Raw genomic sequence first — 114,131 nt, 5'->3', positions numbered from 1 at the left:
TCCGTCGGGGTCGCGGTGTCCGGCCGGGCGACGGTGGCCCGGCCGACCTTCACGGCCTGCTCGCCGTAGACGTTGCTGAGCCGGATGCGCAGCCGGGGACCGCCCACGGTGGTGTGCACGATCATCCGGATGCTGTGGTTGTTCAGGCCGGTGTTGGTCAGGCCGGCCGAGTTGCCCCGGGTCACCGCGGCGGCCCAGCTGCCCGCCCACACGGGGTCGCTGCGGCGCTTCCCGTTGTCCGGGCCGGCGGTCGCCACCACGGCCGGCGCCCCCACGACCAGTGCCGTGGCCACGGCGGCGATCATCTGCCATCTCTTAGGGGCCTTCGTCAATTGCCATCTCTTCGGAGTCGACATTGAACCTCCATGTTGGCCCAGGGTCGTCCACTGACGACAGCTGCCTGGACGATGGTCCAGAAACCTAGCGGCGCCCCTGACAGGCGTCAATCAACCTGATCGACAAGATCAATTGACGTCGAGGTACGGCGGGGCACCGATCGGCCCTGTGCCGGGCGGGTCCGCGCGGCCTAGGCTCGAAGCGGCGGCGGTGCGGTCGTCGAAGCGCCCCCGCCGTCGCCGCGTCCTGGCCGTGAGCTGCCCGGACGTCGCTCGCGGCCGGTCATCGCGGGTGCCTCGCCGGGTCGCCACCGATCGCCGCCGAAAAGCTGATGGGGGCTGGCGATGACTGACGGGTCCGACCGACCGACCACCTACGTCCACGAGGCGCTGGAACTGTTCGCCGGCTTCGGCGACCGGGAGGCGCTGGTGGGCGGTGGACGCCGATACACCTATCTGGACGTCGCCGCCGAGGTGCGCGGCATGGCCGGTGCGCTCGCCCGGGGCGGGGTCCGGCCGGGCGCTGCGGTGCTGGTGATGCTCGGCAACGCGGTGGAGGGTCCGCTGCTCCAGCTCGCCCTGCACCTGCTGGGCTGCCGGACGATGTGGATCGCCCCCGTCACCTCCCGGCGGGAGGTCGACGACTTCGTCCGGCTGTCCCGCCCCGAGGCGTTCGTCTACGACGCCCGCACCGGCGACGGGTTGGGCGCGGAGATCGCCGCCGGGCTGGCCGGCGTACCGGTGCTCTGCCTCGGGCCGGGCGGCACGGGCCCGGACCTGACCGCCGCCGACCGGGACGCGGCGGCCGGGCTGCCCGGCGACGTGCCGGAGCCGGAGTCGTTCCTGCAGACCAGCGGCACCACCGGCACCCCGAAGCTGGTGCACCACCGGGAGAGCTTCTACCGGCAGATCCTCACCCTGGCCGCGGGCTTCCGCGCCGGCGGGGTCCCCCTGCTGCGGCACCTGTCCCACTCCCCGATGTGGCTGGCCAGCGGACAGATCACCACGCTGGTCAACCTCTTCAGCGGCGGCGTGCTGTTCCTGCGCGCGCAGTGGGACCCGGCGGCGTTCATCGACACCGTCGGCCGGGAACGGATCAACTCGACGTTCGTCACCCCGCCGATGCTCTACGAGGTGCTCGACCACCCCGACCTGGCCGGGGCGGACTTCTCCGCGATGTTCATGTTCAACGTGGGTGCCGGGCCCGCCGCGCCCGCCCGGCTGCGGCAGGCCATCGCGCGCTTCGGCCCGTGCCTGCGCATCGTGTACGGCCTCAGCGAGGCCGTCGTGATCACCGCCCAGCCGGGGCTGACCGAGGACCCGGAGCACCCGGAGCGGCTGCGCTCCTGCGGCAGGCCGTACGGTGACGTGGCCGTGGAGATCCGCGACGCCGACGGCGAGGTGCTGCCGACGGGCGTCGACGGTGAGGTGTGGGTGCGCACGAAGCTGAGCTTCGTCGGCTACCACGGCCAGCCCGAGCTGACCGCCGACACCCTGGTCGACGGCTGGGTACGGACCCGCGACATCGGCCACCTGGACGCCGACGGGTACCTCTACCTCGTCGACCGGCTCCAGGATCGGATCCTCACCCGGCAGCGGAGCTGGCCGATCTACTCGCGGCCGATCGAGGACGTGCTGGCGGGCCACCCGCAGGTGCGCGCCGCCGCCGTGATCGGGGTGCCCGACGAGGTGGCCGGCGAACTGCCGCACGCGTACGTGGTGCCGGCGCCCGGGGCGACGGTGACCGGGGCGGAGCTGATCGAGCTGGTCACCGTCGAGCTGAGCGAGACGTGGGCGCCCGGCGCGGTGGAGTTCGTCGACTCGCTGCCCCTGAACCGCTCGGCGAAGGTGGACAAGCGGGCGCTGCGCGAACGGTACGCCGCCGGTCGCCCCGCCGACCCCGTCGGCAGCCCCGCGTGACGACCGACGCCGCCCCCGAGCCCACGGTGAAGACCGACACCGGGCGGGATCCGGGGCGGGCCGCCGCCCGGCGGGAGCTGGTCACCCTGGTCGCCGCCGACCTGATCTCCAACCTGGGCAGCCGGATCTCGGTCATCGCCATCCCGTGGCTGGTGCTGACCACCACCGGCAGCCCGGCGAAGATGGGCATCGTCGCGGCGGCGGAGTTCCTGCCGTACATGCTCTCCAGTTCCCTGGCCACGCCGTGGGCCGACCGGTTCGGGGTGCGGCGCACCTCCATCGTGGTGGACGCGGCGAGCGCGGTGGCGATGGCCGTGGTGGCGCTGACCCCGTGGCTCGGCTTCGGGGCGCTGGTCGTCCTGGTCGCGTTCGCCGGCGGGCTGCGCGGCATCGGCGACCGGGTCAAGCACGTGATGTTCCGGCCCGCGGCGCAGCGCGCCGGGGTGGAGCTGATCCGGCTCACCTCCGCCTACGACGGGCTGGCCCGCGCGGTGACCCTGTTCGGGGCGGTGATCGGCGGCCTGCTCATCGGCTGGGTCGGGGTGACCCGGGCAATCTGGATCGACGCGGGCAGCTTCGCGCTCTGCGCGCTGCTGGTCGGGATCCTGGTGCGCCCACCGGCCACCGAGGCGTTGGCCGCGCCCCGGGAGAGCTACTTCCGGGCGCTGCGCACCGGCTTCGCCTACCTGCGCACCGACCGGGTGCTGCTGGCCATGCTGCTGGTGGTCTCCGCGCTGAACATGATGGCCGCGGCCAACACGACCGTGTGGCTCCCGGTCTGGATCCGCGACGTGCTCGGCGACCCCGCCGGCTTCGGCCTGGTGCTCGGCGTGTTCGGTGCCGGGGCGCTGCTGGGCAACGTGGTCTTCACGACGATCGGCCCCCGGCTGCCCCGGACGCTGGTCTTCGCCGTGGGCGCCGCGATGAGCGGCGCTCCCCGGATGCTCACCATGGCCGTCACCGACCACCTGGTGGTGGTGCTGGTGGTGACGTTCCTGTCCGGGATCGGGATCGCCGCGGTCAACCCGCTGCTCGGGGTGACGCTCTACGAACGGGTGCCGGACGCGCTGCAGACCCGGGTGCTCGGCATCGCCGGCTCGCTGGCCTTCGTCGGGCTGCCGATCGGCGGCCTGGTCGGCGGCTGGTCGGTGGCGCTCCTCGGGCTCAAGCCGGCGCTGCTGGTGATGTCGGTGGTGTGCGCGGTGCTGACCGTGGGGCCGCTGCTCGTCGGCCCGCTGCGGGCGGGCCGGTCACGGCCCGGGCCGACACCGGCGGTCTGACCGCCGGCCGCGACGCCCGGCCGGGTTCGCCTCTTCCTCGGCAACGGACGTGGTGGCGGGACGCCGTCGGCCGGCCAGCTCGGCGCGCAGCCGGCCGACCCTCGGGGCGAGGCCGAACAAGGGCACCCGGATCTCGTACGGCCGCTGGGCTCGGGACTGGCTCCACAGGCCGCCACGGCTCCACTCCCAGCGGTCCAGCGCCGGCCGGGTGCGGCCCGGGTCGGCCGGTTCCAGCACGAGGATCGGCCCGATCCGGCCGCGTACCTCGGCGACCACCAGGTTGTCCCGGTCGATGGCGAGCGACCCGCCACCGGGACGGGTCAGCACGATCTGTCCCTCGGTCAACAGCAGCGGGAGGCCGATCTGCTGCTGCGCCTGGACGTACCCGGCGACCGCCCCGAGCAGAAGGACCAACAGTTGCGAGGACGGGCCGACGCCGGCCACCCCGAAGAAAAGGCGGCGCGTCAGCCAGGCCACCGCCATGACGACCAGTACTCCTGCGGCGAGGTACAGCAGCGTCCTGCGACGGGACCGCCGGAACCGCACCTCCCTCGGCGCGCCCACGGTAGTCATGACCCCTGATTGCCGATTCCGCTCGGCGGCAAACGGGTGGCACCGCGGGAAACGGTGGCGCTGGGCGGGAGGGACGGCGCTGATGTCCGCGCGGGCTCCGGCGTCGTCGCCGGTCGGCGGATGGCGGATGGCACCTGTGGCGGCTCCTTTGCACTGCTGCCCCCGATGCAACGCGCGGGTCGCGGCGCCTCCTGCCCTGCGTTAGTGCTGGTCCGCGACGTGCAGCGGCCGCGTGGTCCGCGACGTGCAGCGGCCGCGTGGTGCCGGTGTTGCGGTGACGGCAGCAGAGCAAAGGGGCGGGGAGGCATCACCGGACGGCCGACGGCTACGCCCAGCAACCGCCGCCAGAACCCCGGCTGACTTCCGGCACAGGCCCCAGCCGAGCAGCCCGCCGAACCACAGGCCGAACGCGGCCGGCACAAGGCTCACGCCGAGGCCGCCGAGCACATTGAATGCCTCGATGGCGGCGTTCCCGCCCCGCTGCTAGCGTGCCGATCATGGCATCGACCCCGACCGAGGCGACCGATCCACACTGTCTGCGTGCCGGGGAGAGCGCCCGGCTGCTGGCCGGTCACCCGTGGCGGCGGTTCGTGGTGCTCGGCGACAGCGTCGCCGAGGGGCTGTGCGAGCCGGTCGACGGGTACCCGGACGTGCAGTGGGCCGACCGGATCGCCGCCGAGTTGGACGCGGCCCGCCCCGGGCTGGCGTACCGGAACCTGGGCCTGCGCGGGCTGCGGGCGCACGAGGTCCGCGCGGCGCAGCTCGGCCCGGCCGTGGAGTTCGACCCGGACCTGGCCCTGGTGGTGTGCGGCGGCAACGACGCGTTCCGCCAGGGGTACGACGCGGACGCCGTCGACGCCGAGCTGGCCGCGATCGTCACCGGCCTCCAGGCGGCCGGGGCGGACGTGGTCACGGTGGGCATGTTCGACGTGTCGCACAGCCCGGCGGTGCCCGAGCGGCTGCGGGAGAGCCTGGGCGAGCGGATGCGCCGGCTGTCGGCGCACACCCGGGCGCTGGGCGAGCGGCTGGGCACCCTGCACGTGCACCTGACCGACCACCCGGCGGTGGCCGACCCGGGCCTGTACAGCACCGACGGACGACACGGCAGCGCCCGCAGCGACGCCATCGCCGCCGCCGAGACGATCCGCTGCCTCGGCGCCCACCTGGCCGCCATCCCGGGAGAAGCGGACAGCCCCTGATCGCCGGAACCTGCCCGACCTCTCCCGTCAGGGCACCCGCTCGCGGATCACTCCCAGCGGAAGTAGCGGGCCCCGATCCCGCCCAGCACCACGGTGAACGCCGCCATCACGGCCAGGTGCAGCAGCGTGGGCCAGGAGCCCGCCCAGGCGTCCTGCACGGCCAGGGACGCGGCCCCCAGCGGGGTGAAGTCGGCGATCTTCCGTACCAGGTCCGGCATCTGCGGCCCCGGCGTCCACACCCCGGCGAAGAACATCATCGGGAAGTAGATCAGCTGACCGACCCCCATCGAAGCCCGGGCGCTCGGCGTGACCGCCGTCACGAGCAGCGCGAGGGCGCACATCGCGCTCGCCCCGAGCGTGAACGCCAGCACGAAGCCGACCGCGTTGCCGGGCGGCGGGACGTTGAAGACGGTCGCCGCCACCAGCCAGGCCAGGCCACACGCGACCAGCAGCGCGGCAACGTTCACGGCCACCTGCGCGACGAGCACCGCAGTCGGGGAGACCGGGGTCGTCGACAGCCGGCGCAGGATGCCCCGCTCGCGGTAGCTGCCCACCACGCCCACCAGCGTCATCATCGTCACCGTCGCGATGGCCAGCGTCATGGTGATGGGCAGGTAGACCTCCAGGGGAAGGCGGCCGTCCAGCTCGTCCGCCGGCTCCCGAATCCCCGGCATGGCCAGGCCGAGCACCAGGATCAGCAGGGCCGGAAACGCGATGGCGAAGAACGTGCCGACCGGATCCCGGAGAAACAGCTTCGCCTCGACACAGATAATCTTGGAAAGGGCGGTCATCAGTTGCTCCTGGCAGAGGTGAGGGAGAGGATCGCGTCCTCGAGGGTGGGCCGTTCGACGCCGGGCACCTGGGCACCGGCGATCAGGTTGCGGGGCGTGTCGACGGCGACGACCCGGCCGGCCGCGATGACCGCCAACCGGTCACACAGCCGCTCCGCCTCGTCCATGAAGTGGGTCACCAGCACGACCGTGACGCCACGGCCCCGGACCTGCCGGACCAGCTCCCACGTGTCCCGCCGCGCCTGCGGGTCCAGCCCCGTGGTCAGCTCGTCCAGGATCGCCACCCGCGGGTTGCCGACCAGTGCGAGCGCGATCGACAGCCGCTGCTTCTGGCCACCGGAGAGCTTCGCGAACACCGTGTTCCGTTTGGCGGCCAGGCCCAGCTCGTCCATCAGCTCCCGCCAGTCGGCCGGGTGCGGATAGAACGAGCTGTACAGGTCGAGCGCCTCCCACACCTTGATCCGATCCGGCAGCTGGCTCTCCTGGAGTTGGATGCCCAGCTTCTGCCGCACCGCCGCGCGGTCCCGACGCGGGTCCAGCCCCAGCACCCGTGCCGATCCGGAGTCCGGCACCCGGAGCCCCTCGATGCACTCCACCGTGGTGGTCTTGCCGGCGCCATTCGGGCCGACGAGCCCGAAGATCTCGCCCTCCTCCACGCTCAACGACACGTCGGCGACGGCCACCTGATCGGCGTACTGCTTGCGGAGGTTCCGCACCTCGATGACTGGCATGCCGACAACGCTAGAAATCTCACCGGCCGCCGATAATGGGTCCAGCTGCCCGGTGGGGGTGTACCCAGCCCCACCCCGGGTCGGTAGCCTGCCCCAGTGCGGCGGCGGTCGGTGCAGCGAAGACTCGGCCCGTGACTCGCTTCGCGCTCGCCGTACCACGCTGCGTCGCCCTGGTCGTGCTGGCCGTGGCCGGGCTCGCCTACGCGCATCTCCTCGTGGTCGGCGCCACCCTGGTGATCGCCTATCCGCTCGCCGTCTCCGGCCAGTCCCGGCTGACCGCGCTGGCTCGCCGGCTCGCCCGCGCCTGGGCTGGGGCCGACCTCCCCGACCCCGTCCGGTCGCCGCCACCCACACCGCACCGGCGCGAGGACGGCTGGTACGCCCACGACGGCACGCTGTTCCGGTCACCCCGGATGCCGGCGTTCCTGCTGAAACTGGACCACCACGCGAAGGACCCGACGCTCAGCCGGGAATGGCTGTGGCTGATCCTCACCCCGGTCACCGGCGCGGTCCCGGTCCTGGTGCCGCCCGCACTGATCGCGGCCGGCGTGTTCCTGCTCGTCGCGCTCCCCTGGTCACTCGCGTGGTCGGTGCCGGCAGCCGTAGTGGCCGTCGTGGCCGCGTTGCTGCTCGCTCCGGGTGCGTTGCGGGCGTACGGGCTCTGGGCCGGTGTGCTGCTGGGGACCGGGGAACTGCCGCAGACGGCGGTCAGCCGGTGGGTCACCCGGACGTCGGCCGCGACCTGGCGGGGGGCCGGCCTGGCCGGGCTCTCCCTCGCCGCGTTCGGCGGCCTGCTGCTCAACCTGCTCGCCGCAGCCCTGTCGTGGGGCGGGCTGCTGCCGTACACCCTGCCGGCCACGCGGGCACTGGTGGAGCTCTACCGGCGCCACGTCGGCCGGTGGACGGGCACCGAACTGCCCGCACCGTACCGGCCGTACCCACCGTCGCCCAGCCCCGGCGAGGACGGCAACTACCGGGTCGGGCGGGTCCTGTACACCGACCTACCGGCGGCCGTCCAAGGTCAGCGGCCAGGGTGGTTGTTCGGCGACCCGGCCACCTGGCGGGACCAGCTGTGGTCACTGGGCTCGATCGCCCTGGCCCCGCTCTCGTTCGCCCCGGCGGTCCTGGTCGGCTTCGGGTTCTACGGCCTGTTCTGCCAGCCCCTGACGTGGGTGGGCTGGGCGGTGCCGATCGGCCTGTTCACCGGCTACTGGGTCACCCCGTTCTACCTGTGGTTCGGCATCGAGCATGTCGACCTCGTCGCGCCGTGGTTTCCGGACTGGGCGAGCATGCCCGTCGGGCTGGTCATGGCGCTGCTCGGGCTCGGCCTGGCCGTCCCGCTGATGAGGCTGCGGCTGTCGTGGGACCGGCTCCTGCTCACCCCCACGGCGGCCACCGTGCTCGCCTCCCGGGTCGCGCACCTTGCCACGACCCGGGCCGACGCCGTCGACGTGCAGGCGGCCGAGCTACGCCGCATCGAACGCGACCTGCACGACGGCGCCCAGGCCCGGCTCATCGCCGTCGGGCTCGGCCTGGCGGCCGTCGCACGGCTCATGGAGACCGACCCGGTGCGGGCGCGGCGGATGCTGGAACAGGCACAGGAGACGTCCGCCGCCGCGCTGGCCGAGCTGCGCAGCCTCGTACGCGGCATCCATCCACCGGTGCTCGCCGAGCGCGGGCTCGGCGACGCGATCCGGGCGATCGCGCTCGACACCCCGCTGCCGGTGGACGTGGACGTCGACCTGCCCGGCCGACTCGACGCGCCGGTCGAGTCGGCCGCCTACTTCGTCACCTGCGAGGCCCTCACCAACGCGGCCCGCTGCGCATCCCACATCTCCATCTCGCTGGCGCACCGCGACGGGGTGCTCCGGATGCTGGTGACCGACGACGGGCCCGGCGGGGCCGACCCGGCCAGGGGCACCGGGCTGCGCGGCATCCAACGGCGGCTCGCTACATTCGACGGAACCCTGACCCTGCACAGTCCGCCCGGCGGACCCACCACCGTCACCATGGAGATCCCGTGCGCGTCGTCCTCGCCGAGGACCTCCACATCCTGAGGGATGGGCTGGTCCTGCTCCTCGAAAGCCACGGCTTCACCCTCGCCGAGGCCGTCGGCGACGGGCCGTCGCTGCGCGCCGCCCTGGCCCGGCACCGGCCCGACGTGGCCATCGTCGACGTGCGGCTACCGCCGACCTTCACCGACGAGGGCCTCCAGGCGGCGCTGGCCGCCCGGCGGGAGATTCCCGGCCTGCCGGTGCTGGTGCTGTCCCAGCACGTCGAGCAGCTCTACGCCCGGGAACTCCTGGCCGACGGGGCCGGCGCGGTCGGCTACCTGCTCAAGGACCGGGTCCTCAACGCAGACCAGTTCATCGACGCCGTACGCCGGGTCGCGGCGGGCGGCACCGCGATGGACCCCGAGGTGATCGCCAAGCTGTTGACGGCCGGCGGCACCGCCTCGCCGCTGGCCCACCTCACGCCCCGCGAGCGCGACGTCCTCGAACTCATGGCCCAGGGGCGTTCCAACGCCGCCATCTCGCAGCGGCTGTTCCTCAGCGAGAGTGCCGTGGGCAAACACACCGCGAGCATCTTCGACAAGCTGCGTCTCCCCCCGTCGTCCGACGACAACCGCCGCGTCCTCGCCGTCCTCACCTACCTCAACAACACCTGACCGCCGTCGATCATGCGCTCACCGTTGCCTGGCGTCCGCTTCGGCGCGGCCACCAGCGCATGATCGACGGCGGGGCGTGGGGTCAGTCGGTGAGGAGGATGCCCGTGAGCAGGACGCCGCGGGCTAGGTTGAGGACGCTGTCGCAGCCGGGGAAGCCGACCCGGGCCAGCGCGCCGGAGCCCTGCCGGCCGAACAGGTAGGGGGCGAGGCTGTACGGGACGTCGGCGGTGACCGTCTCCCCCGTCTCCATCCGGACGAAGTCCATCGGCACCAGGTCGGCCGGCATGTACTCCTGGAGGATGTAGCCGCCCTCGTCGAGGGCGGCGCGAAGCCCCTCCTCCCACGCCTTCGCGTCGGTCTCCCGGCCGAGGAGCACCCCGATGCCGGCGGAGCCGTCGGCGGGCTTGGCGACCAGGTCGTGCTGGTCGGCCAGGGCCCGGGGCAGCTCGGCGGCGGTGAGCGCGCTGGTGCGCGGGACGTACCGGCGGATCAGCGCCTGGTCGGCCTCGGGCAGGGTGTCGAGGTCCGCCCAGAGCCAGGCAAAGTTGATCTTGTTGCCGAGCAGCCAGGCGGCGGAGCTGACGAACATCGGCAGGGTACCGGCTGCGAGGGCACCGGCAACGGCGTCCAGGCCGGCGCTGGCGTGCACCCGGTTGGGCACGAAGAGCCGGAACAGGCCGTCCACCGGGGCGCCGTTGACGACGAGCCGGCCCTCCTCGTCCAGGGTCGACAACTTGAGCTGGGCGATGACCAGGTCGATGCCGAAGTGCCGGGCCCGGTCGGCCAACGGGGACAGGATCCTGATGAAGTCGTCCGGGGTCTCCAGGCCGGGGTAGTCGGCGTCGAAGTCCAGCAGCAGCGCCACCCGGGCCCCGTCGGCCAGGCCCAGCTCGTCCCGGATCGCCACGAACCGCTGGTCCAGCAGGGACGGGGCGGGCCGCACCGGCAGCCCGTCGAGGATGCCCTGGTCCTGGTAGATCTTCGTGTACCGGTAGACGACCGTGTCGGCGTCGAAGCCGCCGCCGAGGCTGCTGTCGATGTTGTACTCGACGAACTTCGGCACCCCGCCGGAGATCAGCACGTCCGGCCGGTACGCGGCCAGCAGCGCCTCGGAAAGCTCCTCGTCCTCGTCGAGCAGCCTCGTCTCCTCCGCCGGCACGCCGAGCAGTCGGGTCAGCTCCCCGGCGGTGCGGGCGCGCCGCTGGCACGCCTCCAGGATGAGCTGGGCGAGCCGGTCGCAGACCTCGTTCAGCTCGCGGAAGGCGTCCGCCGGCATGACCGGCGGGCGGGCCAGCCGCCACGTCTGGTTGTACGTCGCGCAGCCGTAGAAGACCTCCTTCCACGCGGCGGCCCCGGCGGCCACCATCGCCGTGCGGGTCGACTCCGGCAGGTCGTTCCACGCCTGGTCCAGCGGCGGCCAGGAGTAGTTGGGATCGATCATCATCCGTCCTTGAGGGTGAGTTGGATGGCGGCGGTGAGCTGCTCGCGGCCGGGCTGCACGGCCCGGTCCAGCGCCGGGGCGAAGGGCAGCACCGCGCCGTCGGGGCGGGTGACCCGCCGGGGCGGCGCGAGCAGCCGCACCCGTTCGACCACGGTCGCGATGATCTCCCCGGCGATGCCGCAGGACCGGTTGGAGTCGTCGACCACGACCAGCCGGCCGGTGCGGGCCACGGACTCCGTCAGCCCGTCCCAGTCGAACGGGTAGAGCGTGCGGGGGTCGAACACCTCCACGGACACCTGCCCGGCCAGTTCCTCGGCGACGGCGAGCGCGTCGTGCACCAGGTGCCCGACCGCGACCACGGTGACGTCGTCGCCGGCCCGGTGCACCCGGCCCCGGCCGATCGGCACCGGAGCCAGGGTGGCGAAGTCCACGTCGGCCCGGACGTCCATCGCCCCGGCCGGGGCGAACAGCACCACCGGGTCGACGTGCCGGATCGCCGAGACCAGCAGCCCGTACGCGTCGGCCGGGGTGGCCGGGACGAGGGTGGTCACCCCGACGTGGGCGAACAGGCTGTACGGGTGGTCGGAGTGCTGCCCCGCCCACCCGGTCCGCGAACCGGAGCCCGGGACCAGGTAGGTGACCGGCACCGCGCACTGCCCGCCGGTCATCAGCGGGAACTTGTGCGCGTGGTTGACGATCTGCTCGAAGACCAGGAACAGCAGGGACGGGATCTGGAACTCCACCACCGGGCGCAGCCCGGCCAGGGCCGCCCCGGTGGCGAAGTTGGTGAACGCCTGCTCCGACAGCGGGGTGTCCAGCACCCGGTCCGGCCCGAACTTCTTCAGCAGCCCGGCGGTGACGTTCGAGGCGGCCGCCCGGATGTCCTCGCCGAGCAGGAAGACCGACTCGTCGCGGGCCATCTCGTCGGCGAGCGCCCGGGTGAGCGCCTTGCGGTACGACAGCCGTGGCATCAGCCACCTCCCGTCCGGGCGACCAGCCCGCTGGCGTACAGGTGCTCCAGCGCGCCGGCCGGGTCGGGCTCGGGGCTGGCCAGGGCGAACTCCACCGCCGCGTCGAGGGTGGCCTCGACCTCGGCGTCGACGGCGGCCCGGTCGGCGGCGGCCAGCCGTCCGCCCTGGATCTCGACAGGGTCCCGGGACCGGCCCCGGGCCACCTCCTCGGGCGGGCGGTAGTCGAGGCGTACCGAGTGCTCGAAGGTGTGGTGTGCGTCGAAGCGGTAGGTGCGGGCCTCGATCAGCTCCGGCCCGCCACCGGCGCGCATCCGCGCGACGGCGGCGGCCGTGGCGTCGCGTACCGTCTCGGGGTCCTGGCCGTCGACGACGACGGCCGGCATGCCGAACGCCTCGGCCCGGCCGCCGATGGTGCCGGCCACCGCGCCCTCGACGGGCATGGTGGTGGCGTAGCCGTTGTTCTCGCAGACGAACAGCACCGGCACCCGCCACAGCGCGGCCAGGTTGAACGCCTCCAGCAGCATCCCCTCGTTGACCGCGCCGTCGCCGAAGAAGGTCGCCCCGACGATGTCGTCGCCGCGGCGCCGCCGGGCCCACACCGCTCCGGTGAGGATGGCCCCGGCGGCGCCCACGATGGCGTTGGCGCCGAGCACCCCGACGCCGAGGTCGGCGGCGTGCATCGACCCGCCCCGGCCCCGGTTGAGCCCGGTGACCCGGCCCAGCAGCTCGGCGAGCATCCGGGCCGGGTCGGCGCCCTTGGCGAGCACGTGACCGTGCCCGCGGTGGGTGCCGGTCACCAGGTCGTCGGCGCGCAGCGCGGCGCAGACCCCGACGGCGATCCCCTCCTGACCGAGGTACGGATGGATGCCGCCGACGATCGCTCCGGAGCGGACCAGCTCGATCGCCCGTTCCTCGAACCGGCGGATCAGCCGTACCGCCCGGTACAGCCGGACGGGATCGGTGGGGGTCACGCCGGGCGACCCTCCTTGATCGCGTCGAGGATGTCGTCCCAGAGCTGCGCCCGGGCGGCCAGCGCCATGTTGACCGTGTCGGCGCACTCCTGCCACTTGGCGTCGTCGTCGCCGCACAGGTCCGCCAGCATCTGCATGGCCATCGGGGTGTGCTGCTCCCCGTCGACCTCGATGTGCCGCTCCAGGTAGTCGACGAACTTGTGCAGCTTCTGGCTGCGCTCGTTGACCGCGACGACCTGGGTGAACATGTCGGGGATCAGGTCCTCCCGGCCGAAGGCGAACGCCGCCGCCTGGCAGTGCACCGGGGTCGACTCGATGATCTTCCAGGTGGTGCCGGCGAACCTGGCGGAGGGGCCGGGCACGCCGGCCTTCACCAGCGCCTCGGTCACCGACGCGCCGCCGCGCAGCAGGTCGATCAGCGCGTCGACGGCGGTGGTGGAGGCGCCGGCCTCCCGCATGCCCTGCACGTACAGCTCGAAGTGGCTGATGTAGCCCTCGCCGAGCTCGTCGCTCTCCTCCACCATCACGATGTCGTTGATCAGCCGGCGGCTGCCGGTGGGCCCGGTGGGGATCCACGGCACCGTCACGCAGGTGAGCTGCCGCTGCAACGACTTCAGCAGGGACATGAAGTCCCAGACCGCGAAGACGTGGTGCTCCATGAAGGTGACCAGCGCCTCGTGGGTGTCCAGGTTGGCGTAGAGCGGGTGCTTGACCACCACGTCGCGGCGGTCGCTGACCGCCTGCTCCAGCCGCTCGATGCCCGGGTGCGTCCTACCCCAGTCGTACCGTGACATTGTTCAGCCTTCCTGCTGGGCGCGGTCGCGCCAGATGACCGGGCAGTATTCGGGGTCCGCGTAGTCCGGCCGACCGTCGTCGGTGCGGCGGACCAGCACGTCGTGGTTGTACGCGGCGAGGGTGCCGTCGGAGAGCGGGAACTCCCGGTAGGCGTTCGCGCCGTCCTGCAGGTGCAGCGAGATCGCCCGGCGGGGACGGCCGCTGACGTTCGCGCCGCTGCCGTGGTAGGTGCGGCAGTGGTGGAAGCTCACGTGTCCCTTGGGGATCACCATGGGGATCTTGCTGATCCGGGCGCCGTTGTGGGCGGCGTTCTCGGCCAGCATCTCCTCGAGCTGGCTGCGGTCGCGCTCGGCGAAGTGCCGCACGACGGTGTCGTTCGCGCCGATCTCCTTCCACCGGTGCGACCCGTCGACCATGGTGATGGTGCCCATCTCCTCGCCGCAGTCGTGGAAGGGGATGAACGCGGTGAGCATGTCCTCGGACGACGAGGACGACCAGTAGTGCTTGTCGAAGTGCCAGGGCACGATGTTCGACGGCTCGCCGGAGATCGGCGGCTTGTAGATCAGCGTGGACTGGAACACCCGGATCTCGGCGGCCCGGGCCAGCCGGGCGGCGACCGCCCCGAGCAGCGGCTTGCGCAGGATCGCGGCGATCCCGTCGTGCTCGTGGTGGACGTAGTCGTTGTGCCGCTGCACCGGGCCCTTCGACGGGTCCCAGTAGGCCAGCTTCGGCGGGCGCACCGGCAGGGTGCGGTCCCGCTCGCCGTCGTAGTACCGGTCGGTGGCCGCCACCAGGGCGTCCACCTCCTCGTCGGTGAACAGCTTCTTCGACAGGTACCAGCCGTGCTCGGCGTAGAACCGCACGTCCTCCTCGGACGGCAGCAGCGCCTCCTCCTCGGCGGTCAAAGCCGGCTGCAAGTCGACGGTTGTCACGCTCCCACCCCCTGTGCTGTGGCCGTGGCGGCCAGCTCCCGTTCCTTGGCCTCGTAGAGGGCCTTGATGTTGCCGCTGCCGAAGGTCAGCGCCCCGCGCCGCTCGATCAGTTCGAGGAAGAGCGTGCGGCGCACGTGCATCGACTCGGTGAAGATCTGCAACAGCTGGCCGCCGTGGTCGCGGTCGACCAGGATGCTCAGCTCGCGCAGCCGGTCCAGCGGCGCGTCGACCGGGCCGACCCGCCGTTCCAGGTCGTCGTAGTAGGCGCCGGGGGTGCCGGCGAAGCGGACCCCCCGCCCGCGAAGCGCGCCGACGGCGGTCACGATGTCGTCGGTGCGCAGCCCCAGGTGCTGCACCCCGGCCCCGGCGTGCTCGGCGAGGAACGCGTCGATCTGCCCCGGCCGGTGACTGCGGTCCGGCTCCAGCAGCACCAGGGTGACCCGCCCGGACGGGCTCTGCACCACGGTCGAGTTCATCGCCTGACCGGCGACCTCGACGTGCTCGGTGAAGATCTGCGCGAAGCCGAAGACCCGCTCGTAGTGGGCGACGGTGTCCTCAAGCTGCCCCGGCGGAACGCAGATGGCCAGGTGGTCGATCTCGGCGAGCAGACCGTCGTCCCCGCCGGTCGGCGGGTCCATCTCGATCGCCCCGGGCAGGAACTCGCGCCGGTCGCCCCGGCGCTGCACCAGCCGGTGCAGCACGTCGCCGAAGCCCCCCACCTCGGCGGTCACCACCTCGGCGTCCGCGCCGGTGAAGGTGGTCGGTGGGGTCACCGGCGTCGCCCCGCGGGCCACCAGCTCGGCGTACGCCCCGGCGGCGTCGTCGACCTCCAGCGCCACCACCGCGATGCCGTCGCCGTGCCGCTGGACGTACGTCGACGCCGGGTGCTGCGCGGTCAGCCCGGAGGTGAGCACCATCCGGATGTCGGCCTGGCCCAGCAGCAGCGAGCGCTGCCCGGCCAGCCCGGTCTCCGGGCCGCCCTGGCCGCGGAGCCGGAACCCGACGGCGGTGCCGAAGTAGAAGGCGGCCTGCCGGGCGTCCCCCACGTAGAGTTCGATGTGATCTATAGAACGAATGTCCATTTCCCAGCCCTTCCGCATGTCCCCCCGTGACTGCCGCCCGGGCGGCGCACCGCCCGGGGTGGAACGAGCGATCACCTCCCCGGCCCGGCGGCGCGCGCACCCGCACCGGTGCTGCGTCGCAGCAGCAGGCTGACGTTCTGGCCGCCGAATCCGAACGAGTTGGTCAGCGCGTGCTCCGGGGCGGCCACCCTCGGTTGCTTGCTGATGTGGTCGGCGGGGCAGGCCGGGTCCGGGTCGTCGAGGTTCCAGGTCGGGGGCAGCAGCCCCCGACCCAGCGCCAGCGCCGTGGCCGCGGCCTCCAGCACGCCGGACGCGCCGAGCAGGTGCCCGGTGAGCGCCTTGGTGGAGCTGACGGGCACCCCGCCGTCGCCGAACACCGCGGTGAGCGCGGCGGTCTCGGCGATGTCGCCGAGCTTGGTGGCCGTGCCGTGCGCGTTGACGTAGCCGACGTCGCCGGCCGTCACTCCCCCGCTGGCCAGGGCGCGGCGCATGCACTCCGCCGCCCCCGACCCGTCCGGCCGCGGCGCGGTCGGGTGGTACGCGTCGGTGTTCGCCCCGTAGCCGGCCACCTCGGCGTACCCGGTGACGCCCCGGGCGGCGGCGTGCTCGGCGCGTTCCAGCACCAGCAGCGCCGCCCCCTCGGCGAGCACGAATCCGTTGCGCCGGGCGTCGAACGGCCGGCTCGCCTCGGTCGGGTCGGCCCAGCCCCGCGCGAGGGCCCGTGCGTTGCCGAAGGTGTCGGCGAAGGTGGGGAACAGCGGGGCCTCGCTGGCCCCGCAGACCACCACGTCGGCCTCCCCGGCCCGGATCAGCCGGACCGCGTCGGCCACCGACTGCGCGCCGGAGGCGCAGGCGGTGCCGACCGACGAGCTGTAGCCGCGGATGCCGTGGGCGATGGCGATCCGCGCCGCCGGCATGTTCGGCAGGATCCCGGTGAGCAGGTACGGGCTGACCGCCGCCCGACCCCGGGCGGCCCGGGCCAGCACCTGGCTCTCCAGGGTGGACATCCCGCCGACCCCGCCCACGATCACGCCGATCCGCCCGGGGTCGACGTCCCGGCCCACCTCGATGCCGGCGTCGGCGAGCGCGTCGGCGGCGGCGAGCATTGCGAGCACCACGATCCGGTCCAGCACCCGGGTCTCCGGGCCGGACGCGACCGTACGCGGGTCGATGTGCGGCAGCAGCCCGGCCGCCTCCAGGGACTCCCGGGCGGGGTGGTCGTCGGCCGGGCGGGTCAGCCCGGACCGCCCGGTGAGCAGGGCGTCGAAGGTCTCCGCGACGCCCCGGCCGACCGGGGTGAACAGGCCCATCCCGGTGATGACGGCGGTCATGACGGCGACTCGGTCAGGTATCGCTCGCGCAGCACCACCTTGCGCACCTTCCCGGTCACGGTGACCGGGATGTCCTCCGAGCGCACCGGCACCACCCGGCGCAGGGTCGCCCCGACGTCGGAGCCCAGCGCGGCCCGCACCGCCTCGGTGCGGTCGACGTCCGGTTCGGCGCCGGCGGCCAGCTCCAGCAGCACGTCGGTGACGACCCTGTCGTTCTCCTTGACGATGACCACCGTGCAGTCGGTGACGTCGGGGCAGGCGGCGAGGACCCGCTCCTCGGACAGCGCGGTGAAGTACCGCCGGCCGTCGCCGACCTCGACGGAGTCGGCCGCCCGGTCCATGTGGTAGTACCGGCCCTCGTCGTCGGCGTACACCAGGTCCCCGGTGAGGTACCAGCCGCGCAGCCGGAACCGGTACGTGGTGACCGAGTCGTTCCAGTAGCCCCGGAACAGCGACGGGGAGTCGATGCCGAGCCACCCGACCTGGCCCGGGGGCAGCTCGTTGCCCTCGGCGTCGAGCACCGCGACCTTGGTGAACCGGTACGGGCGGCCCACGCAGCGGCCGTACCGGTTCGTCTCGCGGGTGTGGGTGATGTGGAACATCGAGTGGCCCATCTCGCTGGAGCCCAGCCCGTCGATGAAGACGGACCCGGGCACCCGGACCACTCCCTGGCGGGTGACGGTGTCCCGCGAGCCGACCGCGACGAGCCGGCGCACGTGCGGCTCGTGCGAGCAGTCGCCGGTGTTGAACCACAGCCGCACCGAGTCCAGGGCGTACCCGGACAGGTCGAACCGGGCCAGCTCAGCCCAGGTGACGGAGAACCCGAACACCCCGTCCGGCCGCCACCGCTGGATGGCGTCGAGCACCCGCTCCCCGCCCTGCTCGGACAGCAGGAACATCTCCGCCCGGTTGCCCAGCGCCTGGTTGACCATCAGCACGGTCGCGGTGTGCGGGGCGGGCAGCGCGTTGAGGATGCGCCCGGTGCCCTGCGCCTGCGGCATGGACAGCAGGTGCCGGGTCGCGGCGAAGAGGCTCGCGTGCGAGTGCAGCACCGCCTTCGGCACGCCGGTGGTGCCGGAGGTGTGGGTGATGACGATCGGGTCGTCCTGATGGTGCCGGTAGTGCGCCGGGGCGGCGGCCGGGTCGCCGGCGCCGGCCTCGGTGGGGGTGCCGATCAGCGGCGCGCCGAGGTCGTGGCCGGCCAGCAGCTCGGTGTGCGCGGCGTCGGCGAGCACACCCGCGCCGCGCAGCCGGCGGATGTACTCGGCGGCGATCTCGGGGCGCAGCCCGCCGTTCATCAGCGCCGGGATCGCGCCGATGCGGGTCAGCGCCAGGAAGCTGAGCACCATGTCGGCGGCGGCCGTGGCCCAGACGGCGACCGGGTCGCGCGGCTTGACGCCCCGGGCGTGCAGCCAGGCGGCCCGGGCCGCGACCAGCTCGTCGAGCTGCCCCAGCGTCAGCGGGTGCTCGGCCGGGTGCCCGTCGACCGGCGTGTCGAAGGTCAGCCCCGGGCCGTCCGGGTCGGCGCCGTGCGCCAGCACCCGGGCCAGCATGTTGCCGGCGCCCAGTTCGGTGTCGGCGGCCAGCACGCCGCGCAGTCCCCTGGTCCTCATCGCGGGTCTCCTCCCCCCAGCAGCACCGCGGCGGCCCGGGTCCCGGGCGCGTCGCCGGGATCCCCGGCCGCGACGCCCGCACCGGCGTCGTCGGATGCCTGCTCAATCATGATCAACAATGTCTCGTCGGCGTCGCCGTCGTACCGCAGCAGTTCCGCCTCGGCCATGCCCTCGGCCAGCGGGTCCCCGGTCGGGGCGACGCAGACCACCGGCCCGCCCAGCCCCCATCGCGCGGCGATGTGCCCGGCGACGCTGTTGGGCACCGACTGGTAGAAGAACAGCGGCCCGGGCCGCCCGCCCTGCGCGACCGTGGCGTGCACGTGGTCGGCGCTGGCCCGGTCCCCGGCGGCGCTGACCAGCACCACCGCGGTCCGGACGCCGACCGGCTCCGGGGCCGGCCGTTCGCCGTGCCGCCGGGTGAGGCACCGCTCGGCGACGGCCGCCACGACCGGGCTGAACGTCGAGTGCACGAAGCCGGGCAGGGTCGGCGGCGCGCCGTCGCCCGGCTCGGGCCAGCGCGCCTGCGCGAGCACCCGCAGCGCGCCGGGCGTTCCCCCGGTCACGCCGCACCCACCAGCAGGGCGGTGTTGGCACCGCCGAAGGCGGAGTTGAGGCTCAGCGCGTAGGCGGTGGCGGCCGGGCGCGGCGCGTCGCGGATGACGTCCAGCGGGCACGCCTCGTCCGGGCCGAGCCAGCCGGCGTTGACCGGCAGCTTCCCGTGCCGCACCGCGAGCACGGTCACCACAAGCTCCAGCAGCCCGGACGCCTCCAACGCGTGCCCGTGCAGCGCCTTGGTGGAGCTGACCGGCACCCGGCCGGCGTGTTCGCCCCAGGCCAGCCGCAGGGCCGCCGCCTCGGCGGCGTCGCTGTACCCAGTGCCCGTGGCGTTGGCGTTGACGTACCCGATCTCCTCGGGGTCGAGCCCGGCCCGGCGCAGGGCCGCGCCGACCGCCCGGGCCAGCCCACGCCCCTGCGGGTCGGGCTGGCAGGGGTGGTGGCCGTCGCCGGCCCGCCCCCAGCCGAGCACCGACGCCGGCGTCGGCGCGTCCCGCCGCCGGGCCGCCCCGGCCGACTCCAGCACCACGGCGGCCACCCCGTCACCGAGCAGCAGCCCGCGGCGGCCGGCGCTGAACGGGCGCACCGCACCATCGGTCGCGAACGCCCGCCCGGCGTCGAACAGCGCGTACTGGTCGGGTTCGACCAGGTAGCCGGCGGCGACGACGACCCGGTCGACGTCGCCGCGACCGATCAGCGCGGCGGCGTCGGCCACCGCCGTGGACGCCGACACGCAGGCGCTGGTGTAGACCCGGGGGGCGCCGGCCAGCCCGCACCGGCTGGCCAGTTCCCCGGCCAGCGCGGGCACACCCGCCCCGCCGTGCGCGGCGAGCAGCAGCGGCGCGCCGGCCCGGTCGCCGACGCCGAGCCGGGCCGCCGAGCAGGCGGTGTCCACCGCCTCGGCCAGCTCGTCGGCCAGCGTGCCGACCTCCGGCAGAGTGGCCGCCACGCCGACCCGGCGGGCCGCGGTGTCGAAGCGACCGACCGGCCGGAACGCCGGTGCGCCGGCGAGCACCCCGGCGAGCTGCGCCTCGGCTCCCCTGCCGAGCGCGCTGAGCGCGTGGACGCCGGTGATCCGTACGCCGGGCCGCTCAGCCATCTGCGGGAGCGGTCAGGCAGGCGTGGAACACCGCCAGGGCGTCGTCGACCGTCCGGATGCCGGCGAGCTGGTCGTCGGTGAGGTCGAGCCGGCGGTCGTAGCGCTGTTCGACGAGGTGGACCAGCCAGGCGAGTTCCATCGAGCCCACCCGGTCGGACACCTGGTCGACCGGTTTCGCGGTCATCTCGGCGAGCATGGTGAGCAGGTCAGCTCGCCCCAGGTCGGGCTGACCGGACATCAGGAGTTGCCGTCGGCCGTCGCGGCGACGCGGTCGGCGATCATCGTGGTGAACTCGCCGACCGTCATCAGGGCCAGCTTCTCGGACTCGTCGTCGGCGAACTTCAGGCCGTAGCGGTCCTCGACCCGTACGGACAGGTCGGCCAGGGCCAGCGACTCCAGGTCGACGCCGGAGGGGCCGAGGGTGGTGTCGTCGTCGATGTCGTCGACGTCGTAGTTCATGTCGGTGAGCTGCTCGATGACGAAGACGCGTACGTCGTCGCGCATGGTTAACCTCTTTCCGTGAGCCAGTCAGCGGTGCCCGGTCGGGACACCGTGTACGTGTGGTTCGGCCGTACCGCCGGCGATCGGCCGGAGGCGGCCCGGCGGCTGTTGCGGCACGCGGGTGGCATGCTGCTCGGCCGGGTGGAGGCGGAGATCCGGGTGGGGCGCGACGCCGCGGGGCGGCCGTTCGTCCGCGCCGGTGACGCGGCCGAGCTGCCGGTCAGCGTGAGTCACGCCGGCGACGCCGTGGTGGTCGCGGCCCGCCGTGCCGGCCCGGTCGGGATCGACCTGGAAACGCGCCGGGAACTGCCGGCGGTGGCGCTGGCCCGCCGCTGGTACGCCCCGGAGGAGGCCGCGTGGCTGGCCGACCGGCCCGCCGAGCGGCGTGCCGAGGCGTTCCTGCTGCTCTGGACGGCCAAGGAGGCCGTCGGCAAGGCACTCGGCCGGGGGTTGCGTGACGGCGGCCTGGGTCGGCTGATGCCCCGGCCCGACGGGCCGGGCGGCCTGCTGCGGCCGGTCCCCGGGCCGGGCGGCCTGCAAGTCGGCCATCCCCGGCTGACCGGCGACGCCGCCGGTGACCGGGTCGCCGCCCCGGCCCCGACCGGCGGCCCGACGCTGTTCGACGCCGCTGCGGGGCCGGGCGGCCTGGTGCCGTTCGACGCGGTGGCGGGGCCCGGCGGGCTGGTGCTGTCGGTGGCGGTCGGCGGGCCGGTCGACGGGGTCGAGATCGTCGCCGACTGATTGATCAGTCAGTGTCGAGGGCGCGACGGAGGACCGCCGGAGCGGGCTGGTCACGGCGTGGCCGCCCGCAGCGCCTGGGTCGAACGGACCAGCTTGCCGGTGGTGGTCCGGGGCAGCCGGTCGAGCAGGTGCAGCGTCCGGGGCCGCTTGTAGCCGGCGAGACGCTCGGCGAGCAGCTTCTCCAGCGTCTCCTCCGACAGCGGCCCGTCCGGCTGCACGTACGCGGTGATGCCGTCGTCGTAGACCACCACGGCGGCGCCGACGCCGGGCAGCCCGGTGAGGGTCGCCTCGACCTCGGTGAGGTCGACCTTCATCCCGCCCACGGACACCTGGGAGTCGAGCCGGCCGCGCACGGTCACCAGGCCGTTGTCGGGGTCGACGGTGCCGGCGTCGCGGGTGTGCAGCCAGCCGTCGGACCAGCGGTCCGGGTCGGAGAGCCCGACGTAGGGCGACTCCGGGCAGCTCACCCAGAGCTCGCCGGTGGCGGACTCGCGCACCTCGATGCCGGGGGCGGGGGCGATCGCCGGGCGGTGCCGGCCGTGCAGGTCGGTGCCGATCACCCCGACCTCGGTCATCCCGTACATGTTGCCCAGCGGCACCCCGAACCGGTCGGTGAACGCGGCGACGACGGCCGCCGGGACCAGCTCGCCGCCGGTCGTCATCCGCTTGAGCTGCGGCAGCGCGCCGGTCGCCCGGGTGGAGGCCAGCAGTCCGATGTGGAAGGGCACGCCGAGCACGGTGGCGGGGCTGTCGTCGGCGGCGACGGCGGCGAGCACCGCGTCGCCGCTGAGCCGGTCCGGCGCGACCAGCGTGATCCGGGCGTGCAGGCCGTAGAGCAGGCCGCCCACGAGGCCCAGCACGTGCACCATGGACGGCAGCAGGATGATCCGTTCCCCGGGCAGCGCGACCCCGTCGATCCGGGTGTAGCGGCGCACCTCGGCGACGAGCGAGGCGGCGCTGCGACCGATCACTTTGGACGGTCCCGTGGAGCCGGAGCTGAGCTGGATCACCGCGTGCGGGCTGCCGGCCGGCCGGTCCGAGTGGGCGGTGACGCCCTCGGTCACGTCGACGAAGACCTTCAGCGCACCGGGCCCGGTGCGCACCGGGGCCACCACGACCTGCGGGGTGAGCCGCTCCAGGGCGCGCTCCACCTCGTGGTCGGTGAGCCGGTGGTCCAGCAGGATGGCCTGCGCGCCGCTGCGCCAGGTGGCCAACAGGTTCACCACGTACGCCAGCGACGGAGGCAGCCGCAGCGCGACGGCTCCGCCGGGACGCAGCCCGGCCTCGGCGAGCCGGGCCTGGGCCTCGCCGACCAGCCGGCGCAGGGTCCCCCGGTCCACCGGGGCGGGCAGGCGGAAGCAAACGTCGGTCGACGGGCCGGCCAACAACACTTCGTCAACCCAGGCAGCGTCGTCTACTATGGATTCTTCTGCCGAACGATCCTTGCTCACTGTGATCTACCGCCCAGCATCGAATAGGGCACAACCGCCCAATATGGTGCGTCTTTCGGAGTGCTGACGGAACACTACGACAAGCGCCGAGACCATTACTAGATGCGAATGGCTAGATCAAAAAGGTCGGCCGGCCCGATTGCCGGTCGGCCGGTTCGGCGGGCAGGATCGGCCGCGACGCGGTGGCTGGCGGCAGCCTGCCCGCGTACACCCGGCGTCCGGCGGGGGCGTGAGCCTGCCCACCGGAAAGCGGGCCCACCGGGGCGGCAGCCTGCCCGCCGCACGGGCCCGAGGCCGCGACAGCCTGCCCGCCGCCACGGGGACGAGGCCCCGACAGCCTGCCCGCCCGCCACGGGGACGAGGCCACGGCCCGGCCTCGTCCCCGTGGCGGCGCGGACCCGGCATGATGGTCGGAGGGCCGCCGCCGGCCCGGCCCCTGCCGATCGACCGACGGGAACGGGTTGACCGTGGACGGAACGCGCCGCCTCCCGATCGAGGCCGCTCTGGTCCGCCTCTGGAAGGGCGACACCCCGGTCGGCGCCGGCTTCCTCGCCGGGCCGAGTCACCTGCTCACCGCCGCCCACGTGGTGGCCACCGCACTCGGCTGCCCGGCTGACGGCGACCCGCCCGCCGACGCGGTCGAGGTGGACTTCCCGCTGCTCGCCCCGGGCCGCCGGCTGACCGCCGAGGTCGTCGCCTGGCAGCCGGTCGCCCCCGAACACACCGGCGACGTCGCCGGGCTCCGACTGCTCTCCCCGCCCCCGCCCGGGGCGAGACCACTCACCTTCGCCCGGCACCGCAGCCTCTCCGACGCCCAACTGGTCATGGTGGGCTTCCCGGCCGCCCTGAGAATGGGCGGCTGGGTGTACGGCCGCACCGGCGGCGCGGTCGCCACCGGCTGGGTGGAGATCCTCAGCGACGACCGCCGACCGTCCACGCTGGAAAAGGGCTTCTCCGGATCACCCGTGTGGGACACCGAGGTCGACGCCGTGATCGGCATGGTGGTGCAGAAGGCCAGCGGCACCCCGCCCCGGATCGGCTACCTGCTCCCCACCGACCGGCTCCTGCCGGCCTGGCCGGAGCTGGCCCGGGTCGCCGAGGGCGAAGCCCCGTTCCGGGGGTTGCGGGCGTTCGGCGAGCAGGACGAGGCGCTCTTCTTCGGTCGCACCGAGCAGGCGGAGCAGCTCGCCCGGCAGGCGCTGTCCGTGCCGGTGCTCTGCCTGGTCGGGCCGTCGGGGGTCGGCAAGACCTCGCTGTTGCACGCCGGGGTGCTCGCCCGGCTGCGCCGCACGCCGCGCCTCGCCGTCGCCGTCCTGCGCCCCTCTGACGCGGCCACCGGGCTCCTCGCCCTCGCCCTGGCACTGGACCGGCTGACCGACCCGGACCCGGTGGACCGGGCGGACGGGGCGGCCACCACCGCCCGGAACCCGGTCGACCGGGTGGACCGGGTGGCCGCCCTGGCCGCCCGGCTGGCCGACGGGGGCGGGGCCGACGTGCTGGCGGTCGTGCTCGCCGCCACCGGCGCCGACCGGCTGGTCCTCGTGGTGGACCAGTTCGAGGAGGTGCTCGCCCAACCGGAGGCGGCCCGCCGTGGCCTGACCGATGCGCTGGGCGCGGCGCTGCGCCCGGGGGCGCGGGTGTCGGTCCTGCTCGCCCTGCGGGACACCTTCCTCGGGGCGTGCCTGCGCGAGCCGGCGATGACGGAGCTGACCGCCCGCTGGCTGCCGGCCACCGTCGCCGAACTCACCCCGTCCCAGCTGCGCGAGGTGGTCACCGGGCCGCTGGCCCGGACGGGCACGGTGAGCGCGGAGGCCGGGCTGGTCGACCGGATCCTCGACGACGTGCGGGACGCGCCGAACGCGCTGCCCCTGGTCCAGTTCACGCTGACCGAGCTGTGGCAGCGCCGGCACGCCGGGCTGCTCACCCACCGGGCGTACGACGAGCTGGGCGGGGTGCGGGGCGCGCTGGCCGGCTACGCCGAGCGGGTGTGGGGCAACCTCGACCCGGCGGCCCGGGCTGCGGCGGAGCGACTACTGGTCCAGCTCACCCGGCCGCTGCCCGAGTCCGGGCTGTCGGTGCGCCGTACCGCCGCCCTGGCCGACCTGGACGACGCGCAGCTCGCGGTCGCCCAGCGGTTGGCCACCACCCGGCTGCTGGCGCTGCGGGCCACCGGCGCGACGCCCGGCGTCGAGCTGGCCCACGAGTCGCTGGCGACCCGGTGGGAGCGGCTGCGCGCGCTCACCGACCGGCACCGCGAGTTCCGCACCTGGCAGGAGGTGCTGCGGATGCGGATGACCGGCCCGCCGGCCGGTGGCGCGGCGGGACGGCGCCGGCTCACCGGCGCGGACCTGCACGACGCCCGGCGCTGGGCCGGCACGCACGGCGACCAGCTCGCCCCCGCCGAGCGCGCCTTCGTCGCCGACAGCCTGCGCCGGCGGAACCGGCGGGTCCTCGCGGCCCTCCTCGTCCTGGTGATCGTCGTCGGCGCGGTGGGGAACGCGTGGCGCACCACCGCCGAACAGCGTGCCGAGATCGCCGCCGCCGACCTCGTCAGGGAGGCCGGCACTCGGGCGGCGGTGGACAGCTACGGGGCGAACCAGCTCGCGCTGCGGGCCTGGCGCACCGACCCCGACGTGTCGTTCAAATTCAGCGCCCCGGACTGGTACGAGGGGGTGGACGCGCTGCTGCCGCACTACGCGGACGCGCGGAGCACCAGGGCACAGCCCACCCCCAGCGACGCGTCCGGCGAGCCGCCCACCGTCGAGTGGTTCGGCAGCGACCTGTCGCAGCAGCTCAGCGCCGACGGCACCCGCCTGGTCACGCAGGACGCGGCGTTCCGCCCCGCGCTGTGGCACCTGACCGACGCCGTCCGCCGCGACGGCGCCGTGACCTCAGTGGCCCGGACGGGCGTCGTCGCCGGCCGGCCCATGGTCAGTCGCTCCGGCCACCGGGTGGCATTCGTCCAGACGGTCGTGCCCGTCCTGCGGACGGGCGCGCCGGTGGACGACGAGGGGCTGCCGAAACCCGACCCGGCCGACTACCCCGCCTGCCGGCCCTCGTCGCTCGCCGACGCGCTGGGCTGCCTGGTGGTCTACGACACCGGGTCGCACCGGGTGAGCCTCGCGGTACCGCTGGGCGGGATGGCGGCCGCCCTGCGGGTGCGGTCCATGAGCATCGACCCCACCGGGGAGGTGCTCGCCCTCGTGACGCCGGGCAGCAGAAAGCCCGGCGACCCGGGCGCGGACCTGAACACCGTCGTCCTGTACGACCTGCGCACCGGGGCGGAACGCGGCCGGGTGACCCTGGCCTGGCGCAGCACGGTCGCCAGGCTCTGGCTGGGCCCCGGCGGGCGCAGCGCGCTGCTGGTCGAGATGCCCTCGGGCGACGGCGGCACGCCCCGTCCGCCGATCACCCTGTCCGCCGCGGACCTGACCGGGACGACCGCCCGGCGGGTCCTGGTCGACGGGATCAGCGACGTGGCGATGAGCGCGGACTGGAGCACGGTCGCCGCCACCACGTGGGACCGCACCGGCGACAACGCCCGGGTGAGCGTCCTGGACACCGCCTCACTGCGCCCGAAGGCCCCGGTGATCGACCTGCGGCCGGAGGAACGGAACGGGGCCATCGCCCTGGACGCGACCGGGTCGACCCTGCTGCTGTCCTGGCGGCGCGACCTGCTCAGCGCCACCGCCAGCGACATCCGGGAGATGTCCGCCAGCTCCGTCCCCGAGGTGAGCGTGTGGTCGCTGCCCGACGGGGAGCGCTCCGGCGAGCGCCGCACCCACTCCGGCGAGTGGCGGGCGGTGCTGCCGCTGGGTCGGGGCCTGGACGGGCCGGTGGCGGTGCTGGACAGCAGCACGATCGGCGTCGCCCTCCCGGCGGCCGGGGAGCCGCCGCCGCTGCGCCGGCTGGCGGAGACCGCCGGCACGCGCCGCCACTCCGTCGACGACGTGATGGACCGGCTCTGCGGGCTGCTGGCCGACCCGAACACCGACGACGCCGTACGCGACCTCGCACCGGACGACGCCTACCAGGGACAGCTGTGCCCGGGCTGAGGCGAGTCCGGTCTCGGCCACGCCCTCCGGCCCGTCCCGCGCGGGCTCCGATCACGCCAGGGCGGGCGTCTGCGCGTAGACCAGGAAGCGCAGCGACAACTCCTCCTCGCTGAAGCACTCGCGCAGCGGCCGCACCAGGTCCCGGTGCTGCGCGCTGCGCTCCCACGCCTCGAACGCGGCCAGGTTGACCCACTCGCTGGTGATCAACCACTGCTCCGGGTCGGCGGCCGAGCGGCACACCTGGTCCACCAGGTGCCCCGGCGTTCCCTCGGCGACCAGGTGCCGGATCGACTGGTACGCGCGGAGGAAGTCCCCCGTGCGCTCGTCCGGCACCCGCACCAGGAACACCACCCGGGCCCGCTGTTCGATCATCCGTCCACTCCTCTCGTCACGCCGGGCTCGGCCGCCCCGCGGGGTTGTGGCGCCGGGCGGCCCGCCGCGCCGCGCAGCACCAGCGCGCTGTTGAAACCGTCGAACCCGCGCGCGCCGACGAGCGCCACCCGGGAGGCGGGCCGGCGCGGCTCGCGCAGAAAGTCCAGGTCGCAGCCGTCTGCCGGGCGGTCCGGGCCGGCGGAGGCGGGCAGCGTGTCGTGCGCGAAGGCGAGCAGGGCCGTGGCCACGTCCAACGCCGACCCGCCCTGGTGGGCCCGGCCGGTCAGCGGCTTCTGGGTGGTCACCGGGACTCCACCCGCCCCGAACACCGCGCGCAGCGCGTCGGCCTCGGCCCGGTCGTGGCGGGGGGTGCCCAGCGCGTCGGGCAGCACCACGTCCACGTCGTCCGGGGCGATCCCCGCCCGGTCCAGGGCCAGCCGCATCGCCCGCGCGTACTGGGCGGGGTCGCCCGCCGAGTCGGGGGCGGTGTGCGCGGCGTCGTGGGTGGACCCCCACCCGGTGACCTCCCCGTAGACCCGGGCGCCCCGGGCCAGGGCGTGCCCCAGCTCCTCCACCACGAACACCGCGCCGCCCTCCGCCGGGACGTACCCGGCGGCGTCGGCGTCGAAGGGCCGGTACGCCCGCTGCGGGTCGTCCTCCGTGCTGAGCAGCCCGGAGGCAAGCTGACAGGCCAGCGCGTACGGGCTCAGCGGGCACTCGGTGGCCCCGGCGATCACCACCGGGGTGCCCCGGCGCACGGTGCGCACCGCGTGCGCGAGGCTGTCCAGCCCGCCGGCGGACTCGCTGACCAGCACCCCGCACGGGCCCTTGAACTGGTGGTGGATGGAGAGCTGACCGACGCTGGCCGCGTAGAACCAGGCGATCGACTGGTACGCCCCGACAGTGCGCGAGGTGCCGCCCCAGAGCCGTTGCAACTCCCGCTGGCCGAACAGGTTCCCGCCCGAGGAACTGGCCAGGGTGACCGCGTACCCGTACGGGTCCGGGGCCCGCTCGGGCAGCCCCGCGTCGGCCAGCGCCAGCCGGGTGGCCGCGAACCCCAGGTGGGTCCACCGGTCGGTCTGCACCAGCCGTCGGTTGTCCGCCCAGGTCAGCGCCTCGAAGCCGGGCACCTCACCGGCGAGCCGGGTGGGGTAGGACGCCGGGTCGAACAGGGTGATCGGGCCGGTGCGCCGGGTCCGCGTGGACACCGTGGACCAGTGCGCGTCGACGCCGACGCCGCTCGGGGCGATCACCCCGATGCCGGTGACCACCGCCCGGGCGGTCACCCGGCCACATCCGCGGACATTCGGCTGAACAGCATCGCCGACTGGAAGCCGCCGAAGCCGCTGCCCACCGACAGCGCCACGTCCACCGGCAGCTCCCGCGCCACGTTCGGCACGTAGTCCAGGTCGCACTCCGGGTCGCGGGTGGCCCAGTTGGCCGTCGGCGGCACCACCCCGTACTCGACGGCCAGGGCGCAGGCGGCCATCTCGATGGAGCCGATCGCGCCGAGCGAGTGCCCGACCATGGACTTGATGGAGCTGATCGGCACCCGGCGGGCGGCCTCGCCGAGGGCCCGCTTGAACGCCGCCGTCTCGTGCCGGTCGTTCTGCCGGGTGCCGGAGCCGTGCGCGCTGATGTAGGAGACCTGCTCAGGGATCAGCCGGGCCTGCTTCAGGGTGGCCGAGATGGCCAGCCCCATCTCCAGCCCGTCCGGGCGCAGCCCGGTCATGTGGTAGCCGTTGCTGCGGCTGGCGTACCCGGCCAGCTCGCAGTAGACGTGCGCGCCCCGGCGGCGGGCGTGCCCGTACTCCTCCAGCACCAGCACGGCCGCGCCCTCGGCGAGGACGAAGCCGTGCCGGTCGGCGTCGAACGGGCGCGAGGCGTGCGCCGGGTCGTCGTTGTCGGGGCTGGTCGCCTTGATCGCGTCGAAGGAGGCGACGGTGACCGGGGAGATGGGCGAGTCGGCCGCCCCGGCCAGCACGATGTCGGCCTCGCCGTCGGCGATGAGCTGGTGGGCGTACCCGATGGCGTCGATGCCGGAGGTGCAGCCGGTGGAGATCACCTGCGCCGGGCCGTGCAGCCCGTGCCGGCAGGCCACGTCGGCGGCCAGGCTGCTGGGGATCAGGGCCTGGTACAGGTACGGGCCGCCGCGCGCGTGGTCGACGAGCCAGCGGCTGCCGGAGTCGCTGACGGTGACGTACTCCTGTTCCAGGGCCATGGTGCCGCCGACCGCGGTGCCGAGCACCACCCCGGCGCGGTCCCGCTCGGCGTCGGTCAGCTCCAGCCCGCTGTCGGCGACCGCCTCGATCGAGCAGGCCAGCGCGAACTGCACGTAGCGGTCGGCGCGTCGCCGCTCGGCCTCGGTGAGCCCGGCGGCGACGGGGTCGAAGTCGCACTCGGCGGCGATCCGGGAGCGGAACGGCGACGGGTCGAAGAAGCTGATCCGCCGCGTCGCCGTGCGCCCCTCGGTGATCGTCTTCCAGAATCGGTCCCGGGTCGCGCCGCCCGGGGCGACCACCCCGATGCCGGTCACCACCGTGCGGCGCGCGGTCACGACGCGCCCCGCTGTTCGGCCAGTTCGGTGTCGACGTGCCCGAGCTCCGGGCGGGGTGCGAGCGGGCCCAGGTGGAACACCACCTCGGCCGGCTCGGTGCCGGTGTTGCGCAGCCGGTGCCGGACGTTGACCGGCACGAACAGGGACTCGCCGGTGGCCAGCGGCACGGGGCGGTCGTCCAGGTCGACGGTGATGGACCCGCGCGTCACGTACAGGAACTCCTCGCTGTAGGGGTGGTAGTGCTCGGCGATCCGCTCCCCCGGGGCCAGGGCCGCCACCCCCATGAACCCGGAGGTGCTGCCGACCGTCTTCGGGCCGAGCAGCACCCGCAGCTCGCCGCCGCGGCGCCGGTCGGCCGGCACGTCCCGGCCGGCGACGGGCCGGTGCGCCGGTACGCCGGCCGCCGGCCGCTGGTCGGTGGTCTCACTCATCGTCGCCTCCGGTGGTGGTGGAGCGGATCCCGGCCGCCCGCTCGATCCGTTCCTTGATCACCGCGAGTTGGACGCGGCTGTTGGCGTTGATCCGCGCGGTCATCCCCGCGTTGTCCAGCGGCGCCTGCGGGCGCATCGCGAAGTCCTGCACCCAGGTCATCCGGGTGCCGTCGGGCTCGGTGTCGTAGCGCCAGTGGATGCGCATGTACTCGAACGGGCCGGTCTCCACCCGGTGCGCCCGCACCTCGCGGTTCTCCCAGTCGGTGGTGCGTTCGCTGACCCAGCTCCACACCGTGCCGTTCTCGTCCGGGTGCATGGTCAGCCGGAACCGGACGGTGCGGCCGTCGCGTTCGAGGATGTCCGCCGCGGCGTACTCGGTGAACAGGTCCGGCCAGTTCGCCACGTCGTTGGTCAGCTCCCAGACCAGCGGCAGGGGCGCGGCGATGACGATGCCGTTCTCGGTGTGCCCGGGCGGATCGGTCTGCTGGGCGACCAGGTCGGCGACGGCGTCGATGCTCAGCCGCCCGGCCTCCTCCGGGATGCGCACCCGGTACCGGTCGGCGAGCACGGCGGACAGTTCGAGCAGGGCGAGCGAGTCCATGCCGAGTTCCTCCAGGGACGCGGCCGGTTCCCTGGCCGCGGCCTCGGCGTCCAGGCCGCAGTGCGCCACCAGGATCTCGGTGATCTCGGTGGTCAACGGTCGGCCGTGGGTGACGGTCATCAGTTCCTCCTCTGGTCGGGGCCGGACGGCGCGGCGCCGTCGGCGGTCGGGGCGGCGGCACCGGCCGCGGCGTCGTCGGCCGGGTCGACGGCCCGCAGCAGCCGGTCGACCAGGCCGGTCGAGTAGCGCCCCTTACGGAAGGCGGCGTCGTCGAGCACCCGCCGGACGAAGGGGATGGTGGTCCGCACACCCGGCCCGCCGATGTCGAACTCGCCGAGCGCCCGTTCCAGGCGGCCCAGCGCCAGCTCCCGCTCCGGCGCCCACACGGCGACCTTGGCGAGCAGGGAGTCGTAGTGGGGGCCGACGACGTAGCCGGGTCGCCCGTGGGTGTCCACCCGGGTGAACGGCCCCCCGGGCGGGTGGAACCGGTCCAGCCGGCCGGGGGTGGGCGCGAACCCGCGGTCCGGGTCCTCCACGTTGACCCGGCACTCCACCGCGACGCCGTGCGGGCGGATGTCGGACTGTCGCATTCGCAGCGGCACCCCGGCGGCGATGTGCAGCTGCTCGTGCACCAGGTCGATCCCGGTGATCATCTCGGTCACCGGGTGCTCCACCTGGATCCGACAGTTGATCTCCAGGAAGTGGAACCGGTCAGCGTCGTCCACCAGGAACTCCACCGTGCCCGCGCCGGTGAAGCCGACCTCCAGCACCCCTCGGAGCGCGGCCCGCTCGATGCTGTCGACGACGGCCGCCGGCAGCGACGGGGCGGGTGCCTCCTCCACCAGCTTCTGGTGCCGCCGCTGCACCGAGCAGTCCCGGGTGCCCAGGTGCACGCCGTTGCCGTTGCCGTCGCAGAGCACCTGCACCTCGACGTGCCGCGCGTCGGTCAGGTACCGCTCGACGTACACCCGGTCGTCGCCGAAGGCGGCCTGGGCGGCGGCCCGGGTCCGCGCGTACGCCCGGGGCAGGTCGCCCGGGGTGTGCACCACGGTCATGCCCCGCCCGCCGCCGCCGGCGGCGGCCTTCACGATCACCGGGTAGCCGACCTCGGCGGCGATCTCGGCGGCCCGCTGCGCCGTCGGCAGGGTCTCCACGCTGCCCGGGGGCAGCGGCAGCCCGGCCCGGCGCATCCACGCCCGCGCGGTGGCCTTGTCCGCCAACGCGGACATCACCCGCGGGGGCGGGCCGATGAACGTGAGCCCGTTCTCGGCGCAGATCTCGGCGAAGTCGGCGTCCTCGGAGAGGAACCCGTAGCCCGGGTGCACGGCCTGCGCCCCCGTGCGCCGGGCCGCCTCCACGATCGCCGCCGCGTTGAGGTAGCTGCGCCGGGCCTCCGCCGGCCCGATCCGGACCGCCTCGTCGGCCAGCCGCACCACCGCGGAGTCGGCGTCGGCGCTGGAGTAGACGGCCACCGTCCGCACGCCCAACTCCCGGCACGCCCGCAACACCCGCAACGCGATCTCGCCCCGGTTGGCGATCAGCACCTTCTCGAACATGTCCCCACCCGACCTAGGCCGGTTCCAGCGCGACCAGCGGCTGGTCGTACTCGACCGGCGCCGCGTCGTCGGCGAGCACCGCCGCCACCCGGCCGGCCCGGTCGGCCGTGACCTCGTTCATCAGCTTCATCGCCTCGACGATCCCGACCACCTGACCGGCCCGGACCAGGTCCCCGACCGCGACGAACGGCGCGGCGCCGGGTTCCGGCGCGCGGTAGAACGTGCCGACGATCGGCGACCGCACGACGGCACGGTCGGTCTCCTCGCCCGCCGACGCGGGCCCGGTGGGCGGGGAGGGTGCGCCGGGCGTCGGCTCCGCCGCCCCGTGCCACTCCACCTCCAGGGCGGTCTGCCCGCTGCTCAGCCGCACCCGGCGCACCGGACCGGCCAGCTCGGCGGCGAGGGCCCGGGCGTGCCGGCGCAGCCCCGCCAGCACGGCGTCGTCGGGCATCGTCTCGGCGCTCACCGGACGACCCCCACCGTCGCGCCCGCGCCGCCGGCCCGGGCCGCGCCGTACCGGCGGAACCGCTGCCGGCGGCGGCGTACCAGCGTCGCGGGCGGCACGTCGAGCAGCGGGGTCAGGTTCGCCAGCACCGCCCGGCGCAGCCGCTCCCCGGCCGCCTCCGGGTCCGCGTGGGCCGCCGGTTCCGGCTCCGCCACGACCTCGTCGGTGATGCCGAGCGCGCACAGGTCCGGCGCGGTCAGCCGCAGCGCCCGGGCGGCCAGCGGGGCCGCGGAGCTGTCCGGCCAGAGGATCGCGGCGCACCCCTCGGGGCTGATCACCGAGTAGACCGCGTGCTGGAGTATCAGCACCCGGTCGGCGACCGCGAGGGCCAGCGCCCCGCCGCTGCCGCCCTCACCGGTGACCACCGCGACCACCGGCACCGGCAGGCTGCTCAGGGTGAGGATGTTCTCGGCGATGGCCGCCGCCTGTCCCTGCTCCTCGGCGCGTATCCCGGGGTCGGCCCCGGGGGTGTCGACGAGGGTGACCACCGGCAGGCCCAGCCGGGCCGCGAGCCGCATCAGCCGCAGCGCCTTGCGGTGCCCGGCGGGGCTGGCCATCCCGAAGTTACGGGCGACGAGCTCGGCGGTGTTGTGCCCCTTCTGGTGCCCGATGACCATCACGTGCCGGTCGCCGAGCCGGGCCAGCCCGCCGACCACGGCCGGGCAGTCGGCGCCGAGCCGGTCGCCGTGCAGCTCGACGAAGCCGTCGAACGCGATGTCGAGGTAGTCCAGGGTGGTCGGCCGGCCCGGGTGACGGGCCGTCCGCACCGTGTCCCACGGGTCACGCGCACCCGCCCGGTCCCCGTCCCCGCGGCCGGTCGCCGTGCGGTCATCCCCGTCCCTGCGGCCCGCCGCCGCGCGGTCGCCCGCAGCGCCGCCCGGCCGGTCGGGCGGCGGGTCTCCCCCGGCGCGACCGTCCGGCGCGGCGCTCGTGGCACGGCCCGGCGGGGCGGCGAGCCCGGCGCGGCTGTGGCCGGCCGGCCCGGCGGCCGGCTGGCGGGGCATCAGTTGCCCGGCCTCCGGCCGGCACACCAACCGCCGGTCCGCCGCACGCCGGTCCGCACGGGCCGAGCGGGCCGCCGCGAGCAGCACCAGCAGCCGTGCCCGCAGGGACCGCCGCTGCACCACCATGTCGACCTGACCGTGCCGCAGCAGGAACTCGGCGGTCTGGAACCCCTCGGGCAGGTCGCGCCCGGTGACCTGGCGGATCACCCGGGGGCCGGCGAAGCCCATCCGCGCGCCGCTCTCGGCCAGCACCACGTCCGTGTTGGTGGCGAACGACGCCGCCACACCCCCGTACGTCGGGTCGGTCAGCACGCTCACCGTCAGCAGCCCCGCCTCGCGCAACGCCGCCACCGCCTGGCTCACCGTGGCCATCTGCATCAGCGACAGGGCACCCTCCTGCATCCGCGCCCCGCCCGAGGCGGTGACCAGCACCAGCGGGACGCCGTCGGTCAGCGCCCGCTCGGCGGTACGGGTGATCAACTCGCCGACCACGCAGCCGAGGCTGCCGCCGAGGAACCGGAAGTCCATCACCGCGAGCGCCACCGGGTGGCCCCCGATCGTGGCCGTGCCGCAGACCACCGCCTCGGGCAGTCCGGTGGCCGCCCGGGCCGCCACCAGCCGGTGCGGGTACGGCAACACATCGACGAAGCCGATCGGGTCCACGTCGTCCGGACGGTCCGGCAGCGCGGCGAAGGACGACGGGTCCACCAGCTGACGCAGCCGCTCCGGCGCGCCGAGCCGGACGTGCGAGCCGCACTCCGGGCAGACGTCCAGGTTGCGCCGCAGCCGCTTGCGGTAGAGCAGGGCCTCGCACCCGTCGCAGCGCGACCAGAGCTGCTCCCCTTGCCCGATGGTGGCGGTCACGGCCGCCGCCCGGCTGTCGGCTCCCAGCGGTGGCAGCAGCCCGCCCCCGGCCCCCGGCCCGGCTGCCCGGAATTCTCCGGGCGGACGTGGCGGTCGTACGGCCGGCACGGCGGCCGGTGACGGGACTCGGCCGGGCGCGGCAGCTCCGTCGCGCCGGGCCCGGTGAAGACCCCAGCGGCCGGGACCACCGGGGCGACAATCAGCGAACGATCCATGGACGTGCCTCCCTAGGGCGCGTGGCGGACGTGGCCTGGCCCGTTCGTCACGCGGGACGACTGCCGCCACGGTGCGCGTGCGGCCGTCACAGCGGCGTCACCACCAACCCCCGACCGGACACGACCTGCGGTGACGGTGCGTTGATGCAAGCTGTGAATAATCCATGCCGCACCTTTGAATCACCTGACGGTGACGACAAGTTTTCGCAGTTGGGAAGGTGTCAATCAGGTGACATGGCCCGCTCCACCGCAGACAGCATGTTGACTCACTGTAATCGCTGGGGTTAATCTCCGAGAGGGCCAGCCCGGTGGTCGCGGCGCTCGGTCCGGTGCCTTGTGGAGCCACCGGCGACAGTGGCGTCCCGGGCACGCCGCACCGGGACACGACAGTCCGGACGAGGTCCGGTGCAGGGGGTGCCGCCGTGACCGCTGATCCGCCCACGCCGACCACGTTGGACGGCCCCTCCCCACAGGTCTCGCTGCACCTGCTCGGCGGCTTCCGCCTGCTGCACGACGGAACCCCCGTCGTCGTCCCCCGCGGGCTGCAACGGGTCCTCGCGCTGATCGGGCTGCGCCCCGGCGCCACCCGCAGCCACCTCGCCGGCCTGCTGTGGCCCGAGGCGCCCGAGGAGCGCGCCCTGTCCTCCCTGCGGACCGCGCTCTGGCGGCTGCGCCAGGACCCGTGCTGCCCGCTGGTCACCACCGGCGACACCGCGCGCCTGCACCCCCACGTCCGGCTCGACGTCGACGAGCTGACCACCACCGCCGCCCGGGTACGCGACGGCGACGACCCGGGCACCACCAGCGCCGCCCGTACCGCCGGCCGACACGACCTGCTGCCCGGCTGGTACGAGGACTGGGTGCTGCTGGACCGGGAACGACTGCGCCAGTTGCGGTTGCACATGCTGGAACAGGTGGCCCGCAACCACATCGCGGCGGGCCGGCACGGCGAGGCCCTGGAGGCAGCGCTGGAGGCGATGGCGGCTGAACCGCTGCGCGAGACGCCGCACCGGCTGGTGGTCCGCATCCACCTCGCCGAGGGCAACGTGTTCGAGGCCGTGCACGCCTTCTACGCCTACCGCGACATGCTCCTGCGGGAGTTGCGCCTGGAACCGTCCCCGGCCATGTCCGCCCTGCTGCACGACACGCTGGCACCGATCCGGCGGGCCACCCGGCCGGCCGCGCCCGAGCCACGCCGCGAGCCGCTCCCCCGCACCGGCCCCCGCCCGCGCTGACCCGCGCCCACGCCCCGCCCGCACGGCCCACACCCGGTGTTGGCCGACTCGTTCTCGTTCCCGGCTGATCCCGCTCCCGCCGGCGGTCCCGTCACCATCGCCACACACACAGTGACGGTGACGTGACAGGGCGACCGGAAAGGTGGGCGGCAACGGTGCACGTGGTCACCCGACCTGATTCAGGAGCACCACCGGCGGGAGGGGTCCCATGAGTCGTCTACTAATCGTCAGCCGGATCATCCCCGGCGCGGAAGGGCGGGTGGCGCAGATCTTCGCCGAAGCCGACGCGACGGAACTACCGGGCCTCACCGGGGTCCGGCACCGCTCCCTCTACTGCCTGCACGACCTGTGCGTACACCTGATGGAGACCGAGGACGTCGACCCCGACGTCCTGGCCGAGGCGCGCAGCCACCCGTTGTACCTCCAGGTCAACGAGCGGCTCTCCGCGCACACCTCGCCATATCTGCCGACGTGGCGCTCACCGCGCGACGCGATGGCCGGCTGCTTCTACAGCTGGGACGCCACCTCGTCGGTCAGCACGACCGGCACGGTCGGCTGAGCCGGAGCCGGCCCCGTGTCAGCCAAGGCACCACACGTACTGGTCATCGGGGCCGGCACCGGCGGCCTGTGCCTGGCCCACGGGCTACGCCGGGCCGGTCTCGACGTCTCGGTGCACGAACGCCACACCACCCGCGCCGACGGCCTGCTCGGCTACCGCGTCGGCATCAGCCCCACCGGCAGCAGGGCGCTGCGCGAGTGCCTGCCGCCGGAACTGTTCGACACCTTCGTCGTCACCTGCGCCCGCGCCCCCCGCTACTTCAACGTCATCACCGAGCGGCTGCGCCAGACCGCGTCGTTCGAGCTGCGCCCGGACGCCCACCCGGTCGACACCGAACGCTCCGTCGCACGGATGACCCTGCGCCAGGTGCTGCTCACCGGCCTGGAGGACGTCGTCCACTTCGGCCGGACCTTCACCCGGTACGAACAACGCGACGACGGCACCGTCACCGCCCACTTCGCCGACGGCAGCAGCGCCACCGGCGACCTGCTGGTCGCCGCGGACGGCACGCACTCCGCGGTCCGCCGCCAGTACCTGCCGCACGCCGCCAGCCGGGACGCCGGCACGATCAACATCGCCACCCGGATCCCGCTGACCGACCACACGCGCGAGCTGATCCCGGAGCGGCTCCAGCAGGGCATCTCCCTGATCTTCGGCGCCGGTGGGATGATGGGCGTGCTGCACGTGATGGAGTTCAAGTGGGACCGCCACGGCGAGATCAAGCCCGGGGTCGCCGACGCCGACGCCGCACTGTTGCGCCGCTGGCCGGGCCTGCGCCACGACACCACCCGCGACAACATCAACCTCATCGTGTGGAGCACCGCCCGCCGGTTCCCCCCCGACATCATGCGGCGACGAGGCGGCGAACTGGTGGCGGTCGCCCAGGAACTCACCCGCGGCTGGCATCCGCAGCTACGCGAGCTGCTGGCCCGCTGCGACCCGGGCAGCGCCCTGCCGGTCAAGGTCTCCACCGCCGAGCCGGTCCCACCGTGGAAGAGCAGCACCGTCACCCTGATCGGCGACGCGATCCACAGCATGACCCCGGGCCGCGGGGTCGGCGCGAACACCGCCCTACGCGACGCCGCCCTGCTCAACCGCCAGATCAGGCTGGCGGCCTCCGGCGACAAGACCCTGGTGCAGGCCGTCGCCGACTACGAGGCCGCGATGATCCCGTACGGCTTCGCCCGGGTCGCCGACTCGTTGCGCAGCAGCGGCACCAGCGGCGACGACGCGCTGTACCGGCCGGTGATCGGCCGGCTCGCGCTGCTCGGGGCGCGCAGCTACTTCGGCGTCACCAGCCGGGTGCCCGCGCTGCGCCGCAGGTTCGTCGACGACTTCTACACCTACCGCGGCGAGGCCGACTGACCCAGCCCGCGCGGGCCCGGCACCGCAGGACGGTGCCGGGCCCGCGCTGTCCGGGTCCGTTCGCGTGCCCTCGGTGGACGGCGGGACCGGCGACGCGGCGGAGCGCGGACGCCCCGCCGCACCACGTTCAGTCACCCCGCCGCTACCCAGGGTGCGAAGCATCCCACCAGCGTTGGAAGCCCACGGTCCTCCCTGCCGCCGACACGGCGCGTGTGCGAAGCTGCGACGGATTTTTCTCGCGACTTTTCACCGACCACACTCAATAAGAGGGAGATTTGCCGTGCCGTCGACTTTCGGGCAATGGCTGATCGTGATCCTGGCTCTGCTGCTGGGCGCGGCGGCCGGATGGGTGCTACGCGGCCGGCAGGACGCGCCGGCCACCGTTGCGCCCATCGTGGAGGGCGACCCCGTCGCCGGGGTGGCCGTGGTGTCCGGCCCGACCGCCGAGGCCACCGTCGACACGCACCGGCCGGAGGCGATCGTGGCCCCGGCCGCGGCCCCGGCCGCCGTGGTCGACCCCCCCGCTCCGGAGACCGCCGAGGCGACCCGGCCGGGCGCGGTCCTCGCCGACAAGGACCCGACCGTCTTCGCCCCGGCCGACACCGCCACCACAGGGGTTCCCGCCGACGCCGAGCCCAGCCCGGCCCCCGCTCCTGCCACCGACCCGAGCTCGGTGGACGCGGTCACGACCGACATGCTCTCGGCCGACGCTACCCTCGACGACGGAACGCCGAAGGCCGAGCCGTTCGTCGACGAGGGCCGGACGGACGACGAGGCCAGCCCGGCCGCGCCAGAAACCCCGGCCCGCACCGAGGCCGCGCCTGTCGAGGCCGCCCACGCGGAGGCCGTCCCGGTCGAGGACGCCCCGGTCGAGGACGCCCCCGCGCAGGTGGCTCCGGTCGAGGCCACCCTCACCGAGCCCGCTCCCGTCGCGACCCCGGCGGCTGAGGATGCTCCGGTGCCGGCCACTGAGGAAGAGCAGGTCCCGGTTGCGGTCCCGGCAGTCGCCAAGCCGGTCGTTCCGGCCCCTCGGGCCGCCGCCGACGACGCCGAGCCGAGCCCGGCTGTTCCCGGCGACGCCGAGGCGGCCCCGGTTGTTCCCGGCGACGCCGAGTCGACTTCGGTTGTTCCCAGCGACGCCGAGGCGGCCGGAGTCGAGTCCCGGGACGGCGTCGGGGAGGCCAGCCCGTCGGCCCCGGACGCGGCCCCCGTCCCCACGCCGGCAGCCGGTTCCGCAACCGCCGACGACTTCCGGCGCATCCAGGGCATCGGACCGAAGATGGCCGCCGCGCTCCAGGACGCCGGCATCCGCACCTACCGGCAGCTCGCCGACCTGAACGAGGCCGCGCTGCGGGACACGATCCGCGCTGCCGGCCTCCGCGGGACGTCGAGCCTGGCCACCTGGCCCCAGCAGGCCATGGTGCTCGCGGGCGCCCCGGCTGAGGCCGACCGGATCCTCCCCGCACCGGTCGGCGCCGACGACCTGTCCTGACCGACGACGCCGGTCGGTGGCCCCGCGCGGGGCCACCGACCGGCGCGCGGCCGACCGTTCCTCGTCATCACGGCACTGCTGGTCGCCGGCACCATGTTCAGCCTCAGTCAGCCGTAGGCGGGGCAACCCGGCCGCATTCGGCTGACGGTCCACGCAGGCCCGGACGACGACGGTCGGTCCGGGCGTCCGGCGTTGTTCCCGGTCGGCCGGGCCGACCTGGGGCGCGGGGTTGTCCGCCCGGGGTATCACAGTTCCGCCCCGACGGCCTACCGGCCCTGCTCACCGCCGCCCTCGGGGCGCTTCCCGCCGGCGCTCGGGCAGCCGGGCAGCCCACCCGGGCTATGACTGAAATCGGACAACCGTCCCGCCCGCTCGGCCCGGACGCCGTTTAGCCGATCGCCGTGGATGGGTACAACGGGGCCACCTCGACCTACCACAACCCGGGAGGAAGCCATGCGGCGTGGCCCGTCGATTTTGGGAATCATCCTTGTCATCTGGCTCGTCATCGGCGCGATCGCCGCAGGCCAGCGTGGCTACTACAAGGGCGACGACACGAACTGCGCCGAGGCGGGCACCATCCTGGTGACCATCGTGGCCGGTCCGCTGAACTACATCGGCGCCAACCCGAAGGTCGACTGCGACCTTCCCGAGCCGTCCAAGTAAGACCCGCTCGCCACGGCCCGCGCCCCGCCCCGGGGGCGCGGGCCGTGGTATGCCCGCCCGCTCCGGTCCCGCCCTCGCGGAACGGGGGCCGAGGTGTCCCCCTGGTCGGGCGGGACACCTCGGCCAAAGCGTCCTAGGGGGCTAGCTCGAAGATCACCCTTGGCGTGACTTTCCCGAACGTTAGTCCTCAAGCGCCTTCACTCGCATCAAGGGCGGCCCTGTGCGCGGTCCGTCAGGGCCGGCCGGGGGCCGCTTGTCGTGCACGGTCCCCGGCCGGGGCTCACACGGTGAGGTGCTGCTTGGTGCCGGAGCCGTCGGAAGTTGCCTCGGGGGTGATGCCGTGCTGCTCTTCTTCGGGGCGGCCCTTCTTGGGCAGCAGGAAGGTGATCGCGAGGAAGACCACCAGCAGGCACGCCTGGACGATCAGCGCACGGTGGAAGCCGCCGGTGAAGTCACCGGTCTTGGCCTGGGCGAAGAACACCGAGCCGAAGACCGCGACGCCGATGGAACCGCCGACCGCCTGGACCGCCGACAGGACACCGGAGGCGGATCCGATCTCGTCGTCGTCGACCGCCGCCAGGATGAAGCTGAACAGGACGGCGATCACCATGCCGGCACCGACGCCCGCCACCGTCACGCCGGGAACGATGTCCCAGATCGAGAACGAGGCGGCATCAAGGCCGTCGAGCTCGAACCACAGCACGGCCGCGCCGGCCAGCTGGACCAGCGGTCCGATCTGCAGCACCTTGCGGCCGATCTTGTCCGCTAGGAACGCGCCGCTGACCGCGCCGCCGATCGCAGTTCCCACCGCGAGGGGCAGGTTGCCCAGTCCCGCCTCACCGGCGGCGAAGTGCTGGCCGATCTGGAGGAACAGGGTCAGCACGAGCTGGGTGCCGATGAGCCCGCCGAAGAACAGGGCGATGCCGCCGAGCCCGACGGTGAAGGCCGGCTTGCGCAGCAGGCCCGGGGTCACCAGCGGCTCGCGGCCTGCGGCGGCCATGCGGCGCTGCTGGAGGGCGAAGAGAGCGAAACCGATCACCGAGGCGGCCATGGACAGCCACGTCCACAGCGGCCAGCCGTTCTCCTGCCCCTGGTTCAGCGGCAGCACCAGCAGAGCGCAGGAGATCACGACCAGGGCGGCACCGGCCATGTCGACCTGTACCGTGTGGTCGCCCGCCTTCTTGGGCACGAACTTCGCGGCGACGATCAGTGCCGCGATGCCGATGGGCAGGTTGATCAGGAATACCGACCGCCAGCCCAGGCCGAAGAAGTCACCCTCGATGAGGAAGCCGCCCAGGACCGGGCCGATGATGCCGCCCAGACCGAGGACGGGTCCGAAGATCGCGAAGACCTTGGTGAGCTCGGGGCCGGAGAAGTTCTCCCGCAGCAGACCCAGGCCCTGGGGCAGCAGCATCGCTCCGGCGGTGCCCTGTAGCAGGCGCAAGGCGATCAGCGACTCGATGTTCGGCGCGACCGCGCACAGCAGCGAGGTCGCGGTGAAGGCCGCAAGGCCGATCAGGAACATCCGGCGCCGGCCGTAGCGGTCGCCGAGCCGGCCGCCGAGCACAAGCCCGGCGCCCAGGGTGAGGGCGTAGCCGCCGATCACCCATTGCAGTCCGACGGACCCGGCACCGAGGGACTGCTCCAAGTCCGGTCCGGCGACGTTGACGATCGAGGCGTCCAGGAGATCCATGATCTCCGCGACGATCATCACTGCCAGGATCAGCCATCGCCACCGGTAGGGCTCGGTCGTCTCGTCGAGGGTGGGGGACGGGTCACGCACGTCAGACGCCTCCATGGTGAAATAGTTCCATCATAAAGGTAAAGTGGCGGCGGGTAGGTTGTCAAAGCGGGATGGCCGTGCGGACCGCGTGACAGGAGAGAAGGGCGGAGGCATGGAGGAAGCAGTACGCAACGGTGTCCCGGAGCAGCGTGAACGGCTGATGGAGTCGCTGAGGATCTACGGCGGCCACTATGCCGAGCTCAGCCGGCGCTTCGCCGCCTGGCTGGGCCTGCACTCCACGGATGCGACCGCGGTCCTGGAGATCGCCGCCGCCGAGGAGCGCGGCACCCCCCTGTCACCGGCGCGGCTGAGCGAGCGAATCTCCCTGTCCACGCCGGCCACCACCGCACTGCTGAACCGTCTCGAATCGGCCGGGCACATCACCCGCGCCCGCGAGCACTCCGACCGGCGCATCATCACGCTGCGCAGCGGCGGGCACATCCAGGAACGGGCGGACGAGTTCTTCGGCCCGCTCGCCCACCGCCTCGACGCCGCAATGTCACCCTATCCGCCCCAGTTCCTGGAACAGGTCGAAGCGTTCATGGCCGACCTGAACACCACCATGGACAGCCACCTCACGGAACAGGACCCGGTGCCACCACGCTCCCTCCGCACCCCCTGATGGACGAACTCCCTGACCGGCTTACTCCCCGCCGCCCAGCCAGCTTCCCCTCACCCGCTCATCCTCTTGGGGCCCCGGTGAGGGCGAGGCGCCGGCATGAGTGTGGTCCGGGAAGCCCCGAAGCCGCGCCGGTTCCTCCGCCGAGAACACATCCTGGGTCGCCACGAACCCACCACCTGGGCATCGACCATCACCAAACGGACGGGACGCTATAGCTCGTTGCAGAGCTTGATCAACCCTCAGTTCCTAGCGAGTTGTTTTTGGGCTGGAAACTGCGGACGGGCCGTTAGGACAAACCGGTCTGCTCCCAACTCCGCACGGGCAGCCGGCCGGCCACCTGAAGCACGAGCATGGTGGAGAAGATGGCGGCCGCCGTGCCGAGGGCCCAGACCACTGCGAGGCCGATCCGGGGTGCCACCTCGACGCCGTCACGGAGAAAGACGTACCCGATGGTCCAGCCCAGTGCGAACACGCTCGTCGCAACGAAGGTGAGCAGCAGCGGCAGGGCAGAACCCAGGAAATGTGGACTGCGTGGCTGCCGCTGTCGAAGCCACACTTCCCAGCCAAGGCCGCCCGGAACACGCCCGCTGAGCTCATCCGTGATGTACTCGGCTATCCGCAGCGTGCCGAAGTTCTGGGCGACCAAGCGCCCACACAGCAGGTACGACGTGAACGGCATGATCAGCAGGAGAGCGGTCATCCCGGGGCGGGAGATGGCGAAACCAAAGATCGCTGCGGAGACGGTGAGCTGCAAGGGGAGCAATTGCTGCTGCGCCTTGACGCGCTCCTGAATCTCCTGCCGAAGCGCGGAGAACTCAGCGAGTGGGCCCTCGTGTCCGTCATTTGCTGCCACTGTCAGCTGGCCATCGACCAGCGTGGGGTCCGATCGCATGCCCGTGACGGTATGACCCGACCGCCACCGTGAAAACCAGCAGGCCACGCAAGGCAACCGGACTCCGTTCGACACCTGGAGACAAAGCTCGACGCGATGCTCGGCCCGAACGACGAGGACGGCCTTTCGACAGATTCGGAGGGAACGACCCTGGCGGCCTGTCAGGAGCGCGTGCTGGAACTGCTCGGAACTGTCCGACGGGACAGGGCGGCCGTGCCACACGGTGGTTCTCCGACGGCGGTTCGCCGCCCCGCCGTCAGCCGCCGACGTGGATGCCCGGACGGCGGGACGGGTCCGGCTCGGACTTGCGGATGATCTCCCGCACCACGGGCGGGGTGTCGCCCCGGCCGAGGATCAGGTACCGCAGCAGGTGGGCGATGGGATTGCCCTCGGACCACTCGAAGTGGGCGTGCGGGCGTACCCCGGTGGCGTCGCGCAACGCGAGCAGGATCGCGGCGATCGCGTTCGGCACGGCCGGGCTCGCCGCCCGCAGCACCCGGAACCCGCCGGCCTCCACGCCGCGCACCCGCAACACCCGGCTGAACTCCGACGGGTCGACCACGTCGATCTCCAGAAACAGCACGTCGGCGGCACCCGGGACCGGGTTCATACCACGCTGTGCGCGCTCCTTGACCCGGTACTCCTCGACCGTGCCGCTGTCACGCTTGTTGGCGATCAGGTGCAACCGGCCGTCGTGGGCCAGGGACTCGGCGACGAACCGGCGGGCGTCGTCGTCGAACTCGATCCGCTCGGCACGCAGCTCGGTGGTGCGGGTGACCCGGGAGATCAGCGAGACGGCGATGATGCCGGCCACGAACATGCCGGAGATGGCGATCCCGTCCGGCTTCTCGATCACGTTCTCGGCCAGGGCGTAGAGCAGCACCGCCGTGAGCACGGCGAAGCCGGCCGCGGCGGACCGCTGGCGGGCGGTGACCGCCGAGGCGGTCACCGCCACCGCGCCGGAGACCATCATCGCCAGGATGCCGGTGGCGTACGCGCCGGCCTGGGCGGTGACGTCGGCGCGGAAGGCGACGGTGATGGCGATGCTGATCAGCGTGTAGACGATCACCACCGGGCGCACCGCCCGCCCCCACTCCGGGGCCATCCCGTACGTGGGCAGGTAGCGCGGCACGATGTTGATCAGACCGGCCATCGCGGAGGCGCCGGCGAACCAGAGGATCAGCACGCTGCTGACGTCGTAGACGGTGCCGAACCCCTCGCCGAGGCGCTCGTGGGCCAGCCAGGCCAGCGCCCGGCCGTTGGCCGCGCCGCCCGGCTGGAACTCCCGCGCCGGGATCAGCACGGTGGTGACGAAGGTGGTGCCGACCAGGTACACCGACATGATCAGCGCGGCGGTGGTGAGCAGCCGGCGGGTGTTGCGGATCCGAGCGGCCAGCCGTCCGGCGGCGTCCGGGCCGTTCCCGCGCACCAGCGGCATCATGCTCACCCCGGTCTCGAAGCCGGAGAGCCCCAGCACCAGCAGCGGGAAGGCCAGCGCCGCCGGGCCGACCACGTCGGCGATCCCGGTGCCGCCGGCGGTCAGCGCGGCGGACCAGTCGCCCACCGTGCCCGGGTCGGCGGCGATCTGCGCCAGCCCCGCCGCCACGATCACCGCGTTCAGTGCGAGGAAGACCGCGACCAGCGGGATGGCCACGGTCACCGCCTCGCTGAACCCCATCAGGAACACCCCGCCCAGCACGAGCAGCAGCACCACGGTCACCGCCACCGCCACGAGTTCGCCGTGCGGGGAGGACGACGGCAGGTACGGGTTCTCCAGCAGGTGGACGGTGGCGTCGGCGGCCGACAGGGTGATCGTGATGATCCACGAGGTGGCGACGAAGCCGAGCAGGACGAGGACGAAGATCTTGCCGCGCCAGAACGGCAGCAGCCGCTCCAGCATCGCCACCGAGCCCTGCCCGTGCGGGCTCTCCCCGGCGACCCGCCGGTACATCGGCAGCATCCCGAACAGGGTCAGCGCCACGATCAGCAGCGTCGCCAGCGGGGACAGCGCCCCGGCGGCGAGCGCGGCGATGCCGGGGAGGTACGACAGGGTGGAGAAGTAGTCCACCCCGGTCAGGCACATCACCTGCCACCAGGGGTGGGTCTTCGCCTGCGCCTCCCCGGCCTCCGGCCCGACCGGCTGCACCCGGTGCTGGAACAGCCAGCGGCGCAGCCGGCCCACGGGCTCGTCCCGGGGGCCGGGACGCTCGACGCACTCCGGGATCGCCGCCGGGCCGGGGCCGCCGCGTCCGCCCAGGCGCGGGTCGCGGGCGGCCCGCTCGGCCGGGCTCGGATCCTCGGTAGGCCGCTCCTCCGGGCCCGGGTCCCGCGAGACCCGCACCCGCCGCTCCCGGGGCCGCCTCGGCCGCGCACCGTCCCGCCGCTCCGCCATGCCACGCCACCCCTTCACGCCCTGCTCCGACGGTAGGCGGTGCCGACGGCGTCGCCCGCCGGAACGGTGAGGAAGGCCGGCGGAATGGGCGCCGGACCCGGCAGGGGTACCGAGACCGGCGAAGCGGGCCACGCGACGACGGGGCAGGCGGTGACGGGCCACGCGGCGACGGCCACGCGGCGACGGGGCAGGCGGCGACGGGCCACGCGGCGACGGGGCAGGCGGTGACGGGCCACGCGGCGACGGGGCAGGCGGTGACGGGCCACGCGGCGACGGGGCAGGCGGTGACGGGGAGCAGCGCGGGAAGCAGGGGTGGCGCGGTGGCTCGGTGGCGGTAGGTGAGCTCGGCCCGGCGGGGGTGGCGCGCGCGAGGCTCAGCTCAGCGCGGCCGACCAGGCGTCCCGGTGCGCGTCCAGGGTCGCCGATCGTCATCCGGCCGTCCTGCCCGAGACAGGGGGATGCCCCCGCGCTCCCCCCGGTAGCGCGGGGACCCCCCGTCCCGGCTCACTGCAGGAACGCCCCGAGGGGCGACAGCAGCAGCCGGCCGAGCGCGGCGGCGTTGTCGTCCAGCCGTTCGCGCTCACACTCGCGGGCATCCGGATCGTGCCGGCAGCGCCAGATCTTCTGCGCGTTGCGCCAGGCCACGTTCCGGGTGTACTCCACCAGCTCGCCCTGGTACCAGTCGTCGATGTCACCGTTGAGCATGTCGATCATGAGCTGCCAGTTGTCCAGGTAGCCGCGGCGCAGCTCCGGGATCCGCTCCGCGAAGATCTGATTGATCTCCAGGTAGTCGTGGTGCTGGTCGCTGCCGTCGACCGGCTCGGACTCCAGGCTGTCGAACGTGGTCACCAACGCGAACGGCAGGTCGTAGTTGATGTGCGCGTTCACCCCGGCCGCGGCCGAGGGGAGCGGCCGGGCGTCCGGGCCACGCATCCGCCGGAACAGGCACGACCAGGCCCGCGGCGTGACCGGGCTCGACTCGGTCCAGTAGCGCAGCGCGTCGAAGTAGCGGGCGGCGAACTCCACGTCGAGCCGGGCCAGGAAGACCGGGTCGGCGAAGCGATCGTCGTACAGGCCGTTGAGCACGCTGGTGGTGATGGTCAGGTAGAGCTCGTTGAAGTCCGCCAGGGGGCAGCTGCGCTCCAGCGGAGGCAGCCGGACCAGCATGTCCTGGAGCTTGGTGAGGTGGTCGACCACCGCAGGCACGTCCGCCGGGTGGTCGGCCAGCAGGCCGACGATGTCCTGGTGAACAGGGCCCCAGACCGGTTCGCGCATTGCTCCTCCACTGTGGTCCGAGGCACCCCCGTGCCGCCGTCATCTGAGCACAGCCTTCCAGCCACGGGCCGTGCGGCGGATCAGTAGAACGACGTATAAGCAGCCGACCGACGTACGTCGGCGCCTACTCGGAACGGTTACGCAGGAAGATCGCGCTGGCCTGCACCCGGGTGCGGACCTGAAGCTTGTCGAAGATGTGCGAGACGTGCACGCCGATGGTCCGCTCGCTGATGAACAGCCGCTGGCCGATCTCCTTGTTGGTCAGCCCCTCCGCCACCGCGGCGAGCACCTCACGCTCCCGGGCGGTGAGCATCGCCAGCTCGTCGCTGGCCGGCTCGGCGCCGGCCGGGGGCCGGCCCTCGACCGGCGCGCCGTGCTCCTCCAGCTGCACCCGGGCCCGGCCGGCCAGGGTACGGATCTCGGTGCTCAGCGGCACCGCGCCGAGCTGCTGCGCCACCTGGTACGCCTCGCGCAGCAGCTTGCCGGCGGTCGCCGTGCGGCTGCGCCGGGCCAGCAGCGCTTCGGCCTGCCGCAGCCGCGAGTACGCCGCCGGGTACGGGTGGTGGCGCCGCTCCCACTCGCTCACCGAGCGCGCCCACAGCTCGGGGTCGCTGCTCCCGTCGAGGCGGCTGAGCTCGGCGTCGCACAGTGCCAGGAAGCCGTCGACCACCTCCCGCACGGAGCGGACGGCGTGCTCGCTCTTGCGGGCCACCCGCTCGGCCACCTCGCGCAGCCGGCGTACCGCCGTCCGGTCGACCGGCACCGTGCGGGACCCGTACGCCTCGGCCTCGGCCCGCAGCCCGTGCCAGACCAGCGCGGCGAGGATGCCCACGTCGTCGGAACGGCTCTCGGTCAGCCCTCGCTGCACCGCCTGGCGGGCCAGGTCGTGCCGGCCCTGCCACATCGCCAGGCCGGCGCGCAGGGTGAGCAGCGGGAGGACGTGCCGGGCGCCGCCGCCTGCCAGCACCGTGGCGACGGCCTCCAGGTCCCGGTCGGCGGCCTCGATGTCGCCGTAACCCACCGAGAGGCGGCAGCGGGCCAGCAGCAGTTCCACGGCGTCCGCGCCGGAGGGGCGGTGCCGCAGCGCCGCCGCGACCACCTTCTCCGCCTCGGCCCACTGCCCCACCCGGAACAGCCCGTTGGTGGCGATGGCCAGCAGCCGGGTCTCGTAGGTGCGGCCCAGCCCCAACTCGGCGACCCGCTCGGCGCCCCGGCGGGCCACCACGACACCCTCCTCCAGGATGTTCAGCGGCCCGGTGAGCAGCTCCGCCAGGTGCAGGTAGGCGCACGCCACATCCTCGGGCCGCCCGGCCCGCTCGGCGGTGTCCAGGGCCTCCCGCATGACCGCCAGCCCGGTGTCCGGGTCCTCCAGGTACGCCTCGCTGAACCCCAGCGCCATGCTGGCCAGGACGACCTCGGAGACGGACCCGTCCACCTCGGCGGCCAGCGCCAGGGCCTCCCGGGCCCGGTCGCCGGCGTCGGCGTACCGGCCCAGGTGCAGCAACAGCTCGGCCAGGTGCGCGGCTGCGGTGGCCCGCTCCCGGGAGGTGCAGTCGGCCGCCGCGAGGGCCCGCCGGTACTCCGCCTCCGCAGGGGCGGACCGGCCGGCGGCGGCCAGGTACCGGGCCCGCCGGATGTGCAGCGCGCAGGCCGGGGCAGCGCCGTCGGCGGTGGTGGTGGCCAGTTCCTCGAGCAGGGCCAGCGCCCGGGCGTGCTCGCCGCAGTGGTGCGCCGCCTCGGCGGCGTGCCGCAGCAGGTCCGCGCGGTCGACGACGCCACCGTCCGGCGGGGACATCCCGGTGGGCTGGACGCCGGCCAGCTGGAGGGCCACCGTCCAGTGCCGGTGGGCCTCGGCGTAGCCGTGCAGCCGCTCGGCCTCCTCGGCGGCGGACACCGCTGCCGGCAGAGCGCGGGCGGGCTCGCCGGCCAGCCGCCAGTGGTGTGCCAGCCGGGCCTGGTGCAGCTCCGCCGGGGCCGCGGTCAGCGCCTCCGCGTACCGGCGGTGCAGGGCCGACCGCTCGGCGGGCAGCAGCTCATGGGCGAGCACCTCGGCGACGAGCCGGTGCCGCAGCCGGTACCCGTCGCCGTCGCTGACCAGCAGCCGGTGCGCCACCGCGGCCCGGACCGCGTCGATCAGCTCCTGCTCCGGCAGCCGGGTCACCTCGGCCAGCAGCCAGTGCGCCACCGGCTCCACCCCGGCCGCCACCGCGTGCACCACCGCGTGCGCGGGCTCGGGCAGTGCGTTCACCCGGGCCAGGAACACCTCCCGCACGGTGTCCGACAACCCGTCCCGGCCGTCACGCAGGTCCCGCGCCAGTTCCTCGACCACGAACGGGTTTCCGCCGCTGCGCTGCCACACCGACTCCGCCGTCTCCACGCCCAACGGCCCGCCCACGATCTCCGCCGCCAAACGCTGGGTGTCCGCCCGGTCCAGCGGGGCCAGGTCGAGCACCCGCACCGACCGCAGCCGGCGCAGCTCGGTGAGCACCCGGCGCAGCGGGTGCGCGCCCTGCAACGACTCGGACCGCACCGCCGCCAGCACCGACAGTTGCAGGTCGCCCAGGCCGGCGAGCAGGTAGAGCAGCAGCTGCCGGGTGCTCCGGTCGACCCACTGCAGGTCGTCGAGCACGAGCACCAGCGGCCGGCCCTGGGCCACCAGGTTCAGCCCCCGGGAGACCCGCTCCAGCAGGGCCCCCGCGCCGTCCGGGCCGCCGGTCTCCTCGGCGAACATCCGCAACAGCCCGCGAACCGCCGACGAGGTGCGGGCGTGCGAGGCGGTCAGGTCCGCGTCGAACCGGCGCAACGCCTGCAACAGGGGGTGCAGCGGGGAGGCGTCCCCGATGTCGAGGCACCCGCCGGTGAGCACCAGCGCGCCGGCCGCGCGCAGCCCGTCGCCCACCTCACGCAGCAGCCGGGTCTTGCCCACCCCGCTCTCGCCCGTGAGGAAGACCGCCGCCGTCTGTCCCGGCCCGACGTCGTCGAGCAGCGCGGACCGCAGCGTCGCCACCTGGCCGGCACGGCCGACGAGCGGTGCGGTGTCCACATCGCTGGCCATGGCTCGCAGCCTAGTCACAGGTCCCCGGGCCGTTCTACAAGTCTTTACGGCCACTGGTACGCCTCGCGTCGACATTACGACTAATGGTTGCGGGTGGCCGACATACGTCGTTCTGCCGATCCCCTGACCTGCCGGTGGTGGGAGTCTCCTGAGGTCGTCAGGCACCAACGGGGGGAAAGGACGGTGCGATGCCCATGTCCACGATCGTCACGAAAACGCAGGTCACGGCACCGGCGGACTGGCCCGTTCCCGAGGAGCGGCGGACGGTCAGCGTGCTCTTCGCCGACATCGTCGGCTCGACCGCGCTGGTCGACCGGCTCGACCCGGAGGATGTCCGGGCGCTGCAACGCGCGTACTTCGACACCGTCGCCGGGGTGCTGGTCCGGTGGGGCGGCGTGGTCGAGAAGTACGTCGGCGACGCCGTGATGGCCCTGTTCGGGGCCCGGGAGTCCGACGGCTTCGACGCGTACCGGGCGGTGCGAGCCGGGCTGGAGATCCAGCGCGCGCTGGACGGGCGGGCGCTGCCCGGCGCGGCAGCCCTGCGTACCCGGGTCGGGGTTGCCACCGGCGAGGCGCTGGTGGACGTCGCCGCGTTGCGCGACGGTGCGCACGGCGTGGCCAGTGGTGCGGTGATCACCGCCGCCGCCCGCCTGCAGCAGCACGCCCCGCCCGGCGCCGTCGTCGTCTGCGCGGCCACCCGCCGTGCCACCGCCGCCCTGGTCGTCCACCGCGCGCTCCCCCCGCTGACCGTCGCCGGCAAGCCACTGCCGATGGACGTCTCGATCGCCGCCGGCGTGGCCCGCCCCGAGCCGACCGGCCACCACGGCCGGCTGGTCGGCCGCCGCCGCCAGCTGGCAGACGCGCGGGACCAGGTGTTGCGGGCGGTACGCGAGCACAGCCCCCGCTGGGTGTCGCTGGTCGGCCCGGCCGGCAGCGGGCGCAGCCGGATGGTGCACGAGCTGCGCCGGGCCGTCGACGCCTCCGACGGGACCCCGGTGCGCTGGTGCGTGGCCGCCTGCCCGCCGTTCCCGGAGCGGCCGGTGGGACCCGTGGCCGACCTGCTGCGCGCGTTCGCCGACGTACGCGCCGAGGACCCACCGGCGACCGTCCGCCGTCGGCTGCTGGCGGCGACGGACGGCCTGGTGCCGCCGGTCCGGGCGCTGTCCACGGCCGTCGCCCTGGAAGGGCTGCTGGACGGATCGTTCCCGGCCGGCGCGGTGGTCTGGCAGCGGCTGCTGCTGCGTCAGGCCGCCGTCCAGCCCCTGGTGGTGGCGGTGGACGACCTGGACCGCGCCGCCCCGGCGGTGACCCGGTTCCTGCGCGGCCTGATCGCGGCGGCCGTCGTGCGGCGGCTGCCGCTGGCGGTGGTGACCACCCACCGTCCGGAGTGGGCCGACACCCGGCCGGCGCCGGACGTCCGGCGGGCCGAGGTGCCACTGCCGCCCCTGTCCCAGGTGGAGACCGGACGGCTGCTGCGTCAACTGCTCGCCCGGGCCGGTCAGCCAACGGCGCTGGCGGCGCGGCTGCTGCCCCTGGTCGGCGGCCTGCCCGGGACCGCCGAGGCGTACGCGCGGCGGATCCCCGAGGGGGCGGACCCGGCGGCGGCGCTGCCAGACCGGGTACGCGCGAGCGCCGCCGCCCGGCTGGACGCCTGCGGCGGCGCGGAGCGCGCCGCGACGATGGTGGTCGCCGCGCTCGGGCCGTCGGTCCCCGCCGCGACGGTGGACCGGGCGTTCGGCTGGGCGCCGGGGCGGGCCGAGCCGGTCCTGCGCCGGCTCGCCGGCCGCGGCCTGCTGCGGCGCGTGGCCCGGGACGGCTACCGCGTCGCCGATCCGGCGCTGCGCCGGGTCGCGCACGACCGGCTGCCCCGGTCGGTACGGACCGAGATCGCCCGGCGGGCCGACCTGAGCGCCCCGGCCGGCCCGCACCTGGCGACGCCGCCGATCAGCGCTGCCCTCAGTCACCCGGCGCTGCCGATCAGCGCCGCCCTGGGTCACCCGGCGGACCCGGCGCGACCGACCGGCACGACCCTGCGCTACCCGGCGGACCCGGCGCGACCGGCCAGCAGGACCCAGGGATACCCGGCGCGACCGACCGGCGCGGACCCGCGTCACCCGATCGACGCGCCCCCGCCCCGCCCTCGGGGTGGCCCGTCGGTGCGGACGGGGCGGTCGCCGGCCACCCGGCGGGCCCTGACCGCGCTGCCCGGCCCCGCCGTGCCTGCCCGCCCCACGCCCGCCGGTCCGGCCCTGGGTGCGCCACGCCCCACGCCCGACGTTCCACCCGGGGGCCCACGCCCCACGACCGCCGTTCCGGCCGGGGGCCCACGCCCCACGACCGCCGTTCCGGCCGAGGGCCCACGCCCAACGACCGCCGTTCCGCCCGCAACGGCGGGGGCCCTGTGGCTCGCGGTCGCCCGTCCTTCCGCACCCGATCTCCGCCCGTCGGGCGGCCCTGCGAGGCCGGCCGGCCGGCCGGCGTGGGAGATCCGGCGCGGGCCGGGAGACAGCGGGGCGGCCCGACCCGGGCCCGACGGCGCCGCCTGGCCCGATGCCCGATGGGCGCCGGTCGTCCGCCTACGCGAGTGGGCAGCGCCGCCACCGGCACCCGACGGGGCGGTCAGGTCGGTGGCCCCGACGGGGAGCACCGACGGAAGCGGGGCCAGACCGGGCGGCCGGCCGACACCGGGCGGCACGGCGACGGTCGCGTCGGCGGCGCCGGTCGCCCCCGAGCGCACGTCGGCCGGCCGGACCGCAGCCGGCACGGCGACGGCAGCCGGGGCGCGCCCCGGCACGACGGCCCGACCCTGGACGGGCCGGGCGACGACGCGCCGGGCGGTGGCGGTTCGGACGGTGGGCCGGACGGTGGGCCGGACCGTGGCGGTCGGGGCGACGGGCCTGACGGAGGCCGACCGCCCGGCCACCGGGACCGGCGCGGCCCGGCTGGCCGTGGCCGCCTGACAACCGACACCGACTGAGCGGGGCGGGTCAGCCGGGCGTGCGGGTCAGCGGCCGTCGAGGAAGGCGAGCACGCGTTCCCAGGTCAGCTCGGCGGCGGCCGGGGCGTGATCAGGGACATCCGCGTCGGTGAAGAGGTGACCCGGGCCCGGGTAGCGGAACACCGACAGGTCGGCGCCCGCGGCGGTCATCGCCCGCTGCCACGCGTCGACCTCGTCCTGCGGCTCGTACTCGTCGGGGTCGGCGAGGTGCAGTTGCACCGGCAGGCCCGGCCGGACCGTTTCCGGCGGGCCGGCGATGCCATGCAGCAGGAGCAGGGCGGCGGCGTCGGGGCGCTCGGCGAGCAGTTCGGCGGCCACCCAGACGCCGAAGGAGAAGCCGGCCAGGACCGTGTCGGGCGGCAGGTCGGCCACGGCGGCCCGGGCCCGGTCGAGCACGGTCCGCTTGCCGATCTTGTCGAGCAGGGCGAACCCCGCCTCGACGGTGTCGGCGGCGGGCTCCCCGTACAGGTCGGGGGTGACGACCTGGTGCCCGGCCGCGCGGAGCCGGTCGGCGGCGGCGAGCACGGCCGGGCGCAGGCCGTAGACGGAGTGGAACAACGCGATCTGACTCATCCCGCCATCGTGGCGCGGGGGTCCGACATCCGCCGACGGTGGGCGGAACCCGCCGGTGCCCGCAGACCTGCGTACGGCACCCGCACCGGTTGTTCCACCAGGTGGGCTAGGCGACCCGCCCGGCGCGGGCACCCCGACCATCCCGCCTCATCACACAACGGAGTCGCACAATGACATCGAGTCGCCAACCTTTGAGAGGGCCACCGATGACGAGCAGCGGAGTCCGCCACGAGGCATCCCCGTCCACCCCTGCGGCCGTCCCCCGGGTGCCGCCGGCCACCCGCCGGGAGGACCTGGTCACCGTCCTGTTCGGCGCGTGCCTGACGGCCGGGGCGATGTCCGACGGCTGGGCGCACAGCAACATCGTCGAGACCATCGAGGGGTTCTTCACCCCGTGGCACGGCCTGCTCTACGCGGGCTTCGTCGCCACCGCGGCGTGGACGTTCTGGCTGGCGTACCAGCGGCGCGACGCGGCACCCCGGTGGTGGCGGGACGCCTTCCCGGCCGGTTACCGGGTCGGGGCGATCGGGGCGGGGGCCTTCCTGCTCGCCGGCCTGGCCGACATGGCCTGGCACGAGATCCTCGGGGTGGAGGTGGGCCTGGACGCAGAGTTCAGCCCTAGCCACCTGCTGCTGGCCGCGTCGGCGGTGCTGCTGCTGACCAGCCCGTTGCGGTCCTGGTGGGCCAGCGGGGAGCGCGGCGGACGATCGGCGACGGGAGTGGCGTCCCTGGCCTTGGGCGTGATGGCGCCGTCGATCCTGCTCACCTACGCGTCGGCGTTCCTCACCCTGGCGCCGACCCGCGCGATCGGCGCCGTCGGGACGCAGCAGGCGGCGATCCTCGGCGTCGACGCGTACCTGATAACCACGCTGGTGCTGGTCGGGCCGTTCCTGCTCGCCCACCGGAGGCGCGCCACCCCGGGGGCGGCCGCCGCCCTGGCGGCCGGGGTGGCGCTGTTCGACATGGTGATGCACGAGTTCCCGATACCGCAGGCGTGGGCCGCCCTCGGGGCGGTCTGCGGCGCCGGCCTCGCCGATGTGCTGCTGCTCCGGCTGGACGCGATCCGTGGGCGGGACGCCGCACTGCGACTGCCGATCGCCGGTGCCCTGCTCGCCGGGCTGGTGGTCGCCGGGCACCTGGCGGGGCTCGCGCTGGCCGCCGGGATCGGCTGGACGCCGGAGGTGACCACCGGCGTCGTCACCCTCGCCGCGCTCCTCGGCGCCCTGCTCGGCGGCCTGGCGGCCCGGCCGGCCCCGACACCGGACCCGGTCGGCCCGGCCGGCCCGGCCCGGATCCCGGCCCCGGCCGGGCCGGCCGGTGCGACCCCGGTGGTCGCCGACCCCGTCCCGCCGGCCCCGGCCGACCCGGGCCGCTGACCGGTGGCCGGCCGGGTGCCGGTCACCGGCCGGTCCTGGTCCGTCCGGGTCAGACGGAAAGCAGCGTCTTGCCGACCGTCTCCCGGTTCTCGATGGCCCGGTGCGCGTCGGCGGCGCGGTCGAGCGGGAACGTCTGCCCCACCAACGGCGCCACCCGGCCGGTCGCGACGGCGTCCAGCGCCGCCAGCAGGTGGTGCCGTCGGGCCTGCGCCGTGAGGGCCCGCAGGTCCCCGATGCCGGTGACCGCCACGCCCCGGTCACGGGCCGACGCGGGGTCCGGCACGGCGAAGCCACCGGCCGGAGCGCCGTACGCGCACGTCCGGCCGCCGGGCACGACCAGGTCGAACGCGGCCCGGCCGTACGCCCCGCCGGCGCCGTCGAGGAGGACGTCGACGCCGCCGAGGACGGCGCGTACCCGATCGGTCCAGTCCGGGGCCGAGTAGTCCACGATGTCCTCGGCGCCGAGCCGGCGCAGCGCGTCCCGCTTGGTCGCGCCGCGCGCCGCACCGACCACCCGGGCGCCCCCGGCTTGTGCCGCCTGGAGCAGCACCGCGCCCGCTCCCCCGGCGGCGGCCGTGACCAGCACCCGCTCGCCGGCCCGGACGCCGCCGACCAGGTCAAGCACGGCGAACGCGGTGAGTCCGTCGGTCAGCAGGGCGGCAGCGTCCCGCAGCGACACCGTCGGGGGCACGGCGACGAGGTTGTCGACCGGTGCCAGGGCCCGGTCCAGGTAACCGCCCCCCGGTCCGGTTTGCGTGACCACCCGCCGGCCGACCCAGGCGGGATCGACGCCGGCACCCACCGTGGCGACCGTCCCGGCCACCCCCGAGCCGGGCCGGTACGGGGGCCGGTCCGGGAACCACGCCCCGGCCAGGCCCGCACGGATCGCCGTGTCGATCCACAGCACGTTCGCGTAGGCCACCTCGACCACCGCCTCGCCCGGGCCCGGCGACGGGTCCGGCACCTCGGTCAGCGCCAGCACCTCCGGTCCACCGAACCGGGTCACCTCGATCACTCTCATGCCGTACCTCCGTGTGGCTCGCTCTCACCGCCCAGGCTCGGAGATGAAGCGGCGTTGAGGTCAACCACCATCGGAAGCGACGTGGGTCACGGGTTCCCGGGGTCGAGCCGCCGCCAGAAGGGGCAGCCTGGCGGGACGGGCGACGGAGGCGACGGGGCCGGGCGAGAGGGGGGCGACCTCCCGGGCGGGGATGGAACCACCACCGCCCGGGACGCCCACGCCGGCCATCCGGCGATCATCGCACTGCCATTATCCGGTAATTGCCAATAGCTTGCAACAAGGTCTGGACCTGAGCCGGCGACGTAACTAACCTAACCGCCATGACTCCTTACATCACCGAGGCGGCCGATCCGCTCGCCGATACGGCGACGGCCTGGCAGGAAAGCTGGGACCGGCAGCAGGAGGCGTTCATGCCGGACCGGGAGGCGCGCTTCGCCGCCATGCTCGACGCCGTCGACGCGGTCGTCGACGGGGACGCCCCCCGCCTGCTCGACCTCGCCGGGGGCACCGGCACCATCTCCCTGCGGGCCCTGGCCCGCTTCCCCCGGGCCGAGGTGACCCTGGTCGACCTCGACCCGGCGTTGCTGGCCCTGGCCGACGCGTCGCTGCGCGACCGGGCCACCGTGCTGGTCGCCGACCTGGGCCGCCCCGACTGGGCCGATCGGCTGCCGCACCGCGACTACGACGCGGTGCTCACCGCCACCGCCCTGCACTGGCTGCCGGCCGACCGGCTCACCGCCCTCTACGGTGAGATCCGGGGCCTGCTACGTCCGGGGGGTCTCCTCGTCAACGCCGACCGGATGCCCGACGACGCGCTGCCGGGGCTGACCGACAGGCTGACCGCCCGGGCCCGCGAGCGCCGGGCCGCCCGGTACGCCGCCGGGGCGGCCCTGTCCTGGCCCGACTGGTGGGAGCGGGCCGGCGCGGACCCGGCGCTCGGCCCGCTGGTCGCGCGGCGCCACGAGATCTACCCGACCGGGCACAGTCCCGAGTGGAACCCGCCGGTCTCCTGGCACCTCGACACGCTGGCCGCCGCCGGCTTCACCGAGGTCGGCACGCTGTGGCGGGGCGGCGCCGACGCGGCGGTGGCCGCCGTCCGCTGACCGGACCCGCCGCCTGCGTCGCGGTGGCCGAGGGCTTACCGGCGGTAGGCTCGTCCTCGGCGAAGACACGAGGGCGCCGCCGCCGGACAGCCGCGAGGACGCGCGTCGACGGATTCCCGCCGGCGGCGGACCTGCGGTGGGAGGGCGAGGTGACCGGAGCGGACCCGCGCCGGGTCGACCCCGACGTCGACCTGCGCGTCCCCGGGGACCGGGGCGAACTGCGGGCGCGTCCGGCGGCGGTGCTCGGCGTGATCGCGGCCGGAGGTGTCCTCGGTGCGCTGGCCCGCGCTGGGCTCCAAGCCGCCGTCCCGCACCGGCCCACCGGCTTCCCGTGGGCGACGTTCGCCGTCAACGTGACCGGATGCCTGCTGATCGGGGCGCTGATGGCGATGGTCGCCGCCGGGCGGACCCGGCCGCTCACCCGGCCCTTCCTCGGCGTCGGCGTGCTGGGCGGGTTCACCACCTTCTCCACGTACGCGGTGGACGTGCGGCTGGCGGTGGCCGCCGGGGCGGCCGGCACCGCGCTGGCGTACCTGGTCGCCACCCTGGTGGGGGCGCTGGTCGCGGTGTGGCTCGGCGACGCCGCTGCCGGCCGGTTCCTGCGCCGCGCGGCCCGGCCGGCAGCGGCGGGCGGCGGGCGGCCGGACGCGGGCGGTTTCCGGGCGGCGGACGGGCCGGGCGCGGGCGGCCGGGCCGACGAGGATCGGGAGGCCCGGTGACGATCCTGCTGATCGCCCTCGGCGCGGCCGTCGGGGCGCCGCTGCGCTACCTCACCGACCGGGCCGTGCAGTCCCGGCACCGCTCGTCGTTCCCGTGGGGCACCCTGACCGTGAACGTGCTCGGCTCCCTGCTGCTCGGAGCCCTGGTCGCCGCGCCGGTCGGGCCGGCCGTCGCCGCGCTGCTCGGCACCGGCTTCTGCGGCGCGCTGACCACCTACTCGACCTTCGGTTACGAGACGCTGCGGCTGGCCCGCGGCGGGGCCCCGTGGACCGCCCTGGCCAATGCGCTGACCAGCGTGGCCGCCGGGCTGGCCGCGGCGTCGCTCGGCTACGCGGTGACCCGCGCGCTGAGCGGGTGACCCGGTCCCGGGGGCTCGTGCGGGCGACGCCGTCTGCCCGGGGTCAGCGCGCCCGGCGCTCCGGGTGCGCCCGGTTCCAGGCCCGCATCCGCTCCGGGTACCCGGTGCGCGCGGCCTCGTACAGGGGCACCGCGTGCCGTTGGGCGATCTTCGCGGCGGCCCGGGGCGAACCGGTCCGCCGCCGGATCCACTCCCCGTCGTGGGCGATCGCCACCACGGTGGTGTCGGTCGCGGTGGTCTCCGGCTCGAGGTAGAACTCCACACCCCGGCGGCTGGCCACGAACGCCACCAGGGCGGCGAGGTCGTCGGGCGTCGCCTCCCGGTCGAGTTTCGTCGGGATCCCGTCGACGGCGCGCTGTCGCCGGCTGAACCAGCCCATGCCCGGCTCCTCTCCTCGGCGTCCCACCCAGTGGAGCACCCTCGCCTGGCATCCTGCTGGGCGCGGGGTGAGAGGAACCTGACCACAGGACCGGCGGGCCGTACGCGCGCCGGCACCCAGCGGGCCGTACGCGCGCCGGCGCCCAGCGTCACGGTCCGGCGGCGGCCCGACGGACCCGACGACCTCCGGCGGCCGGGGCGGTGGCTCGGCACCCCCCGGGGCGCCGAGCGGGGTGGGTCAGCGGGTGAGCCGGGAGCCGGCCAGCGGCCGGATCACCGGGACCAGGGCCAGGGCCGGCAGCAGCAGGAGCGGCACCACGATCAGGGCGCGCAGCGTGCCCACCTCGTCGCCGAGCAGGCCCAGCAGCGGCGGACCGCCGAGGAACGCGGAGTAGCCGATCACCCCGACGACGCTGACCCGGGCCGGCGCCCGGTCCTCGTCGTCCGCGGCGGCGCTCAGCCCCACCGGGAAGCCGAGCGACGCGCCGAGCCCCCACAGCGCGACCCCGGCGATCGCGACCGGCCCGGAGCCGGCCAGCACCGCGAGGGTGGCGCCGACCCCGGCGCACAGGATCGTGCCGAGCAGCACCGGCACGCGGCCCCAACGGTCGAGCGCCACCGTGCCGGCGGTGCGGCCGACGGTCATGCCGACCACGAAGACGCCGAAGACGGCGGCGCCGGCGGCCTCGCTCAGCCCGTACCCGTCGACGAACGCCACCGCGAGCCAGTCGTTGGCGCTGCCCTCGGTGAACGCCATCACCAGCACCAGCAGGCCGATGAGCAGGGTGCGCGGCTCCCGCCAGGCGGCGAGCAGCGAGCCGCGGCGCGCGGCGGCGGCGTCGCGGGCGGACCCCGGGTCGGCCCCGTCGGCCGCCAGGAAGGACCGGGCCCCGAGCAGCGTGCCGGCGAGCACGACCACCGCCAGCACGGTCAGGTGCGCGGCGATCGGCACCCCGAACCGGGCCGCCGCCGCGCCGAGTCCCGCGCCGGCCACCGAGCCGAGGCTCCACGCGGCGTGGAACCGGGGCAGGATCGTCCGGCCCAGCCGCCGTTCGACGGCCGCCCCCTCGATGTTCATCGCCACGTCGCAGGTGCCGGAGCCGTAGCCGAACAGGAACAGGCCGACGGCGACGCCGGGCAGGAACCCGGCGAACCCGGCGGACATCCCGGCCACCGTCATGCCGCCCGCCACCAGCAGGACGCTGGCCGCCACCGTGCGGGCCGCGCCGAGGCGCTGGGTGACCAGCCCGGCGGTCGGCATCGCCAGCAGCGCGCCCACGGACATGGCGAGCAACAGCAGCCCGAGCTGCCCGGCGCTGAGGCCCAGCGCCTCGCGGACCGCCGGCACCCGGGAGAACCAGGAGGCGACCGCGAGGCCGTTGAGGGCGAACACGGCCGCCACGCCGTTGCGGGCGGCCAGGACCGCGCGTGGTACGCCGGCCGGCGCGTTCCCCCGATCGGCGGTCGAGGTGTCGGCGGTCCTGCTCACGGGGTGGTTCCTCTCCGGCGGGGCAATCTGGTCCCACCATTGGACACTCCGATGCGACAGCACCGACCACCGGCCCGGCCCTTACCCGCATCCGGACCGGCGGACCGGACGGCGGTGGGGACGTGCGACCCGCCCGGGCCGACGCGGGGGTCACACCGCCGGGACGCCGAGCGCCTCGTCGATCCGGCCGAGGGTGGCGTGGTCGTCCGCCCCGATCCCCCGCAGCAGGTCGATGGCGGTGATCCGCAGATGCCCGACGATCATGGCCAGCGGCAGGGTGCCGCCCGGGGTGAACAGCCGGCCGGCGCCCCGGACCGCCTCCAGCGCGGCGGTCTCGGCGCGGGCGGCGTCCCCGTCGGCGGCGTCCTCCCGGCCGTCCAGGTCGGCGGCCAACGCCTCCCCGGCGGCGTGCACCGCGTCGGCCATGGACCGGATCGTGGCACCGAGGCCGTCGGGGGCGGGGGTGGGCAGCCGGGTGAGGTTCACCCCGGCCCGGGCCAGGACCCGCACGTTGTGCACGACGGAGTCGATCTGCCCGATGGACGCGTCGACCGAGCGCAGCCGGCTGATGCTCCCGCGGCGGCGCACCCGCAGGGTCAGCGCCTCGCCGGCGGCGCGCACCCCGGCGCGCAGCCGCTCCACCGCGGCGTCCATCCCCCGGGCCCGGTCGAAGGTGGCCAGGGCGGCGGCCTCGTCGTGGGCGTCGAGCGCGTCGGCGACCTCGCCGAGCAGCCCGGCGAGGTCGCCGAAGGTCCGCCGGAACTCGGCGGCCAGCGGGACGAGCGGGTGCCGGGCACCGACGAGTTGGCTGGCGACGAGGGCCACCGCGCCGCCGATCAGCGCGTCGACGAAGCGGAACGGCACCAGCGACTCGGTGGGCGGGGAGACCACCACCACGTAGAGGGCCGAGACGGCGGCCTGCTCCACGGTGACGCTCCCCGCGCCGAACGCCACGGCCAGCACGATGGTGATCAGGATGACGACGAAGACGGTCCAGCTCCTGCCGGGGCCGAGGGCCCGCACCAGCACGTCGGCGACGAGCACGCCGGCGGCGACACCGAACAGCACCTCCAGCGCCCGGCGCGTCCGGTGCCCCCGGGCCTGACCGAGGACGACCAGCGCGGCGGCCGGGGCGAAGAACGGCCGCGAGTGCCCCAGCAGCCAGCTCGCCAGCAGCCAGGACACGGTGGCCGCCAGGGTGCCCTCCGCCACCACCACCCAGCCCCGCCGCAACCGGCCGGCCGCCTGCCGGAACCAGCCCCACCGGACCATCGCCGTCTCCTCCACCGTCGCGCCGCAGCCCCACCCGTGGTGCTTCCCGGCGGGCGCGGCGGCCCGGCCAGGGCCGCCGTCGCGGGCTGCCCGGGTGACGGCCCGCCCGGTCCGGGGCGGCGCCGGCCGGACCGGGGAGGCAGCGCTGCGCCGCTACCCGCCCGCTGCCCTGCGCGCCTCGGCGTACTCGGGGGCCGCGAGGAAGCGGGCCAGCACTTCGGCGGTGCCGGGCATGTAGGGCCGGCCGTCGAACAGCTCCTCGGGCGGGACGAAGACGATCGCGGCCCCCTCGCCGAGCACCACGTCCTCCTGACGGGCGCTCGTGCCGCCCCAATAGTAGTGCTTCATCCGATTCAACTCCGGCACCTGCGGAGTGCCGAAGGGTCGCAGGCCGGCGTCGGGCGTCAGCGCGGTCTCCTCCCGCAGCTCCCGCAAGGCGGTCTGGTCGACTGTCTCCCCCGGCTCCCGGTGCCCGCCCGGAAGCCCCCAGACGTTCGGGTGGCGCGGCGCGTACCCGTCGCGAAGCTGCATCAGAATCCGTCCGGCCCGGTCGACGAGCAGCACGCTGGCGATGTCGATCACCCCGCCACCCTAGGACCGTGGTGACCCGACTCAGGCGACGTGGGTCAGGTGGGCCGTGATCGCTGCGGCGAGGATGTCCGGGCCGGGCCGGGACCACAGGTCGGCGTGGAAGACCTCCACCTCGATCGCGCCCCGGTAGCCGGCGGCGTCGACGGCGTCCCGGAACCGGCGCAGGTCGATGCAGCCCTCCCCCGGCAGCGCCCGCCCGAGCAGCACACCCTCGGGCAGCGGCGTGACCCAGTCCGCCACCTGGAAGGCGGCGATCCGGTTGCCGGCGCGGGCGATCTGCCGGTACACGGTGTCGTCCCACCACAGGTGGTACGTGTCGACGACCACCCCGACGGTGCCCGGGTCGAACCGCTCGGCGATGTCGAGGGCCTGGCCCAGGGTGGCGATGACGCACCGGTCCGCGCAGAACATCGGGTGCAGCGGCTCGATGGCCAGCCGCACCCCGGCCGCGGCGGCGTGCGGGGCCAGCTCGCCGATGGCGTCGGCGACCCGTTCCCGGGCCCCGTCGACGTCCCGGCTGCCGGCCGGCAACCCGCCGCAGACGAGCACCAGCTCGGCGGTGCCGAGGGTGGCGGCCTCCTCGATCGCCCGCAGGTTCTCGTCACGCCAGTCGTCGGCGGTGAAGAACCCGCCCCGGCACAGCGAGGTGACCCTCAGCCCGGCGTCGCGGACCAGCCGGGCGGCCCTGGCCAGCCCGTACTGCCGCACCGGCTCCCGCCACAGCCCGACGGCCGGGACCCCGGCGGCCACGCAGCCGGCGACCAGCTCCGCCAGCCCCCAGCCGGTGGCGGTGGCCTGGTTGAACGAGAACCGGGCCAGCCGGTCCCCGGCGGGGGCGGTCGTCGCCGGCTCGTCGACGGCGGTCACTGGGCCACCCCGGCGACGGTGAGGTAGGCCCGGGCGCGGGCGGCGGCCAGCTCCGCGTCGGGCAGCAGCCCGGCGGCGTCGGCGAGGGTGAGCAGCCGGGCCAGGTGGGCCGGCGACCGGCCGGCCTGCTGGCCGCCGACCATGGTGAAGTGGTCCTGGTGGCCGGTCAGCCAGGCCAGGAAGACGATGCCGGTCTTGTAGTGCCAGGTCGGCGCCGCGAACAGGTGCCGGGCCAGCGGCACCGTGGGGGCGAGGATCTCGTCGTACGCGACCAGGTCGCCCCGGTCGAGGGCGGTCAGCGCGGCGGCGGCGGCCGGGGCGATCGCGGCGAACACGCCGAGCAGGGCGTCGGAGTGGCCGGCCCCGTCGCCGCGGATCAGCTCCGGGTAGTGGAAGTCGTCTCCGGTGTAGAGGCGCACCCCGGCGGGCAACCGGCGGCGCAGGGCCACCTCCCGGTCGGCGTCGAGCAGCGACACCTTGATCCCGTCCACCTTCTCGGCGTGGTCTTTGATCAGGTCCAGCACCGCGTCGGCGGCGAGGTCCAGGTCGGTCGAGCCCCAGTAGCCGGTCAGCGCCGGGTCGAACATGTCGCCGAGCCAGTGCAGCACCACCGGCTGGTCGGTGGCGGCCAGCAGGTGGGCGTACACCCGCTGGTAGTCCTCCGGGCCGCGGGCGGCGGCGGCCAGGTGCCGGCTGCACATCAGCACCGGCCGGGCCCCGGCGGCCAGGACCTCGGTGAGCTGCTCGGTGTACGCGTCGCGAATCCGCTCGATGCTCGCCGGGCCGACGGGAAGCTGGTCGGTGGCGACCCCGGCGACGATGCGCCCACCGCACGCGCGGGCCTCGGCGGCGCTGCGCCGGATCAGCTCCCGGGTGGCCGGGTAATCCAGCCCCATGCCGCGCTGCGCGGTGTCCATCGCCTCGGCCACCCCGAGCCCGTACGACCACAGGTGGTGACGGAAGGCCAGGGTGCGCTCCCAGTCGACGGCGGCCGGGGCGCCGGGGACGTTCTCGGCGCGCGGGTCGGCGACCACGTGCGCGGCGGCGTACGCGGTCCGGGAGGTGGCCGGGGCGTCGGGGCGGGCGAAGCCGCCGGCGCCGGAGAGCCGGTGCCGGGTGCCGTCGGGGAGGGTGACCTCGGTCCTCAACGGCTCAGCTCCGGGACCTCGACGCGGCAGTGCTCGCGGGCGGAGCGCAGGCCCAGCTCGGCGAGCTGCACGCCGCGGGCACCGGCCAGGAAGTCCCACGGGAACGGCTCGCCGGCCACCACGTGCCGCAGGAACGCCTCCCACTGCACCTTGAACCCGTTGTCGAACTCGTCGTTGTCCGGCACCTCGGTCCACTGCGAGCGGAAGTCCTCGCCGGAGGGCAGGTCCGGGTTCCAGACCGGCTTCGGGGTGACCGACCGGTGCTGGACGCGGCAGTTGCGCAGCCCGGCGACCGCGCTGCCCTCGGTGCCGTCCACCTGGAACTCGACCAGTTCGTCCCGGTTGACCCGGACGGTCCAGGAGGAGTTGAGCTGGGCGATGATCCCACCGTCGAGCTCGAAGATGCCGTACGCGGCGTCGTCGGCGGTGGCCGGGTAGGGCCGCCCGGCCTCGTCGACGCGGCGCGGGATGTGCGTGGCGGTGACGCAGGAGACCGCGCGGACCGGGGCGAACAGCTCCTCCAGCACGTAGTGCCAGTGCGGGAACATGTCCATCACGATCCCGCCGCCGTCCTCGGTTCGGTAGTTCCAGGACGGGCGCTGGGCGGGCTGCCAGTCGCCCTCGAAGACCCAGTAACCGAACTCGCCCCGCACGGAGAGGATGCGGCCGAAGAAGCCGCCGTCGATCAGCCGCTTGAGCTTGCGCAGGCCGGGCAGGAAGAGCTTGTCCTGCACGACGCCGGTGCGCACGTTCGCGGCCTCGGCGGCCCGGGCCAGCTCCACGGCGGCGGCGCTGTCCTCCGCGAGGGGCTTCTCGGTGTAGACGTGCCTGCCGGCGTCGATCGCCTGGCGGACGGCCTTCTCCCGCTGCTGGGTGAGCTGGGCGTCGAAGTAGATCTCGATGTCGTCGCGGGCGAGCGCGGCGGTCAGGTCGGTGGTCCAGTCGGTCAGCCCGTGCCGCTCGGCGATGTCGCGCAGCCGGTTCTCGTTGCGTCCGACGAGGACCAGCTCGGGCCAGATCCGGGTGCCGTCCGCCAGCGGCACCCCGCCCTGCTCCCGGATGGCGAGCAGCGAACGGACGAGGTGCTGGCGGTAGCCCATCCGGCCGGTGACGCCGTTGACGATGATGCCGATCGGCCTGCGCATGTTCTCTTCCCTCTCCTCGGGCCGGCGCCCGCGCGGCGGGCAGGGATCGCCAGCACGCTGGGCAAGCGCTTTCCTGGGAGCGTAGGGGCGGGCGCCCTCGCAGGGCAAGGGCTTTCCGACGCCACTGCGGTAACCTGTCCGCGACCGGCGGGGCGGGACCGCTCGGGAGGAACACCAGGGGGCGGCGGATGGCGACGCTGGCCGATGTCGCACGACAGGCGGGGGTCTCCCCCGCGACGGCGTCGCGAGTGATCAACGGCAGCAGCAAACCGGTCGCCGAGGAGCTGCGCGAACGCGTGCTGCGCGCCGTCGCCGACCTGCGGTACGTGCCGAACGCGCACGCCCAGTTGCTGGCCCGGCCGCAGCGCAGCGTGGTCGGTGTCGTCGTGCACGACGTCTCGGACCCGTACTTCGCCGAGGTGACCCGGGGACTGCAACGGGTGGCCATCGAGCGGGGCCGGCTGCTGATCATCTGCAACAGCTACCGCGACCCGGTCCGCGAGCTGGAGTACGTCGAGCTGCTGCGCGGCCAGCAGGTCGCCGCCATCGTGCTGGCCGGCTCCGGCTACCACGACGCCGCGTTCACCACCCTGCTCAACGAAAAGCTGGCCGCGTACGAGGCGACGGGCGGTCGGGTCGCGGTGATCGGCCGGCACGACCACTTCGGCGACGCGGTGATGCCGGCCAACGACGCCGGCGGCGAGCTGATCGGCCGAGAGCTGCTGCGCCTCGGGCACCGGGAGATCGGGGTGGTCGCCGGCCCCCGGATCCTGACCACCATCACCGACCGGCTCACCGGGCTGCGCCGGGCGCTCGCCGGGGAGGGCGTGGAGCTGCCGGAGGAGCGGATCCGCTACGCCGACTTCGACCGCGACGGTGGTGCCCGGGCCACGGCCGACCTGCTGGAGACGACCCCCGGTCTCACCGCGCTGGTGGCGCTCAACGACTCGATGGCCGTCGGCGCGCTCGCCCTGCTGCGCTCGCGCGGCGTCCGGGTGCCCCGGGACGTCTCCGTCCTCGGCTTCGACGACATGCCGATCGCCGGCGACGTCACCCCGGCGCTGACCACGGTGCGGCTGCCCCTGGTCGAGCTGGGCGTCCGGGCGATGACCCTGGCCCTCGACCCGGCCAGCGGCCGACCCCGCGTCGAGACGCTGCCGGCGGAACTGGTCCGCCGGGACAGCACCGGCCCCGCCCCCGACTGAGCCCCGCCCCCGACTGATCCTCTGGTCAGCCGGGGCGGACGGCGGTCTCCCGGCCGCCCCGGGCCAGCTCGGCGAGGCGGTCGATCTGGGCGGGGTCGGACAGCGCGGACCCGACGGCCACCACCCTGACCCCGGCGGCCAGGAAGCCGGCCGCGTTTCCCGCGTCGATCCCGCCCGTGGCGACGAAACACAGCTCGGGCAGGGGCCCGGCGACCGCCTTGAACCACTGCGGCCCGAGGCTGACCGCCGGGAACGCCTTGAGCCAGACCAGCCCGTGGTCGCGGGCCCGCTGGGCCTCGGTCGGGGTGGCCACCCCCGGCAGGTGGGGAATCCCGTGGCTGAGCGCGGCGTCGGCCACCGCGAGGTCGAGCCCGGGCGCGACGGTGAACGCGGCCCCCGCACCGGCCGCCTGCCGCACCTGCGTTGGGTCGAACACGGTGCCCGCGCCGACGATCCGGTCCCGGTCCCGGCCGGCCTGCACGGCGACGCGCAGCGCCTCCATCGCCTCGGGGGTGCGCACCGGCACCTCCACCACGTCGATGCCGAGGTCCCAGGCCCGGTTCGCGAGCCGGACCGTCTCCTGCGGCGGCAGGTCCCGCAGGATCACCATGACCCGCGCCCCGTCGAAGATCGGGCCGAAGTCGTGCGCCGTCACCGGCCGCTCCTTCCGTTCTCGGGGCCGGCCCCGCCGGTCCCCACGACTGTCGAGCCGGCGACGCCGGCCTCCGCTGTTCCGGAGCCGGCGACGCCGGCCCCCAGGACTACCGAGCCGGCCGTCCCGGCCCCCGGGGTTCCGAATCCGGCGACGCCGGCCCCCACGACTACCGAGCCGGCCGTCCCGGCTCCCGCGCCGAGGCGCCCGGCCGCATTCCCGCCGTCGGCAAGGGCTTCATCGACGAGGCCCGCCGCGACCAGGTCGAGCGCCGCCCATCGGTCGGGGGGCAGCGCGACGGCGGCGTCGAGGTCCCGCCGGTCCGGGGGCGGGGCGCAGTCCCCGGGCACCGCGAGGGCCCGGACCGCGACGAGGTGACCGCAGCGCAACGCAGCGGTCGGGCCGAACCCGCGCAACAGGGCGGAGAGGTAGCCGGCGGCGAACGCGTCCCCGGCGCCGACGGGCTCGACCACCGGCGCCCGCAGCGCCGGCACGAACACCCCCGGCCCGGTACGCGGCAGCGCGGTCGCGCCCACGGCACCGTCCTTGACCACCACCACCTTCGGGTGGGGCAGCAGGCGGCGCACGGTCTGCGGGTCGGCGCTCCCCCACAGCCGCTCGGCCTCGTCCAGGCCGACGAGCACCACGTCGGCCCGGTCGGCGAGGTCGCGCAGCACGTCGGCGGCCCGGTCGGCCGGCCAGAGCCCGGGCCGGTGGTTGACGTCGAAGCTGACCAGCGCGTCGCCGAGCGGCCGGCCGTCGACCGCGTAGGAGACCAGCGCCCGGCAGGACTCCGACAGCGCCGGGGTCACCCCGGACAGGTGCAGCAGCCGCGCGCCGGCCAGCCGGGGGTCGTCCAGCGCCTCCGGGCCCAGCCGGGAGGCGGCCGAGCCGGCCCGGTAGTAGTGCACGCCGGTGGCCTCCGGCCGGGGATCCTTGAAGTAGACGCCGGTCGGGGCATCCGGGTCGACGGCGACCAGGTCGACGGCGACGCCCGCGTCGGCGACCTCGCGGACCACCATCCGGCCGAACGGGTCGTCGCCGACCCGGCTCACCCAGGCGACGCGGTGGCCGAGGCCGGCCAGGCCGGCAGCCACGTTGGACTCCGCCCCGCCGACGCCGAGCCGGACCCGGTCGGCGCGCTCCAGCGGCGTCGCGTCGACCGGCGACAGCACCACCATCGTCTCGCCGACGGTGACCGCCTCCGGGCCGGTCATGCCCGTCCCGCCGGCTCGCCCCGCCCCGCAGGCTCGCCCGGGGCAGCCGGGGCCGCCGCGGCGGCGGCGAGGGCGGCGGTCGCGTCACGGTCGAGGATCCCGTCCACGACGGTGACGGTGTGCCGGCCGTGCCGGCTGGTCCCGGCCGGGACCACGGCCGGGGACTCGAAGGCGAAGGCCACGCAGACCCCCGGGTACATCGCCGTCCGGACGAACCACCGGTCGCCCGGCCCGAGCCCGGTGAAGACCAGGGTGTACGCGCCGCCCCCCGGCCCGGTGCCGGCCAGCGCCACCCACGGCGCGCCGGAGCCGTTGACGGACTCCTCGCCGTCGGCCCACGCCGTGAAGGTGCGGGGCGGCTCGGTGGCGACGGCCCGCCAGAAGAACCCGCCGTACCCGGCGCCGCCGGGGCGGCCGTTGGTGGCCGGGCTGCCGAGGGGGACGTCCCGGTCGGCGGGGGCGCTCAGCGCGTACCGCAGGTCCAGCCGCCACGCCCCGGGGGCGTCGGGCACGGGCGCGACGGCGAGCCGGCGGTGCTCGGTGATCAGCACCCCGCCGGCCGGGTCGCGCCACTGGAGGCGGTGTTCCAGCCGATCGTCGGCCCGCTCGGTCCAGCCGGTGTGGACGATCCGGCCGTGGTCGTCCCGCCAGGTGTAGCCGGTGTCGCGCACGTAGGTGCGCCCGCCCCACAGGTTGGTGCCGGCGACGTCCTGCACGGCCAGGGACGCGCCGAGGTGCCACACGTGGTCCTCGGGCAGCGCATCGGTGACGACCGTGCCGGCGAGGGTGCGCACCGGATGCAGGTAGGGCCGGGGGCCGTGCCTGGCGTCGAGGTCCGGGGCGAGGACGTACCGGGCCACCTCGACGCCGCCGACCAGCAGTCGGGGATCGCCGCCGGAGTCGCCGGTCCGGCGTCCGGGCTCGCCGGCGGGGACGGTCGGGGTGCGAGGGTCGGGGCGGGGGGCCGCCCCGTCGACCCGGGTGCGGGGGCCGGGCAGGGAGGCGACTCCGTCGACCCGGGTGCGGGGGCCGGGCAGGGAGGCGGCCCCGCCGGCCCGGGTGCGGGGGGTGTGGTCGGTCACGACGGCTCCACGGCTACGGCCGGGCGGCGGCGGGCGACCGCGTGCAGCGCGGCCAGGGCGTACCCGGCGAGGATCGGCAGCGCGACCGGGATGACCAGCACGGCAAGGACGCCGGCCAGGCAGCACACCCCGCCGGCCGCCGCCCAGCCGGCCGGGCGGGCGACGCAGGAGCGGGCGGCGGTGCGGGCCGCGACCCGCCAGCCCCGCCCGCCGGCCCGCCCGACCTCGACGACGACCAGCCCGGCGTACCCGGACAGGGCCGCCGTGACCGCGCCGGTGACCAGCAGTGCGGGCGCCCCACCGGGGACCCGGCCGGTGGCCAGCGCGACCAGGTCGGCCCCGAGCAGGACCGCGCCGGCCAGCCCGGCCAGGGTCACCGGCACGCCGGCCGGCAGCGCCCGGACGTACCGGCGCAGCGTGGTCCGCAGGTTCGGCCAGCCACCGTCGGTCACCCGGTCGTGCACGGCGGCGCTGGCGGCGGCGAGCGCGGCGCCGGCGGTCAGCACCGGCAGCGCGCCCGCCACCAGCAGGAACCCGACCAGTGCCAGGTCGGCGGCGTCCCGGACCACGTCCCGCCAGTCCCGGCGGGCCGGTCTCTCCCGCGTCACGGCGTCACCCCTTGATTCCGCTGGTGTTGATGCCCTCGACGAGCATCCGCTGGAAGGCGAGGAAGAACAGGAACACCGGCAGCAGCGACAGCACCGACATGGCGAACATCGGGCCGACCGCGCTCTGGCTGGTCGAGTCGATGAACAGGGTCAGCGCCACCGGCACGGTGTAGTCCTCCAGGCTGGACAGGAAGACGAGTTGCCGGAAGAAGTCGTTCCAGGTCCAGATGAACGAGAAGATCGCGGTGGTGACCAGCGCGGGTCGGCTCAGCGGCAGGATGATGTGCCGGAAGATGCCGAACGCGCTGGCCCCGTCGATCTTCGCCGCCTCGTCCAGCTCGCGCGGGATGCCCCGCATGAACTGCACCATCAGGAAGACGAAGAACGCCTCGGTCGCCAGGAACTGCGGAATCAGCAGCGGCAGGTAGGGCCACTCGCCGCCGACCAGCCCGAGCGTGCGGAACAGGATGTACTGCGGCACGATCAGCACGTGCCCGGGCAGCAGCAGGGTGCCGATCATGACGGCGAACCACATCCCGCGCAGCCGGAACCTCAGCCGGGCGAAGGCGTACGCGGCGAGCAGGCAGGAGAACGCGTTGCCGACCACGGTCAGCAGGCTGACCATGGCGCTGTTGAGGAAGAACCGGCCGAAGCTGAGGTCGAAGTTGGCCCACCCGTCGGCGTAGTTGCCGGGGGTGAACTGCCTCGGCAGCAGGCCGGTGTTGCTGACGATCTCCTCCTGGCCCTTGACCGAGGTGCCGATCATCCAGAACAGCGGGTAGAGCACGACCACCACGATCGCGATCAGGATGACCAGGCGCACGGCCTGCCCGCCGCCGGTACGTGGGCGGCGCGGCCGGGTCACCACCGGACCTGCGGTAGCCGTCACCGGTCCTCCCCGTCGGAGTAGTGCACCCAGAACCGTCCGGTGCTGAAGAAGATGGCCGTGATGAGGCCGATGGCGAGCAGGAAGACCCAGGCCATCGCCGAGGCGTAGCCCATCTCCAGGTCGGTGAAGCCCTTGATGTAGAGGTTCAGCGTGTACATCAGGGTGGAGTCGACCGGGCCGCCGGTGCCGTTGCTGAGCACGAAGGCCGCGGTGAAGCCCTGGAAGCCGTTGATGGTCTCCAGCACCAGGTTGAAGAAGATGACCGGGGAGAGCATCGGCAGGGTGACGGCGCGAAACTGCCGCCACTTGCCGGCCCCGTCGACCGACGCGGCCTCGTACAGCTCGGTCGGCACCTGCTTGAGCCCGGCCAGGAAGATCACCATGGGGGCGCCGAACTGCCAGATGGCGAGCACCATCAGGGTCTCCAGCGCCCAGTCCGGGTCGTTGACCCAGGGCTTGCCCTCGATGCCGACCAGGGCCAGCAGCGAGTTGAACGCGCCGTCGCGGTTGAACATGTTGACCCAGACGATGGCCAGGGCGACGCTGCCGCCGAGCAGCGAGGGCAGGTAGAACAGGCTGCGGAACAGCCCGACCCCGCGCCACGCCCGGTTGAGCAGCAGCGCCACGCCGAGCGCGGCGGCCAGCTTCAGCGGCACCGCCACCAGGGCGAAGGTCAGCGTCACCCGGACGGCGTGCCAGTACGAGGGGTCGTTGGTGAACATCCGCTCGTAGTTGGCGAACCCGACCCACTGCACCTCCGACCAGGGGGTGAGGATGTCGTAGTCGGTGAAGCTCAGATAGAGCGACAGGAGCATGGGAATCGCCGTGACGGCCATCAGTCCGATGAGCCAGGGCGAGAGGAAGACGTACCCCGCCAGACCTTCGCTGTGCCGGATCCGCCCGGCCACGCCCCGGGGGGCGTGGGCGCGGGCGGATCCGGTGCCGCGTCGGGTCGGGTCGGGCGCCGTGGTCAGTGCCACGAGCCGGCTCCTTTCCGAGCGTGTGCGGCGGCTCAGACGATGGCGGACTTGCAGGCGGCCAGGAACTGGGCCGCCGCCTCGGCCGGGGTGGCCCGGCCGTACTGGGCGTTCTCCGCCGCCTTGATCAGTTCGGCCCGGACCTTGCTGTGGCCCTTGATCGGCACCTGCGGCGCCTCGCCGAACTTCTGGGCCAGCTCGGTCTCCACGGCGATGGACTGCTTCATCGCCGGGTCGGTGGTGCCCTCGCTGACGAGCCGGCGCAGGTCCTGGTTCGACGGCAGGCCCCGGTCGGTGCCGAGGATCTTGATCGCCTCCTGGTCGTTGGCCAGGAAGTTCAGCACGTCGACCGCGATGTCCCTGTGCTTGCTGCCCTTGAACACCGACCAGTACATCGAGGCGCGGGCCCACTGGGCGCTCGGGTCGCCCGGGTACGCCACGACGCCGAGCTCGTCCTTGGTGTTCTTCTTCAGCTCCGGCATCTGGTTGACCCAGACCCAGGAGGTGCCGGCCTTGCCGGTCACGACGAGCTGCTTGGTGATGTCGGTGGCGTTGCCCTCGTGGATCACGTCCGCCGTCGGGGTCGCGCCCCGGTCGCGGGCGCCCTTCCACAGCTCGAACCACTTGGTGACGTCCTCGGCGGTGAAGCCGAGCTCCTTGCCCTTGTACAGGTCCTTGCCCTGCTGGCGCAGCCAGACCCAGAACGCCTTGTAGTCGGCGCTCGGGTCCTGGGTGCCGGGGACCTTGGTCTTCTTCGCGACCTGCTCGGCCCAGGCGATGTGCTCCTCCCAGGTCATGCCGGTGGTCGGCTCCGGGAGGCCGTTGCGGGTCAGCAGCGTCTTGTTGTAGACCAGCCCCTGGGTGTTCTCCCCGGCGGCCAGCCCGGCGAGCTTGCCGTCGACCACGCCGTACTGCCACAGGCTCTTGGGGAACTTCGACACGTCGAGCTTGCCGGAGTCGGAGTAGCTGGTCAGGTCGAGCGTGGTGTTGCGGGACGCGTACTCGGCGAGGAAGTTGTCGTCGATCTGGAAGATGTCCGGCGGGTTCCCGCCGGCGGTGAGGGTGGCCAGCTTGTCGAAGTAGCCCTGGTTGGCCTGCCAGGTCTTCTCGAACGTGACGTTCGGGTGCTTTTTCGTGTAGAGGGCGAGGGCGTCCTCGGTCAGCTTCGCCCGGGCCTCGCCGCCCCACCAGAAGATGGAGAGCTTGACGGGGGCGTTGGGGTCGTCACTGGCCTCGTCGCCGCAGGCGGCGGCGCCCAGGACGAGCGGCGCGGCGACCACCAGGGCGACGAGCCCGCGCAGCAGGCTACGGCGGGGGGTACGGTGGGAACGCCCGGCGGGTGCGCCGGCGGTGGGGGGCGTGGCGGGGTGCATGTGCGCTCACTCCTTGGCATTAGGAGGCGACGGCGCCACCGGTGGCCGCGGTCGGGCGGCCCGGGTCCGCAAGGCGATGCGGGCCCGGGCCGACACGTTCGGCACCGGGGCCACCGGACGACGGAACTTCTCCGGTGGAGTCGCGGATGACCAGCTCGGTCTGGAGCATTACCTGTGCGGTGGTGCGACGGGCGCCGGCTGCCGTGCCCCGACCGGCGCCCCGCGGTCCCCGCGGCGCGTCGGTGTCCTGTTGCAACAGCATGTCGACGGCCGTCCGGCCGGCGGCCGCGGTAGGCGTGGCCACCGTCGTCAACTTGGGCCGGGTGAGCCGGCTCAGGGCGATGTCGTCGATACCGACGACGCTCACGTCCTGCGGCACCCGGACCCCGAGGGCGTCGAGCCCCTCGATCAGCCCGATCGCCATCAGGTCGTTGTAGGCCAGCACGGCGGTGACGCCGGCGCGCTGGACCTGTTCGGCCAGCGCGCCGCCGCCGTGCTCGGTGGGCGGGTTGGGCCCGAGAACGGTGAGTTCCGCGCCGCCGGCCCGCGCCGCGGCGGCGGCCGAGCGGCGGATCTCCCGGTTGGTCCACGAGCCGCGCGGCCCACCGAGCAGGGCGATCTCGGTGTGGCCGAGGCCGACCAGGTGCTCGATCGCGGAGCGGGCCCCCTGCCCGACGTCCATCATCACGCAGGGCAGGCCGGTCACCTGCCGGTTTATCACCACCAGCGGGACCTCGCGGCTGAGCTGCTCGATGAGGCTGTTGCTCATCCGGGGGCTGCACAGCAACACCCCGTCGACCTGCTTGGCGAGGGCGTGGACCAGTTCCTCCTCGGCCACCGGGTCCTCGTTGGTGTCGGCGACGAAGACGTGGTAGTCGCGGTGCCGGGCCTGCCCCTCCGCCGCCTTGATCAGCGGCGGGAAGAACGGGTTGGCGATGTCGGCGATGATCAGGCCGATGTTGTGGGTACGGCCGGTGATCAGGGCCCGCGCGGCGCGGTTGGGCCGGTAGCCCAGGTCCTCCGCGCAGGCCAGCACCCGGACCCGGGTCTCCGGGTTGACCAGGTGCGGTGCGGAGAACGTGCGGGAGACCGTGGAGATGTGCACGCCCGAGGCCCGCGCGACGTCCCTGATGGTGACTGGCACGGCGGCCCCTTCGTCCAGTGTGGTTGCGGTCACGTGGGTGCCGACAATTAATGCAAACGGTTGCTCCACTGTCAACGCTCCCAGATGACAGCCAGGTTTCGAGAGGTCACCCTCCATGCCCCGTTAAGCCGCCAAAGACGGGCAAACCACACGGGATTTGTTGACGTCGTTGACTCATGACGATCGATCGTGGTTTCTTCACTGCAAACCTTTGCAGTCTCATCCGGGAGGCGACGCGATGTCTTCGAGATCCGGTGAACGGACCCGTCACGCGGTGGTCGGCACCGGCGCCCGGGCCGAGATCTTCGTCCGGGCGCTGGTCCGGGACCACCCCGATACCGCCGAGCTGGTCGCGTTCGCCGACGTCAACCAGTCCCGGATGGACGCGCACAACCGATGGCTGGCCGAGCTGGGCCACCGGGGGGTGTCGACGTACCGGGCCGACGAGTTCGCCGCGATGCTGGCCAGGGAGCGCGTCGACACCGTGCTGGTCACCACGGTCGACGCCACCCACGACGAGTACATCGTGGCCGCCCTGCGCGCCGGCTGCGACGTGGTGTCGGAGAAGCCGATGACCGTCGACGCGCCGCGCTGCCGGCGGATCCTGGACGCGGTCGCCGAGACCGGCCGGCAGGTCACCGTCGCCTTCAACTACCGCTACAACCCGCTGCACGAGCAGTTGCGCCGGCTGCTGGCCGACGGGGCGGTGGGCGAGATCGGGTCGGTGCACTTCGAGTGGCTGCTCGACGTGCGGCACGGCGCCGACTACTTCCGGCGCTGGCACCGGGACAAGGCCAACTCCGGCGGGCTGATGGTGCACAAGGCCAGCCACCACTTCGACCTGGTCAACTGGTGGCTCGACGCCACCCCGGTCGAGGTCTACGCCGCCGGCCGGCTGTTCTTCTACGGCGACGCCGGCCGCCGGCACGGCTACGCCCGGAACTACGACCGGGCACACGACGCCCCGGACGCCACCGGCGACCCGTTCGCCCTGCGGATGGCCGAGCACCCCCGGCTGCGCGAACTCTACCTCGACTCCGAGGCCGAGGACGGTTACCACCGCGACCAGAACGTGTTCGCCCCCGGCGTCACCATCGAGGACGACATGGCGGTGCTGGCCCGCTACTCCTCCGGCGTGACCATGACGTACCACCTCACCGCCTACGCCCCCTGGGAGGGCTACCGGGTGATGGTCAACGGCAGCCGGGGCCGCGTCGAGTTGGAGGTCGTGGAGAGCGACTTCGTCAGCCCCGGGGCCGCCGGGGCGCTCAAGGGCGCGGCGCTGCACGGCGACGAGGCCGCCGCCGAGGGCGGCTCGGCCACCCTCACCCTGTGCCCGTTCTGGTCGCCGCCCCGGCAGATCGAGGTCGAGGGGTACACCCGGCAGGGCCACGGCGGCGCGGACGCCCGGATGACGAAGGTCCTCTTCGGCGGCGCGCCGGACCCGCTGCACCGGGCCGCCGGCGCCCGCGACGGGGCCCTTGCCCTGCTCACCGGCCTGGCCGCCAACCGGTCCTTCGAGACCGGGCAGGCCGTCCGGGTCGCCGACCTGCTCACCCTGCCCTGACCGACCGCGCCCGGAGCGCGCCGCCGCGGCCACCCCACCGGCCCCGGCCGGCCCCGCCGGTCCGCCCCGTTCGACCGACCGCACCCGAGGAGCCATCCGACGTGCCGACCACCTCCCGACCCGACCTGCTCCTCCCCGCCGACCCGGGCCTGCGCGCGCTGTCCCGACAGCTCCACGCGCTGGCGGCCGAGCAGCCGATCATCTCGCCGCACGGGCACGTCGACCCGGCGCTACTGGCCGAGGACCGGCCGTTCCCGGACCCGTCCCGGCTGATCATCGTGCCCGACCACTACCTGACCCGGATGCTGCTCAGCCAGGGCGTTCCCCCGGCGGACCTGGGCGTCCCGACGGTGGACGGCAGCCCCGTGGAGACCGACGGGCGGACGATCTGGCGGCGCTTCGTCGACGGCTGGCACCTGTTCCGGGGCACCCCGTCGCGGCTGTGGCTGGAGCAGACCCTCACCGAGGTCTTCGGGGTGGACACCCCGCTCTCCCCGGCCACCGCCGACGCCGTGTACGACGAGGTCGCGGCCCGGCTCGCCGAGCCGGAGTTCCGGCCCCGGGCGCTGTTCGACCGGTTCCGCATCGAGGTGCTCGCCACCACCGAGTCACCCCTGGACGACCTGGCCCAGCACGCCAAGCTCGCCGCCGACGGCTGGGGCGGCCCCGGCGGCAAGGTGATCACCACATTCCGGCCGGACAACGTCGTCGACATGGAGTTCGACAACTGGGCCGCCAACGTCGAGCGGCTCGGCGAGGTCTCCGGCGAGGACACCGGCACGTACGCCGGGTTCCTGGCCGCCCTGCGGCGACGCCGGGAGGCGTTCATCGCGGCCGGCGCCACCTGCTCCGACCACGGCCACCCGACCGCCCGCACCCTGAATCTGAGCGGGTCGGAGGCGGTGGCGCTGTACGAGCGGGGCCGGCGCGGGTCGGCCGACGCCGCCGACGCCGAGGCGTTCCGGGCGCACATGCTGCTGGAGTTCGCCCGGATGTCGCTCGACGACGGGCTGGTGATGCAACTGCACCCCGGTTCGGTGCGCAACCACAACCGCCAGCTGTACGCCCGGCACGGCCGCGACGTAGGCGGGGACATCCCCCAGGCCACCGAGTACCTGCACGCGCTCACCCCGCTGCTCGACGCGTACGGCAACGACCCCCGGCTGCGGGTGGTGGTCTACACCCTCGACGAGTACACCTTCACCCGGGAACTGGCCCCCCTCGCGGGTGGCTACCCGGCCCTGTACCTCGGCGCGCCCTGGTGGTTCCTCGACTCCCCCGAGGTGCTGCGCCGGTTCCGGGAGGCGGTCACCGAGACCGCCGGGTTCTACAACACGGCCGGGTTCGTCGACGACACCCGGGCGTTCTGCTCCATCCCGGTACGTCACGACGTGGCCCGCCGGGTGGACGCCGGCTTCCTCGCCCGGCTGGTCGCCGAGCACCGGCTGACCGAGGACGAGGCCGCCGAGACCATCGTCGACCTCGCGTACCGCCTACCCAAGAAGGTCTTCAAGATCGGCGAAAGGCTGGTCCCGGTGAGCGCGAGGAGTGCAGCGCAGCGGAGCCCCGCAGTCGCGAACGAAAGGCTGGTCCCGGTGAGCGCGAGGAGTGCAGCGCAGCGGAGCCCCGCAGTCGCGAACGAAAGGCTGGTTCCGTGAGCGTCACCATCACTTCCGTGGACGTGCACGACGTGCGCTTCCCGACCGCGGCGGCCGGCGACGGCTCGGACGCGATCAACCGGGGCGACTACTCGGCGACGTACGTCGAGCTGGGCACCGACGCCGGGCCGGTGGGCGCCGGGTTCACCTTCACCAACGGCCGGGGCAACGAGATCACCTGCGCGGCCGTGCGCGCCCTGGCCCATCACGTCCGGGGCAGGACGGTCGAGGAGATCGCCGCCGAGCCGGTGGCGTTCTGGCGCTCGCTGAGCGCCGACGCGCAGCTGCGCTGGCTGGGCCCGGAGAAGGGCGTCATCCACATGGCGACCGGCGCGCTGGTCAACGCCGTGTGGGACCTGCGGGCCAAGCTCGCCGGCAAGCCGATGTGGCGGTTCCTGGCCGAGCTGCCCACCGAGGACCTGGTGGCCAGCATCGACTTCCACCACATCACCGACGCGCTCACCCCCGGCGAGGCGGCCACCATCCTGGACAGGGGCAACGACGGGATGGCCGACCGACTCGCCCTGCTGGAGCGCGACGGGTTCCCGTCGTACACCACCTCCGTGGGCTGGCTGGGCTACCCCGACGACAAGGTCCGGGCGCTGACCCGCGAGGCGTACGCGCAGGGCTGGCGGGCGATGAAGATGAAGGTCGGCGGCCCGCCCGCCGACGACCTGCGCCGCGCCCGGATCATCCGCGCGGAGATCGGCTCCGACGCGCTGCTGATGATGGACGCCAACCAGGTGTGGGACGTCGACGAGGCGATCGCCAACATGACGGCGCTGGCCGAGGTGGACCCGTACTGGATCGAGGAGCCGACGCACGCCGACGACATCCTCGGCCACGCCCGGATCGCCCGCGCGGTGACCGGGCTGACCGGCGGGCGGTGCCGGGTGGCCACCGGCGAGGTGGCCGCCAACCGGGTGATCTTCAAGCAGCTGCTCCAGGCCGAGGCGATCGGCGTGATGCAGATCGACGCCTGCCGGGTCGGCGGGGTCAACGAGGTGCTCTCCGAGATCGTCATGGCCGCGAAGTTCGGGGTGCCGATCTGCCCGCACGCCGGCGGCGTCGGCCTGTGCGAGTACGTGCAGCACCTGGCGGTCTTCGACTTCCTGCGGGTCGGCGCCAGCCTCGACGGCCGGATGGTCGAGTACGTCGACCACCTGCACGAGCACTTCGTCGACCCGGTGCGCACCCGGGGCGGCCGGTACCTGCTGCCCGAGGCGCCCGGCTACAGCTCGACGATGCGTCCCGAGTCGATCGCGGAGTTCCGCTTCCCGGACGGCCCGGTATGGCGGTGACCGTGGGGGTGCCCCGGCTCGGGCTGGCCGCGCTGCGCCGGCTGCCCGAGGCGAGCCGGCCGCTGCTGCGCCCCGGAACCGTGCCCGCCGGCATCGTGCACCTCGGCCTGGGCGCGTTCCACCGCGCCCACCAGGCCGTCTACACGGAGGCCGCGATCGGCGCGGCGGGCGGCGACTGGGGCATCGTCGGGGTCGCCCCGCGCAGCACCGGACTGGTCGAGACGCTCGCCGCGCAGGACAACCTGTTCAGCGTGACCACCAGGGCCGCCACCGGCGACAACACCCGGGTGATCGGGTCGCTGGCCGGGGTCCGGCACGCCGCGAGCGACCCGGCCGGGATCGTGGCGCTGCTCGCCGACCCGGCGATCCGGGTGGTCACGCTGACCGTGACGGAGAAGGCGTACCAGCTCGACCCTGTCACCGGCCGGCTGCGCCCGGACCCGGCGCTCGCCGCCGACCTGGCCGGCGACGGGCCGCCCGGCACGGTGCCCGGCCTGCTGGTACGCGGGCTGGCCGCCCGGGCGGCGGCCGACGCCGGGCCGATCGCGCTGGTCAGCTGCGACAACCTGCCGTCGAACGGGGTCCGGCTGCGCGGCCTGGTCGAGCAGGCGCTGGCCCGCTCCGGCGTGTCGGAGCGGGCGCTCGGCTGGGTGGCCGCGAACGTCACCTTCCCCGGGACCATGGTGGACCGGATCGTGCCGGCCAGCACGGCGGACACGTTCGCCGTGGCCCGGCAGGCGCTGGGCTTCGCCGACCTGGCGGCGGTGGACGCCGAGCCGTACACCCAGTGGGTGATCGAGGACGCCTTCCCCGGCGGCCGTCCGGCGTGGGACCGGGCCGGAGCGGTGCTCACCGACGACGCCGGGCCGTGGGAGCGGCTGAAGCTGCGCGGCCTCAACGGCCTGCACTCGACCACCGCCTACCTGGGCGCCCTCGCCGGTCGGGAAACCGTCGCCGACGCGCTGGGGATCCCCGGCCTGACCGGGGTGCTGCGCCGCCTCGTCGCCGAGGAGGTGGCGGTCAGCTTCGCCCCGCCGGCCGGGGTGTCGGTGGTCGAGTACGGCGACGAGGTGCTGGGCCGCTTCGCCAACCCGGCGATCCGGCACCGCACCCTCCAGGTGGCCATGGACGGCTCGCAGAAGCTGCCCCAACGGATCCTGCACACCATCGCCGACCTGCGCGCGGCCGGCCGGCCGGCGCGCTGGTCCACGCTGGTGGTGGCCGCGTGGGCGCGGTTCGCCTGCGGGCACGCCGACGACGGCGGCGCGCTCCCGCTGGTCGACCCGCTCGCCGACCGGATCCGGGGCGCGCTGGCCACCGCCGGCGGCACTCCGGCCGGGGTGGTCGACGCCCTGTTCGGGTTGCGCGAGATCTTCCCCGCCGAGGTGGCCGACGACGACGAGGTGCGGGCCGACGTCACCGACTGGCTGGCCGCCCTGCACCGGCACGGGGTGGCCGCGACCCTGGCCGGTGCGGTGTGAGCGACGCCCGCCGGGGGTCCGCCCCGGGCGGCGCGGGCCGGTCCGTCGCCGCGTCGGCCGGGGGCCCGCCCCGGGTGGCGGTCATCGGGGCGAACGGGCACGGCCGCTGGCACCGCCGGGCGATCGCGCCGCTGCACGCCGCCGGCCGGGTCCGGCTGGTCGCCCTGGTCGACGTACGCCCGATCGAGGAGGAGCCGCACGCGCCGGTGCCGGCCGGCGCGGGGGTCTTCACCGACCACGCCGCGATGCTCGCCGAGGCGAAGCCGGACGTGGTGGTGGTCTGCACCCCGCCGCACACCCACCTGCCGATCGCGCTGGACGTGCTGGCCGCCGGGGCGGACCTGCTGCTGGAGAAGCCGCCGGTGCTGTCCACGGCCGAGCACCGGACGCTGACCGCCGCGCTGGCCGACACCGGCCGGTCCTGCCAGGTCGGCTTCCAGGCCCTCGGCTCGGCCGCGCTCGCCGAGCTGACGGCGGCGGTGACCGACGGGCGGCTCGGCACGGTCACCGGCATCGCCACGGTCGCGGCCTGGCGGCGATCGGACGGCTACTACGCCCGGGCCCCGTGGGCCGGACGACGGACGCTGAACGGCCGGCCGGTGCTCGACGGGGCGCTGGCCAACCCGTTCGCGCACGCGGTGATGCAGTGCCTGGCGGTGGCCGAGGCGGTCACCGGCGCGCCGGTGCAGCCGGCGGTGATCGAGCTGGAGCGCTACCGGGTCCGCCCGATCGAGGTGGACGACACGGCGGCCCTGCGGGTCGTCCCGCGCTCCGGGCCACCGATCATCGCCGCGGTGACCCTGGCCGGCGAGGACTTCGTCGCCGGTGAGGTGATCGTGACCGGCACCGCCGGCCGGGCGGTGCTGGAGTACCCGACGGACCGACTGGCGCTGCCCGGCGACGACGCGCCCCGGGAGGTGCCGGGGCGGCGTGGCCTGCTGGAGAACCTGCTGGATCACCGCGCCGACGGGACGCCGCTGATCGCACCGCTGGCCCGCACCGCGCCGTTCACCGCCGTGCTGGAGGCGGTCCGGGCCGCGCCCGAGCCGACCCTGCTCGGCGGCGATCTGGTGACCGCAGCCGGGGACGGGCCGGACCGGATGATGAGCGTCCGCGGTGTCAACGGGGCGCTGCGGCGGGCGGCCGGGTCCGGCGCGCTGTTGTCGGAGCTGGCGGTGCCGTGGGCGGTGCCGCCGGTACGCACCGAGCTGATGGAGGAGAAGCGCCCGTCACGGAAGCCGCCGCACCGACCAACCATTTCGGAGAGTCCCTGATGCGTCCACGCGTTCTCGGGGCGGCCCTGGTCGCCCTGTCCCTGCTCGTCGTACCGGGCGCGGCGGCGGCGGCCGGCGCCACCGCCCCGGTGCCCGACCCCGTCGAGCGGCTCGCCCGCCAGGCACTGCCGGCCGGCGACGGCTGGGCGGCCGACGGCGTCGGCACCACCGGCGGCTCGACGGCCGCCGCCGACCAGGTCCACCTGGTCCGCAGCCGGGCCGAGCTGGTCCGCGCCCTGGGCGGCGACAACGCCACCAACCGGACCAACGCCACCCCCAAGGTGATCGTCGTCGACGGCGTCGTCGACGGGTTCGAGGCCGACGACCGCAGCCTGCTCGACTGCGCCGACCTGGCCGACCCTGGGTACTCGCTGCCGGCCTACCTGGCCGCGTACGACCCGGCGGTGTGGGGCATGACGCCGCCGACCGGGGTGCTGGAGGCCGCCCGGGTGCGCTCGGTGGCGAACCAGACGCGGCAGACCCAGATCAACGTCGGCCCGAACACCACCATCCTCGGGCTGCGCGGGGCGACGCTGACCGGGCTGACCCTGATGGTCGACAGCGCCAGCAACGTGATCGTGCGGAACCTGACCTTCGACGACGCCCGGGACTGCTTCCCGGCGTGGTCGCCGACGGACGGCGCCACCGGCAACTGGAACTCCCAGTACGACCAGATTTCGGTACGGCGCAGCGAGCACGTCTGGGTCGACCACAACAGCTTCACCGACGGCGACAACCCGGACAGCGCCCAGCCGGTGCACTTCGGCCGGCCGTACCAGGTGCACGACGGGTCGCTGGACATCACCCACACCGCCAGCCTGGTCACCGCCTCGTACAACCGGTTCGTCGGACGGGACAAGCTGATGCTGATCGGCTCGTCGAACACGGTCGGGCCGGACGTCGGCCGGCTCAAGGTGACCCTGCGCCACAACCTGTTCGAGAGGGTGCTCCAGCGCCTGCCCCGGGTCCGGTTCGGCCAGGTCGACGTCTACAACAACTGGTACCGGCTGGCCGGCGGGGACTTCCAGTACGCCGTCGGCGTCGGGGTGCAGTCCGCGCCGTACGTGGAGAACAACTGGTTCACCCTCGGCGCGGGCCTCGCCGCCGAGGACCTGCTCTACGACTGGGGCGGCACCGCCGTCACCACCCGCGGCAACTGGGTCCGCGCCGACGGCGACCGGGCGCGTCCGGTCGACCTGGTGGCCGCGTACAACGCGACCCACGATCCCGACCTGGGCGTCGACTCCGGCTGGACGCCGGCCCTGCGCAGCGGCCAGGTGCTGCCCGCGCCCCTGGTCCCGCTCGTGGTCGGCGCGCTGGCCGGGGCGAACCGGCTGCCGCTGTAGCGACCCCCGGCGTGCCGGGGCGGCGAACATCCCTCTCGCCGCCCCCGGCACGCCGACCCCGGACACGCGTCCGGGGCGCAGGCGTCGGCACCGGCAGGGTCCGGCCCACGGCCTCATCCGGCCGCCCGGCGGGCGGCCCGGCGGTGCCGCCAGAGGCGGGCCACCACCAGCACCACCAGTAGGGCCAGCAGCGCCTCCCCGCCCAGTCCGAGGCGGCGCTCCAGCAGCCGGTACGAGGCTCCCGCCAGGTAGCCGAGCACCGCCACGGTCACCGCCCAGAGCACCCCGCCGCAGAGGTTGGCCAGGGTGAACGTGCCCCGTGGCACCCCGCTGAGCCCGGCGATCCCCGGCACGAGGGCGCGCAGCGCCGCCACCCAGCGGCCGAGCACCACCGCCACCGCGCCCCGGCGGCGGACCAGGTCCAGCGCCCGCCGCAGCTCCCCCGAGCGGGCCAGCCGGCGGGGCACGCGGGACAGCAGCCGGCGGCCGTACCGGCGGCCGATGAAATAGCCGGTCTGGTCGCCCAGCGCCGCCCCGGCCACCGCCGCGGCGGCCACCGCCCACAGCGGCAGCCGACCCGAGTGCGCGAGCGCTCCGCCGACCAGCACCGCGATCTCCCCCGGCACGAACAGCCCGAGGAAGGTGGACGCCTCCAGCGCGGGAAGCAGGAAGACCAGGGCGAGCACCAGCGCGGGCGGCGACGCCACCAGCACCGCGAACACCCGGTCCACCGGACCATTCTCCCCGCACGGCGGCGGCCCGTGACGCCGATCGCCGTTTCCAGCCGCCACCGACCCGGGCAGTCGCCGTCGCAAGGCCGACGAGGGGACCCACGGACGGTGAAGATCAGCTATAAGTGGTCCATGGACTTCCCGCCGTACCTGGCCACCATGCCGATGCACGCGATCACCGAGATCCACGGCGAGCCCGGCCTGCTGGAGCGGTTCCGGCTGGAGATCCGCGCGTTCGACTCCGACGCGCGGGCCCGGCTCACCGCCGCCCTCGACCTGGCCGCCGAGCTGCACCGCGACGACCGGCGGGTGCGCGAGCCGTACCTGAACCACCTGCTGCGGGTGGCGATCCGGATGATGCACCACTACCAGGTGCGTGACCTGGACGTGATCGTCGCCGGCCTGCTGCACGACGCGGTGGAGGACCACCCGGCGGAGCTGGCGGGCCTGACGGATGGCCACCCGGTCGAGCTGGCGGGCCGGGCGGGGGACCACCCGGCGGGACCGGCGATGGACAAGCCCACGGCGGGGCCGGAGGTCGTGGCCGGCGACCGCACGGCAGCGGCGCTGGCGGTGCTCGCAGCGCGGTTCGGCCCGCGGGTCGCGCGCCTGGTCGCCGCGGTCACCAACCCGGCGTACGACCCGGGGCGCGACCGGCACGCGCAGTACCGGGAGCACGTGGCGGTCAGCCTGGACCGGGAGCCGTGGGCCCGGGTCATCAAGGTCTCCGACTTCACCGACAACGGGGTCGGCGTGATCCACGCCGTCGGCCCGAAGGTGTTCTCCTTGGCGGCGAAGTACCGGCCGTTGGTGCCGGTCTTGCGGGAGCTGATCGCCCGGCCGGACACCCCGCTCGCACCGGCGGTGAAGGCGCACATCTTCAGCCAGCTCGACCTGGCCGAGGAGCGCTTCAGCGCGATCCTCGACCATCCGGTGAGCGCCACCTGAGGCCGACCCCGCCGGTCGAACTCGGCCACCACGGTTTGGGTGGCTCCGATGCCGCTTCGCGGCGACGTCGGTCAATGACGGGATTGCTCCCGTGACGAACGGCGACGGGTCAAGTCAGCACGGCTGGCGCGAGTTCCGATCCGGTCAGTCCCGCACGTGAAAGGAGCGTCAGTCCTGCTCGTCGAGGAGCGGGCGGAGTTGTTCCAACAACCGGGCCCGGCTGACATTGCGCGGCAGGTCCACCTTCAGGTCGATTCCGGGGCCCGTGACCGTCAGGGTCACCGAGGGGCGGGGGTCCCGCAGCCGCCAGTTGCGAATCGCGGCCACCAGGTCGCCCAACTGGGGCTGCAACGCGGCGAGTGCGGCAAGGTTCGCCAGCAGGCCCGTTCCTTCGACGGCGATGGTGATCGCCGACAGGTCACGAACGCCCTCGTACGGCAGGTCCAGTTCCTCGAAGACCTCGGCCGGCAGCAGCAGCTTGACTGTGGTCATTCCTCGCCTCTCACCAGGCCCGCGATCCGCTCGCGGGCGGCTTGGTCCAGTGGTTGCAGCGACGTCGACGCGACGGCGCCGCTGAAGAATCCCTGCACGTGGTGGATTCCCAGGTCGTAGATCTGCTTGAGGGTCACCGGCGCCGCGTCGTCGAACCCCTCCACGATGACGGCCCGGGGCGTGGGGGCCTGCCCGAGGTCGCTCGCGTGCCGGGACACCCGCGCCACCAACGCGAGTTCTTCCAGCGCCATCGGGTGGTGCAGCACCGCCCGGTCGACCTTGATCTGGGTCAGCGGCAGCTCCGCCATCCGGGCCAGCGAGGCGTACCCGACGCCGAAGTCGTCGACGGCGAAGCTGATCCGAAGCTCCCGGGCCAGCTCGGTGAGACGTCGGTGGAAGTAGAGCAGCGGTTCCTGCGGCCACCGCTCCCCCGGGCCGGGCTGGATCGCGTCCTGCTCGGAGATCTCCAGCGTGAGCGTTCGCGGATGCATGGCGGCTTCGGCGAGCGCCCGGCTCACCTGGTTGAGGTAGGAGTCGCTGAGCAGCGAGCGGACCGCGACGTTCACCGACAGCGGCTTGGTGCCGTGCCACGGGGCGTCCGCGTCCGCGGTGGCGTACGAGTGGATCGACTTGGCGAGCAGCAGCGAGTCGCGCTCAATGATGAAGCGGTCACCCCAGACGTACGCCATCTGTAGCGCGGCGAGTGGCGCGCGGAGTTCCTTGTCGCTGCGGCGCGCGAGGGCCTCGAAGCTGTGGATGCTCACTCCGGCCGGGCGCAGGTCCAGCTCCACGACGGGCTGGAACACCATGATCATGGAGTCGACCAGCTTCTGGTAGAGGCTGAACGCGTACTCGTACAGGTTCAGTGGCAGCCGACCGAAGGCGGTGCGCAGGGCGGTCACCACCTGCATCTCGGCCTGCAGCGGGTCGCCGAGGAGATTCGAGTCCCACAGGGCACGGAGCATGACGGCGAGCGGCTCGCCCATGTCGAGCAGCGCGACGGCGGGGTCGACGACGGTCAACGTGAGGATGCGATCGTCCTCGTAGGAGAGCGGCACGCAGAGCAGCCGCAGGCCGGCGTCGTTCGAGACGATGTGCCCGGGCATCGACGTGCGGTACCGGATCGCGTCGGCGGAGCTCAGTTCCAGCAGCGGTCGCAGCTCCTCCTTGTCGAAGCGGGCGGTGGAGTCGGCCACCCGGATGGCCGGGCCGGAGAACTCCACCACGGCCACGGAGGCCGCAGCCAGCGCGTGCCGGACGATCTCCACCCGCTCGGCGTGCCCGCGCTGCTGGGACGCCCGCATCGGGTGGGCCTCGGAACGGAAGACCCGACCGAGCAGCTGCACGATCGAGCTGGACTGGTCCTCAAGCGGGCTCTTGCAGGGCCGGGTGGTGCTGGGGTTGGCGGGCGAACTCTGCAACCGACGCTCGTGCCGCGAGGTGGGCGGCTGGACGAGCACGGTGGTCGGGCCCCACATGTGCACGAGTTGGACCGGTGGGGGTTCGAGCCCCTGCTCGGCCACGAACGCGGCCATCTGACCGAACGACACCCGGCCCCGGTCGTCGGCGGCGCCACCGCGAAGAGCGCTGAGCAGGTGGTAGGTAAGCACCCCGTGCCCGTGCTCCTCGTCCTCCCGCGCCGCCGCACCGTTACGGCAGGCCAGCAGCGCGCTGTGCCGGTCGACCCGGGTGCGGTAGGTCTGCATCGCCTCGGCGTGGCGCAGGTCGGCGTCCAGATAGATCCCGGCGTGGCAGCAGTCGAGGACGAGGAAGGAGGTGCCCGCGAAGGTCTCGAAAACGTCCCGCTTGAGGAAGGCCATCCGCAGGCCGTTGTCCGGCTCCCGGCGAAGGGCGTCCGGGTTGAGGTCCGCCGTGACGAGGTACGCGTCGAGCTGGGTGCTCCACTCGGGCACCAGCGCGTGGCCGGCGAAGTACACGAGCAGCACGTCGGAGGGGCCGGAGTCCAACGCCATCTCGCGAAGCCCGGCCTTGATCTCACGCCAGGTCGCCTCCGCGCCGACGTACATCTTGATGTCGGCGTCGTCGAAGGTGCCGATCTCCTCGTCGAGCAGCACCCCCCGGACGGCCTCGACATCGCGTTCCGCATATCGCAGGGCGGGCAGCCGAACGTCGCTCCCGCCCTGGTTGACCCCGATCAGAACCGCCCGCCGCCGGCTCGGCGCCATGCAGAACCCCCACTGGATGATCCGGCCGCGCTGACGAGACGGAATCGGAGCAGCGCTCAGGGCGAGGTTATCGGTTTCGACGAGCGTCCTTGATCCGACCGCCGAGTCAGATACCCGTCAATGGTTGAATCGGCCGGCGAGCAGCCCGCCTGCCGCCCGAGCGGACGGCCGATCGGAAGACTCAGCGGGCCGCGAACAGGTTCGGGGGCGGAGTGCGCGTCGACGCCCAGGTCTCCAGGGCCGCCCGGTCCACCAGCGCGATGTCGAGCTGCTTGGCCAGCCGCACGCCGTCGCCCGCCGTGAAGAAGCTGTTGGTCACGATCACGCAGAGCTGACCCCCGTGCACCTCGCGGCAGGTCCCCGCGAAGCGCTGGATGGCCGCGCTGCCCACCCGGTTGCGGATGCCCTGCCGCTTGCACTGCGCCACCACCCGCCGCCCGTCCGGCGCGACCGCCACGACGTCCGCGCCCCGGTCCCCCGACCCGCCTGTGACCGTAACCTGCCGGAACCCCGACGCCTCCAACAGCCGGGCGAACCACCGCTCGAACTCCGGCCCGGACATCGCGTCCGTCACCGCGATCAGCATGTCCCGCCGGGCCTGCTCAGCCCGCTGTCGTTCCTGCTCAGCCCGCTGTCGGGCCCGCTGCCTCGTGCGGGCGAAGAGCAACGCGGCGACGGCAAGGCCGACGACCGCCACCAGGAGGACCGACCAGTACGGGTGCCGCCGCACGAAGTCGACCGCCATGACCACGAGCACCAGCGCGAGCACGCCCCCGACGAGCAACGCCGCGCTCCCGGCACCTCCGCCGGACCGGCCACGGCGGGCCGCCCCGCCGCCGCGAGCGCGCCGCCGCTTGCGGTAGTGGGCCCGGACCCGGGCACCGTCGCGGCGGATGTGGGACTTCACGTACGGCATGCGGCACCTCCGACGGCGGGACACCAGCTTGCCGATCGACGGGGACAGATTTCACGCCCCGACGCCGGTTCTGTCGGCTACCCGTCACGCCGGCACCGACCTCGTCCGGCTACGGCTCCCGCATCCAGGTCTTCGGGTCGGTGACGAAGATGCCCTTGCCCTGGTGCCGTCGGATGACGCGCAACGCCTCAAGGCGCACGTAGACCATCTGGATCGTGGACGTGCCGACCTTGTAGTCCGCCGCCATCTGCGCGATCGGCGGCAGCTTGTCCTCGGGCTTGAGTTTGCGCGCCTTGACACCGGCAACGATGTCGTCGGCAATGCGGATGTAGTCGGGTGTTGTAGGCATGGCGCTCCTTGCGTGGCTCGCCAATTCGATCACGAAACGCCCATGAACGACAACAGCCCGTGGTTGACTTAAACGGCTAAGCCGTTACTGTTGCTTTCGGGTCGCTCCTCGCGTGGCAACGAGATCGGCTCATCCCCCGGTCGGGGCGGGCGCCCCCTGCCCGCCCCGACCCACCGGGCTGCTCTGCTGCCGTACCGCCGAACCGGGCTGCGGCGGCGGAGCGGGCGGGCCGTCCGTGGCCGGTGCGGACGGCCCGCCCTTCCAGACCCACCGCACGGACCCTGCATGCTTCCGTCTGCCTCGGAAAGGATCGTCGTGGCCCAGGTGTATCGAGGTGGCCAGCTCTACGGGACGGGCCGGCCGGCCCGGTTGACCCCACACGAGGTGCGTACCCGAGCGTTCGACCCGCGTCGGCGCGGCGTCGACGCGGATCAGGTACGCGAGTTCCAGACCCGGCTGGCCGACGAGCTGACCGAGCTGTACGAGGAGGTGCGGCTGCTCGTACAGGAGAACGACCGGCTCAAGCGGGCGCTACGCGACTGGCAGATCATGCACGCCCAGGAATGCCGCCCGCCGGAGCCGCGGCCACCCAACCGGGGCCGCTGGTAGCGATGCGCCCCTCCCCCGGCGACCTGCTGACCATCGACGGTCGGGCCTCGGTGCAGTTCGCCGGGGACCGGGCCCTCACCTTCCGCGTCGTGTCGGTTTCCGACCAGCCGACGTACCACGGCTGGATCTGGCTGACCGGCTACGTACTCGACCATCGCGGCCTGGCCACCGCCAAACGCGAGGTGTACGTCCAGCTCGCCGGCCTCCGGCCCGCTCTACCGCCGACACCGCATCCCCGCCGGACGGCACCACACGCCGTACGGGCGGGTTGACCTCCCCCTGGGGTTGGTCAGGCGGCGAGGGCGGCGTAGCGGCCGGCGTGGTCGAGCAGGCTGTCGTGCGTGCCGGACTCGACGATCCGGCCGTGGTCGAGGACGGCGATCTGGTCGGCGTCGCGCACGGTGGAGAGCCGGTGGGCGATCGTGATCGTGGTACGTCCCCGGGACAGCTCGTCGAACGCCCGTTGCACGGCGCGCTCGGTCTCGGTGTCCAGCGCGCTGGTGGCCTCGTCGAGGACCAGCACCCGGGGATCGCGCAGCAGGGTGCGGGCGATGGCGAGGCGCTGCTTCTCCCCGCCGGAGAACCGGTGCCCCCGCGAGCCGACCATGGTGTCGTACCCGTCGGGCAGGGCGACGATGAGATCGTGGATCTGGGCGGCGCGGGCCGCGTCGGTGATCTCGGCGTCGGTGGCGTCCGGCCGGGCGTACCGCAGGTTCTCCCGCACGGTGGTGTGCAGCAGGTACGTCTCCTGGCTGACCACGCCCACGACGGCGGCCAGGTCGGTCAGCCGCAGGTCGCGCAGGTCGATCCCGTCGATGGTGATCCGCCCGGCGGTGGGGTCGTGCAGCCGGCTGACCAGGGCGGCGAGGGTGCTCTTGCCGGAGCCGGTGTGCCCGACGAGAGCCAGGCCGGTGCCGGCCGGCACGTCGAGGGTGACCCCGGCGAGGGCGGCGGTGTCGCTGCCCGGGTACGTGAAGGTGACGCCCTCGACGCGGACGTGGCCGCGCACCCGGCGCGGGTCGATCTCGACCGGGCGCTCGGGGTCGTCGACCTCGACGGGGAGGTCGAGGTACTCGAAGATCCGGGCGAACAGCGCCATCGAGGCGGTGAGCGAGACACCCACGTCGAGCAGGCCCATGAGCGGCCGGAACAGCCCGCCCTGGAGGGCGGTGAAGGCGACCAGGGTGCCGATGCTCAGCGTGCCGGCGGTCCCGGGGAGGCCCGCGCCGAGGTAGATGAGCGCGGGGATCGCGGCGAAGATGACGCTCATCGAGGCCATCCGCCAGCGGCCGGCGAGGTCGGAACGCAGTTCCAGGTCGACCAGGCGGGCGGACGAGGCGGCGAACCGGTCGATGAGCGCGTCGCCCGCGCCGAGGGTCTTGCTGAGCTGCACGCCGCTGATCGACAGACCCTCCTCGATGGTGACGTTGAGGTCGGCCAGTTCGCGCTGCCGCTGCGCGGTGATCTCGCGACGCATCCGGGCGACCCGGCGGGTGAGCCAGATCGACGGGGGCAGCACGACCAGGGAGATCAGCGACAGCCGCCAGGACAGCGCCGCCATGGCGACGACGGTGGCGACGACCGTGGTGAGGTTCGACGCGATCGAGGTGGCGGTGGAGGTGACCACCGTCTGCATGCCGCCGATGTCGTTGGTGATCCGGGACTGCACCTCGCCGGTGCGGGTGCGGGTGAAGAACGCGATCGACTGGCGGTGCAGGTGGGCGAAGACGTCGGTGCGCAGCCGGTGCATGACCTGCTGGCCGACGCGGGTGGAGAGCCAGGTCTGGACCACGCCGAGGGCCGCGGTCACGACCGCGACGGCGACCATGCCGAGGACCAGCCGGACCAGCAGGGTCAGGTCGCGCTCCGGCAGGGCCCGGTCGATCACCGTACGCAGCAGGAACGGCGACGCCATGGCGACGACCGAGGAGACCACGATGATCGCGGTGACGGTGCCGAGCTGCCAGCGGTGCGGGGCGAAGAGCCGGCCGATGCGGCGCAGCGACACCTGCCTGGCCTGGGCCTTCTCGGCGGGGCTAACAGTGCGGGAGCCGCCCCGGCTCTCCCGGTGGGTGGGGGGTGCGTCCAAGGTTGTGCCTTCCGATGGGGGACGATGATGCTGAGGTTACCTCATCATGAGGTGACAACAGCAAGTGCTGCTACGGTATTCCGGTGACCGCCGACGACCGCGCACCCGGGCCGGCGCACCCCGCCGGGTCGGGCGAGAAGAGCACCGGAGCCGGCGACGAGGGCACCGGAGCCGGCGAGAAGAGCGCCGGAACGGGCGACGAGAGCGCGGGGATGCACGAGGAGAGCCCCGGTGAGCACGACGAGGGCCTGGCGGAGAGCTTCTGGGCCGTCGCCCGGCGGTTGCGCCACCTGTCCCGGCAGACCCTCGAACCGTGGGCGATCAACCCCGGGCACTCCCGGGCTCTGGGCGTACTGACCCGGCACGGCGCGATACGACTCAGCGCGCTCGCCGAGCACCTGCGCATCGCGCCGCGCTCCACCACCGAGGTGGTCGACGGCCTGGAGGAGCGAGGGCTGGTCGCCCGCCGCCCCGACCCGGTCGACCGGCGCGCCACCCTGGTCACGTTGACCGACGAGGGCACCCGGGTCGGCGCGGCGATCCGGGCGGCCCGGCACGCCGAGGCGGAACGCCTCTTCGGCGGGCTCAGCCCGACCGACCGGGCCCACCTGACCCGCATCCTGCGTACCCTGCGCGACTGACCTGCCGCCCGATTCAGCCGAACAGGATCGTCAAGCCGGGCGCGTGCAGACTCACACAGCGCCGCCGAGCCCGCTCGTCCGTGTGCCGCCACCAGTCCGGCTCGATGGACCGGCCGTCCGGCAGCACGTGCGTCGACGGTCCGTCAACCTGGACGAAGCCGCACGAGGCCAGCCAGCGCCCGCTGGCGACGTTGTCGGTCTCGCGGGCGGCGTGCAGCTCGGCGACACCGAGGTGCCGGTGGACGATCGCGCAGACCACATCGAGGGCTTCCCGGGCGTACCCCCGACGGCGGTGGTCGGCGACGACCCAGCCGCCGACCCACATCCGCCGGTCGGCGGTCACGGCCAGGGTGACGCTGACCGCCGGTCGACCGGTGATTCGCTCGCGGGCCACGAACATGGCGTACTCGCGGGTCCACACCGGGAGCGCGGGATCGATACCGTCAAGCGCGGCCACCTCGTCGGCAAGCGTGCGACCGTTGCGGTGGCGCGTTTCGTCGTCTTCCAGCGATGCCAGCTCACTCAGGTCGCGCACCCGGGCGACGGAGATGTCCAGCCGCGCGGACCGCACCCGGTGCACGGGGTCGCGTCGGCAGATCAGGCCGGGCACGCCCGACAGGGACAGTGCGGAGCGCAGGCGGGAAGACACGACGGGACCGTACGGGACCGGCGGCTCCGCGCCGATCGGCGCAACGGTTGATCTTCGGGTGCCCCCTTGGTCGGTCCGACGGACGGTTCACCGACCGCTGCGTTGCCCCCTGGCCCGGTCCGACGGGCGGTTCACCGACCGCTGCGGCGGTTGGCCAGGATGGCCAGGATCTCGGCGCGCACCCGGTCCGGCTCACGTACCAGCCTGCGGTGGGCGAAACGGACGACGAGGATGCCGCAGGTGGCCAGCAGCGCGTCGCGACGCAGGTCGATCTCCCGCTGCCCCGGCTCGCCGTGGGCGGTGGCCCCGTCCAGCTCGAAGTCGACCCGTTCCCGCTCGGCGTAGACGTCGAGGTACATGGTGCCCCTCGATCCGTACCCGGAACTGCCGCCGCAGGCGGGGCATCGCCGGGCCGGTGAAGACGTGGTCGTGCCCCCACACCTCCAGCGGGCTGCGGCAGCCGACGGCCAGCCGGTCCAGCAGCGCGCGCAGCTCGGCGCGGTGGGTGAGCCTAGGCGTCCCGGCGAGCGCCGACCGGACCCGGGCCGGGGTGGTCAGGCCGTCGTTGACGGCGCGGATCAGCGGGGCGGGACGGTCCACGGCCGGCAGCAGCGGCCAGGCGTCGACCAGCGCCCGTTCCAGCCGGACGACGGGCACGCCCCGGCGGTTCAGCGCGTGCGGAGGTGCGGGGCGGAACCCGCGCCGGTGGTGCAGCACGAGGTACGGCCGAGAACGCAGCCCCGACCCGTCCGGCACGTCGAGGTGCACCGGCTCCCCGTCGGGTTGCCCGCGTACGCCCCAGGCGTGCAGGGCCGTGGGCCCGCCGAGCGCTGCCCGCCCGTACCCGTACGCCAGCGCGGCGCGGTGCCGCAGCTCGGGCGGGAGCCAGGCCAGCGACGGGACGAGAGACGAAGCGGAGGGCGAGACGGAGTGCGGGACGGTTGGTGGGGCGAGCTGAGGGGCGTTGGGCGGGAGACCGGGCGGGGCGTTGGGCGGGGGTGCCAGCCGGGCGTCGACATACACGCCGGGCAGCACCCGAAGCAGGCTCCCTGCACCACAGGCCCGGCGCAACGTCCACTCCGGGACTACCTGGACGGCGGCGGCCCAGGTCAGCAGACCACCGTGCCGACGCGACAACTCACTGAGCTCACCGTTCACGCGGCTGACCGTGGCCCGCCCGCCCCCGCTTCCGCCACCCCGCACCACCGATCTGTGGACAACCCGCCCCGCTGTGGATGACGGCCCACAGGCCCCGGCGGAATGCTATGGAGATCGTCTGTCCTGTACCGGCGTCCCACCCGGCGTGTCGCGCCGGTGACCAGCAGACGATCAAGGGGGCCGCGAGGAAGCCGGCCGGAGGGCGGGGCGTAGGGGAGCTGGTCGGGGGTATGCCGTGGGGTGGATGTTGGTGGGCGGGTGGTGGTGGTTGGGGGTGGGTTCTCCGGGCTTGCCGCTGCGCTGGCGCTCGCCCGCGCGGGGTGGGACGTGCGGGTGGTGGAGGCCCGGGAGCGGGTGGGCGGGCGGACGCTGACCCGCTGGCTGCCCGACGGCACCCAGCTCGACCTGGGCGCACAGTGGCTCGGCCCCACCCAGGACCGGATGTACGCCCTGGTCGCCGAGTACGGCCTGACCACGTTCCCGTCGGCGGCCCTCGGCGCGCCGGTGCTGCGCTGGGACGGGGAGCGCCGCCCAGAGCCGCCGGAGTCCACCGGGCGGGTGCTGGCCCGGCTCGACGCCCTCGCCGCGCGGCTCGATCCGGCGGCGCCCTGGCTGGCTGCCGAGGCGCCCGAGTGGGACCGGCTGCCGTTGTCCGGTTGGCTGGCCGAGGCCGCAGGTGATCCGGCGGGCGCCCGGTACCTGGGCCGACTGCTGGCCGGCGGCCTGCTCGCCACGGGCCCGGACGAGATCTCCCTGCTCCAGATGCTGTTCTACCTGCGCAGCGGCGGTGGCAGCGCCCTGCTGCTGGGGATGGCCGGCGGGGCGCAGCAGGACCGCGTGGTGGGCGGCCCGGCGGCGCTGGCCGAACGGATGGCGCAGCGGCTGGCGGCCACCGTGGGGCCGGGGGCGCTGTGCCTGGGCGCGCCGGTGACGGTGATCGCGCAGGACGTCGGCGGGGTGCTGGTGCGCACCGACCGGGACGCGTACCCCGCCGACGCGGCGGTGGTCGCCGTGGCCCCGGCGTTGGCCGGCCGGATCCGGTACGACCCGCCGCTGCCGGCGCTGCGCGACGGGTTGACCCAGCGGATGCCGATGGGTTCGGCGGTGAAGGTGCACGCGCTCTACCCGGAGCCGTTCTGGCGTGCTGGCGGGCTCTCCGGCGTCGGCACGAGTGCGACCGGTCCGGTGACCGAGACGGTGGACAACGGCACCCCGGACTCGCCGCGCGGGGTGCTGACCGCGTTCAGCTACGGCGACGAGGCGCGTGAGCTGCGCGGGATGTCCCCGGACGCCCGGCGCGCGGCGGTGCTGGACGCGCTGGTGGCCATGGTCGGCCCGGAAGCCGCCCGCCCGGACGGGTTCGTCGAGTACGACTGGTCGGCCGACCCGTACACCCGGGGGTGTTTCTGCGGGGTGTTGGCCCCCGGCTCGTGGCGCGGCTACGGGCCGGCGCTGCGCCCGCCGGTGGGGCGGGTGCACTGGGCGGGCACCGAGACGGCGGTCGGCTGGACGGGCTACCTGGAGGGGGCGGTGCGCGCGGGTGAACGGGCGGCGGCCGAGGTGACCGCCGGGACCACGGAAACTCGGCGGCGCGGTGTCGGGGGCGCAGGGCAGACTGTCGGCCATGTCGCCTCGATCCGTCGCCGACCTGGTGGCCCTGCACCGCGCCGGTGAGCCGGTGAAGTACCTGCACTTCTGGGGTCACCGGCCCCAGCGGAACGGCGCTGTCGGGCCGGGCTGCCTGAGCCAGTGGTGGCCCGCGCCGTTCACCGTGGACGGTCGGGTCTTCCACACCGCCGAGCACTGGATGATGTGGCGCAAGGCCGCCCTCTTCGGCGACGATCCGGTGGCGGAGCAGGTCCTCGCCGCCGGGCACCCGCAGCGGGCCAAGGCCCTCGGCCGCCGGGTCCGCGGCTTCGACGAGGCCGTCTGGGCGGTTCACCGGTACGACGTCGTGGTCGCCGGCAGCGTCGCCAAGTTCGCCCAGCACGCCGACCTGCGCGCGTACCTGCTGGCCACCGGCAACCGGGTGCTGGTCGAGGCGAGCCCGGCGGACCGGGTGTGGGGCGTCGGCCTGGCCGCGGACGACCCCGCCGTCGAGAACCCGGCCCGCTGGCGGGGCGACAACCTGCTCGGATTCGCCCTGATGGACGCCCGGGCGGCCCTGCGCACCTGATCCGGGCGGCCGTCGCCGGATCCCAGGCAGCCAGCGCCCGACCCGGCCCGATCAGCGCCCGACCCGGCCCGACCAGCGCCCCGCCCCGACCCGCCCCAGCCCCCGCACGAGGGCCGGGCCGGCGAGCCCCTGGATCGACCGCCCGCCCCGATCACACCGATCGTCCCACCGCACGGATCGTCCAGGCCGCAGTGATCGTCCAGGCCGCTACCTCAAGGACGTCGGCGGTCAGGCCCGGCGCTGGTCGTGCGGGACGGTGACGGTGACGGAGCAGCCCACCGGGCGGCCGATCTCGTCGTGGCCGGCGTACCGCAGGGTGTAGACCCGGTCCCCGCCGTTGCCGGCGCGCTCGGCGCGCAGCCGGCCGGCGGTGTCCGGGGCGCCGATGACGAACCCGGCGACGTCGGCGGCGTCGCCGCCGGTCACCTCGGCCAGGGCGAAGGCGCGCGGGCCGAGCACCCCGTCGGGGAGGTCGACGGTCACGGCGATGTCGACCATCTTGTGGTTCGGCGGCCAGAGCACGGGCCGGTCCACCGCGCAGTCCAGCTCCCGGGTGGGCAGCGGCGCGGGCAGGGCGGCCACGGCGTGCCCGATCGTCGCGGTGAGCCGGCCACCGGCCTCGTAGTACATGTGCGCGGTGCGCCCGTCGAAGTAGAACGTCGGCGCGGCGGAGCGGCCGAGGTCCGGGGCCTCGGCCAGGGAGTCGTGCACGACCCCGAGGTGCACCTCCCGGTCGAGGTTCTCGCCGACGTCGACGGCGTGCATGTTGCCGTCGGCGGCGTGGAAGATCACCAGGTTGCGGCCCTGCCAGCGCAGGAAGAACGGCCCGGAGGCGTTCGGCCCCTCGATGCCCTGCGGGGTCACCATGGGCTCCGGCTGGACCGTCCACGTACGAGCGTCGTTCGACACCGCCCAGCGGATGCGCCGGGACACCGGGCCGGTCGGGCCGGGCAACGCGGCCGTGGGGTTGTCCATGAACAGCATCAGGTACCGGGTGCCGAGCCGGGGCACCGACTGCTCGAAGACCCGGGCGTAGGAGGTCTCCCCGCCGGTGCTGTCGTCCCGGCTGATCGCGGTGCCGCCGTAGTCGAAGTGGACGCCGTCGGTGGAGGTGGCGTACCGGGTGATCGAGTTCTCGCCGTGGAAGTAGAGGAACAGCTTGCCCTCGCCCTCGACCCACACCGCGTGCGGCGAGGAGATGTGGCTGACCGTCGGGTAGTGCGGCAGCCAGGTGTTGCCGATCAGCGGGTTGGCCGCGTACTCGGTCCACGGGCCGTCGATCGAGTCGGAGTAGGCCAGGGAGATGCCGCCGGGCCGCTCGTGCGGGGCGTAGTACAGGTAGTACTCGCCCAGCGGGTCGGCGAAGTAGTCGGCGGCCCGGATGAGGCTGGGGAAGATGAACTCGTTGGTCGGGTTGTAGGAGAGCTGGCTCTTGTCGAACGCGGTCCCCGCGTAGCTGAACCGCGGGAAGTCGAACTCCGGGCCGCTCGCGGCGGCGGGGGCGGCGGCGGTGGCGGCGACCAGCAGGCCGACGCCGGCCAGCGCGACGGCGGCGCGGCGGGGAGGGGACCCGAACGGGTGTGTCATGTCGTCTTCTCATCTCTGCGGTGGGGGCGTTCGGGCGGTAGGCGGCTTTCGTCGCCGGTGGGCGGCCGGCGGCGTGGGAACCCGCGCCTCGACCGGGCACCCACCGAAGTCACGCAGGGTGATTTGAGGGGTGCCCGGCGGGGCGACAGCGCACTCGTCGAAGTCTGATAATACGTATTAGCATCAATCTTTCTCCGATGTTCGCCGCCCGCCCGGCCCGCTGTCAAGGGGGCCACTTCGATCTCGACGGGAAACGGCCGCGAGGGGCGAAAGCACGTCGGCGGCCCCGGGCACCGGCGAGCTAATGCGCATTAGTTCAGGGAGTTCATCGCGAGGAAATCTCCGGAGAGCCCTTGACATCTCCCCGGGTCGGGGGCGAGAGTCCTCTCCAACGCCGATCGCTAATACGCATTAGCACCAACCGGAGGACTCCCCCGTGCCCTCTTCGCCGCGCCGCGTCACCCAACGTGACATCGCTCGCCTGGCTGGCGTCAGTCAGGCCACCGTGTCCCTGGTGCTCAACAACCGCTCCGACGCCGACGTGCGGATCGCGCCGGAGACCCGGGACCGCGTCCTGCGGACCATCGAGGAGACCGGCTACGCCGCCGACCCGGTGGCCCGGCGGCTGGCCGCCCGGTTCAACCGGATCATCGGCGTCTTCACCTACGAGCCCGCGTTCCCCAGCGGCAGCCGGGACTTCTTCCACCCGTTCCTGCTCGGCATCGAGGAGTACGCCGAGCGGGTCGGCTGCGACCTGCTGCTGTTCACCAGCGCCCCGGTCGTCGACGGACGGCGGCGGATCTTCCACCAGGACAACCGGCTGCGGCTGGCCGACGGCTGCCTCCTGCTCGGCCGGGAGATCGACGCCGCCGAGCTGCACCGGCTCAACCGGGACGGCTTCCCGTACGTGGCGGTCGGCCGACGCAACGACGCGGGCGGTCCGGTCCCGTACGTCGGCGCCGACTACGCCGCGGCGGTCGACGCCCTGACCGGGCGGGCCCTCGGCCACGGGCACCGCCGCCTGGCGTACCTGTCCATGGGCACCCACGCCGAGTCGTCCGAGGACCGGCGGCGCGGCTTCGCCGCCCACGGCGGCGCGGCCGAGAGCACCCGGGAGCTGCCCACCGCCGGGCGCGACGCCGACGCCATCCTCGACGACCTGCGCGCCGACCGCACCACCGTGGTGTTCGTGGAGGACTTCGCCACGGCGGTGGCCCTCGAACTGGCCGCCCGGCGGCGCGGCCTGACGGTGCCCGGCGACCTGTCGGTGGTGACCCTCGGCGACCCGACCGTGCCGTTGCCCACCGACCTCACCTTCACCGGCTTCCACATCCCCCGCGAGGAGATGGGACGCCAGGCGGTCGAGGTGCTGACCTCGGTCATCGACGGCAGCGCCGACGGCGTGGGGCAGCGCCTGCTGCCGTGCCAACTGGTCGAGGGGGACACCCTCGGCGCCCCCGATCCGGCGGTCGACCGCTCCTGAGCGGCGATCGCGTAACTGGAAGGAAGTAAGTGGTAACGATGCGTGCGGACGTCCTCGTCGTCGGCGGCGGGCTGGGCGGGGTGGCGGCGGCACTGGCCGCCCTCCGGGCCGGCCGGAGCGTCATCCTGACCGAGGAGTTCGACTGGCTCGGCGGGCAGCTCACCAGCCAGGCGGTCCCCCCGGACGAGCACTCCTGGGTCGAGCAGTTCGGCGTCACCGCCAGCTACCGGGAGCTGCGCACGGGGATCCGGGACTACTACCGGCGGCACTTCCCGCTCACCGAGCGGTCCCGGGGTTGGACCGACCTCAACCCGGGGGCCGGCTGGGTCAGCCGGCTGTGCCACGAGCCCCGGGTCGCGGTGGCGGTGCTGGAGGAGATGCTGGCGCCGTACCGGGGGTCCGGGCGGCTGACCGTGCTCCAGCCGTACCGGCCGGTCTCGGCGGCCACCGACGGCGACCGGGTGACCGGGGTGACCGTCGCGCACCGCGACCGCCCCGACGAACTGGTCGAGCTGACCGCCCCGTACGTGCTGGACGCCACCGAGACCGGCGAGCTGCTGCCGCTGGCCGGCGTCGAGTACGTCACCGGGTTCGAGTCGCGGGAGGAGACCGGCGAGCCCAGCGCGCCGGCCGAGGCCCAGCCGATGAACATGCAGGCCGTGTCGGTCTGCTTCGCCCTGGACCACGTCGACGGCGACCACACCATCGACCGCCCGGCCGGGTACGACTTCTGGCGCGACTACAAGCCGGACTTCTGGGGCGACCGGCTGCTGTCCTGGCGCTCCCCGCACCCCCGGACGCTGGAGATCGTCGAGCGCAGCTTCACCCCGAACCCGAACGACGACCCCCTGGCGGTCAACGCCGACCAGCGGCTCGACCCCGGCGACGGCAACCTGTGGACGTTCCGGCGGATCGCCGCCCGGCGCAACTTCGTCGACGGGGCGTACGCCAGCGACATCACCCTGGTGAACTGGCCGATGATCGACTACTTCGAGGGCCCGGTCATCGACGTGCCGAACGCGTCCTGGCACCTGTCGCAGGCGCGGGAGCTGTCGTACTCGGTGTTGTACTGGATGCAGACCGAGGCGCCCCGGCCCGACGGGGGCACCGGATTCCCCGGGCTGCGGCTGCGCGGCGACATCACCGGCAGCGCCGACGGCCTGGCCCAGGCCCCGTACATCCGGGAGTCGCGGCGCATCCGGGCCGAGTACACGGTCGTCGAGCAGGACCTGTCGCTGGCGGTGCGCGGCGAGCACGGCGCGGTCAGCTACCCCGACTCGATCGGCGTGGGCATGTACCGGATCGACCTGCACCCGTCGACCGGCGGCGACAACTACATCGATGTCGGGTCCTGCCCGTTCGAGATCCCGCTCGGTGCGCTGATCCCGCAGCGGGTGGAGAACCTGCTGCCGGCCGGCAAGAACATCGGCACCACGCACGTCACCAACGGCAGCTACCGGCTGCACCCGGTCGAGTGGAACGTCGGCGAGGTCGCCGGCCTGCTCGCCGACTTCTGTCTGGAGCGGGGCGAGTCCCCGCGCGCGGTCCGCGACACCCCCCGTCTGCTGACCGATTTCCAGGACCGCCTTACAACGGCCGGCGTGGAACTGCGTTGGCCGCAGATCGTGGGCTACTGAAACACCCCCCGGTGAGGAGAAGATTGTGAGAGCAGGAAAGGCCCTGCGCGGCGTCGCCGTCGCACTGGTCGGCGCGCTCGCCCTGACCGCCTGCGGCGGCGGGGACGACGCCGGCGACAGCGGTCCGGCGAAGCTGCGGATGACGGTCTGGTCCGCCAACGAGGCGCACCTGAAGCTGTTCAACGAGATCGCGGACGAATACAAGAAGTCCCACCCGGACGTGGAGTCGATCACCTTCGACCCGCTGCCGTTCGAGAACTACACCACCACCCTGACCACCCAGATCGCCGGCGGCAACGCCCCCGACCTGGCCTGGGTGTTCGAGAACTCGGCCCCTGACTTCGTGTCATCCGGCGCGCTGCTGCCGCTGGACGAGACGCTGAAGAAGACCGAGGGGTACGGCTACGATGACCTCTCCCCCGCCACCACGAAGCTCTGGCAGGACGACGGGAAGCTGTACGCGTACCCGTTCTCCAACTCGCCGTTCGGGGTCTTCGTCAACACCGACATGGTGAAGAAGGCCGGGCAGAAGACGCCGGCCGAGCTGATCGCCGCCGGGCAGTGGAACTGGGACAACGCCCTGGCCACCGCCGCGGCGTCCGCCAAGAAGTCCGGCAAGGCCGGCCTGGTGATCCGGGACTTCGACTACAAGGGCTGGGACAACCTGTCGACCTTCTTCACCGGCTGGGGCGCCCAGGCGTGGAGCGAGGACGGCAAGTCCTGCGGCTTCAACTCCCCGGAGATGGTCGCGGCGATGACCGCCCTGCACAAGGGGATCTTCACCGACAAGGCGCTGCCCGGCCCGGGCACCACGGCGGACTTCTTCGCCGGTGACGCGGCCATGACGGTCACCCAGATCTCCCGGGCGTCGCTGCTGAAGGACGGCGGCTTCGGCTGGGACCTGGTGCCGCTGCCGGCCGGCCCGAAGGGCAACTACGCGGTGCTCGGCCAGGCCGGCCTCGGGGTGATGAAGAAGAGCCCGCACGCCGACGAGGCGGCCGACTTCCTGGCCTTCTTCACCAACCCCACCAACTCGGCGAAGCTGGCCCAGTTCTTCCCGCCGCCGCGGCAGTCGCTGCTGACCGCCGAGACGCTGGGCAAGACGAACCCGAAGCTCAAGCCGGAGCAGTTGCAGAAGGTCGTCATCGACGGCATCACCAGCGGCGTGGTCAAGCCGAGCCACGCCGGGCAGGCCGAGCTGAGCCAGCAGGTCCGCGCCGGGCTCGACCCGCTGTGGCAGCCGAACGCCGACATCAAGGCGGTCCTGGACGGCGTGTGCGCCAAGATCCAGCCGCTGCTGGCGAAGTGACCATGTCCCCGACGGACACCAGGACGGGCCCGGTCGCCAAGACCGGGCCCGCCCCGGGCCGGGCCCGTCCGCCGTGGTGGACCAGCCGCCGGCGCGACCAGCTCGCCGGGTACCTGTTCGTCGCCCCGCAGCTCATCGGCAGCATCGTGTTCGTGATCCTGCCGCTGGTCCTGGTGGTCTGGTACAGCCTGCACGAGTGGAACGTGCTCGCCGGCACGTTCGACTACGTCGGCGGGGACAACTACACGCAGCTCGCCGAGGACACCAACCTGGGTGGGGTGCTGAAGGCCACCGGGCTGTTCTCGGTCGGGCTGGTGGTGTTCAACCTCGCGCTGGCGCTGATGCTGGCCGTGCTGCTCAACCAGAAGCTGCGCGGCACCATCGTGTTCCGCACCCTGTTCTTCTCCCCCGTGGTGGTCTCCCTGGTCGCCTGGACGATCGTGTGGGGCTTCCTGCTCCAGGACAACGGCGGGATCAACGGACTGCTCGACACGATCGGCGTGGACGGCCCGAACTGGCTGCGCGGCGAGGGCACCGCGATGCTGTCGGTGGTCGTCGTGCAGGTGTTCAAGAACGTCGGCCTGAACATGGTGCTGTTCCTGGCCGCCCTCCAGGGCGTGCCAGGCGATCTGTACGAGGCCGCCGAGGTGGACGGGGCGAGCCGGTTGCGGCAGTTCTGGCGGATCACCGTGCCGCTGATCAGCCCGACGATCATGCTCACGTCGATCATCACGGTGGTCGGCTCGTTGCAGGTGTTCGCGCAGATCGCGGTGCTGACCCAGGGTGGCCCGGGCACCTCGACCACGGTGCTCGTCTACTACCTCTACCAGCAGGCCTTCCAGTTCCACCACTTCGGCTACGGCGCGACCCTGTCGATCGTGCTGTTCGCGATCGTGCTCGCGCTGACCGTGCTGCAGTGGCAGATGCGCAAGAGATGGGTCTTCCATGAGTCGTGACCTGTCGCCCAGGACGAAGCTGGTGCTCTACGGGGTGCTGATGGTCCTGGCGATCCCGTTCGTCTTCCCCACCTGGTGGATGGTCACCTCGTCGCTGAAGCCGGTGGCGGACATCTTCGCCTTCCCGCCGCAGCTCTGGCCGACGAACCCGCGGCTGGAGGCGTACCAGCGGGTGTTCGAGTTGCAGCCGTTCGGGCGGCAGTACCTCAACAGCGTCTACATCGCCCTGGTGGTCACCGTGGGCACCCTCGCGGTGGCGGCGCTGGCCGGGTACGCCTTCGCCCGGATCCGGTTCCGGGGCCAGAACGTGCTGTTCCTGGTGGTGCTCGCCGGCCTGCTCATCCCGAGCGAGGTCACGATCGTCCCGCTGTTCCAGATGTTCTTCAAGTTGGGGCTGGTCGACACCCACTGGCCGCTGATCCTGGTGCCGATCTTCGGGGCGCCGAGCGTGCTGGCCACGTTCATCATGCGGCAGTTCTTCATCGCCCTGCCCGGGGAGCTGGAGGAGGCGGCCCGGGTCGACGGGCTGGGCCGGTTCGCCACCTTCTGGAAGATCGCCCTGCCGCTGTCCCGCCCCGCGCTGGGCGCGGTGGCCATCTTCACCTTCCTGCACAGCTGGAACCTGTACCTCGAACCGATCGTGTTCCTCTCCTCGCCGGAGAAGTTCACCCTGCCGCAGGCGCTGACCCAGTTCGTCGACGCGTACGGCGGGCCGATGTGGAACGTCCAGCTCGCGGCGGCGTCGATGACCGCCCTGCCGGTGCTGGCGGTGTTCGTGATCGCGCAGAAGCAGTTCGTCGAGGGCCTGGCGCACACCGGCCTGAAGGGATGACCTCCCCGGCCCACGCCACCGTCGGCGTCGACATCGGCGGCACCAAGACGGCGGCGGCCCTGGTCGCCGCCGACGGCACGGTCCTGCGCCGCCTGCGGGCGCCCACCCCCGCCGGGTCCGGGCCGGGCGCGGTGCTGGACACCGCCGCCCGGCTCGCCGCCGAACTGATCCCCGGGGCCGCCGACCGGCCGGTCGGAGTGGGCGCCGCCGGCACCGTCGACCCGGCGACCGGCGGCATCCGGTACGCCACGGACAGCCTGCCCGGGTGGACCGGCACGGCGGTCCGCACCGAGCTGACCAAACGGTTGGGCCGGCCGGTGCGGGTGGTCAACGACGTGCACGCCGCCGCGCTCGGCGAGAGCTGGGCGGGGGCCGGCCGGGGCCGGGGACACCTGCTGCTGGTGGCGGTCGGCACCGGGCTCGGCGGGGCGCTGGTCCGGCACGGCCGGATCGACCCCGGCGCCCGGGGCGCGGCCGGCGCCGTGGCCCACCTGCCGGCGCCCGGGGCGGAACGGCTGCGCTGCGGGTGCGGCCGGTACGGACACCTGGAGGCCGTCGCGTCCGGCACCGGCCTGGCCGCCGGCTACGCCCTGCGTACCGGCGAGCGGATCACCGGGCGCGAGGTGGCCGAACGGGCGACGGCCGGGGACGCCGCCGCCCGGGAGGTGGTCGAGCGGGCCGGCGCGAGCCTCGGCGCGGCCCTGGCCGGGCTGGTGACCACGCTCGACCCGCAGGTGGTGCTGGTGGCCGGCGGGGCGGGTGGGGCGCTGCTGCCGGCCGCGACCGCAGCCTACGCCGCCGAGCTGCCGCCGGGCTGGGCGGACGTGCCGCTGCTGCCTGCCGCGCTGGGCGCCGACGCGGTCGTGGTCGGCGCGGCCCGGCTCGCCACCGGGGAGCCGGCCGCCGCGTCGGCGGACCCGGGCCGGCCGGCGTTCGACGAGGGAAAGGACTGAGAACGTGGGAATCCTCGACTCGCTCGCCGGGGGGCTGGTGGTCTCCTGCCAGCCGCTGCCGGACGAGCCCGACGACCCGATGCGGGACCCGTACGTCCAGGCCCGGGTGGCCGCCGCCGCCGTTGCCGGCGGTGCGGTGGGGATCCGGGCGAACGGGCCGGCCGACGTGGCCGCCATCCGCGCCGCGGTCGGCGTGCCGGTGATCGGGCTGTACAAGCACGGCCACGCCGAGGTGTTCATCACCCCGACGCCCGAACTGGCGGTGCAGGTGGCCGCCGCCGGGGCGCACGTCGTCGCGGTGGACGGCACCGACCGGCCGCGCCCCGACGGCCGGGTCCTCGCCGACACGGTCGCGGCGGTGCACGCCGCCGGCGCGCTGGTCCTCGCGGACGTCTCCACCGTCGCCGAGGGGGTGGCGGCGGTGCGGGCCGGGGCGGACGCGGTGGCGACCACGCTGTCCGGGTACACGGCGGCCAGTCCGCGCCGGGACGGGCCGGACCTGGAGCTGGTGGCCGGGCTCGCGGCGGCGGTGCCGGTGCCGGTGCTCGCCGAGGGGCGGTACCGCAGCACCGACGAGATCGGCCGGGCGTTCGCGGCGGGCGCGCACGCCGTGGTGATGGGCAACGCCGTCACCTCGCCGCTGTGGATCACCCGCCGGCTCTCCGCGGCCACCCCGGCGGGGGCCGGGCGGCCGGGGCGGTAACGTGCAGCGGCATGACCGGCGCACCGTACTCCCACTGTTCCTCCTGCGGCATCGCCTATCCGGCGGGGAGCGGCTGGCCCCGGGCCTGTGCGGCCTGCGGGCACACCGTCTGGCGTAATCCGCTGCCGGTCGCGGTCGCGGTGCTGCCGGTACGCACCGACGCCGGCCTGGGCGTGGTCGTGGTGCGCCGGGACATCGAGCCCGCGCGCGGCCTGCTCGCCCTCCCCGGCGGCTTCATCGAGTACGGCGAGGAGTGGCGCGACGCCCTGGTCCGGGAGCTGCGGGAGGAGACCGGGCTGGTCGCGGCGGCCGGGGACGCGGAGTTGTTCGGGGTGCACAGCGCCCCGGCCGGCGGCACCATGATGGTCTTCGGGACGCTGCCCGAGCGGGCGGCCGGGCAGCTCCCGCCGTCCGCGCCGACCGACGAGGCGACCGAGTGGCTGGTGCTCACCGAGCCCGCCGAGCTGGCCTTCTCCACCCACACCCGGGTGCTCGCCGAATTCCTCGCCGCCCACCGGGACGCCTGAGAGGCCGCCCCAACCGGGCAACCCTGGGCAGGGAAGTCGGCACGATGCGTTAACCACGGTGCCCCATCGGGTCAGTAGGCTGTTTCCGCTCGCTGAGATGCGTCGATGCGATCGGTCCGGCACGCCGACCCCGGAGGAAGCCGCCATGAGCCGCTGGACACCCGACCCGTCCTTCTATCCCTCGCCCCGCGACGCCGCCCGGGCCCCCGCCGAGAAGCTGGCCTACGTGGCCGCCTTCGACCGCTCGGCGGCCCGCCCCGACGCCATCGCGGTCCTCGACACCGACCCCGCCTCCCCCGCGTACGGGCGGGTGGTGGGCTGGACCGACCTGCCGCACACCGGCGACGAGGTGCACCACTTCGGGTGGAACGCGTGCAGCAGCGCGCTCTGCCCGACCGCGCCGCACCCGCACGTCGAGCGGCGCTACCTGATCGTGCCCGGGCTGCGCTCGTCGCGGGTGCACGTGTACGACACCCAGCCCGACCCGCGCGCCCCGAGGCTGATCAAGGTGATCGGCCCGGAGGAGTTGGCGCAGCGGGCCGGCTACTCCCGGCCGCACACGGTGCACTGCGGCCCCGACGGGATCTACCTGTCCGCCCTCGGCGGCGCCGACGGCGCCGAGGGCCCCGGCGGCATCGCGATCCTCGACCACACCAGCTTCGAGGTCCGCCGGGCGTGGGAGGCCGACCGGGGGCCGCAGTTCCTCGCGTACGACTTCTGGTGGCACCTCAACCACGACGTGCTGGTGACCAGCGAGTGGGGCACCCCGTCGATGATCGAGGACGGCATCGTCGGCGAGCTGCTGCTGGGGCGGAAGTACGGGCACGCCATCCACTTCTGGGACCTGGCGAAGCGCCGGCACGTGCAGCGGGTCGACCTCGGCGACGCGTACCAGATGCCGCTGGAGCTGCGACCGGCGCACGACCCGACGAAGACGTACGGGTTCGTCGGCGTGGTGATCAGCGTGGAGGACCTGTCCGCCTCGGTCTGGCTGTGGCACCGCGACGGCGACGCCTGGGCCGTGACCAAGGTGATCGACATCCCGGCCGAGCCGGCCGACCCGGCCGACCTGCCGGACCTGCTCAAGCCGTTCGGGGCGGTCCCGCCGCTGGTCACCGACATCGACCTGTCGGTCGACGACAGATTCCTCTACGTCTCCTGCTGGGGCACCGGCGAGCTGCGCCAGTACGACGTCAGCGACCCGTTCCACCCCGTGCAGACCGGGTCGGTGCGCCTCGGCGGCATCGTGCGGCGCACCCCCCACCCGGGTTTCCCCGACGAGCCCCTCGCCGGCGGCCCGCAGATGGTGGAGATCAGCCGCGACGGCCGCCGGGTGTACGTGTCCAACTCCCTCTACGGCTCGTGGGACGACCAGTTCTACCCGGACGGGGTGGGCGCCTGGCTGGCCAAGCTGGACGTCGACCCCGTCGCCGGCGGGCTCACCCCGGACCCGCGGTTCTTCCCGCGCGGGGAGGAGTTCCGGGGGCTGCGGGTGCACCAGACCCGGTTGCAGGGCGGCGACGCGTCCTCCGACTCGTACTGTTTCCCGTGACCGGGACGGCCTGGCTGGCGCTGGCCGGGCTCGGCGCGTTCCACGGGCTGAACCCGGCCATGGGCTGGCTGTTCGCGGTGGGCCGGGGCCTTCAGGAGCGCAGCCGGCGGATGCTCGTGACGTCGCTGCTGCCCATCGCGCTGGGCCACCTCGCCTCGGTGGGCCTGGTGGCCGCGCTGGTCAGCGCCACCAGGTCGGTCGTGGCGAGCACCACCGTGGCGGTCGTCGGCGGGGTGCTGCTGGTCGGGTTCGGGCTGTGGCAGTTGCTGTCGCGGCGGCACTTCCGGTGGGCCGGGATGCGGCCGTCCAACGCGCAGCTCGCCGGGTGGTCGTTCCTGATGTCGTCGGCGCACGGCGCCGGGCTGATGCTGCTGCCGGTGCTGCTCGCCGAGCCGGCCGCTGGCGGTGGGCACGCCGGACACGCCGGGCACGCCGGGCAGTTGTCGGCGACCCCGGCCGGCGCGCTGCCCGGGCTGGCCGCCGCCGGGGTGCACACGGTGGCGATGTTCGGCGTGGCGCTGGCCGCGGCCGTGGCGGTGTACGAGGTGCTCGGCGTCGGGGTGCTGCGGCGGGCCTGGCTCAACGTGGACCGGATCTGGGCCTGGGTGCTGGTGGTCGCGGGGGTGATCACCGTCGTGGCCGCGGCGACCTGAGCGGCGCCGGTCGGCTCGGCCGAAGGGCCGGCGGTTCCCGCCACCCGGCGCTGTCCCGGCACGAACTCCTATTGATTGAATAGGAGTTCGTGCCGCCGAGCCGGAGGGACCCCCGATGCCGCACTCCCTGTCGTACGACGAAGCCGACCATGACGCCCGACGGGCCCGGCAGTGGCTGGCCGGCCGGGCCCGGGGCGCGGGCGTGCCCCGCCCCCGCCTGCTGGAGCTGGGCGCGGCGATGACCGCCCTGGCCGCCGCCGCCGCCGCGGGCGAACGCGAACCGGTCGCGGTGGCGGCCGACCCGGTCGGCGCCGACCCCGGGCGAAACGCCACCGGGCCGGGCATGGTCAAGCCGCTGCCGGACAGGCTGTTCACCCGGCACGACACCAACGCCGAGATGCGCTGGGAGGCGATGGCCGGGCAGGGGTACGTGGTGCCCAACGACCGGTTCTTCGTCCGCAACCACACCCGAACCCCTTCGATCGACCCCGACACGTGGCGGCTGAGCCTGTTCGGCGACGGCCTGCGCGGCACGCCCACCCGGGACCGGCCGGTCGAGTTCGGCTACGACGACCTGCGCCGGCTGCCCGCCGAGCGGGTCACCGCGCTGGTCGAGTGCGCCGGTAACGCCCGCCGGTTCTTCGCCGGGCAGCAGGACGGGCCCGCCCCCGGGGTGGCGTGGGGCCTGGGCGGCGTCGGGGTGGCGCACTGGCGGGGCGTGCGGCTGTCCACGGTGCTGCGTCGGGCTGGGCTGACCGGCGCGGCGGTCGACGTGATGCCGGAAGGGCTGGACCCGGACTACGTCACCGGCGGGGTGAACCTGGGCCGGGTCCGCCGGCCGCTGCCGGTCGGCAAGGCCCTCGACGACGTGCTGCTGGCGTACGAGATGAACGGCGAGCCGCTGCCGCCGGACCACGGCTTCCCGGTGCGGGTGGTGGTGCCGGGCTGGATCGGCATCTCCTCGGTCAAGTGGGTCGGCCCGGTCGAGGTGTCGGCCACCCCGCTGTTCTCGCCGTGGAACACCCAGCTCTACCGCATGTTCGGCCCCGGCCAGCCCGACGGCGGCGGGCAGCTGGGCCCCCAGTCGGTGAAGAGCGCCTTCGAGCTGCCCTGGGACGCCCGGGTCCCGGCCGGGGCGGAGGTGCTGCTGCGCGGCCGGTCCTGGTCGGGCGGGGGCCCGATCCGATCGGTGCAGGTACACACGGGCGACGACGGCTGGCAGCCGGCCGAACTGGTCGCCGGGGACGCGGGCGGGCCGTGGCAGCGATGGACGGCGCGCTGGCGTCCGGCGAAGCCGGGGCCGGCGACGCTACGGGCGCGGGCCACCGACGTCACCGGGGCCGGCCAGCCGGAACGGGCCCGCCCCAACGACCTCGGCTACCTCTTCGACGGCGTCGTCAACCACCCGGTAACGGTCTGCTGACCCGTCCCGTCGGCGGGGACCGGCAGCCGGTCCCCGCCGACGGCCCGTCACGCCGACACGCCCCGGAACAGCAACACGGCGAGCCCGAGCGCGAGCAGGAGGTTGAACACGGTGGCGCTGGCGAAGACGGCGACGGGGCGCCAGCCGGCCTCGCGCAGCGCCGTCACCCGGACCTCCAGGCCGATGCTGACGAACGCCAGGATCAGGAACCACACCCGCAGGTCGTTGACGATCGCGATGGTCGCCTTCCCGTCAGCACCCGCCGCGTCGAGATACCACGTGGCGATCACCGACGCGGCGACGAAGCCGAGGACGAACTTGGGGAAGCGCCGCCACAGCTCGCCCACCCCCGGCCGGGCCGCGTCGGGCCGCCGCTCCACCCGCAGGGCGAAGTACGCGGTGAGGGCGACCGCAACGACGCCCATCAGGGCGTTCTGGGTGACCTTGACGATGCTGGCGATCTGGAGCGCCTCCTCGCCGGCGAGCGCCCCGGCGGCGGTGACCGCGGCGGTGGTGTCGATGTTGCCGCCGATCCACGCGCCGGCCACCTCGTCGGAGAGGCCGAGCACTCCGGCCAGCCAGGGCAGCAGGAAGATCGACGGCAGGGCGAAGATGATGACCAGGCTGGCCGTGTAGGCCAGTTGCTCCCGGCGGGCCCGGACGGCGCCGGCGGCGGCGATCGCGGCGCTGACCCCGCAGATCGACACGGCCGACGCGAGCAGGGCGCGCAGCTTGTCGTCCAGGCCGAACCGGCCGGCCAGCCACCAGGTGAACAGGAATACGCCGCTGATCAGCAGGATCGCCTGGGCGATCGCCGGACCGGCGGCGCTGGCGATGACCGCCAGGTTGATCGAGGCGCCCAGCAGGACGAGCCCGGTCTTGATGAAGAACTCCGTGCGGAACGCGGCGGAGACCCGGTCCCGCCAGCCGAGCAGGGTCACCGCGACGTTACCGAGCAGACCGAGCAGGATGGCGTAGACGGGATACTCGACGGCCTTCGCGACGCCCTCGAGCGCGGTGTCCTCGGCGAGGACCGGCACCTGCTGTTCGAGGTACCGGGTCAGCCCGGCCAGCGCGAGGAGCACCAGGAGGCCGACCGCGATCCAGGCCGGCACGGCGCGGGGACGCGGCGCGGGGTCGATGGCGGGCCCGGCCCCGGCGCTGTCGTCCCCGGTGGGAGCGGGCCCGGCCACGGTGGCACCGGCGGGCCCGGCCGTCGGCGCGTCGGCGAGCCGACCCTCGTCGTCCCCGGTGGGGGCATCTGTCGCCGCCCGGACGGCGTCGGCGCTCATCAGGGCACCAGCCAGGCGGGGATCGCGCCGACCAGGACCAGGCCGAGCAGGAGCAGGCCCAGCACGGTGGCCGCCCAGTCCTCGTTGATGGCGAACCGGGACTCCGGCGCGGTGGGTGGTGGCTGTTGGTTGTCGCTCATCGGGTTCCTTCGAATGCGGGAGATGGGACGCCCCATCGGGCGCGGTGAGGCCGCGCCGACGGATGGGGAGGTCAGGAGGCCGCCGAGGGCGGCGGTGCGACCGGGGTGGGCCCGCCGACAGGACGACGGCCATGGCACCGGCCGGACGCACGGTCAGGCGCGGACGCGCCCCGGGCCGGTACAGAGCTCGGAGGCGACCCGCATCAGGTCGACGACCCGGCGGGTGACCAGCCGGAGAGGGGTCCTCACGGATCGAGTTTCCTACTCTCCCAGTAGGAATTCAAGCTCCTGCCCAGCATGCGGACGGCGATCAGCCCTCGACGCGCCGGTAGCGCCGGTCAGCGGGGCGTCGGCGCGTCCTCGGCGGCGGCGCCGAGGTAGCCGCTGGCCTGGAGGTCGAACAGTTCGCGGTAGAGCCCGTCCGCGGCGATCAGCTCGTCGTGCGTGCCGCGCTGGACCAGCCGGCCGCGCTCCATCACGAAGATCTGGTCGGCGTGCCGGACGTTGGCCAGCCGGTGGGTGATCAGCACGACCGCCCGGTCGGGACGGCGGCGCAGGTGCTGGAAGAGGGCGTGCTCGGCCCGGGCGTCCAGCGCTGCCGACGGCTCGTCACAGATCAACAGCGGGGCGTCCCGGTACAGGCCACGGGCGGCGACGAGGCGCTGCCACTGGCCGCCGGAGAGGTCGTGGCCGTCCTTGAACTCGCGGTCCAGCAGAGTGTCGTACCCGAACGGCAGATCCATGATCATGTCGTGGGCGGCGGCGGCCCGGGCGGCGTCCTGCACACTCGGCCCCCCAGCGGCCCGGTTGTGCCGGCCGACGCGGATGTTCTGCCCGGCGGTGAACGGGAACTTCCACCAGTCCTGGGTGAGCACCGCGACGTGCGCGCCGGCCTGGTGGGGGTCGAGCTCGGCGGTGTCCACGTTGTCCCAGCGAATCACCCCACCGGTGGGCCGGTACAAGCCGGCGATGAGTTTGGCCAGGGTGGACTTTCCCGAGCCGTTCTCGCCGACCAGGGCGACCACCTGTCCCCGGTGGACGGTCAGGCTCACCTCGTCGACGGCGGGACTGTCGGTGTCCGGATAGCGCAGGCTGACCCCGTCCAGCTCGATGGCGTCGAACCCGTCGGTCGGCCGGTCGCCGCGGGGGCCGGTCCGGCTGAGGGCCCGGTCCAGGAAGTCGCGGTAGTCCTGGTAGTAGAGGGCGTCCTCGTAGAGCGCGTTGGTGGCGAAAACCGCGATGCCGAGGTTGGAGCGCGCGGACTGGAGGGCGATCAGCGCGGTCGCGGCGGCGGCGAGCGCCACCATGCCGGTCAGGAGCAGGCCGGCGAGGACGGCGTACACGCCGAAGGTGGCCAGGCCCGCGGCGGACGTGCCGAGCACCCGGGTCCGGGTCTGGGTGCGGACCAGGCGCAGGTGGGCGCGCGTCTCGGTGGCCATCATCTGCCGGTACTCGCCGAGCAGGAAGTCCCGCATCTGGTACGCCCGGACCTCGGCGGCGGTGTGCCGGTTGGCCATCAGGTTGGCCAGCATCCACATCCGGCGACGCCGGTTGATCCTGGCCAGCATCTCCAGGTACTGCCGGCGGGCGACCTTCACCGCGGTCGCCGCCTCGGGCACCGCGGCGAGCAGCAGGCAGGGCAGCAGCAGCGGCTGGATCACGGTGACCGCCGCCGCGGTGGCCAGCACCCCGACCACGCCGGTGATCAGGTTGACGGTGTGGTCGACGATCCAGGCCGCCTCGGTCACCCCGCGTTCCCGGGCCCGGTCCATCTCCTCGGCGAACCCGGCGTCGTCGAATGCGGCCAGGTCGACGGCCGTGGTGGCCTCGAAAAGCCGCAGCTCGACCTGGTAGTTGATCTGCGGGGTGAGCCGGGCCTGTGCCCAACCGGCGGCGATGGTGAGCCCACCCTTGGCCATCACGGCGGCGGCGGTCAGCGCCAGGGCCGGCAGGGCCCCCCGGATCCGGTCCGGCGTGGGGCCGGCCGCGAACAGTTCGCGCAGCACGCCGGTGGTGGCCAGCAGGCCGAGGGTGGTCATCGCCCCGGCGGCGACGTTCAGCCCGACGGAAGCGGCGGTGTCCCGGCGACTGGTCGCCCAGGCCAGGGCGATCGCCTCGCGGACCAGCCGGGGCAGCCGACGGGCCACCGCCCAGAAACTGGTGTGGGCGAAGTCGTTCGCGTGGTGCATCCACGCCCGGTCCTCCAGCTCCGGCAGCACCGACGCCTCGGCGTCGTCCAGGGTGGAACCGGTGGCGGCCGGCGGCGCGTCGGCGGCCGGCGGCGCGTCGGCGGCCGGGTCGGCGGGCGGGTCGGCGTCAGGCGATCGGCGTGGGCGGACGGCTCTCTCCACGGCCCCCTCCAAGGGGAAGCGCCGCCACGACCGGCGGCGGACCGGCAACCACGGGGAGCCTACTGTGCGCTATGGTGCGATGTCTGCGCGTCAACGGCGTGTCGGACGCGCGTCGCAGGACCGGCCGGGCCGCCCGACAGCGGAGGCGGTGCGGGCGCCGGAGGCGGCACGCCTCGGGCCGGCCGGCGCGGCGCGGGTGCCGCGACGGCCGGCCGAGGCGTCGTGAGGGGGCGGTGAGCGCTGTCGCCGGCTACCTGGCCACGGATCAGCCGCCACTGCCCTTGGTGACGAAGAGCCAGTAGTTGGCGGTGTGGGTCGACGCCGGGCCGGTGCCGGTGACCGTGATGGTGTACGTGCCGGTGGTCGCCGTCGAGGAGGTGGTGACGGTCATCGTGGCCAAGCCGCCCGAGGTGACCGACGACGGGCTGAACGACACGGACACCCCGCTGGGCGCGCCGGAGGCGGACAGGCCGACGGTCTGGGCGCTGCCGGAGGTGGTGGCG

99 protein-coding genes and 3 pseudogenes (1 of these 102 cut by a window edge) are annotated in these 114,131 nt (G+C 74.2%); 42 read left to right on the top strand and 60 right to left on the bottom strand.

The window, feature by feature from the left end:
- Positions 1-302 carry the beginning of an SGNH/GDSL hydrolase family protein gene (locus ACH4T9_RS15645; RefSeq protein ID WP_396673047.1) on the bottom strand. Its footprint begins 970 nt before the window's first position, so only the first 302 of its 1,272 coding nucleotides appear in the window; the start codon lies at positions 300-302; its stop codon lies beyond the left edge, outside the window.
- A gap of 378 nt (positions 303-680) precedes the next feature.
- On the opposite strand from ACH4T9_RS15645, the gene ACH4T9_RS15640 reads away from it, so the two are divergent.
- Both ACH4T9_RS15640 and ACH4T9_RS15635 read left to right on the top strand, forming a co-directional pair.
- The gene (locus ACH4T9_RS15640; protein WP_396672723.1) at positions 681-2,255 is read left to right on the top strand and encodes an AMP-binding protein; all 1,575 of its coding nucleotides are present in this window, start codon (positions 681-683) and stop codon (positions 2,253-2,255) included.
- Positions 2,256-2,281: 26 nt separating this feature from the next.
- Complete coding sequence (locus ACH4T9_RS15635) at positions 2,282-3,535, top strand: MFS transporter (RefSeq protein WP_396673048.1); 1,254 nt, start codon at positions 2,282-2,284, stop codon at positions 3,533-3,535.
- Here ACH4T9_RS15635 and ACH4T9_RS15630 read toward each other — a convergent pair.
- A complete protein-coding gene (locus ACH4T9_RS15630; protein WP_396672724.1) occupies positions 3,506-4,108 on the bottom strand; it encodes a hypothetical protein in 603 nt (200 codons plus the stop codon). The genes ACH4T9_RS15635 and ACH4T9_RS15630 overlap by 30 nt on opposite strands.
- Before the next feature lie 497 nt (positions 4,109-4,605).
- Here ACH4T9_RS15630 and ACH4T9_RS15625 point away from each other — a divergent pair, with 497 nt between their 5' ends.
- Complete coding sequence (locus ACH4T9_RS15625; RefSeq protein WP_396672725.1) at positions 4,606-5,307, top strand: SGNH/GDSL hydrolase family protein; 702 nt, start codon at positions 4,606-4,608, stop codon at positions 5,305-5,307.
- A 47-nt stretch (positions 5,308-5,354) separates the two neighbouring features.
- Here the strand turns inward: ACH4T9_RS15625 and ACH4T9_RS15620 are convergent, their stop codons facing one another.
- Positions 5,355-6,098 (bottom strand): ABC transporter permease, encoded by a 744-nt coding sequence (locus ACH4T9_RS15620; RefSeq protein ID WP_396672726.1) that lies wholly within the window; start codon positions 6,096-6,098, stop codon positions 5,355-5,357.
- Positions 6,099-6,148: 50 nt separating this feature from the next.
- Positions 6,149-6,829, bottom strand: a pseudogene (locus ACH4T9_RS15615) (ABC transporter ATP-binding protein); the annotation flags it as partial.
- Positions 6,830-6,960: 131 nt separating this feature from the next.
- On the opposite strand from ACH4T9_RS15615, the gene ACH4T9_RS15610 reads away from it, so the two are divergent.
- On the top strand, positions 6,961-8,886 hold the full coding sequence (locus ACH4T9_RS15610) for a sensor histidine kinase (protein WP_396672727.1): 1,926 nt from the start codon (positions 6,961-6,963) through the stop codon (positions 8,884-8,886).
- On the top strand, positions 8,850-9,497 hold the full coding sequence (locus ACH4T9_RS15605) for a LuxR C-terminal-related transcriptional regulator (RefSeq protein WP_396672728.1): 648 nt from the start codon (positions 8,850-8,852) through the stop codon (positions 9,495-9,497). Before ACH4T9_RS15610 ends, ACH4T9_RS15605 begins: the two co-directional genes overlap by 37 nt.
- 82 nt (positions 9,498-9,579) lie before the next feature.
- Here ACH4T9_RS15605 and ACH4T9_RS15600 read toward each other — a convergent pair whose 3' ends face one another.
- The 12 genes from ACH4T9_RS15600 to ACH4T9_RS15545 form a co-directional block, all read right to left on the bottom strand.
- Positions 9,580-10,938: a hypothetical protein gene (locus tag ACH4T9_RS15600; RefSeq protein WP_396672729.1), complete on the bottom strand. Its 1,359-nt coding sequence runs from the start codon at positions 10,936-10,938 to the stop codon at positions 9,580-9,582.
- Entirely contained in the window at positions 10,938-11,909 is a 972-nt protein-coding gene (locus ACH4T9_RS15595; RefSeq protein ID WP_396672730.1) for an alpha-ketoacid dehydrogenase subunit beta, read from the bottom strand. Before ACH4T9_RS15595 ends, ACH4T9_RS15600 begins: the two co-directional genes overlap by 1 nt.
- The gene (locus ACH4T9_RS15590; protein WP_396672731.1) at positions 11,909-12,880 is read right to left on the bottom strand and encodes a thiamine pyrophosphate-dependent dehydrogenase E1 component subunit alpha; all 972 of its coding nucleotides are present in this window, start codon (positions 12,878-12,880) and stop codon (positions 11,909-11,911) included. Before ACH4T9_RS15590 ends, ACH4T9_RS15595 begins: the two co-directional genes overlap by 1 nt.
- Positions 12,877-13,674, bottom strand: coding sequence for a DUF3050 domain-containing protein (locus tag ACH4T9_RS15585; protein ID WP_387017572.1), 798 nt, complete (start codon positions 13,672-13,674; stop codon positions 12,877-12,879). The genes ACH4T9_RS15590 and ACH4T9_RS15585 overlap by 4 nt, the downstream gene beginning before the upstream one ends.
- A 3-nt stretch (positions 13,675-13,677) precedes the next feature.
- Positions 13,678-14,607 carry a phytanoyl-CoA dioxygenase family protein gene (locus ACH4T9_RS15580; RefSeq protein WP_396672732.1) on the bottom strand — a complete coding sequence of 310 codons (930 nt, stop codon included), beginning with the start codon at positions 14,605-14,607 and terminating at the stop codon, positions 13,678-13,680.
- Positions 14,604-15,689, bottom strand: a complete 1,086-nt coding sequence (gene hppD / locus ACH4T9_RS15575; protein ID WP_396673049.1) for a 4-hydroxyphenylpyruvate dioxygenase — start codon at positions 15,687-15,689, stop codon at positions 14,604-14,606. The genes ACH4T9_RS15580 and hppD overlap by 4 nt, the downstream gene beginning before the upstream one ends.
- A gap of 71 nt (positions 15,690-15,760) precedes the next feature.
- A complete protein-coding gene (locus ACH4T9_RS15570) occupies positions 15,761-17,020 on the bottom strand; it encodes a beta-ketoacyl-[acyl-carrier-protein] synthase family protein (RefSeq protein WP_396672733.1) in 1,260 nt (419 codons plus the stop codon).
- A complete protein-coding gene (locus ACH4T9_RS15565; protein WP_396672734.1) occupies positions 17,017-18,633 on the bottom strand; it encodes a class I adenylate-forming enzyme family protein in 1,617 nt (538 codons plus the stop codon). The genes ACH4T9_RS15570 and ACH4T9_RS15565 overlap by 4 nt, the downstream gene beginning before the upstream one ends.
- Positions 18,630-19,196: a beta-ketoacyl synthase chain length factor gene (locus ACH4T9_RS15560; RefSeq protein ID WP_396672735.1), complete on the bottom strand. Its 567-nt coding sequence runs from the start codon at positions 19,194-19,196 to the stop codon at positions 18,630-18,632. The genes ACH4T9_RS15565 and ACH4T9_RS15560 overlap by 4 nt, the downstream gene beginning before the upstream one ends.
- Positions 19,193-20,287: a beta-ketoacyl-[acyl-carrier-protein] synthase family protein gene (locus ACH4T9_RS15555; RefSeq protein ID WP_396672736.1), complete on the bottom strand. Its 1,095-nt coding sequence runs from the start codon at positions 20,285-20,287 to the stop codon at positions 19,193-19,195. Before ACH4T9_RS15555 ends, ACH4T9_RS15560 begins: the two co-directional genes overlap by 4 nt.
- On the bottom strand, positions 20,280-20,525 hold the full coding sequence (locus ACH4T9_RS15550; protein ID WP_161683979.1) for an acyl carrier protein: 246 nt from the start codon (positions 20,523-20,525) through the stop codon (positions 20,280-20,282). The genes ACH4T9_RS15555 and ACH4T9_RS15550 overlap by 8 nt, the downstream gene beginning before the upstream one ends.
- Positions 20,525-20,791 (bottom strand): phosphopantetheine-binding protein, encoded by a 267-nt coding sequence (locus ACH4T9_RS15545; protein ID WP_387017585.1) that lies wholly within the window; start codon positions 20,789-20,791, stop codon positions 20,525-20,527. Before ACH4T9_RS15545 ends, ACH4T9_RS15550 begins: the two co-directional genes overlap by 1 nt.
- Positions 20,792-20,806: 15 nt before the next feature.
- On the opposite strand from ACH4T9_RS15545, the gene ACH4T9_RS15540 reads away from it, so the two are divergent.
- Complete coding sequence (locus ACH4T9_RS15540) at positions 20,807-21,529, top strand: 4'-phosphopantetheinyl transferase family protein (RefSeq protein WP_396672737.1); 723 nt, start codon at positions 20,807-20,809, stop codon at positions 21,527-21,529.
- Positions 21,530-21,579: 50 nt separating this feature from the next.
- Here ACH4T9_RS15540 and ACH4T9_RS15535 read toward each other — a convergent pair whose 3' ends face one another.
- A complete protein-coding gene (locus tag ACH4T9_RS15535; protein WP_396673050.1) occupies positions 21,580-22,950 on the bottom strand; it encodes a class I adenylate-forming enzyme family protein in 1,371 nt (456 codons plus the stop codon).
- Between the two features lie 497 nt (positions 22,951-23,447).
- Between ACH4T9_RS15535 and ACH4T9_RS15530 the strand changes: the two genes are divergently transcribed.
- Entirely contained in the window at positions 23,448-27,035 is a 3,588-nt protein-coding gene (locus tag ACH4T9_RS15530; protein ID WP_396672738.1) for a trypsin-like peptidase domain-containing protein, read from the top strand.
- Between the two features lie 51 nt (positions 27,036-27,086).
- Here ACH4T9_RS15530 and ACH4T9_RS15525 read toward each other — a convergent pair whose 3' ends face one another.
- From ACH4T9_RS15525 to ACH4T9_RS15490, 8 genes and pseudogenes are all read right to left on the bottom strand, one after another.
- Entirely contained in the window at positions 27,087-27,407 is a 321-nt protein-coding gene (locus tag ACH4T9_RS15525; protein WP_161683984.1) for an antibiotic biosynthesis monooxygenase, read from the bottom strand.
- The gene (locus ACH4T9_RS15520; protein WP_396672739.1) at positions 27,404-28,693 is read right to left on the bottom strand and encodes a beta-ketoacyl synthase N-terminal-like domain-containing protein; all 1,290 of its coding nucleotides are present in this window, start codon (positions 28,691-28,693) and stop codon (positions 27,404-27,406) included. Before ACH4T9_RS15520 ends, ACH4T9_RS15525 begins: the two co-directional genes overlap by 4 nt.
- Entirely contained in the window at positions 28,690-29,964 is a 1,275-nt protein-coding gene (locus ACH4T9_RS15515; protein WP_396672740.1) for a beta-ketoacyl-[acyl-carrier-protein] synthase family protein, read from the bottom strand. The genes ACH4T9_RS15520 and ACH4T9_RS15515 overlap by 4 nt, the downstream gene beginning before the upstream one ends.
- Entirely contained in the window at positions 29,961-30,395 is a 435-nt protein-coding gene (locus ACH4T9_RS15510) for a cupin domain-containing protein (protein ID WP_387017595.1), read from the bottom strand. Before ACH4T9_RS15510 ends, ACH4T9_RS15515 begins: the two co-directional genes overlap by 4 nt.
- The gene (locus ACH4T9_RS15505) at positions 30,388-31,116 is read right to left on the bottom strand and encodes an SRPBCC family protein (RefSeq protein ID WP_396672741.1); all 729 of its coding nucleotides are present in this window, start codon (positions 31,114-31,116) and stop codon (positions 30,388-30,390) included. The genes ACH4T9_RS15510 and ACH4T9_RS15505 overlap by 8 nt, the downstream gene beginning before the upstream one ends.
- Complete coding sequence (locus ACH4T9_RS15500; RefSeq protein ID WP_396672742.1) at positions 31,116-32,552, bottom strand: acetyl/propionyl/methylcrotonyl-CoA carboxylase subunit alpha; 1,437 nt, start codon at positions 32,550-32,552, stop codon at positions 31,116-31,118. Before ACH4T9_RS15500 ends, ACH4T9_RS15505 begins: the two co-directional genes overlap by 1 nt.
- Before the next feature lie 13 nt (positions 32,553-32,565).
- Positions 32,566-32,985 (bottom strand): annotated as a pseudogene (gene accB / locus ACH4T9_RS15495) (acetyl-CoA carboxylase biotin carboxyl carrier protein); the annotation flags it as partial.
- 29 nt (positions 32,986-33,014) lie between these two features.
- On the bottom strand, positions 33,015-34,925 hold the full coding sequence (locus tag ACH4T9_RS15490; RefSeq protein ID WP_396672743.1) for an acetyl-CoA carboxylase carboxyltransferase subunit alpha: 1,911 nt from the start codon (positions 34,923-34,925) through the stop codon (positions 33,015-33,017).
- Positions 34,926-35,562: 637 nt separating this feature from the next.
- On the opposite strand from ACH4T9_RS15490, the gene ACH4T9_RS15485 reads away from it, so the two are divergent.
- The 5 genes from ACH4T9_RS15485 (at position 35,563) to ACH4T9_RS15465 (ending at position 40,454) form a co-directional block, all read left to right on the top strand.
- Positions 35,563-36,375: a BTAD domain-containing putative transcriptional regulator gene (locus ACH4T9_RS15485; protein ID WP_396672744.1), complete on the top strand. Its 813-nt coding sequence runs from the start codon at positions 35,563-35,565 to the stop codon at positions 36,373-36,375.
- Positions 36,376-36,583: 208 nt separating this feature from the next.
- On the top strand, positions 36,584-36,934 hold the full coding sequence (locus tag ACH4T9_RS15480; protein ID WP_396672745.1) for a TcmI family type II polyketide cyclase: 351 nt from the start codon (positions 36,584-36,586) through the stop codon (positions 36,932-36,934).
- A gap of 15 nt (positions 36,935-36,949) precedes the next feature.
- The gene (locus tag ACH4T9_RS15475) at positions 36,950-38,299 is read left to right on the top strand and encodes an FAD-dependent oxidoreductase (protein ID WP_396672746.1); all 1,350 of its coding nucleotides are present in this window, start codon (positions 36,950-36,952) and stop codon (positions 38,297-38,299) included.
- Between the two features lie 280 nt (positions 38,300-38,579).
- On the top strand, positions 38,580-39,791 hold the full coding sequence (locus ACH4T9_RS15470; protein WP_396672747.1) for a hypothetical protein: 1,212 nt from the start codon (positions 38,580-38,582) through the stop codon (positions 39,789-39,791).
- Positions 39,792-40,244: 453 nt separating this feature from the next.
- Entirely contained in the window at positions 40,245-40,454 is a 210-nt protein-coding gene (locus ACH4T9_RS15465) for a hypothetical protein (RefSeq protein WP_350888920.1), read from the top strand.
- Positions 40,455-40,734: 280 nt separating this feature from the next.
- Here ACH4T9_RS15465 and ACH4T9_RS15460 read toward each other — a convergent pair whose 3' ends face one another.
- Positions 40,735-42,252 carry an MFS transporter gene (locus ACH4T9_RS15460; protein WP_396672748.1) on the bottom strand — a complete coding sequence of 506 codons (1,518 nt, stop codon included), beginning with the start codon at positions 42,250-42,252 and terminating at the stop codon, positions 40,735-40,737.
- Between the two features lie 97 nt (positions 42,253-42,349).
- Here ACH4T9_RS15460 and ACH4T9_RS15455 point away from each other — a divergent pair, with 97 nt between their 5' ends.
- Positions 42,350-42,859 carry a MarR family winged helix-turn-helix transcriptional regulator gene (locus tag ACH4T9_RS15455; protein WP_396672749.1) on the top strand — a complete coding sequence of 170 codons (510 nt, stop codon included), beginning with the start codon at positions 42,350-42,352 and terminating at the stop codon, positions 42,857-42,859.
- Between the two features lie 286 nt (positions 42,860-43,145).
- Here the strand turns inward: ACH4T9_RS15455 and ACH4T9_RS15450 are convergent, their stop codons facing one another.
- The 4 genes from ACH4T9_RS15450 to ACH4T9_RS15435 all read right to left on the bottom strand — a co-directional run bounded on the left by ACH4T9_RS15450 (position 43,146) and on the right by ACH4T9_RS15435 (position 50,473).
- On the bottom strand, positions 43,146-43,751 hold the full coding sequence (locus tag ACH4T9_RS15450; RefSeq protein WP_396672750.1) for a hypothetical protein: 606 nt from the start codon (positions 43,749-43,751) through the stop codon (positions 43,146-43,148).
- Between the two features lie 256 nt (positions 43,752-44,007).
- Positions 44,008-46,143, bottom strand: a complete 2,136-nt coding sequence (locus ACH4T9_RS15445; protein WP_396672751.1) for an amino acid transporter — start codon at positions 46,141-46,143, stop codon at positions 44,008-44,010.
- 504 nt (positions 46,144-46,647) lie between these two features.
- Entirely contained in the window at positions 46,648-47,418 is a 771-nt protein-coding gene (locus ACH4T9_RS15440) for a DUF5995 family protein (RefSeq protein WP_396672752.1), read from the bottom strand.
- A gap of 124 nt (positions 47,419-47,542) precedes the next feature.
- Positions 47,543-50,473 carry a helix-turn-helix transcriptional regulator gene (locus ACH4T9_RS15435; RefSeq protein WP_396672753.1) on the bottom strand — a complete coding sequence of 977 codons (2,931 nt, stop codon included), beginning with the start codon at positions 50,471-50,473 and terminating at the stop codon, positions 47,543-47,545.
- 188 nt (positions 50,474-50,661) lie between these two features.
- On the opposite strand from ACH4T9_RS15435, the gene ACH4T9_RS15430 reads away from it, so the two are divergent.
- On the top strand, positions 50,662-53,433 hold the full coding sequence (locus tag ACH4T9_RS15430) for an AAA family ATPase (protein ID WP_396672754.1): 2,772 nt from the start codon (positions 50,662-50,664) through the stop codon (positions 53,431-53,433).
- 44 nt (positions 53,434-53,477) lie between these two features.
- On the opposite strand, the gene ACH4T9_RS15425 is transcribed toward ACH4T9_RS15430, so the two are convergent.
- The gene (locus ACH4T9_RS15425; protein WP_396672755.1) at positions 53,478-54,044 is read right to left on the bottom strand and encodes a dienelactone hydrolase family protein; all 567 of its coding nucleotides are present in this window, start codon (positions 54,042-54,044) and stop codon (positions 53,478-53,480) included.
- A gap of 206 nt (positions 54,045-54,250) precedes the next feature.
- Here ACH4T9_RS15425 and ACH4T9_RS15420 point away from each other — a divergent pair, with 206 nt between their 5' ends.
- On the top strand, positions 54,251-55,420 hold the full coding sequence (locus tag ACH4T9_RS15420) for a hypothetical protein (RefSeq protein ID WP_396672756.1): 1,170 nt from the start codon (positions 54,251-54,253) through the stop codon (positions 55,418-55,420).
- A gap of 49 nt (positions 55,421-55,469) precedes the next feature.
- Here the strand turns inward: ACH4T9_RS15420 and ACH4T9_RS15415 are convergent, their stop codons facing one another.
- The gene (locus ACH4T9_RS15415) at positions 55,470-56,441 is read right to left on the bottom strand and encodes a zinc-binding dehydrogenase (protein WP_396672757.1); all 972 of its coding nucleotides are present in this window, start codon (positions 56,439-56,441) and stop codon (positions 55,470-55,472) included.
- Positions 56,442-56,761: 320 nt separating this feature from the next.
- Between ACH4T9_RS15415 and ACH4T9_RS15410 the strand changes: the two genes are divergently transcribed.
- The 3 genes from ACH4T9_RS15410 (at position 56,762) to crcB (ending at position 58,622) form a co-directional block, all read left to right on the top strand.
- Positions 56,762-57,544: a class I SAM-dependent methyltransferase gene (locus ACH4T9_RS15410; protein ID WP_396672758.1), complete on the top strand. Its 783-nt coding sequence runs from the start codon at positions 56,762-56,764 to the stop codon at positions 57,542-57,544.
- 149 nt (positions 57,545-57,693) lie between these two features.
- Positions 57,694-58,263, top strand: a complete 570-nt coding sequence (locus ACH4T9_RS15405; RefSeq protein WP_396672759.1) for a CrcB family protein — start codon at positions 57,694-57,696, stop codon at positions 58,261-58,263.
- Complete coding sequence (gene crcB / locus ACH4T9_RS15400; protein ID WP_396672760.1) at positions 58,260-58,622, top strand: fluoride efflux transporter CrcB; 363 nt, start codon at positions 58,260-58,262, stop codon at positions 58,620-58,622. The genes ACH4T9_RS15405 and crcB overlap by 4 nt, the downstream gene beginning before the upstream one ends.
- Before the next feature lie 43 nt (positions 58,623-58,665).
- Here crcB and ACH4T9_RS15395 read toward each other — a convergent pair whose 3' ends face one another.
- The 7 genes from ACH4T9_RS15395 to ACH4T9_RS15365 all read right to left on the bottom strand — a co-directional run bounded on the left by ACH4T9_RS15395 (position 58,666) and on the right by ACH4T9_RS15365 (position 65,512).
- Positions 58,666-59,001 (bottom strand): hypothetical protein, encoded by a 336-nt coding sequence (locus ACH4T9_RS15395; protein ID WP_396672761.1) that lies wholly within the window; start codon positions 58,999-59,001, stop codon positions 58,666-58,668.
- A gap of 237 nt (positions 59,002-59,238) precedes the next feature.
- Positions 59,239-60,489: an MFS transporter gene (locus ACH4T9_RS15390; RefSeq protein WP_396672762.1), complete on the bottom strand. Its 1,251-nt coding sequence runs from the start codon at positions 60,487-60,489 to the stop codon at positions 59,239-59,241.
- Positions 60,490-60,639: 150 nt separating this feature from the next.
- A complete protein-coding gene (locus ACH4T9_RS15385; RefSeq protein ID WP_396672763.1) occupies positions 60,640-61,761 on the bottom strand; it encodes an aromatic acid exporter family protein in 1,122 nt (373 codons plus the stop codon).
- A 153-nt stretch (positions 61,762-61,914) separates the two neighbouring features.
- On the bottom strand, positions 61,915-62,343 hold the full coding sequence (locus ACH4T9_RS15380) for an NUDIX hydrolase (RefSeq protein WP_396672764.1): 429 nt from the start codon (positions 62,341-62,343) through the stop codon (positions 61,915-61,917).
- A 30-nt stretch (positions 62,344-62,373) separates the two neighbouring features.
- The gene (locus tag ACH4T9_RS15375) at positions 62,374-63,219 is read right to left on the bottom strand and encodes a sugar phosphate isomerase/epimerase family protein (RefSeq protein ID WP_396672765.1); all 846 of its coding nucleotides are present in this window, start codon (positions 63,217-63,219) and stop codon (positions 62,374-62,376) included.
- On the bottom strand, positions 63,216-64,367 hold the full coding sequence (locus ACH4T9_RS15370; protein ID WP_396672766.1) for a dihydrodipicolinate synthase family protein: 1,152 nt from the start codon (positions 64,365-64,367) through the stop codon (positions 63,216-63,218). Before ACH4T9_RS15370 ends, ACH4T9_RS15375 begins: the two co-directional genes overlap by 4 nt.
- On the bottom strand, positions 64,364-65,512 hold the full coding sequence (locus tag ACH4T9_RS15365; RefSeq protein WP_396672767.1) for a Gfo/Idh/MocA family protein: 1,149 nt from the start codon (positions 65,510-65,512) through the stop codon (positions 64,364-64,366). The genes ACH4T9_RS15370 and ACH4T9_RS15365 overlap by 4 nt, the downstream gene beginning before the upstream one ends.
- Before the next feature lie 188 nt (positions 65,513-65,700).
- Here ACH4T9_RS15365 and ACH4T9_RS15360 point away from each other — a divergent pair, with 188 nt between their 5' ends.
- Positions 65,701-66,717: a LacI family DNA-binding transcriptional regulator gene (locus tag ACH4T9_RS15360; protein ID WP_396672768.1), complete on the top strand. Its 1,017-nt coding sequence runs from the start codon at positions 65,701-65,703 to the stop codon at positions 66,715-66,717.
- A gap of 25 nt (positions 66,718-66,742) precedes the next feature.
- Here ACH4T9_RS15360 and ACH4T9_RS15355 read toward each other — a convergent pair whose 3' ends face one another.
- From ACH4T9_RS15355 to ACH4T9_RS15320, 8 genes are all read right to left on the bottom strand, one after another.
- Positions 66,743-67,372 carry a bifunctional 4-hydroxy-2-oxoglutarate aldolase/2-dehydro-3-deoxy-phosphogluconate aldolase gene (locus ACH4T9_RS15355; RefSeq protein WP_396672769.1) on the bottom strand — a complete coding sequence of 210 codons (630 nt, stop codon included), beginning with the start codon at positions 67,370-67,372 and terminating at the stop codon, positions 66,743-66,745.
- A complete protein-coding gene (locus ACH4T9_RS15350; RefSeq protein ID WP_396672770.1) occupies positions 67,369-68,586 on the bottom strand; it encodes a sugar kinase in 1,218 nt (405 codons plus the stop codon). Before ACH4T9_RS15350 ends, ACH4T9_RS15355 begins: the two co-directional genes overlap by 4 nt.
- Complete coding sequence (locus tag ACH4T9_RS15345; protein WP_396672771.1) at positions 68,583-69,668, bottom strand: PmoA family protein; 1,086 nt, start codon at positions 69,666-69,668, stop codon at positions 68,583-68,585. Before ACH4T9_RS15345 ends, ACH4T9_RS15350 begins: the two co-directional genes overlap by 4 nt.
- Positions 69,665-70,276, bottom strand: coding sequence for a hypothetical protein (locus ACH4T9_RS15340; RefSeq protein ID WP_396672772.1), 612 nt, complete (start codon positions 70,274-70,276; stop codon positions 69,665-69,667). The genes ACH4T9_RS15345 and ACH4T9_RS15340 overlap by 4 nt, the downstream gene beginning before the upstream one ends.
- Before the next feature lie 4 nt (positions 70,277-70,280).
- Positions 70,281-71,042 carry a carbohydrate ABC transporter permease gene (locus ACH4T9_RS15335; RefSeq protein WP_396673051.1) on the bottom strand — a complete coding sequence of 254 codons (762 nt, stop codon included), beginning with the start codon at positions 71,040-71,042 and terminating at the stop codon, positions 70,281-70,283.
- Between the two features lie 119 nt (positions 71,043-71,161).
- The gene (locus tag ACH4T9_RS15330) at positions 71,162-72,145 is read right to left on the bottom strand and encodes a carbohydrate ABC transporter permease (RefSeq protein ID WP_396672773.1); all 984 of its coding nucleotides are present in this window, start codon (positions 72,143-72,145) and stop codon (positions 71,162-71,164) included.
- A 32-nt stretch (positions 72,146-72,177) separates the two neighbouring features.
- On the bottom strand, positions 72,178-73,515 hold the full coding sequence (locus ACH4T9_RS15325; RefSeq protein ID WP_396672774.1) for an ABC transporter substrate-binding protein: 1,338 nt from the start codon (positions 73,513-73,515) through the stop codon (positions 72,178-72,180).
- Between the two features lie 19 nt (positions 73,516-73,534).
- Complete coding sequence (locus ACH4T9_RS15320) at positions 73,535-74,659, bottom strand: LacI family DNA-binding transcriptional regulator (protein WP_396672775.1); 1,125 nt, start codon at positions 74,657-74,659, stop codon at positions 73,535-73,537.
- A gap of 238 nt (positions 74,660-74,897) precedes the next feature.
- Between ACH4T9_RS15320 and ACH4T9_RS15315 the strand changes: the two genes are divergently transcribed.
- The 6 genes from ACH4T9_RS15315 to ACH4T9_RS15290 all read left to right on the top strand — a co-directional run bounded on the left by ACH4T9_RS15315 (position 74,898) and on the right by ACH4T9_RS15290 (position 83,286).
- Entirely contained in the window at positions 74,898-76,226 is a 1,329-nt protein-coding gene (locus ACH4T9_RS15315) for a Gfo/Idh/MocA family protein (RefSeq protein WP_396672776.1), read from the top strand.
- A 101-nt stretch (positions 76,227-76,327) separates the two neighbouring features.
- Positions 76,328-77,884: a glucuronate isomerase gene (gene uxaC / locus ACH4T9_RS15310; RefSeq protein ID WP_396672777.1), complete on the top strand. Its 1,557-nt coding sequence runs from the start codon at positions 76,328-76,330 to the stop codon at positions 77,882-77,884.
- Complete coding sequence (locus ACH4T9_RS15305) at positions 77,881-79,185, top strand: enolase C-terminal domain-like protein (RefSeq protein WP_396672778.1); 1,305 nt, start codon at positions 77,881-77,883, stop codon at positions 79,183-79,185. Before uxaC ends, ACH4T9_RS15305 begins: the two co-directional genes overlap by 4 nt.
- A complete protein-coding gene (locus tag ACH4T9_RS15300) occupies positions 79,176-80,666 on the top strand; it encodes a mannitol dehydrogenase family protein (RefSeq protein WP_396672779.1) in 1,491 nt (496 codons plus the stop codon). Before ACH4T9_RS15305 ends, ACH4T9_RS15300 begins: the two co-directional genes overlap by 10 nt.
- Positions 80,663-81,940, top strand: coding sequence for a Gfo/Idh/MocA family protein (locus ACH4T9_RS15295; RefSeq protein ID WP_396672780.1), 1,278 nt, complete (start codon positions 80,663-80,665; stop codon positions 81,938-81,940). Before ACH4T9_RS15300 ends, ACH4T9_RS15295 begins: the two co-directional genes overlap by 4 nt.
- Positions 81,940-83,286 (top strand): polysaccharide lyase family 1 protein, encoded by a 1,347-nt coding sequence (locus tag ACH4T9_RS15290; RefSeq protein WP_396672781.1) that lies wholly within the window; start codon positions 81,940-81,942, stop codon positions 83,284-83,286. Before ACH4T9_RS15295 ends, ACH4T9_RS15290 begins: the two co-directional genes overlap by 1 nt.
- 113 nt (positions 83,287-83,399) lie before the next feature.
- On the opposite strand, the gene ACH4T9_RS15285 is transcribed toward ACH4T9_RS15290, so the two are convergent.
- Positions 83,400-84,017, bottom strand: coding sequence for a DedA family protein (locus ACH4T9_RS15285; protein ID WP_396672782.1), 618 nt, complete (start codon positions 84,015-84,017; stop codon positions 83,400-83,402).
- 132 nt (positions 84,018-84,149) lie between these two features.
- Between ACH4T9_RS15285 and ACH4T9_RS15280 the strand changes: the two genes are divergently transcribed.
- Positions 84,150-84,965, top strand: a complete 816-nt coding sequence (locus ACH4T9_RS15280; RefSeq protein WP_396673052.1) for a phosphohydrolase — start codon at positions 84,150-84,152, stop codon at positions 84,963-84,965.
- Positions 84,966-85,133: 168 nt separating this feature from the next.
- On the opposite strand, the gene ACH4T9_RS15275 is transcribed toward ACH4T9_RS15280, so the two are convergent.
- The 4 genes from ACH4T9_RS15275 to ACH4T9_RS15260 form a co-directional block, all read right to left on the bottom strand.
- Positions 85,134-85,457: a hypothetical protein gene (locus ACH4T9_RS15275; RefSeq protein ID WP_396672783.1), complete on the bottom strand. Its 324-nt coding sequence runs from the start codon at positions 85,455-85,457 to the stop codon at positions 85,134-85,136.
- Positions 85,454-87,643, bottom strand: coding sequence for an EAL domain-containing protein (locus ACH4T9_RS15270; RefSeq protein WP_396672784.1), 2,190 nt, complete (start codon positions 87,641-87,643; stop codon positions 85,454-85,456). The genes ACH4T9_RS15275 and ACH4T9_RS15270 overlap by 4 nt, the downstream gene beginning before the upstream one ends.
- Positions 87,644-87,824: 181 nt before the next feature.
- Entirely contained in the window at positions 87,825-88,559 is a 735-nt protein-coding gene (locus tag ACH4T9_RS15265) for a restriction endonuclease (RefSeq protein ID WP_396672785.1), read from the bottom strand.
- Between the two features lie 109 nt (positions 88,560-88,668).
- Positions 88,669-88,908 (bottom strand): winged helix-turn-helix domain-containing protein, encoded by a 240-nt coding sequence (locus ACH4T9_RS15260; protein WP_396672786.1) that lies wholly within the window; start codon positions 88,906-88,908, stop codon positions 88,669-88,671.
- 315 nt (positions 88,909-89,223) lie between these two features.
- Here ACH4T9_RS15260 and ACH4T9_RS15255 point away from each other — a divergent pair, with 315 nt between their 5' ends.
- Together ACH4T9_RS15255 and ACH4T9_RS15250 are read left to right on the top strand one after the other, a co-directional pair.
- A complete protein-coding gene (locus tag ACH4T9_RS15255) occupies positions 89,224-89,517 on the top strand; it encodes a DivIVA domain-containing protein (protein ID WP_396672787.1) in 294 nt (97 codons plus the stop codon).
- A 2-nt stretch (positions 89,518-89,519) separates the two neighbouring features.
- The gene (locus ACH4T9_RS15250) at positions 89,520-89,789 is read left to right on the top strand and encodes a hypothetical protein (protein ID WP_396672788.1); all 270 of its coding nucleotides are present in this window, start codon (positions 89,520-89,522) and stop codon (positions 89,787-89,789) included.
- Between the two features lie 17 nt (positions 89,790-89,806).
- Here ACH4T9_RS15250 and ACH4T9_RS15245 read toward each other — a convergent pair whose 3' ends face one another.
- Positions 89,807-91,525 carry an ABC transporter ATP-binding protein gene (locus ACH4T9_RS15245; protein ID WP_396672789.1) on the bottom strand — a complete coding sequence of 573 codons (1,719 nt, stop codon included), beginning with the start codon at positions 91,523-91,525 and terminating at the stop codon, positions 89,807-89,809.
- Between the two features lie 293 nt (positions 91,526-91,818).
- On the opposite strand from ACH4T9_RS15245, the gene ACH4T9_RS15240 reads away from it, so the two are divergent.
- Entirely contained in the window at positions 91,819-92,247 is a 429-nt protein-coding gene (locus tag ACH4T9_RS15240; protein WP_396673053.1) for a MarR family winged helix-turn-helix transcriptional regulator, read from the top strand.
- A gap of 13 nt (positions 92,248-92,260) precedes the next feature.
- Here the strand turns inward: ACH4T9_RS15240 and ACH4T9_RS15235 are convergent, their stop codons facing one another.
- Complete coding sequence (locus tag ACH4T9_RS15235) at positions 92,261-92,896, bottom strand: GNAT family N-acetyltransferase (RefSeq protein ID WP_396672790.1); 636 nt, start codon at positions 92,894-92,896, stop codon at positions 92,261-92,263.
- A 131-nt stretch (positions 92,897-93,027) separates the two neighbouring features.
- A complete protein-coding gene (locus tag ACH4T9_RS15230; RefSeq protein WP_396672791.1) occupies positions 93,028-93,255 on the bottom strand; it encodes a DUF559 domain-containing protein in 228 nt (75 codons plus the stop codon).
- Positions 93,256-94,312: 1,057 nt separating this feature from the next.
- On the opposite strand from ACH4T9_RS15230, the gene ACH4T9_RS15225 reads away from it, so the two are divergent.
- Together ACH4T9_RS15225 and ACH4T9_RS15220 are read left to right on the top strand one after the other, a co-directional pair.
- A complete protein-coding gene (locus ACH4T9_RS15225; protein WP_396672792.1) occupies positions 94,313-95,728 on the top strand; it encodes a flavin monoamine oxidase family protein in 1,416 nt (471 codons plus the stop codon).
- Positions 95,679-96,230: an NADAR family protein gene (locus ACH4T9_RS15220; protein ID WP_396672793.1), complete on the top strand. Its 552-nt coding sequence runs from the start codon at positions 95,679-95,681 to the stop codon at positions 96,228-96,230. The genes ACH4T9_RS15225 and ACH4T9_RS15220 overlap by 50 nt, the downstream gene beginning before the upstream one ends.
- Before the next feature lie 228 nt (positions 96,231-96,458).
- Here ACH4T9_RS15220 and ACH4T9_RS15215 read toward each other — a convergent pair whose 3' ends face one another.
- On the bottom strand, positions 96,459-97,817 hold the full coding sequence (locus ACH4T9_RS15215) for a hypothetical protein (RefSeq protein WP_396672794.1): 1,359 nt from the start codon (positions 97,815-97,817) through the stop codon (positions 96,459-96,461).
- Between the two features lie 436 nt (positions 97,818-98,253).
- Here ACH4T9_RS15215 and ACH4T9_RS15210 point away from each other — a divergent pair, with 436 nt between their 5' ends.
- From ACH4T9_RS15210 to ACH4T9_RS15160, 11 genes are all read left to right on the top strand, one after another.
- Positions 98,254-99,300 (top strand): LacI family DNA-binding transcriptional regulator, encoded by a 1,047-nt coding sequence (locus tag ACH4T9_RS15210; protein ID WP_396672795.1) that lies wholly within the window; start codon positions 98,254-98,256, stop codon positions 99,298-99,300.
- Positions 99,301-99,338: 38 nt separating this feature from the next.
- A complete protein-coding gene (locus ACH4T9_RS15205; RefSeq protein WP_396672797.1) occupies positions 99,339-100,937 on the top strand; it encodes an FAD-dependent oxidoreductase in 1,599 nt (532 codons plus the stop codon).
- A gap of 25 nt (positions 100,938-100,962) precedes the next feature.
- Positions 100,963-102,246 (top strand): ABC transporter substrate-binding protein, encoded by a 1,284-nt coding sequence (locus ACH4T9_RS15200; protein ID WP_396672798.1) that lies wholly within the window; start codon positions 100,963-100,965, stop codon positions 102,244-102,246.
- A 2-nt stretch (positions 102,247-102,248) separates the two neighbouring features.
- Complete coding sequence (locus ACH4T9_RS15195) at positions 102,249-103,202, top strand: carbohydrate ABC transporter permease (protein WP_396672799.1); 954 nt, start codon at positions 102,249-102,251, stop codon at positions 103,200-103,202.
- Positions 103,192-104,034 (top strand): carbohydrate ABC transporter permease, encoded by an 843-nt coding sequence (locus tag ACH4T9_RS15190; protein ID WP_396672800.1) that lies wholly within the window; start codon positions 103,192-103,194, stop codon positions 104,032-104,034. The genes ACH4T9_RS15195 and ACH4T9_RS15190 overlap by 11 nt, the downstream gene beginning before the upstream one ends.
- A complete protein-coding gene (locus tag ACH4T9_RS15185) occupies positions 104,031-104,987 on the top strand; it encodes an ROK family protein (protein WP_396672801.1) in 957 nt (318 codons plus the stop codon). Before ACH4T9_RS15190 ends, ACH4T9_RS15185 begins: the two co-directional genes overlap by 4 nt.
- Before the next feature lie 4 nt (positions 104,988-104,991).
- Positions 104,992-105,690, top strand: coding sequence for an N-acetylmannosamine-6-phosphate 2-epimerase (locus ACH4T9_RS15180; RefSeq protein ID WP_396672802.1), 699 nt, complete (start codon positions 104,992-104,994; stop codon positions 105,688-105,690).
- A gap of 11 nt (positions 105,691-105,701) precedes the next feature.
- Positions 105,702-106,217: an NUDIX domain-containing protein gene (locus tag ACH4T9_RS15175; protein WP_396672804.1), complete on the top strand. Its 516-nt coding sequence runs from the start codon at positions 105,702-105,704 to the stop codon at positions 106,215-106,217.
- 145 nt (positions 106,218-106,362) lie between these two features.
- Positions 106,363-107,769, top strand: coding sequence for a selenium-binding family protein (locus tag ACH4T9_RS15170; protein WP_396672805.1), 1,407 nt, complete (start codon positions 106,363-106,365; stop codon positions 107,767-107,769).
- Positions 107,766-108,422, top strand: coding sequence for a hypothetical protein (locus ACH4T9_RS15165; RefSeq protein ID WP_396672806.1), 657 nt, complete (start codon positions 107,766-107,768; stop codon positions 108,420-108,422). Before ACH4T9_RS15170 ends, ACH4T9_RS15165 begins: the two co-directional genes overlap by 4 nt.
- 115 nt (positions 108,423-108,537) lie before the next feature.
- Positions 108,538-109,845: a sulfite oxidase gene (locus tag ACH4T9_RS15160; RefSeq protein ID WP_396672807.1), complete on the top strand. Its 1,308-nt coding sequence runs from the start codon at positions 108,538-108,540 to the stop codon at positions 109,843-109,845.
- Positions 109,846-109,892: 47 nt separating this feature from the next.
- On the opposite strand, the gene ACH4T9_RS15155 is transcribed toward ACH4T9_RS15160, so the two are convergent.
- The 4 genes and pseudogenes from ACH4T9_RS15155 to ACH4T9_RS15140 all read right to left on the bottom strand — a co-directional run.
- The gene (locus ACH4T9_RS15155; RefSeq protein WP_396672808.1) at positions 109,893-111,137 is read right to left on the bottom strand and encodes a putative sulfate exporter family transporter; all 1,245 of its coding nucleotides are present in this window, start codon (positions 111,135-111,137) and stop codon (positions 109,893-109,895) included.
- The gene (locus tag ACH4T9_RS15150) at positions 111,137-111,277 is read right to left on the bottom strand and encodes a hypothetical protein (protein WP_396672809.1); all 141 of its coding nucleotides are present in this window, start codon (positions 111,275-111,277) and stop codon (positions 111,137-111,139) included. The genes ACH4T9_RS15155 and ACH4T9_RS15150 overlap by 1 nt, the downstream gene beginning before the upstream one ends.
- Positions 111,278-111,615: 338 nt before the next feature.
- Positions 111,616-113,628, bottom strand: a complete 2,013-nt coding sequence (locus ACH4T9_RS15145; protein ID WP_396672810.1) for an ABC transporter ATP-binding protein — start codon at positions 113,626-113,628, stop codon at positions 111,616-111,618.
- Positions 113,629-113,893: 265 nt separating this feature from the next.
- Positions 113,894-114,131, bottom strand: a pseudogene (locus ACH4T9_RS15140) (aminopeptidase); the annotation flags it as partial.

Source organism: Micromonospora sp. NPDC020750 (assembly GCF_044334565.1).
Classification (GTDB): Bacteria; Actinomycetota; Actinomycetes; order Mycobacteriales; family Micromonosporaceae; genus Micromonospora.
Note: the sequence above shows the minus strand (reverse complement) of the source record. Positions and strands in the feature narration are given on the sequence as shown.

Excerpts from the sequence above, each read along its gene's own strand:
- ACH4T9_RS15270 (WP_396672784.1), bottom strand. The coding sequence starts at position 87,643 with ATGGCGCCGAGCCGGCGGCGGGCGGTTCTGATCGGGGTCAACCAGGGC.
- ACH4T9_RS15275 (WP_396672783.1), bottom strand. The coding sequence starts at position 85,457 with ATGACCACAGTCAAGCTGCTGCTGCCGGCCGAGGTCTTCGAGGAACTG.
- ACH4T9_RS15600 (WP_396672729.1), bottom strand. The coding sequence starts at position 10,938 with ATGATCGATCCCAACTACTCCTGGCCGCCGCTGGACCAGGCGTGGAAC.
- ACH4T9_RS15260 (WP_396672786.1), bottom strand. The coding sequence starts at position 88,908 with ATGCCTACAACACCCGACTACATCCGCATTGCCGACGACATCGTTGCC.
- ACH4T9_RS15570 (WP_396672733.1), bottom strand. The coding sequence starts at position 17,020 with ATGACCGCCGTCATCACCGGGATGGGCCTGTTCACCCCGGTCGGCCGG.
- ACH4T9_RS15565 (WP_396672734.1), bottom strand. The coding sequence starts at position 18,633 with ATGAGGACCAGGGGACTGCGCGGCGTGCTGGCCGCCGACACCGAACTG.
- ACH4T9_RS15385 (WP_396672763.1), bottom strand. The coding sequence starts at position 61,761 with ATGGTCCGGTGGGGCTGGTTCCGGCAGGCGGCCGGCCGGTTGCGGCGG.
- ACH4T9_RS15325 (WP_396672774.1), bottom strand. The coding sequence starts at position 73,515 with ATGCACCCCGCCACGCCCCCCACCGCCGGCGCACCCGCCGGGCGTTCC.
- ACH4T9_RS15445 (WP_396672751.1), bottom strand. The coding sequence starts at position 46,143 with ATGGCGGAGCGGCGGGACGGTGCGCGGCCGAGGCGGCCCCGGGAGCGG.
- ACH4T9_RS15410 (WP_396672758.1), top strand. The coding sequence starts at position 56,762 with ATGACTCCTTACATCACCGAGGCGGCCGATCCGCTCGCCGATACGGCG.
- ACH4T9_RS15170 (WP_396672805.1), top strand. The coding sequence starts at position 106,363 with ATGAGCCGCTGGACACCCGACCCGTCCTTCTATCCCTCGCCCCGCGAC.
- ACH4T9_RS15265 (WP_396672785.1), bottom strand. The coding sequence starts at position 88,559 with ATGCCGTACGTGAAGTCCCACATCCGCCGCGACGGTGCCCGGGTCCGG.
- ACH4T9_RS15160 (WP_396672807.1), top strand. The coding sequence starts at position 108,538 with ATGCCGCACTCCCTGTCGTACGACGAAGCCGACCATGACGCCCGACGG.
- ACH4T9_RS15360 (WP_396672768.1), top strand. The coding sequence starts at position 65,701 with ATGGCGACGCTGGCCGATGTCGCACGACAGGCGGGGGTCTCCCCCGCG.
- ACH4T9_RS15550 (WP_161683979.1), bottom strand. The coding sequence starts at position 20,525 with ATGTCCGGTCAGCCCGACCTGGGGCGAGCTGACCTGCTCACCATGCTC.
- ACH4T9_RS15300 (WP_396672779.1), top strand. The coding sequence starts at position 79,176 with ATGGCGGTGACCGTGGGGGTGCCCCGGCTCGGGCTGGCCGCGCTGCGC.
- ACH4T9_RS15525 (WP_161683984.1), bottom strand. The coding sequence starts at position 27,407 with ATGATCGAACAGCGGGCCCGGGTGGTGTTCCTGGTGCGGGTGCCGGAC.
- ACH4T9_RS15425 (WP_396672755.1), bottom strand. The coding sequence starts at position 54,044 with ATGAGTCAGATCGCGTTGTTCCACTCCGTCTACGGCCTGCGCCCGGCC.
- ACH4T9_RS15315 (WP_396672776.1), top strand. The coding sequence starts at position 74,898 with ATGTCTTCGAGATCCGGTGAACGGACCCGTCACGCGGTGGTCGGCACC.
- ACH4T9_RS15420 (WP_396672756.1), top strand. The coding sequence starts at position 54,251 with ATGACGAGCAGCGGAGTCCGCCACGAGGCATCCCCGTCCACCCCTGCG.
- ACH4T9_RS15155 (WP_396672808.1), bottom strand. The coding sequence starts at position 111,137 with ATGAGCGCCGACGCCGTCCGGGCGGCGACAGATGCCCCCACCGGGGAC.
- ACH4T9_RS15395 (WP_396672761.1), bottom strand. The coding sequence starts at position 59,001 with ATGGGCTGGTTCAGCCGGCGACAGCGCGCCGTCGACGGGATCCCGACG.
- ACH4T9_RS15465 (WP_350888920.1), top strand. The coding sequence starts at position 40,245 with ATGCGGCGTGGCCCGTCGATTTTGGGAATCATCCTTGTCATCTGGCTC.
- ACH4T9_RS15435 (WP_396672753.1), bottom strand. The coding sequence starts at position 50,473 with ATGGCCAGCGATGTGGACACCGCACCGCTCGTCGGCCGTGCCGGCCAG.
- ACH4T9_RS15175 (WP_396672804.1), top strand. The coding sequence starts at position 105,702 with ATGACCGGCGCACCGTACTCCCACTGTTCCTCCTGCGGCATCGCCTAT.
- ACH4T9_RS15250 (WP_396672788.1), top strand. The coding sequence starts at position 89,520 with ATGCGCCCCTCCCCCGGCGACCTGCTGACCATCGACGGTCGGGCCTCG.
- ACH4T9_RS15215 (WP_396672794.1), bottom strand. The coding sequence starts at position 97,817 with ATGACACACCCGTTCGGGTCCCCTCCCCGCCGCGCCGCCGTCGCGCTG.
- ACH4T9_RS15455 (WP_396672749.1), top strand. The coding sequence starts at position 42,350 with ATGGAGGAAGCAGTACGCAACGGTGTCCCGGAGCAGCGTGAACGGCTG.
- ACH4T9_RS15595 (WP_396672730.1), bottom strand. The coding sequence starts at position 11,909 with ATGCCACGGCTGTCGTACCGCAAGGCGCTCACCCGGGCGCTCGCCGAC.
- ACH4T9_RS15220 (WP_396672793.1), top strand. The coding sequence starts at position 95,679 with ATGTCGCCTCGATCCGTCGCCGACCTGGTGGCCCTGCACCGCGCCGGT.
- ACH4T9_RS15350 (WP_396672770.1), bottom strand. The coding sequence starts at position 68,586 with ATGACCGGCCCGGAGGCGGTCACCGTCGGCGAGACGATGGTGGTGCTG.
- hppD (WP_396673049.1), bottom strand. The coding sequence starts at position 15,689 with ATGGACATTCGTTCTATAGATCACATCGAACTCTACGTGGGGGACGCC.
- ACH4T9_RS15230 (WP_396672791.1), bottom strand. The coding sequence starts at position 93,255 with ATGTACCTCGACGTCTACGCCGAGCGGGAACGGGTCGACTTCGAGCTG.
- ACH4T9_RS15620 (WP_396672726.1), bottom strand. The coding sequence starts at position 6,098 with ATGACCGCCCTTTCCAAGATTATCTGTGTCGAGGCGAAGCTGTTTCTC.
- ACH4T9_RS15195 (WP_396672799.1), top strand. The coding sequence starts at position 102,249 with ATGTCCCCGACGGACACCAGGACGGGCCCGGTCGCCAAGACCGGGCCC.
- ACH4T9_RS15545 (WP_387017585.1), bottom strand. The coding sequence starts at position 20,791 with ATGCGCGACGACGTACGCGTCTTCGTCATCGAGCAGCTCACCGACATG.
- ACH4T9_RS15280 (WP_396673052.1), top strand. The coding sequence starts at position 84,150 with ATGGACTTCCCGCCGTACCTGGCCACCATGCCGATGCACGCGATCACC.
- ACH4T9_RS15190 (WP_396672800.1), top strand. The coding sequence starts at position 103,192 with ATGAGTCGTGACCTGTCGCCCAGGACGAAGCTGGTGCTCTACGGGGTG.
- ACH4T9_RS15430 (WP_396672754.1), top strand. The coding sequence starts at position 50,662 with ATGCCCATGTCCACGATCGTCACGAAAACGCAGGTCACGGCACCGGCG.
- ACH4T9_RS15365 (WP_396672767.1), bottom strand. The coding sequence starts at position 65,512 with ATGCGCAGGCCGATCGGCATCATCGTCAACGGCGTCACCGGCCGGATG.
- ACH4T9_RS15150 (WP_396672809.1), bottom strand. The coding sequence starts at position 111,277 with ATGAGCGACAACCAACAGCCACCACCCACCGCGCCGGAGTCCCGGTTC.
- ACH4T9_RS15480 (WP_396672745.1), top strand. The coding sequence starts at position 36,584 with ATGAGTCGTCTACTAATCGTCAGCCGGATCATCCCCGGCGCGGAAGGG.
- ACH4T9_RS15630 (WP_396672724.1), bottom strand. The coding sequence starts at position 4,108 with ATGACTACCGTGGGCGCGCCGAGGGAGGTGCGGTTCCGGCGGTCCCGT.
- ACH4T9_RS15205 (WP_396672797.1), top strand. The coding sequence starts at position 99,339 with ATGCGTGCGGACGTCCTCGTCGTCGGCGGCGGGCTGGGCGGGGTGGCG.
- ACH4T9_RS15415 (WP_396672757.1), bottom strand. The coding sequence starts at position 56,441 with ATGAGAGTGATCGAGGTGACCCGGTTCGGTGGACCGGAGGTGCTGGCG.
- ACH4T9_RS15510 (WP_387017595.1), bottom strand. The coding sequence starts at position 30,395 with ATGAGTGAGACCACCGACCAGCGGCCGGCGGCCGGCGTACCGGCGCAC.
- ACH4T9_RS15450 (WP_396672750.1), bottom strand. The coding sequence starts at position 43,751 with ATGCGATCGGACCCCACGCTGGTCGATGGCCAGCTGACAGTGGCAGCA.
- ACH4T9_RS15185 (WP_396672801.1), top strand. The coding sequence starts at position 104,031 with ATGACCTCCCCGGCCCACGCCACCGTCGGCGTCGACATCGGCGGCACC.
- ACH4T9_RS15460 (WP_396672748.1), bottom strand. The coding sequence starts at position 42,252 with ATGGAGGCGTCTGACGTGCGTGACCCGTCCCCCACCCTCGACGAGACG.
- ACH4T9_RS15555 (WP_396672736.1), bottom strand. The coding sequence starts at position 20,287 with ATGGCTGAGCGGCCCGGCGTACGGATCACCGGCGTCCACGCGCTCAGC.
- ACH4T9_RS15440 (WP_396672752.1), bottom strand. The coding sequence starts at position 47,418 with ATGCGCGAACCGGTCTGGGGCCCTGTTCACCAGGACATCGTCGGCCTG.
- ACH4T9_RS15500 (WP_396672742.1), bottom strand. The coding sequence starts at position 32,552 with ATGTTCGAGAAGGTGCTGATCGCCAACCGGGGCGAGATCGCGTTGCGG.
- ACH4T9_RS15625 (WP_396672725.1), top strand. The coding sequence starts at position 4,606 with ATGGCATCGACCCCGACCGAGGCGACCGATCCACACTGTCTGCGTGCC.
- ACH4T9_RS15505 (WP_396672741.1), bottom strand. The coding sequence starts at position 31,116 with ATGACCGTCACCCACGGCCGACCGTTGACCACCGAGATCACCGAGATC.
- ACH4T9_RS15585 (WP_387017572.1), bottom strand. The coding sequence starts at position 13,674 with ATGTCACGGTACGACTGGGGTAGGACGCACCCGGGCATCGAGCGGCTG.
- ACH4T9_RS15240 (WP_396673053.1), top strand. The coding sequence starts at position 91,819 with ATGCACGAGGAGAGCCCCGGTGAGCACGACGAGGGCCTGGCGGAGAGC.
- ACH4T9_RS15290 (WP_396672781.1), top strand. The coding sequence starts at position 81,940 with ATGCGTCCACGCGTTCTCGGGGCGGCCCTGGTCGCCCTGTCCCTGCTC.
- ACH4T9_RS15335 (WP_396673051.1), bottom strand. The coding sequence starts at position 71,042 with ATGATCGGCACCTCGGTCAAGGGCCAGGAGGAGATCGTCAGCAACACC.
- ACH4T9_RS15640 (WP_396672723.1), top strand. The coding sequence starts at position 681 with ATGACTGACGGGTCCGACCGACCGACCACCTACGTCCACGAGGCGCTG.